Source organism: Microvirga aerophila, assembly GCF_003332305.1.
GTDB classification, from domain to species: domain Bacteria; phylum Pseudomonadota; class Alphaproteobacteria; order Rhizobiales; family Beijerinckiaceae; genus Microvirga; species Microvirga aerophila.
Window position 1 is genome coordinate 1 of record NZ_QOIO01000025.1, and the last position, 91,991, is coordinate 91,991.

At 61.7% G+C, this 91,991-nt stretch carries 75 protein-coding genes, 2 tRNA genes and 6 pseudogenes; 43 read left to right on the forward strand and 40 right to left on the reverse strand.

Going from position 1 to position 91,991, the window contains the following annotated elements; translation table 11 throughout:
- The coding region (locus DRB19_RS14925; protein WP_162815701.1) for a transposase at positions 1-207 on the forward strand (207 nt) is incomplete at its 5' end.
- Positions 208-544: 337 nt separating this feature from the next.
- Positions 545-1,159, forward strand: a complete 615-nt coding sequence (locus tag DRB19_RS14930) for a peptidoglycan-binding domain-containing protein (RefSeq protein WP_114186835.1) — start codon at positions 545-547, stop codon at positions 1,157-1,159.
- Positions 1,160-1,365: 206 nt separating this feature from the next.
- On the opposite strand, the gene DRB19_RS14935 is transcribed toward DRB19_RS14930, so the two are convergent.
- Positions 1,366-1,659 carry an SWIB/MDM2 domain-containing protein gene (locus tag DRB19_RS14935; RefSeq protein ID WP_114186836.1) on the reverse strand — a complete coding sequence of 98 codons (294 nt, stop codon included), beginning with the start codon at positions 1,657-1,659 and terminating at the stop codon, positions 1,366-1,368.
- A gap of 175 nt (positions 1,660-1,834) precedes the next feature.
- On the reverse strand, positions 1,835-2,500 hold the full coding sequence (locus tag DRB19_RS29970) for a hypothetical protein (protein WP_147022401.1): 666 nt from the start codon (positions 2,498-2,500) through the stop codon (positions 1,835-1,837).
- Between the two features lie 242 nt (positions 2,501-2,742).
- Here DRB19_RS29970 and rnhA (DRB19_RS14950) point away from each other — a divergent pair, with 242 nt between their 5' ends.
- Positions 2,743-3,225, forward strand: a complete 483-nt coding sequence (rnhA, locus tag DRB19_RS14950; RefSeq protein WP_114186839.1) for a ribonuclease HI — start codon at positions 2,743-2,745, stop codon at positions 3,223-3,225.
- 127 nt (positions 3,226-3,352) lie between these two features.
- Here rnhA (DRB19_RS14950) and DRB19_RS31865 read toward each other — a convergent pair whose 3' ends face one another.
- A complete protein-coding gene (locus tag DRB19_RS31865; protein ID WP_114186840.1) occupies positions 3,353-4,006 on the reverse strand; it encodes a DUF3572 family protein in 654 nt (217 codons plus the stop codon).
- Positions 4,007-4,023: 17 nt separating this feature from the next.
- On the opposite strand from DRB19_RS31865, the gene DRB19_RS14960 reads away from it, so the two are divergent.
- The 3 genes from DRB19_RS14960 to DRB19_RS14970 all read left to right on the forward strand — a co-directional run bounded on the left by DRB19_RS14960 (position 4,024) and on the right by DRB19_RS14970 (position 5,554).
- Positions 4,024-5,190 (forward strand): hypothetical protein, encoded by a 1,167-nt coding sequence (locus DRB19_RS14960; protein ID WP_114186841.1) that lies wholly within the window; start codon positions 4,024-4,026, stop codon positions 5,188-5,190.
- A 200-nt stretch (positions 5,191-5,390) separates the two neighbouring features.
- Positions 5,391-5,466 (forward strand) — tRNA-Ile (locus DRB19_RS14965).
- A gap of 3 nt (positions 5,467-5,469) precedes the next feature.
- Positions 5,470-5,554: transfer RNA gene (locus DRB19_RS14970), tRNA-Leu, on the forward strand.
- 81 nt (positions 5,555-5,635) lie between these two features.
- Here DRB19_RS14970 and DRB19_RS14975 read toward each other — a convergent pair.
- From DRB19_RS14975 to DRB19_RS14995, 5 genes are all read right to left on the reverse strand, one after another.
- Positions 5,636-6,241 (reverse strand): hypothetical protein, encoded by a 606-nt coding sequence (locus DRB19_RS14975; RefSeq protein ID WP_114186842.1) that lies wholly within the window; start codon positions 6,239-6,241, stop codon positions 5,636-5,638.
- Between the two features lie 154 nt (positions 6,242-6,395).
- Complete coding sequence (locus DRB19_RS31700) at positions 6,396-7,487, reverse strand: PGN_0703 family putative restriction endonuclease (RefSeq protein WP_114186843.1); 1,092 nt, start codon at positions 7,485-7,487, stop codon at positions 6,396-6,398.
- Between the two features lie 213 nt (positions 7,488-7,700).
- Positions 7,701-8,105: a hypothetical protein gene (locus tag DRB19_RS14985; RefSeq protein WP_114186844.1), complete on the reverse strand. Its 405-nt coding sequence runs from the start codon at positions 8,103-8,105 to the stop codon at positions 7,701-7,703.
- 151 nt (positions 8,106-8,256) lie between these two features.
- Entirely contained in the window at positions 8,257-8,784 is a 528-nt protein-coding gene (locus DRB19_RS14990; RefSeq protein WP_114186845.1) for a hypothetical protein, read from the reverse strand.
- A gap of 499 nt (positions 8,785-9,283) precedes the next feature.
- Positions 9,284-9,694 (reverse strand): hypothetical protein, encoded by a 411-nt coding sequence (locus DRB19_RS14995; protein ID WP_114186846.1) that lies wholly within the window; start codon positions 9,692-9,694, stop codon positions 9,284-9,286.
- Positions 9,695-12,564: 2,870 nt separating this feature from the next.
- Between DRB19_RS14995 and DRB19_RS15015 the strand changes: the two genes are divergently transcribed.
- The 8 genes from DRB19_RS15015 to DRB19_RS15055 all read left to right on the forward strand — a co-directional run bounded on the left by DRB19_RS15015 (position 12,565) and on the right by DRB19_RS15055 (position 22,742).
- A complete protein-coding gene (locus DRB19_RS15015; protein WP_162815704.1) occupies positions 12,565-13,287 on the forward strand; it encodes a hypothetical protein in 723 nt (240 codons plus the stop codon).
- A 2,162-nt stretch (positions 13,288-15,449) separates the two neighbouring features.
- Entirely contained in the window at positions 15,450-16,775 is a 1,326-nt protein-coding gene (locus tag DRB19_RS15025) for a hypothetical protein (protein ID WP_147022406.1), read from the forward strand.
- Positions 16,776-17,696: 921 nt separating this feature from the next.
- On the forward strand, positions 17,697-17,933 hold the full coding sequence (locus DRB19_RS15030; protein ID WP_114186853.1) for an antitoxin: 237 nt from the start codon (positions 17,697-17,699) through the stop codon (positions 17,931-17,933).
- A gap of 14 nt (positions 17,934-17,947) precedes the next feature.
- On the forward strand, positions 17,948-18,340 hold the full coding sequence (locus DRB19_RS15035; RefSeq protein WP_114186903.1) for a type II toxin-antitoxin system VapC family toxin: 393 nt from the start codon (positions 17,948-17,950) through the stop codon (positions 18,338-18,340).
- Positions 18,341-18,723: 383 nt separating this feature from the next.
- Positions 18,724-19,515 carry an ImuA family protein gene (locus DRB19_RS15040; RefSeq protein ID WP_114186904.1) on the forward strand — a complete coding sequence of 264 codons (792 nt, stop codon included), beginning with the start codon at positions 18,724-18,726 and terminating at the stop codon, positions 19,513-19,515.
- The gene (locus DRB19_RS15045; RefSeq protein WP_114186854.1) at positions 19,433-20,935 is read left to right on the forward strand and encodes a Y-family DNA polymerase; all 1,503 of its coding nucleotides are present in this window, start codon (positions 19,433-19,435) and stop codon (positions 20,933-20,935) included. The genes DRB19_RS15040 and DRB19_RS15045 overlap by 83 nt, the downstream gene beginning before the upstream one ends.
- Positions 20,936-21,096: 161 nt before the next feature.
- A complete protein-coding gene (locus DRB19_RS15050) occupies positions 21,097-21,858 on the forward strand; it encodes a histidine phosphatase family protein (RefSeq protein ID WP_245439522.1) in 762 nt (253 codons plus the stop codon).
- Positions 21,855-22,742, forward strand: a complete 888-nt coding sequence (locus DRB19_RS15055; RefSeq protein WP_114186855.1) for an NAD(P)H-hydrate dehydratase — start codon at positions 21,855-21,857, stop codon at positions 22,740-22,742. The genes DRB19_RS15050 and DRB19_RS15055 overlap by 4 nt, the downstream gene beginning before the upstream one ends.
- Positions 22,743-22,750: 8 nt before the next feature.
- On the opposite strand, the gene ligD is transcribed toward DRB19_RS15055, so the two are convergent.
- Both ligD and ku read right to left on the reverse strand, forming a co-directional pair.
- Positions 22,751-25,333: a DNA ligase D gene (gene ligD / locus DRB19_RS15060; RefSeq protein ID WP_114186856.1), complete on the reverse strand. Its 2,583-nt coding sequence runs from the start codon at positions 25,331-25,333 to the stop codon at positions 22,751-22,753.
- A gap of 35 nt (positions 25,334-25,368) precedes the next feature.
- Positions 25,369-26,253 (reverse strand): non-homologous end joining protein Ku, encoded by an 885-nt coding sequence (ku, locus tag DRB19_RS15065; protein WP_114186857.1) that lies wholly within the window; start codon positions 26,251-26,253, stop codon positions 25,369-25,371.
- Positions 26,254-26,444: 191 nt separating this feature from the next.
- On the opposite strand from ku, the gene DRB19_RS15070 reads away from it, so the two are divergent.
- Together DRB19_RS15070 and DRB19_RS15075 are read left to right on the forward strand one after the other, a co-directional pair.
- A complete protein-coding gene (locus DRB19_RS15070) occupies positions 26,445-26,633 on the forward strand; it encodes a DUF3606 domain-containing protein (protein WP_114186858.1) in 189 nt (62 codons plus the stop codon).
- 145 nt (positions 26,634-26,778) lie between these two features.
- Positions 26,779-27,419, forward strand: a pseudogene (locus DRB19_RS15075) (DUF72 domain-containing protein).
- A 68-nt stretch (positions 27,420-27,487) separates the two neighbouring features.
- On the opposite strand, the gene DRB19_RS15080 reads toward DRB19_RS15075, so the two are convergent.
- The 5 genes from DRB19_RS15080 to DRB19_RS15100 all read right to left on the reverse strand — a co-directional run bounded on the left by DRB19_RS15080 (position 27,488) and on the right by DRB19_RS15100 (position 29,888).
- A complete protein-coding gene (locus DRB19_RS15080) occupies positions 27,488-27,673 on the reverse strand; it encodes a NepR family anti-sigma factor (RefSeq protein WP_114186859.1) in 186 nt (61 codons plus the stop codon).
- Between the two features lie 43 nt (positions 27,674-27,716).
- A complete protein-coding gene (locus DRB19_RS15085; protein WP_114186860.1) occupies positions 27,717-28,439 on the reverse strand; it encodes a L,D-transpeptidase in 723 nt (240 codons plus the stop codon).
- 34 nt (positions 28,440-28,473) lie between these two features.
- Positions 28,474-28,797 (reverse strand): hypothetical protein, encoded by a 324-nt coding sequence (locus DRB19_RS15090; RefSeq protein WP_114186861.1) that lies wholly within the window; start codon positions 28,795-28,797, stop codon positions 28,474-28,476.
- 423 nt (positions 28,798-29,220) lie between these two features.
- Complete coding sequence (locus tag DRB19_RS15095) at positions 29,221-29,478, reverse strand: hypothetical protein (protein WP_308494364.1); 258 nt, start codon at positions 29,476-29,478, stop codon at positions 29,221-29,223.
- Between the two features lie 104 nt (positions 29,479-29,582).
- Positions 29,583-29,888, reverse strand: a complete 306-nt coding sequence (locus DRB19_RS15100; protein WP_147023045.1) for a response regulator — start codon at positions 29,886-29,888, stop codon at positions 29,583-29,585.
- A 483-nt stretch (positions 29,889-30,371) separates the two neighbouring features.
- On the opposite strand from DRB19_RS15100, the gene DRB19_RS15105 reads away from it, so the two are divergent.
- Positions 30,372-33,632, forward strand: coding sequence for an error-prone DNA polymerase (locus DRB19_RS15105; RefSeq protein ID WP_114186864.1), 3,261 nt, complete (start codon positions 30,372-30,374; stop codon positions 33,630-33,632).
- A 29-nt stretch (positions 33,633-33,661) separates the two neighbouring features.
- Positions 33,662-33,868, forward strand: coding sequence for a GcrA family cell cycle regulator (locus DRB19_RS15110; protein WP_147022146.1), 207 nt, complete (start codon positions 33,662-33,664; stop codon positions 33,866-33,868).
- Between the two features lie 111 nt (positions 33,869-33,979).
- On the opposite strand, the gene DRB19_RS15115 is transcribed toward DRB19_RS15110, so the two are convergent.
- Positions 33,980-35,107: an anhydro-N-acetylmuramic acid kinase gene (locus DRB19_RS15115; protein ID WP_114186866.1), complete on the reverse strand. Its 1,128-nt coding sequence runs from the start codon at positions 35,105-35,107 to the stop codon at positions 33,980-33,982.
- 284 nt (positions 35,108-35,391) lie between these two features.
- Here DRB19_RS15115 and DRB19_RS15120 point away from each other — a divergent pair, with 284 nt between their 5' ends.
- Entirely contained in the window at positions 35,392-36,063 is a 672-nt protein-coding gene (locus DRB19_RS15120) for an SOS response-associated peptidase (protein WP_114186906.1), read from the forward strand.
- 126 nt (positions 36,064-36,189) lie between these two features.
- Here the strand turns inward: DRB19_RS15120 and DRB19_RS15125 are convergent, their stop codons facing one another.
- A complete protein-coding gene (locus DRB19_RS15125; protein ID WP_114186867.1) occupies positions 36,190-39,537 on the reverse strand; it encodes an ATP-binding protein in 3,348 nt (1,115 codons plus the stop codon).
- Positions 39,538-39,717: 180 nt separating this feature from the next.
- Positions 39,718-41,064, reverse strand: a complete 1,347-nt coding sequence (locus DRB19_RS15130; protein WP_114186868.1) for an adenylate/guanylate cyclase domain-containing protein — start codon at positions 41,062-41,064, stop codon at positions 39,718-39,720.
- Positions 41,065-41,341: 277 nt separating this feature from the next.
- Between DRB19_RS15130 and DRB19_RS31505 the strand changes: the two genes are divergently transcribed.
- From DRB19_RS31505 to DRB19_RS15150, 5 genes are all read left to right on the forward strand, one after another.
- Positions 41,342-41,473, forward strand: coding sequence for a hypothetical protein (locus DRB19_RS31505; protein ID WP_276330612.1), 132 nt, complete (start codon positions 41,342-41,344; stop codon positions 41,471-41,473).
- Positions 41,474-41,569: 96 nt separating this feature from the next.
- Positions 41,570-41,908 (forward strand): hypothetical protein, encoded by a 339-nt coding sequence (locus DRB19_RS15135; RefSeq protein WP_114186869.1) that lies wholly within the window; start codon positions 41,570-41,572, stop codon positions 41,906-41,908.
- Between the two features lie 226 nt (positions 41,909-42,134).
- On the forward strand, positions 42,135-42,974 hold the full coding sequence (locus DRB19_RS15140; RefSeq protein ID WP_162815705.1) for a class I SAM-dependent methyltransferase: 840 nt from the start codon (positions 42,135-42,137) through the stop codon (positions 42,972-42,974).
- Between the two features lie 247 nt (positions 42,975-43,221).
- Entirely contained in the window at positions 43,222-46,569 is a 3,348-nt protein-coding gene (locus tag DRB19_RS15145) for an adenylate/guanylate cyclase domain-containing protein (protein WP_114186871.1), read from the forward strand.
- 231 nt (positions 46,570-46,800) lie between these two features.
- Entirely contained in the window at positions 46,801-47,604 is an 804-nt protein-coding gene (locus DRB19_RS15150) for a dienelactone hydrolase family protein (RefSeq protein ID WP_162815706.1), read from the forward strand.
- 327 nt (positions 47,605-47,931) lie between these two features.
- Here DRB19_RS15150 and DRB19_RS15155 read toward each other — a convergent pair whose 3' ends face one another.
- Entirely contained in the window at positions 47,932-49,173 is a 1,242-nt protein-coding gene (locus DRB19_RS15155; protein WP_114186873.1) for an adenylate/guanylate cyclase domain-containing protein, read from the reverse strand.
- 67 nt (positions 49,174-49,240) lie between these two features.
- Positions 49,241-49,897: a phytochelatin synthase family protein gene (locus tag DRB19_RS15160; protein ID WP_114186874.1), complete on the reverse strand. Its 657-nt coding sequence runs from the start codon at positions 49,895-49,897 to the stop codon at positions 49,241-49,243.
- A gap of 367 nt (positions 49,898-50,264) precedes the next feature.
- Between DRB19_RS15160 and DRB19_RS15165 the strand changes: the two genes are divergently transcribed.
- Together DRB19_RS15165 and DRB19_RS15170 are read left to right on the forward strand one after the other, a co-directional pair.
- Positions 50,265-51,644 carry a pyridoxal phosphate-dependent decarboxylase family protein gene (locus tag DRB19_RS15165; protein WP_114186875.1) on the forward strand — a complete coding sequence of 460 codons (1,380 nt, stop codon included), beginning with the start codon at positions 50,265-50,267 and terminating at the stop codon, positions 51,642-51,644.
- 455 nt (positions 51,645-52,099) lie between these two features.
- Positions 52,100-53,077, forward strand: a complete 978-nt coding sequence (locus tag DRB19_RS15170; RefSeq protein ID WP_114186876.1) for an ABC transporter substrate-binding protein — start codon at positions 52,100-52,102, stop codon at positions 53,075-53,077.
- 81 nt (positions 53,078-53,158) lie between these two features.
- Here the strand turns inward: DRB19_RS15170 and DRB19_RS15175 are convergent, their stop codons facing one another.
- The 4 genes and pseudogenes from DRB19_RS15175 to DRB19_RS15190 form a co-directional block, all read right to left on the reverse strand.
- On the reverse strand, positions 53,159-54,049 hold the full coding sequence (locus DRB19_RS15175) for a GNAT family N-acetyltransferase (RefSeq protein ID WP_162815707.1): 891 nt from the start codon (positions 54,047-54,049) through the stop codon (positions 53,159-53,161).
- A gap of 188 nt (positions 54,050-54,237) precedes the next feature.
- Positions 54,238-55,116 (reverse strand): SAM-dependent methyltransferase, encoded by an 879-nt coding sequence (locus DRB19_RS15180; protein ID WP_114186878.1) that lies wholly within the window; start codon positions 55,114-55,116, stop codon positions 54,238-54,240.
- A 225-nt stretch (positions 55,117-55,341) separates the two neighbouring features.
- Entirely contained in the window at positions 55,342-56,310 is a 969-nt protein-coding gene (locus DRB19_RS15185; RefSeq protein ID WP_114186879.1) for a Vgb family protein, read from the reverse strand.
- Between the two features lie 446 nt (positions 56,311-56,756).
- A pseudogene (locus DRB19_RS15190) lies at positions 56,757-57,104 on the reverse strand (NAD(P)(+) transhydrogenase (Re/Si-specific) subunit beta); the annotation flags it as partial.
- Positions 57,105-57,165: 61 nt separating this feature from the next.
- Here DRB19_RS15190 and DRB19_RS15195 point away from each other — a divergent pair.
- Together DRB19_RS15195 and DRB19_RS15200 are read left to right on the forward strand one after the other, a co-directional pair.
- Positions 57,166-57,294: pseudogene (locus DRB19_RS15195) on the forward strand (transposase); the annotation flags it as partial.
- 260 nt (positions 57,295-57,554) lie between these two features.
- On the forward strand, positions 57,555-58,247 hold the full coding sequence (locus DRB19_RS15200) for a class I SAM-dependent methyltransferase (RefSeq protein WP_114186880.1): 693 nt from the start codon (positions 57,555-57,557) through the stop codon (positions 58,245-58,247).
- A 58-nt stretch (positions 58,248-58,305) separates the two neighbouring features.
- Here the strand turns inward: DRB19_RS15200 and DRB19_RS15205 are convergent, their stop codons facing one another.
- Positions 58,306-59,001 (reverse strand): sensor histidine kinase, encoded by a 696-nt coding sequence (locus DRB19_RS15205; protein WP_114186881.1) that lies wholly within the window; start codon positions 58,999-59,001, stop codon positions 58,306-58,308.
- 373 nt (positions 59,002-59,374) lie between these two features.
- Positions 59,375-60,670, reverse strand: a pseudogene (locus DRB19_RS15210) (IS701 family transposase).
- Positions 60,671-60,813: 143 nt separating this feature from the next.
- Between DRB19_RS15210 and DRB19_RS15215 the strand changes: the two are divergent.
- Both DRB19_RS15215 and DRB19_RS15220 read left to right on the forward strand, forming a co-directional pair.
- The gene (locus DRB19_RS15215) at positions 60,814-61,242 is read left to right on the forward strand and encodes a hypothetical protein (protein WP_114186882.1); all 429 of its coding nucleotides are present in this window, start codon (positions 60,814-60,816) and stop codon (positions 61,240-61,242) included.
- Positions 61,239-61,727, forward strand: coding sequence for a TadE/TadG family type IV pilus assembly protein (locus DRB19_RS15220; protein WP_114186883.1), 489 nt, complete (start codon positions 61,239-61,241; stop codon positions 61,725-61,727). The genes DRB19_RS15215 and DRB19_RS15220 overlap by 4 nt, the downstream gene beginning before the upstream one ends.
- A 7-nt stretch (positions 61,728-61,734) precedes the next feature.
- Here the strand turns inward: DRB19_RS15220 and repC are convergent, their stop codons facing one another.
- Positions 61,735-62,883, reverse strand: a complete 1,149-nt coding sequence (repC, locus tag DRB19_RS15225) for a plasmid replication protein RepC (protein ID WP_114186884.1) — start codon at positions 62,881-62,883, stop codon at positions 61,735-61,737.
- Positions 62,884-63,970: 1,087 nt separating this feature from the next.
- Here repC and DRB19_RS15230 point away from each other — a divergent pair.
- Positions 63,971-64,489 (forward strand): flavodoxin family protein, encoded by a 519-nt coding sequence (locus DRB19_RS15230; protein ID WP_114186885.1) that lies wholly within the window; start codon positions 63,971-63,973, stop codon positions 64,487-64,489.
- Between the two features lie 85 nt (positions 64,490-64,574).
- Here the strand turns inward: DRB19_RS15230 and DRB19_RS15235 are convergent, their stop codons facing one another.
- Positions 64,575-64,808 carry a hypothetical protein gene (locus tag DRB19_RS15235; protein WP_147023253.1) on the reverse strand — a complete coding sequence of 78 codons (234 nt, stop codon included), beginning with the start codon at positions 64,806-64,808 and terminating at the stop codon, positions 64,575-64,577.
- A gap of 140 nt (positions 64,809-64,948) precedes the next feature.
- On the opposite strand from DRB19_RS15235, the gene DRB19_RS29980 reads away from it, so the two are divergent.
- Positions 64,949-65,104 carry a hypothetical protein gene (locus DRB19_RS29980; protein WP_162815708.1) on the forward strand — a complete coding sequence of 52 codons (156 nt, stop codon included), beginning with the start codon at positions 64,949-64,951 and terminating at the stop codon, positions 65,102-65,104.
- Here DRB19_RS29980 and DRB19_RS15240 read toward each other — a convergent pair.
- Positions 65,101-66,786, reverse strand: a complete 1,686-nt coding sequence (locus DRB19_RS15240; RefSeq protein WP_114186887.1) for an MFS transporter — start codon at positions 66,784-66,786, stop codon at positions 65,101-65,103. The two genes, DRB19_RS29980 and DRB19_RS15240, sit on opposite strands and share 4 nt — an antisense overlap.
- 874 nt (positions 66,787-67,660) lie before the next feature.
- On the opposite strand from DRB19_RS15240, the gene DRB19_RS31140 reads away from it, so the two are divergent.
- The 8 genes and pseudogenes from DRB19_RS31140 to DRB19_RS15280 all read left to right on the forward strand — a co-directional run bounded on the left by DRB19_RS31140 (position 67,661) and on the right by DRB19_RS15280 (position 73,570).
- Positions 67,661-67,843, forward strand: coding sequence for a head-tail adaptor protein (locus DRB19_RS31140; protein ID WP_245439526.1), 183 nt, complete (start codon positions 67,661-67,663; stop codon positions 67,841-67,843).
- A 255-nt stretch (positions 67,844-68,098) separates the two neighbouring features.
- Positions 68,099-68,388: pseudogene (locus DRB19_RS31145) on the forward strand (BON domain-containing protein); the annotation flags it as partial.
- Between the two features lie 446 nt (positions 68,389-68,834).
- Positions 68,835-70,013, forward strand: a complete 1,179-nt coding sequence (locus DRB19_RS15255; protein WP_114186888.1) for a DUF2382 domain-containing protein — start codon at positions 68,835-68,837, stop codon at positions 70,011-70,013.
- Positions 70,014-70,211: 198 nt separating this feature from the next.
- The gene (locus DRB19_RS15260) at positions 70,212-70,451 is read left to right on the forward strand and encodes a DUF6489 family protein (RefSeq protein ID WP_114186889.1); all 240 of its coding nucleotides are present in this window, start codon (positions 70,212-70,214) and stop codon (positions 70,449-70,451) included.
- Positions 70,452-71,095: 644 nt separating this feature from the next.
- Positions 71,096-71,392 (forward strand): hypothetical protein, encoded by a 297-nt coding sequence (locus DRB19_RS15265; protein ID WP_114186890.1) that lies wholly within the window; start codon positions 71,096-71,098, stop codon positions 71,390-71,392.
- A gap of 251 nt (positions 71,393-71,643) precedes the next feature.
- Positions 71,644-72,462 carry a transglutaminase-like domain-containing protein gene (locus tag DRB19_RS15270; protein WP_114186891.1) on the forward strand — a complete coding sequence of 273 codons (819 nt, stop codon included), beginning with the start codon at positions 71,644-71,646 and terminating at the stop codon, positions 72,460-72,462.
- A 183-nt stretch (positions 72,463-72,645) separates the two neighbouring features.
- The gene (locus DRB19_RS15275) at positions 72,646-72,849 is read left to right on the forward strand and encodes a hypothetical protein (protein ID WP_114186892.1); all 204 of its coding nucleotides are present in this window, start codon (positions 72,646-72,648) and stop codon (positions 72,847-72,849) included.
- Positions 72,850-73,201: 352 nt separating this feature from the next.
- Positions 73,202-73,570 (forward strand): hypothetical protein, encoded by a 369-nt coding sequence (locus tag DRB19_RS15280; RefSeq protein ID WP_114186893.1) that lies wholly within the window; start codon positions 73,202-73,204, stop codon positions 73,568-73,570.
- A gap of 169 nt (positions 73,571-73,739) precedes the next feature.
- Here DRB19_RS15280 and DRB19_RS15285 read toward each other — a convergent pair whose 3' ends face one another.
- The 4 genes and pseudogenes from DRB19_RS15285 to rnhA (DRB19_RS15300) all read right to left on the reverse strand — a co-directional run bounded on the left by DRB19_RS15285 (position 73,740) and on the right by rnhA (DRB19_RS15300) (position 78,909).
- Positions 73,740-75,173: a DUF6880 family protein gene (locus DRB19_RS15285; protein ID WP_114186894.1), complete on the reverse strand. Its 1,434-nt coding sequence runs from the start codon at positions 75,171-75,173 to the stop codon at positions 73,740-73,742.
- A 1,202-nt stretch (positions 75,174-76,375) separates the two neighbouring features.
- Positions 76,376-76,567 carry a hypothetical protein gene (locus DRB19_RS15290; protein WP_114186895.1) on the reverse strand — a complete coding sequence of 64 codons (192 nt, stop codon included), beginning with the start codon at positions 76,565-76,567 and terminating at the stop codon, positions 76,376-76,378.
- Positions 76,568-77,007: 440 nt separating this feature from the next.
- Positions 77,008-77,532: a peptidoglycan-binding domain-containing protein gene (locus DRB19_RS30785; protein ID WP_245439528.1), complete on the reverse strand. Its 525-nt coding sequence runs from the start codon at positions 77,530-77,532 to the stop codon at positions 77,008-77,010.
- 891 nt (positions 77,533-78,423) lie between these two features.
- Positions 78,424-78,909 (reverse strand): annotated as a pseudogene (rnhA, locus tag DRB19_RS15300) (ribonuclease HI).
- Between the two features lie 253 nt (positions 78,910-79,162).
- Here rnhA (DRB19_RS15300) and DRB19_RS15305 point away from each other — a divergent pair.
- Positions 79,163-79,753, forward strand: coding sequence for a hypothetical protein (locus tag DRB19_RS15305; RefSeq protein WP_114186896.1), 591 nt, complete (start codon positions 79,163-79,165; stop codon positions 79,751-79,753).
- Between the two features lie 608 nt (positions 79,754-80,361).
- Here the strand turns inward: DRB19_RS15305 and DRB19_RS15310 are convergent.
- The 7 genes from DRB19_RS15310 to DRB19_RS15340 form a co-directional block, all read right to left on the reverse strand.
- Positions 80,362-81,450, reverse strand: coding sequence for an adenylate/guanylate cyclase domain-containing protein (locus tag DRB19_RS15310; RefSeq protein WP_114186897.1), 1,089 nt, complete (start codon positions 81,448-81,450; stop codon positions 80,362-80,364).
- Positions 81,447-81,824, reverse strand: coding sequence for a response regulator (locus tag DRB19_RS15315; RefSeq protein WP_114186898.1), 378 nt, complete (start codon positions 81,822-81,824; stop codon positions 81,447-81,449). The genes DRB19_RS15310 and DRB19_RS15315 overlap by 4 nt, the downstream gene beginning before the upstream one ends.
- Before the next feature lie 10 nt (positions 81,825-81,834).
- Entirely contained in the window at positions 81,835-83,748 is a 1,914-nt protein-coding gene (locus DRB19_RS15320) for an ATP-binding protein (RefSeq protein ID WP_114186899.1), read from the reverse strand.
- 51 nt (positions 83,749-83,799) lie between these two features.
- Positions 83,800-85,125, reverse strand: coding sequence for an ABC transporter substrate-binding protein (locus DRB19_RS15325; protein WP_114186900.1), 1,326 nt, complete (start codon positions 85,123-85,125; stop codon positions 83,800-83,802).
- Between the two features lie 59 nt (positions 85,126-85,184).
- Complete coding sequence (locus tag DRB19_RS15330) at positions 85,185-85,610, reverse strand: YybH family protein (RefSeq protein WP_114186908.1); 426 nt, start codon at positions 85,608-85,610, stop codon at positions 85,185-85,187.
- A gap of 569 nt (positions 85,611-86,179) precedes the next feature.
- Positions 86,180-87,298: an ABC-type transport auxiliary lipoprotein family protein gene (locus tag DRB19_RS15335; protein WP_114186901.1), complete on the reverse strand. Its 1,119-nt coding sequence runs from the start codon at positions 87,296-87,298 to the stop codon at positions 86,180-86,182.
- A 43-nt stretch (positions 87,299-87,341) separates the two neighbouring features.
- Positions 87,342-87,878 carry a hypothetical protein gene (locus DRB19_RS15340; protein WP_245439532.1) on the reverse strand — a complete coding sequence of 179 codons (537 nt, stop codon included), beginning with the start codon at positions 87,876-87,878 and terminating at the stop codon, positions 87,342-87,344.
- A gap of 383 nt (positions 87,879-88,261) precedes the next feature.
- Here DRB19_RS15340 and DRB19_RS15345 point away from each other — a divergent pair, with 383 nt between their 5' ends.
- Positions 88,262-91,603: an ATP-binding protein gene (locus DRB19_RS15345; protein ID WP_162815709.1), complete on the forward strand. Its 3,342-nt coding sequence runs from the start codon at positions 88,262-88,264 to the stop codon at positions 91,601-91,603.
- Between the two features lie 147 nt (positions 91,604-91,750).
- Positions 91,751-91,991 (forward strand): IS630 transposase-related protein (locus DRB19_RS15350; protein ID WP_245439450.1); only part of this gene is annotated, 241 nt, incomplete at its 3' end.

A 91,991-nucleotide genomic window follows, 5' to 3' on the forward strand; every position in this document is an offset into this window, starting at 1 on the left:
GAGATCGTCAAACGCTCCGACCAAGCTAAGGGCTTTGTGGTTGTCGCGAAGCGGTGGATCGTTGAGCGAACCTTTGGCTGGCTGGGCCGCTGCCGCCGGCTGGCTAAGGACTTCGAGAACCTCACCCGCACGCAGATGGCCTTCGTTCAACTCGCCATGATCCGACTCATGACCCGCAGGATCGCAAGGCTTTGTCAAAGCTCATGAACAACTCGGACCGACTCTCAACGACGGTCATGCGGTGAGAGGGATAAGAAATCAGATACACGACATCGCCGACACTGAAGTGCATGGTTCGCTCCTGATCCACCACATCAGAGTGTAGCTCGCTGGTCAACAGCAGGGAAGGTGACGGGGCTCATCTCCCAAACATCGTCTCTGACACGAGGTGTCAATCCCGAGCTGCAGACGAATACGTTCGGTTAACCATGCGTCGCCAAAGGCCTCGCACCGTCCCAATTGCGTCACAAGCTCGACCCAATGCGGAGCTGATGTGCACACACAACCCTCTCCGCCATTCAGCTAACGATGCGCAGGTAAGCTCATGAGCTTTATGAACAACCAAGTCAGGCTACAGCTCAATGCGACAAGCAAAGGCCTCTTAGCGACTACGGTGATCGGTTGGGGCCTGTTCGGGTACTCCGTCCTGTCGACGGGATCTGAGGAGCATGCGATCCAGAGGGAGAATTCGCACCTTCGGCAGCAGATTGAGACGGTCACCGCAGAGCGCGATCAGCTGGCGCAAGCCAATGAACAGAAAATCCGCGCGGGCCAAGATCTCAACACGATGCTGGTGCGGATCGAAGCCGCAAATGACGAGCTCCAGCAGCTGGACTCTCTGCGGGCAAGCGTGAGTCAAGCGCTTGAGCAAGCCCGCCTTCAGCTCACGGGACCGTCCGATCAGCCTGCAGCCATCACGGAAAGTCCCACGATCAGCACGACGTCAGCGGTTCGCCTGTCCAGGCAGGAGATCCGCGCGGCGCAGGAGGCGCTTGTCGACTTCGGGTATGGGAAACTAAAAGCTGACGGATCTCTCGGCCCCTCGACGCGCAAGGCCGTTGAGGCTTTTGAACGAGCCAAAGGTCTTCCCGTCACGGGCAAGCTTGGAACTGCGACTCTGCAGACTCTGAGAACGCACACGGCCTCGGTGACACAATAGCCCGTCTGCGAGTTTTCTGGCGCTGCCTACAGCAGGTCGGTGGCTACCGCCGGACGATGATCGTCTGGTCCTTGATCACAGGGGTGATCGGTCACAGACTAAGCAACCCAAGGGCGGGACCTGCCCGGGCGCCGCAGATGCAAGGCAGAGGGAGCGCCCGCCCCGCCAGAATCGTGGCGGGGCTGACCTTTCGTAGTGTCGGGGTCTCAAGAGAGATGTTGGGCGAAGTGCTTGTTCATCTCGAACATGCTCACTTTCCTCTTGCCGCCAAAGATGGCCTGCAGCTTGTCATCAGCCAGGATCTCGCGCTTGTCCGCAGGATTCTGGAGATTGTTGGCCTTGATGTACTCCCAAACCTTGCTCACCACCTCAGTGCGGGGCAGCGGGGAAGAACCGACCACAGCGGCCAGTTCGTTCGAGGGCTGCAGCGGCTTCATCAGAGCCGGGTTCGGCTTCTTGGTCGCCGTTGCTCCAGCCTTGTCTGTCTTTGATGCTGCCATTGTCAAACTCCATAATTACGTCCCTCAGTCGTCTGTGAGGGTAAGATGTCGCGACTATGGCGGTCAAAGAACGAACAGCCTCTTGGCCTGGAGCTTCCTCATCAAGTTTCGAAGACGGCCGGACAGAGCTAACCCTGGGAGATTGTGCTTTCCGTCCGGCCAATCATTGCGTTGGCTAGTCGCCAACCGCTGATGATTTCCTCCGCGAGGAGGTCCGCCGGCCGCCCTTCCGGCTTGCGCCGTTGCCACCTTCCTCGCCCGGCGATCCGCCGAGGGCGCTGGTCACGACCTCCCCGGCAGCTCCGATGGCAGCCGCTGCGACCTCCAACGGAGCGGCGACGATCTCGGCGCCAAGGCTTCCTGCGGCCGACACAGCGTCCCTACCCTCCTGCGTGCCGCGGCCCTGTCCCTGCTCGCCGCCCTGCGGCTTCTCCAGTACGTTTGCGACCGCCCTGAGCGCCTCGGCCATCACCGAGCGGGCCTGCGGGGAGGTGAGCGTTGTCTCAAGGCTCGAGAGCCACGCCATCGGGTTCAGCAGACTGCCCTGCGACCGTGAGCGGGATGGGGAGCGAGCCGCCGTCGTGGAACGCGACCTCGATACACGGGAGGTCGAGCGCGCTGCCGTGCGCGATCCTGCGGCGGAGCGGGCCTTGGCGGGAACCGCCTGAGACTTCGTCGCAGACCGGGAGCCGGCCATCGCCTTGGGCTGCGCCCGCTTGGAAGCGCCAGCCCCCTTCTTAGTCGCCGAAGAGGAGGCGGACTTCGACGCCGACTTCTCCGGCGCTTTCCGGCTCCTGCTGGGTTGTGAAGTTCCGTCCTTCTTGTTGGTAGCCATGGTCATTCCTTCGTCTGCTGGGGCCGCAAGCCGGCCGTACCGAGGAACCGAGGTCCTCGACGATAACAATGACAACGTGGCCGTTCGGTTCAGTCCGCTCCAAAAGGCTAATCAGGGCTTCACCCATGGCTCGAGCGTTTGCTGATCTGACAAGTCACAAGATCTTAAGCTCTCCCTGCTCTAAGCGCCCTCCCCATTTCACTCCCCTGAAGCAGTCCTTTTCCTCTCACTTATTCATTGAGAATCCTATGTCGAACGAAGCCATCATCTTCACGGACGGCGCTTGCCTTGGGAACCCCGGTCCAGGCGGATACGCTGCTGTCATCACTATTGCCGGTGAAGAGCAGGTCATCGTGGGACGTGACCGCTCCACGACCAACAACAAGATGGAAATGACGGCAGCCATCAAAGCGATTGAGGCTGTGCCTCAGGGCCTCCCGATCGTCATCCATAGCGACAGTCAGTATGTCATCAAAGGCGCGACCGAGTGGCTCCGGGGATGGAAAGCCAAAGGTTGGCGTAAGGCTGACGGCAAGCCCGTGCTGAACCAGGACCTCTGGATGCAGATGGATGTCCTCATGGTTGGCAGGAAGATCACCTGGAAGTGGGTGAAGGGTCATGCCGGCCACCCTGAGAATGAGCGCGCGGATCGGCTAGCCAATTGGGAAGCCGTGAGGGCTGCGGCAGGAGCCGGAACGGACTCGACGGCTGTTGAAGCGGCTACTGCTTGAGTATGACACCTGAGGCAGTCGTCCTCATCCACAGGCCCGTTTACCGAACCTGTAATAATAGCTGAGGCGTTCAGATACGGTTCACGGGTGCCGCACGACCCTTCCTGTTAGTGCTGGACGATGCCAGTCAGCGTCGCCATTGAACAGGGAGGCTTCCATGTTGAGGTGGTCCAAACGGGCAAGCCCCGCTGCTACCTTGATCACCGTGGCAACATTGCTCGGCGGGTGCGTAACCGGGACCGAGGTTTCCTACAGTGAATATCAGTATGGCCGTTATGGCGGGACTGAACACACCTATGAGCGTAACCTCTACGCAGATCCGTCCCGTGGCATCGAAAGCGAGAGGTGCCGAACCGTCGTCCGGCAGCGGATCAACAGCTTTGGAGAAGAGGTCGTCAGGCGGGATCGCGTTTGCGGCCCTACAGGTGAGATAGAGACTGCAGAACCTTGGGACCGCCGAGCGCCTCGTTTTGGCTATCCCAATCCGGTTGAGCCGCCACCAGAAGACGTTCCGTACGTCGACTGAACAGAAGTTCGAAACATACTCGAGGACGCCCAGCAGGAAGTGCGATGATGTCGCCGACGCGCGGATCGTCTCGGGCTGGAGGCCGGTGACGTTCAGAAACTGGATGATCCGATCAACCGCATGGGTCAAGCGTGCCAGGGCTGGCTGGTTGGAATTTGGCGGGATCGGTGCTAATCCCCTGCCAATCCCTAATCCTTCTTCCTGGGCGGAAAGACCGAGACCCTGCGTCTTGTCCGTCTCAAAGACCTTTTCCAACGATCAGGATCAGCCAAATGCCGGGCATCGCACGTCAGTTCGAGCCGCATGTTACCCGTAGTGGCGGTACCCCGTCCAAGTACCGTTTCACCGCCCGATGCTCCACCTGTCACAAAGCGGACACCTACGAAGCCAGCAAGCCTGTGGGTGATGAGCTCGTCAAAGGCTACTTCAAGGACCGTGGATGGTTGCTGGGCCGGGATCGCGCCTATGACCTGTGCCCGGCTTGCCTGACGAAGCCTCGGCAGACCCAACAGCGCCACACGCCTCCAGAATCCGCGAACCGTTTGGACCGCTCGACAGCCCCGGCGGAGAAGCAGTCCCGGGACACGGCTGATATTCTGGCTCGCCACTTGGGCAAGCCCGAAGTGCTCGCGGCGGAGGTCTTCCGCCCCAAGCCCGTGCAGCCCCCTCGCCCATCTGCTCCGGATGCGCCCCAGCAGACCGCACCAGCCCCTGCCCTCTCACCTGGGGTCGAGGAGGCCTTGACAGGAATGGCGGCAGAACTGAAAAGCCTCCGGTCCACGATGGAGATCATGGCCGAGCAGGTGAGCAAACTGGTGACGCTTGGAGGCCGGCAGATCGAAGCGATCGCACGACTGGCCCCTCTGGTGCTCCAATCAGCAGAGGGGATCTCCGGCGGCCTTCGGAATGTTGTCAGCGCGATTCAAACGATCCCAAGCTCTTCCCCTCCCGCGAGAGAGCCCACCCAGGCGGAAGAGCCGCTGATGCGAGAGGCTGATCCCGTCGGACCACAGAATCCGGACACCACCCCAGAACCGGAGCCCCTAGCGGTGTCCGGATCGAAAGGGCGATCAAGGCAGACGAGGCGCTCGAAGCAGACCGAGGATAGTACCAATACAGCTATCTCCGCGCCCATCGTGGTGAAGTCGATTCCAGATGCCAAGCGTTCCGATCGGTTCTACACCACCATCCGCCTATCACGGGAGCTGTGGGACCGGGCAGGCTTTAGCCCAGACGACCGTCTCGTGCTGGATTGGAGTGGCAAGGCGCTGACCATTGAACGTGTCGCTGAGGGCGGAGTGAAGCCAAAGTCGATCGGCGAGGCGTCGGTGGTGCTCCAATCGTGGAAGCTCGGGGACATCAACCTCGACCAGCCCAAGGTCACCGGCGCCAACGCCTCCCTGCGCCTGACTGCCAGCGTCGCTCGTCCGCGTTCCTGACAGGGGAGCGGCGCTCCCCTCACCCGCGATCGGAACAATGAATAATCGCGCCGATGCGTTTGATCTGCCTCTTACTCAGATGAGGTGGATGGGGACTGAGCCTTCTTGAGACACCCCTTGCCTGCTGTTGTCCGTGTTGCTAGCTGCGTCCTTCGCAGCATAGCCACATTGGTGACGATGCGGCATGGTGCGTGTGGTTGGGGCCTGTAGCTCAATGGTTAGAGCCGGCCGCTCATAACGGTCTGGTTCCCGGTTCGAGTCCGGGCGGGCCCACCACGTGCGGGCGTGGCGGAATTGGTAGACGCACTGGATTTAGGTTCCAGCGGCGCAAGCTGTGGGGGTTCGAGTCCCTCCGCCCGCACCATCAAGGCCACCAACGCGGGGCCATGCCAATCGGCTGTTTGCATTCAAACGGCCGATATCCCCGGGGCTGGTTCAGTTGGGGCTATGCAACCACGATCACATTAGCGATGAAGTCCTGGAGCTCGAACTCACCTGTTCGGGACTCGAACCCTGTCACGGCGATGTGACAGACGGATCGCTGCCACGTCACGATGTCTTTGAACCCATGCGCTCTGAAATGCTGCCACGCCGCAAACGAAGCGAGGTCCTCCGCAACCTCATCGCCGTAACGCCACCGTAAGAAGGGTGCGATGCACATCGCGAACCGTGCATTGCTCTCGTAATGCGGGGAAGAAGAGCACTGCGGATTTATAGCAAACAACGTCCACACCACCCCATGGTTCTGATCCGTGTGGGCGGAAATGACCCTATCCCAGGGTTTGGAGCGCGCCCAAATCAGCGGGAAGCTGACCTTGGCCTGTTGCCCGCCGGGCATGTACATGGGCGTCCTGACGAGCACGAAGTACGCTTTCCACAGCCCCTGCTGGCTGGGCTCGTCCCCTTGCGCAATGACGGCGTTGACGGCTTGCGGTAACCACCGGTCGATCATCTCAGCTGAAACATCAATCTGAGCCTCACCGAACTCTCTCTGAAGACGAAGACGCCCTGGTGAGAACACCACCCGCTGGGTCCCGTCGATGGTGCTCACCACCTGTCTCGGCCTTAATCGACTGTCTTGGCTAACCGTCACCGCCCTACCCTTCTAGTGCACTCATTACGCTCGGTGCCCTGCGTCTCACGACGAATGCACCGTTCCCGGCTTGGAGGCCCCTCTGCATGCCGGGGCGGATATCGGACAGGGATCATGTGACTGAAGAAGGCAGTGGCGGCGTCGGCAGGAAAAGCACCTTGGCCCTTGTGCTCATGGGCTCAAGCTGTGCATCTTCTTCGGCTTCATCCGACATGAGGTGGATTTCACCATCGACCAGCCACCAATCACAATAGCGCCGGTAAAGATCACGAGCATGCTTCGTGTCACCCTCTTCCGCGATGGCCGCGATAATCTGCTCGAGCGTGATATAACGAAATCCAACGGTCCAGGCCGCTGCCCCAGCGAGCTCGCATTGGTACTGCGCCACCGTCTGAACCTGCATGTTGTGCTCTGGCCCAAGCAACAGCAGGGTTCCTTCCGCGTAACCGTCTTGATGCAGCATTCTTTCGCTCAGAAGCTGCAGCCGCAGCAACTGCAGCGATCGGTTCGTCCCCAAGGCTTTACGCTTAGGCCCAAGGCCTAGGCTGGTTGTCCTTGCGAGTTCGGCATAGCGAGCCTTGAGGCTCTCAAGCGGGTCGATGAAACCGTCCGCGTATTTGATCTCAAGGGCGATGAATCCTCTCTTACCCTGGGGCAGGCTATACCGAACAAGGACATCAAAAGCCGTGCTTCCGCTCTCGTATGCCCCACCACGTGGTCCCGAGGCATACTCGAACCGAATGTCTTCAACGGTCATGTCACGGCCCGGAAGCAGCCGGCAGAAGACCGCTGTCGCAAGATCCCGGTGGAGCTTCAACTGTCCGAACACGTTGAAGGCCAACTGCTGGGGCGACAGCAAGTTAAGGTAAAGGTTCTCGGGATCGATCACGGCCCCAATCTCGTGGTCTATGAGTTCGCGACGAACGAGGGTAGCGATTTCACGAGATAGGAAGCCTCCGCCTGCCCTGCCGATGGACGGCGCTAGACGGGAGCCCAAGGGCTGGCGCTTGCCGTCGGGTCCATGGGCTTGTCCGGCGGGGTAACCCCGATCCTCACGCCAAAGGCTTTGTAACAAGCGGACGGCGGACTTGAAGCCGTTGTCCGCTTGCCGATAGCACTGATGTCGTTTGAGGATCTCAGTGGGTACAACGGGCATCTGGGGGATCGGGCCAAGGCCTAAGGGGTCAAATAAGGTATTGATCATGAAGTGTCCTGGAACCGCGAGGATGCGGTCCAGGACTGTTCCGGTTGGAGAATGAGAAGTTCAGGTGGTTGTGGATTGCTGTTGTAGCAGGAGAGGATCGCGATGCTCCGATCGATGAGGGTTTGCGGCGGATCGCGGTGTCACTTCAGCAATTGGCATTCAGGCCGCGAATATCCGTCTCCCTAATTGGCGAACCGCCTCGTTCGGTGACGTTCACCAATCCGATCGGGCCGGAAATCTCTGAACATCATCGAAAGCCGCCATCAACGCATCCACCTCCCGAAACGTAAACTCTTCTTCATAATAAGCGTCCCAAAGAACCCAAAGGGCACGCCCGATCTGCTCACCGTCATAAAAAAGCGGGAAGTAATTTGCTGCAAATAGCCGCTGCCCATATGCTTCCGTACCAAACTTTCGCATAGCGATGACGTAAAACAAGCCAGGACCACGAACGTCTTCAATGGGTGTGTCGATTTGGCCGGGCTGCACTTTAAAAGCCCAATGCTGTCGGTCAGGATCGGCCATAAACGTTATGGTGTCTGTCATCCGCAGGAAAGGGTTTATCTCGTACCTTCTTAAGAGAAAACCACCTGCATCGATGGGCATGATGATAGCCATAATTTAGTACCTTAATTGAGAGAGTAATTGTTCATGCCATCGACGGAACGCACCTACAGCTCTTAGGTAAAGTCTTGTCATCGACACGCAATCTCGTATTTTTCAGAACAGTGCGGCTGTCCTTTATCGTGCAAGGTCCCTCCCCCTCATGTCATGGCATGCTGGGTGTGTAAGGTTTCGTCGAGCGCTGAAGCCAGCGGAGGCGCCGAGCAAACGTGGAGGAGTGGTGTCGCGCGTCCGCGATGTACATGCACCCAAGACTTGGAGTATACCGTCCTTTTAGCCTCGGGGTAGAAACAATAGGTGGAAAATTTATGAGATCGCGGAGGCCCTGCTCCATTACGCTAAGGACATACATGGATGTTTTACCGGAAAACAGATATTGATCCCAGGCCACCCACAGCAGCCGGGCAGTTAACTCATCAAAATCAAGCGAAACACTTTCGTCCATAGCGAAAAGACGTCGCTCTAGGGCATCCCACGTGTGGCGGCGCACGACAATTAGATACGCCTCAGCGTCATCTGGGTTTTTGAGTTCATCGTCGAACGGCTCTCGAATCCGGTGGGATGAATCCCAGTGGGCTTCGAAGTATTTCATGTCCGACTCATAAATCTCAGGTGGACACTCGAAGTAGCTTTTCAGCGCGCCGTTTCGCTCAATTGCGGTGAAGTCGGACATGAGAATTCCTTGTACTAAAGCTGTGACGTGATGCCTCCGCGGGCGCCGGTTCCGCGGAGGCTGTGATATAGTCGGGAGTGTTCGATCGATTCAGAACAATCCAAAATATTTGAAGCGCAAGGTATCCACTCGAACGTCGTGCGCGTCATTGTGCATTGTACTTGAACGTATCGAGCCGATCTGGCTCCAAGGCATATCCACCCGGAAGTGGCATCCATGCTATTACTAATGAATTCGAAGGCCGGTTGATGCCAGATACTGGATCGCCTCAACCACGGCCCGCAGACAGGTCATGCAGGGATGCCCAACCCACCGGGTGGGCATCCTTCATGTGGGAATTTCAAAGCCAGTAGCATTTTCTATTCGCCCGATGGCACCAGATACTTCTAGGTCACAACAGGAGCGTGGTCCCGTTGTCGGTTGGGGCAGCCCTACTGTGAGAAACACCTAATCCCAGTTCTATTTACGCGAGGGTCAACACACCGACCTTCTTCCCGCTTCAGAAGGGCGGTGGAAGCTTCTCGATGTCGTCAAAGGCCTTAACCGTCATATTCACAACATCACTGGTGAGCGCAATTTCGCCCTCGTAAGCGTCCCATGCCGCCCAAAATGCGCGCGCAAGTATCTCTTCATCGTCATAGTGGAATGCTCGAAGGAGGCTTGCTTCCCCGCTGCCCTCAATCCAAAAGGCCCGCCGCTGGAACGTATCCGGCGCATGCTTTCGCACGACAATTAGATTAGCGTCGTCTTGGCATCCCTCCCGTATCTCACCGGGGTATGGCTTCCGAATGAAGTGAGTACGCTTGCGGTTGTTGATAAAGAAATCGCAGTCAGCTCTTTGCACGTACGGGTCTATGTCGAAGTACGGGCGTAGCTTCTCCTCGAAATTGCATGCATTAAGCTCAATCACACTATTCTCCTATCTTATGTTTGGTATAAACCCGAGCTACCTTTGATGTTTCGGGTGCTCTGATATAGTCGGGATATTCCCGATGGTTCAGCATACGGTTGACTTTTTCAGCTTGCCACCTTCGTTGCGAGCTTTCGCTCTTGCATGAAGGCGCCAAAAGCTCCTGGTTTCATGTTGCCTGTCTGACGTATTCGCTCCTAAGTGTCTGCCGGGAGCACAAAGCTGGACCGCTCACGATAAGGTCTTGATCCCTACTCTAATTCATGCTCCCCGCAGAGGAGCCCGACCATAGGCCTAGGCTCAAAGATATCCCGCTTTGATGTTGGTGCCCTGAATTACGCTATCTATTCCGCACCCTCGTGCACGGACCACCTATCCCCAAATCGGAAACTGTTCGAGATTGTCGAAAGCGCTCACGAGAATGTTTACAGGATTAATATCGAGGAAGACTTCTGTATCAACGTCGTTCGACAGAACCCATAAAGCACGTCCGATCGCCTCTTCGTTGCGAGGGTAAAAGGACTTCAGCACCTCTATAAAACTAGATCCCTCAGCGTACGTAACTGTGAAGGCGCGTCGATCGATTAAGCCTGGGCCATGCTGACGGACCACAACTATGCTCGCTTCATACCGCAGGCAATCCTTTCCGAGCTCACTCGTAAGCTCCCCAGGGTACGGCTTGCGTATCAGATGCCTGCGGTGGGGGCTCCTGTTGAAGAATGCCCAATCCGCTCTCTGAACATCAGGTGCAATGTCAAAGTAATGGTTTATAGCCTCGCGTGGACCACCCATGCGAACACCTAACATTCGTTTCTCCTTCGATTGTCCTCGCCAGCCATTTGGATCAACCCGTCGGGTTGGCTTGGACCCATATAGTCGGCGGCTTTTGGCCTGTTCAGGAAAACCGAAAGAATTTTTGCACTGGCGGGCACAATGACTGACTTCGCCGTGGGGCTGTCCCGGTGTGTTCGCCACAATGCTTCAACGAAAAAAGCCCACTTGCAGGGTCGCTGCTCGCGGGCGTGAATACTCGGGAGTGTTGCAGATCACAGCCCGCGCCTGTAACCGGCGCGCGATCCCTTATCCTTTGTGCGCCAGTGGTGCCTGTAAGGGGTATACCTGTGTGGTCCAAGCAATCTGGATGAGGGTTGTAATGACCGCCTTCTCGTCCGGGGCGACAGACTGTAGTTGGTCACGAAGTTGGGTACAAAGCTGATCCAAGTACGGGCGGTCCTCACGTGTGGGTAAGCCCATTCCAATTAGGGTAAGCCGGTGTGAGTGCCAAAGCACCGTCCACAGCTCGACGGATGTGCCCCGCCACTTTCCCTTATGTTTGGCTTCCTCAAGTCGTTCTTCGTACAGGTCGATGGGCTTCGGCAAACCCAACGCCTTAGCATGGCGGTACATGTTGCCGATGGCTTGGCTGAAAAAAAGGGACTGTTTCCATGTGAATGGGTCGGGAATGGCCGAAAAGTCACCTGCTTTAACTTGATCAAGCCAAGTGTCATTGTTGGGGGATGAAGTTTGATCCATGGTAAGAGAGCGGTCCGCGTTTTGAGCACCGGGATGATGCTGCCGTGGCTATTCTTCCGGCCTCGTCATCAGAAGTTCAGTCCGCCGTTCTCCCGGAGAAGAGCAACACGGGAAATGAGCACCAGCATGTGCCTTCAAGCTGTTTGACACGATGCTTCAACGAAAGAAGCCCGCGAGCGGGGATTCTGCTCGCGGGCATAATGACTGTGAAGATTGGCGGATTATAGCACCACGCTCGCAACCAGCACGGGACTCGCTACCCCTGGTATGAGAATGGCACGGGTAAGGGATAGCGCTCGGTCGTCCATGCGATCCTGATGAGGGTCATCAGGGTGGCCTTCTCGTGAGGAGGTACTGCTTGGAGTTGGTCACGAAGCTGGGTGCACAACTGGTCCAAATATGGCTCGTCTTCAGGGGCGGGTAGGTCAACCGCCATCATTACGAGGTGGTACGCATACCACAACGCCACCCACAACTCGACCGTGGTCCCGCGCCACTGCCCCGTGCGCTTAGCTTGCTCAAGCCGTTCTTCGTACAAGTCCCTTGGCTTCGTTAAGCCCACGGCTCGGGCGTGGCGGTACATGTTGCCGATGGCCTGGCTGAGTAGGAGGGCTCGGTCCCACGTGAAGGGATCGGGGATGGCGGAAAAGTCACCTGCTTTGACCTGGTCGAGCCAGGCGTCGTCGGTAGATGAAGTTTGATCCATGAGGAAGAACGCAGTCCGGGTTTCGAGCACCGGGGTGGTGCTGCCGTGGTGGTTATTCCGTGTGGGCCAGGAGAAATTCAGTCCCGGCTTTGTCCTGAAGAAGAGCAACACGGGAAGTGAGCACGGGTATGCGCCTTGTGGTTTGGCGACTCACATGCTCCGGGCTGACCACCCCATCATACGGTTCCAAAGTGGCATTGGGAATGTAAGGCCACGGCTTTGGGAAATAGGGCTTAAATATCCTTCACGTACAAACACTTAAGCCGCTGGTTTGCACTGCGCGCGCCAGCTCCTGCCCGCCAATCAAAAATTTCTTCACCGCGGCACAAAACTTCTCCTCTCCTGCCCGGAATAGGCCCGAGCAGAGGCTCGCGTGTTTGGTTTTGTCCTGATGTCGGGACGACGCTGGGACCACTGCAGGAAGATGACTCCCGTGGCTAATGATGAATTCCTTTACTCGCCTATTACTCCTGACACAGACGTCTTGCTATCGAGCGTCTCCTCAGCGTCTCTCCTGGCGCCTGCGAACGAAGTGGAAGATTGGGACTGGGACCTCCCCTACATACCGACTGGTACCGTCCGGTGGCGGCCTTCGCGGCTTCGGAACGAGGTGGGCCTTCTTTACGATGCTATGAGCTTCATGAACTGGCAGTACAGTCGCGTGTTCAACACCCACGTGACGCTAACGTTCAGCAAGATGTGCATTGGGGATCATCGCGAGGCAGCAAGACTGATGCCTCACTGGAACAAAGAGATGAAGCGATGGCTGGCGATTGGGCCAGACAAGTCGCGGAAGCGTTGGAAGAAGCGCGTACGTGCGGCTGAGCCATCACCGCACCTGTGGGTCTATGTTTTTGAGAACGGCCGTGACAAGGGCTTCCATGCTCATCAACTCTGTTGTGTCCCGGACTCGCAAGTGAAGGCTTTCGAAGCTCACACTCTCGCCTGGTGGCGACGTGAGGCCTGGATTGACTTCCCGGCGGATGCCATTGAAGTCAGGCACTGCCGCACTTACGATGAGAAGAGCGGCTATGAACGGCAAGTTGAATGGTTCAGGTATCTTATCAAGTCAGCGGCTCGAGACTTCGGATACTTCGGTCTAGATGGCCAAGTCCATTCCGTGGATGAGATTTTCAAGTTAGCCCCTTATTGGGAAACAAACCCCGTCTACTCGCCTCGCCTTCATGGTATTTGCCACGAGCTGTCTATGAAAAAGCGACGTGAGGCCGGATTTGTGTCAAAGCTGGGCTCGTGCGAGCTCGACGAAGTGTATTCCGGTTGGGAATTCGATGCCCGTCGTGAACGGATCAAGGCTGAAGAAACTGCAGCCTTTTTGGCTACCCTCAACATCTGAGCCACAGGTACTGTGACTACGGACGAGCTAGCTAAGGCTGTCCGCCGCTCGGAAGAGTAAGTTGCTTTCGGCTTCATGCCCATACCAAGTGGGGAGAAGTATGAAGGCAACTGCTCCTCGTTGGCATATAGTCAGGGGACGCGTCATCCTTGGTTCGGCTCTCGGCCATGATGATCTCTCTAGAGGGAGAGTTCATCATGCTTGTGTTCTCTCTCAAACTTGGTGAGCGCTTGAGGGAGGCTGTTCCTTGCTGAAGGCAAGGCTTCGCCTCCCGGCGAAGCCTGCTGCCCTCAGCTGCTCTCAAACCCGGAGCCACGCCGTCGGTTAGCCGTTGGATCGTGATACAACCCTCTTACGGGGAGGCCGGGGTCAGGCGGTCGGCCTTTACATATCGCTTCGTATCTGACGCGGGCGGACATTGCTGCACGATCCATCAACAACAATGTCGCCTGTGGGTTCGGGGGGCTCCCTTCTCCCACTCCTGCGACACAAGAAACCTTGTGCCGCTTGTGCCGATGCCCTTCGGCTTATGATCCGGCTGCCCCCGATCACCTGGCTAGCGATGAGGACCAGAGCCCATATGGGGCTGGCATGTCAGCATGAAGTGCCAATAAGGTGGGGAACAGGTGGCCGCACTTTTCCAGGAGTTGCGGTTCAACCTTGATAGGAGGACCAACGCAGTTCCATTTCGTTTCCATGGCGTGCGTGAAGAGTCATTGCATCAGCTGCTTATCCGTTTTGAGATTTTAGTAGGGAAAAGAACCGCATCGCCGCAGCACGAGCTAATTCTGGGCGTCGCGCTTCAAAAGCCGCAGCGATCTCAATGCACGGGTATAAAGGCAGTTGAAGCTCTGGGTCGGTAAAAGGGGGCAGCGGTGTATCGCCAGTTGTAGGCCATGACTCCCCGACAACCGGCCTACAAATGTCAATACATGGTTCCACAAGTGTACGGATAATTCCCTTCCAGGCGGACTCAATATACATGGGGCTGTCATCGATACAGCTTTCCAACCACTCGACAGTAAATTGAAAGTTACGAATTTTCGTCGGTGTAAAATCCAGTGCTGCGTACGCAATGCCGTCGCATAAAAGTCGCTCCAAGATAGCAGTCCGCTCAGTGCTCTGTACGGTAGCATCAAGCTCTTGCTTTGCTTTGACAGACTCTCGGACAAGGCGGGCCCGGGCTTCGGTGCGTTTCTTGGTGCTGACCCTCTGGGCCCGGCGGGAGTAGGTACTGCGATGTGGTCGCATTGGTGGTTTCCTGAAGTCAGTTCGGCTGCGTCTGAAGCAGCGTTCCCACCCATATAGTCTTGGCAAATGGAACACTGCGGGATCGCAATCCAATTTTGGACTGCCATCTGGTTCAGCTGCCAACCTGTTGGACTAAGGGTTCTTGGCAGATGTTCGTGTGGTTGAATGTGCGGTCGCAAAAATTCCCACGCTCCGCTAAGGGGAGATGAATTGGACGACGCATCCGCGTTCTTTGCTCGAAATGCGGTCCGAGTGGCTGGCGACGTGAACCTCGGGAGGGAGTGAGCCATTTGTTCGTTGCACGTCAGCCGGAACCTGCGTGATACGACGGGTTGATATCGACCCGTGCGCTTGGCGTCTTCAAGCCGCCTCTCATATGATCGCTTGGGGTCGACATCCCTGCGATCGTGGCGCGCCGCTACATGTTCCCGATGGCTTGGCTGAAAAGGAGGGATTGGCTCCACCTCAACGAAACGGCAATGACAGAAAAATCACCCGCTTCGACCAGTTCGAGCCATGCGTCGTCATTGTTCATAAAGGTTGTCCCGATTTTTGTGGATGGGCGTCCGTACGTTTCGGCTTGAGCCGTCCACCTCATTTCCGGCCTGATGGCTTGAATCTCGGCCGTCGGCCCGGACCCGAAGAAAAGCACTTACTAAAAATGAGCACAGGACGTCGGCTGCGCTGATCACTTTCCCTATGCCATGCGTCGGGCGCATAAGCACTTCGGATGGGAGCGGGAAATGGAAAACCGTTGCATGGCAAGCAAGGCTCCGGGGCGCTGGCTAAATTTATTTTGCGAGCGAGTACGAGTTTCGGGCCATTGGAAACCATATCTCCTAGTCGGAGACTACCGGTGTTTACCTTACAGCCTGCCGTGGCTTGCTCCTCCGACAAATGGGGAACCACGCATGTCCTTCCATCCCACCTCTCGACCACCGCTTGGTCTGTCCGATAAACCTGGTCCTGACGGGTTCGTGCCGCCACCACATTGGGAACGAAGCCGGGCCGAGTTTGACGCTTATAACGTCGGCGTTGCCTATTCGCCTGATCTTCCGGCAGCCCCCGCATGGTGGTTCGGAACCGCCCATGAATTTTGGGACCGGCGGTATTGCCTTGCATATGAAGCGCCACCGCCGGGCGATTGCCCGATCGAGCAAGCAATCGGTTGGTACGTCAGCCACACGCTTTTCATGCTGCCCGTCCATACCACGCACCAAGCTAACCCATTCCTGCAATCGCCCGCCGTCCACCAACCGGCTGGTGCGACCCACGTGTCTACGAACGGCGACACGGGTGTTCCCGCTATCGTGGATGACCCGCCGCACACGCGGGATGATTACGACGATATTGAGGATTATGCCCAATATCTTCGCCAATCTGGTTTCGACCTTCGGGACGAACATGGAAAGCCGGTGTGGGTTTCGATCCATGGCACCGGTGAGCAGGCGCGCCTGCATCGGGCCATCAATGGTGATGGTAAGCGACAATATCAAAGAACATGGGAAGGTTATGGGCAAACCCAGCACCTTGCTGGGCGCGACTTCACGAAACTGTACAACGCTGTGGCGTTTGCGAATTGCCAAGGATGGGTGTTGAACACTTTCATCTCCATCTCGTGGAGTACGGTCGGTATCACCACCGATCTGCTCGTGGAACAAGCGCACCGCCGGTTCAATGAGCGAATGCGCAAGTGGCTTTTGGAACGAGGCCTTCCGCTTGCATGGGTCTGGGTCTTGGAACGGGGCAACACGTATGGCCTTCACAGCCATATTCATGTTGCGGTGCCTAAGCAACATCGCCGGGATTTTATGCAATGGGCGAAGAAATGCGTGTCACACATTCCCGGGCGGCCACTCGTGAACACGGAAATAAGCAAGACCGTGCGTTTCGATTGCCGTTCTGACCGAGACGTCGCGGGTCAATGGTGGCGGTTCCCCTATTACGCAAAAGGCGTGGACCCAGCCGTCGGGTTCCGCGATGCCGACGATAAGCATATCTGGCGGCTTCTGAATGAAGTGGCGGGACTGACTCTGAAACCCCAAGGTCTCGTGAAGACGAAACGGGCGGGCGTCTCACGCGCCCTGGATGCCAAGGCTCGAAGGGCGTTTGATGCCCAGTATGGCTTGCCGCCCTTTGCGCTTGCCAATGGGGGCAAGGAACCTGCTGACCTCTACACCGATGAATACCTCAAATGGCATGATGCTCAATGCATATTGGGCACGTTGAACATTTGACCAAGATCCCGCCAAGGGACAACCGGGCTCTTGGGGTGGTAGCGGATGGCGGAGCCGATCCTCGCGTGTGCTGCCATCCCGTGGCTGAGCCAATTGCTTTCTGGTCATCCTAAATGGAAATGATCGCGCAAGAAATGGAAGCAACACTGAGCTAAACCCTTGGGATGTCGAGGTAATGGGGCTCAAGCGCCGTCTAGCGCGATGGGTGGGCGACCATGCTCGAAACCTTTGATGTCATCCTTCTAAAAACAACTAACTCTCTACTGGACCAAACCCATGGTGGATGGATGTAAGGGAGGTAGTGGGGTGTTTGGGGGATGATAGGGGATAGATAGGGGTAGATGATGGTAGTAGATAGTGGTTTATGCGGATGGTTGTTGTATTGGTTCTTGATATAGATAGTCCGCGACAAGCAAAAATCGCAGTTGATCGTGATTTTTTTCCAAAATATTTCGACATCGGTGTTTTCGCGCTGATGGATTCCCACGAGAGAATAGGAAATAGATAGCTCGAACTATTTTTTGTGGATTTGCTTCCAATGCTTTACTGACGTTTAAAGCTATCGGCAGCTAGTGTGAACGGTGCAACACGAAGGTGGATGGCAATCTGCTTGAGCGTCAGCTGTCCGCCTTGAATGAAGGCTTGTGCGATCTTGTGCTTGTCGACATCACTCGCGGGCGGTCACCCGCCCCGGCGTCTTAAGCAGTCAAGGTTTGGACGCATCTGGATAAAGTTGCACGGTACAAGCGGCGGCACGACGGTCGCCACTTCGATCCGTGTCAGATAGCAAACTATCCGGTTTCAACTTTTGGCTGCGTCTTGCCGGCAACATACATATCAATGAATACGTCCAGTTGCTCGCTTGCCCTTCTGAAGTGAAAGGCCTATGTCTTGGCATAGGCCAAAGTGGAGGAGCTCGGGATGCAGCACGAACGACACGTTAGGCTCTTTCGGAATGGCCGGAACCAAGCAGTTCGGATTCCAGTCGAGTTCGAGCTGCCGGGCGACGAGGCTATCATGCACCGGGACGGGGACCGGCTGATCATCGAGCCGGTCCGTAAGGGTGGCCTGATCGCCCTACTCGACACGTTGGAGCCACTCGACGAGGACTTCCCCGCCATCGAGGATAAGCTCAGCACGCCGGAGGACATCTTTTGAGCCTCGGGCGCTACATGCTCGATACGAATATCCTCTCCGACATGATCCGCAACCCAGCCGGAAAGGCTGCGGCGCGTCTGCGTCAGGTCGGAGACGCGAGTGTCTGTACCAGTATCGTTGTCGCCTCGGAGCTGCGCTACGGTGCGGAGAAGAAGGGCTCCGAGAAGTTAACCGCCAGGGTCGAGGCCGCGCTGCGAGAGATCGAAGTCCTGGCGCTCGACGTGCCGGCCGACGCGCATTATGGCGTGGTTCGCAGCCGCCTTGAGTGCGAGGGACGGACGATCGGACAGAATGACCTCCTTATTGCCGCGCATGCGCTTTCGCTCGGAATGACACTGGTCACGGACAACGTACAGGAGTTCAACCGTGTTGATGGGCTCCGGATCGAGAATTGGTTGGACGGGTAGCTCACGTGGCTCTATCTGCCGACCATGTGAAGGTGCCGTGCACCGCCGAAGGACACAAAGTGCCGGCATGGCAGCAGGAATGTGCTCTTTCGTCATCTCGACTGCCCATAGTGATATCAACGTCTCCGCCGGCATCAATTTGAGTTCTTCGCCACTCGCACGAGCCGCGGGAACCTCGAACGGGTCTGCCACGAACCGGCAGCTCTAAGGTTCTGGATCACGTCGACTACCGACCTTGCAAAACAGACGGCTATAAGAAGAGCCTCCCGAGCCTCACTCCAAGTGATCCTCCCCGGTATCCACAGGGTTGCCGGAGCAACTTGCATTGACCGAGTGGCGTTGCGCATGTTCTTGCTTTGTTCACTTTGTCGCACCGGGACCCGATGTCGCTACCACCGCGCCCTTCCCTCTCCGCCGTCCCGTCCGTCACCTCTGCGACGGTCGCCGCGTTGCGCCGGCAGATCGAGCGCCTCGAGGGCGGCGCGCAGGCACGTGCGCCGCTGCCGTTCGGCATCGCGGGCCTCGACGATCATCTGCCGGGCGGCGGCCTCGCGCGGGGGGCGCTGCACGAGGCCGTCGAGGCAGGGCCCGCCGCCGAGTTCGCCGGCTCGGCCACCCTGTTCACCGCCGGGATCGCCACGCGCCTTGAGGGACCGGTCCTGTGGTGCCTGACCAGGCGCGACCTGTTCGCGCCGGGCCTCGCGGCTGCGGGGCTCGTGCCAGGGCGCATCATCTACGCGGAGGCGGGCCGGGACCGGGAAGTGCTGCCTCTCGTCGAGGAGGGCCTGCGCGAGCGCGGCCTCGCGGCCGTCGTGGGCGAGGTGACGCGCCTGAGCCTCATCGCCTCGCGACGCTTGCAGCTCGCCGCCGAGGCGTCGGGCGTCACCGCGCTTCTGCTCCGGCGCTGGTGGACCGTGGCCGAGAAGGATCTGGCCGCCCTGCCCTCGGCGGCAGTCACCCGCTGGCGCATCGCGCCCGCCGCGACCGAGCCCGCCCCTGCCCCTGCCCCGGGCCTCGGCCGTGTCCAGTGGCAGGTCGACCTCGTGCGCTGCCGTGGCGGCGCTCCCCGTTCCTGGATCCTGGAGGCCTACGATGCGACGGGTCGTCTCGCTCTACCTGCCTCACTGGCCCGTCGACCGGATCAGACGCCGATACGGCGAGCCGCCGCACAGTGAGCCGCTCGTGACCGTGCAGACCGCAGGATCGCGCCGCACGATCGCGGCCGCCTGTCCGGCCGCGCAGCGGCTCGGCCTTCACGCCGGCATGGCCGTCGCCCAGGCGCAGGCGATGGTCCCTGGGCTCCACGTCTGGGGCGCCACGCCCGAGGAAGACGAGGCCGCGTTGCGAGAGCTCGCGCGCTGGGCCACCGGCTACTCGCCCGTGGTCGCGCCCGACCCGCACGACGGGGTCTGGATCGACATCGCCGGCTGCGCGCACCTCTATGGGAGCGAGGAGGCGCTCCTCGAGCACCTGCTCGGCCGCCTGAACGGGCAAGGCGTCACAGCACGGGCCGCCGTCGCCGACTCGCCGGGCGCGGCCTGGGCCGTCGCGCGATTCCGCGGCGGCGGCGTCATCCCGGTGGGCCGTTCCGTCGATGCGGTGGCCACGCTGCCCGTCGCTGCGCTGCGCATCGCCCCGGCCATCGTCGCCGTCATGCAACGTCTCGGAGTGGAGCGCGTCGGGCAGCTCGCCGCAATGCCGCGCCCGCCGATGGTGCGCCGTTTCGGCAAGGACGTGGCGCTGCGGTTGGACCAGGCGATGGGCCATGCCTTCGAGCCGATCAATCCGCTGATTCCGGAGGAGACGCCCCTCTCTACGATCGCCTTCCCCGAGCCGATCGGCAGGCTCGAGGCGCTGAAAGACGTGGTGCGCCGCCTTGCCGAGGACCTCTGTGCGCAACTCCTCAGGCGAGGCCAGGGTGTGCGCCGGCTCGACCTCATCCTGCGCCGCGTCGACCAGAAGGGCGCGAACCTTCGCGTCGGCACCGCGAGGGCCACGCGGGACGCGCCGCACCTCGCGAAACTCTTCGACGAGCGGCTTGAGACCGTCGATCCGGGATTCGGCATCGAGGAGATGGTCCTCGTCGCCAGCAAGGTCGAGCCGCTCTCCGAGACGCAGACGGAGGCGCGCGGCATCGCTGGCGTGTCCGCGCCGGACGTCGACATGAGCCGCCTCGTTGACCGGCTCAGCGCGAAGGTTGGGGCGCACCGCGTCTACCGCCTCGAGCCGGTGCAGACGCTCGTGCCGGAGCGGATGGCGCGGAAGGTGCCCGCACTCGCGCCGGTGACGGACGCCACCTGGCCGGAGAACCTGCCGCGGCCGACGCGGCTGCTCGATCCGCCCGAGCCCGTGGTCGCGATGGCCTTGCTGCCCGACCACCCGCCGGCGCTGATCGTCTGGCGCAAGGTCCGGCACAAAGTCACGCACGCGGACGGTCCGGAGCGCATCGCTCCCGAGTGGTGGGCCGGCGACACGGACGGGCCATCGCGGGACTACTACCGCCTCGAGACCGACCGCGGCGGCCGCTTCTGGGTCTACCGCGACGCGCCTGCGGCCGAGGGCGGACGCTGGTGGCTGCACGGCTTCTTCGCGTGAGCCACGCGGAGCTTCAGGTTACGATGGATCGGATGGTATCCGGGCGCCATCAGCGGCCACTTCTTCCCGGACCAGCTTCACGCGCTCCCCCGGCCGGAACCTATAGCCAAGCCTCACGTTCAAACCCTCAGCTGAGACTGCAAAACGCAGGATGCCAACTGATGCAACGGTGGCCGGAACGCCTCTGGATCGTCCGTCATGGCGAGAGCGCCGGCAACGTCGCACGCGATGCCGCCCATGCGGCCGGTCTATCCCGCATCGACATCGCCCACAGGGACGTCGATGTCCCTTTGAGCCCGCTCGGCGAGGAGCAATCCAGTGCCCTTGGACGCTGGTTCGCCACCCTGCCCGCAGGGGAACGCCCCAACGTCGTTCTGACCTCTCCCTATCTCCGGGCGCAACGCACGGCTGAGATCATCGAGGCGGAAGGAGGCGTCTGTGTCGAGCGCCATACGTTTGTCGTCGACGAGCGCCTACGCGAGAAGGAGTTCGGTGTCCTCGACCGCCTCACACGCTCGGGCATCGAGGAGCTCCATCCCGACCAAGCTGAGTTCCGCCGGCTTTTGGGCAAGTTCTATCACCGGCCGCCCGGTGGCGAGAGCTGGTGCGACGTCATCTTGCGTCTCAGAAGCGCGCTCGACACGATCTCCCTGCATCACAGCGGCTGTCGCGTTCTGATCGTGGGTCACCAAGTGGTCGTCCTGTGCCTGCGCTATCTTCTGGAGAACATGACGGAGCAGAAGATCCTGGAGATTGATGCCGAGGGCGATGTTGCGAACTGCTCCGTCACCGAATACCGCCTCGATCCCGGCATTGGCGAGCATGGACAGTTGACATTGCACCGTTACAACTTCGTCGCTCCCCTTGAAGAGGCTGGCGCGCCCGTGACAACCGAGCCCGACGCCAAAGTTGCGGCACGATGAGCAACGGTGCGATCACCTCCGAATTCCTCAGCCGAATACCTCTCCCGCAACCCTCTGAGGACGGGGATAAAGACCAGCGCGGACGTGTCCTTGTCATCGCAGGGAGCGCATCGGTTCCAGGGGCGGCCCTGCTTGCAGCGACTGCTGCGTTGCGCGCCGGAGCCGGCAAGCTTCAGATCGCGACCTGCAAGAGCATTGCGACCCACCTTGGCCTCGCTGTGCCAGAGGCGCTGGTCCTTGGCTTGCCGGAGACGCGAGCGGGCGAGATCGATCCAAAGGCGACTGTCCTGCTGCGCGAGCGGATCGCGCGATGCGATGCGGTTCTAGTCGGGCCTGGAATGCTCGACGAAGAAGCGGTCTCCGCATTCACCGCAGATCTCTTGAACTGTGAACCCGGATCGGCATTCGTCCTGGATGCTGGGGCGCTAGGACAGTTGAAGGACATCGCTGCCGTTCTGGCCCGCCATAAGGGCCGCATGGTGATCACTCCCCATGCAGGCGAGATGGCCAATCTGCTTGGCATCGACAAGGATGACGTCCTGAGCAACCCGGCTGAGATTGCGGAGCAAGCGGCGAGACTGCTGCACAGTGTCGTGGCCCTCAAGGGGCCGTGCACCTACATCGCCACGCCGGACGGGGCCACATTCACCTACAGCGACGGCAATGTCGGCTTGGCGACATCGGGATCGGGAGACACGCTGGCCGGCATCGTCGCAGGCCTGCTGGCTCGCGGCGCAAGTCCGCTCGGGGCGGCACAGTGGGGAGTCTTCCTTCATGGCGAGGCCGGCAACCGCCTGGCCCAGACCCGTGGCCCCCTCGGCTTCCTCGCGCGGGAACTCCTCGCTGAAATCCCTACGATCATGGCGAAGTTTCGTGAGACCTGACCACAAGGTCACGGCTTGCGCCTCTTTGAAGCCGGAACCACTTGGTCGACCGCTTCGAAGTCCGGCCAAGGATCGCTGCTGAGATTCGGCAGCCGGGCCGCCAGATTACCGACCCGATACTGATTGCCACTGCGAATGGATGGCAGTTCGTCCCATGACACTGGTGTGGAAACGGGTGCGCCCGACCGCGCCCGCGTGGAGAAGGCAGCCACAGCCGTCGCACCCCATCCATTGCGCAGATAGTCGATGAAGATCCGGCCTGTCCGGGCACGCTTGGCCATCGTGTCGGTGTAGCGCGTAGGGTTCGCCTTCGTCATGGCCGCCGCGACACCCGCCGCGAACGCTTTGGCCTCGTCCCAGGATGCCTTCGGCTCGATCGGCACCACGACGTGCAGGCCCTTGCCGCCGGACGTCTTGACGAAGCTCTCAAGGCCGAGCCCCCGCAAGTGCTCGCGCACGTCGACGGCTCCCTGGACAACGGCGTCCCATCCGACACCCTCCCCCGGATCGAGATCAAAGACCAGGCGGTCGGGCCGCTCCGGCTTCGTCAGCGTCGAACCCCATGGATGGATCTCGAGCACGCCAGCCTGAACCAGAGCGAGAAGGCCCGCGAGGTCCTGGATCGCGACGGCCTCGTCGTCGCCCACGGTGACCCGCTGCACCAAGTCGTTATCGAGACCGGCCCAAGCATGTTTCTGGAAAAAGCACTCCTTCTGCGACCCGCCCGGACAGCGCAGAAGCGACAGCGGCCGGTTTACGATATGAGGCAGGATCTGGTCCGCGATCTCCGTATAGAACTCTGCGAGACCGAGCTTTGTGATGCCCACATCCTCCCAAAGAACCCGATCGGGATGGGTGAGCCGAGCTCCCTCGAGGATCGCAGCATTTGGGGTCTCGTCGGACGGAGTTTTGACGGCGGTCTCCCGGACCACCTCGCGCGGATCCTTGTCCTCGCGCAGGCCCTGGAAGGAGCCCTGCCGGACCATGCGATCATGGGTCCACCCCCGGAACTCGACCTCCGCGACCAGTTCCGGCTTGACCCACTTCACGCCGCGGCTGGCCATCGCAGGGATCTTGTCGGCAAAGGACGACGCGGCAACCTCGATCGGCGCGAGCGTCTTGTATAGCGAGGCCGCCGTCTCCGCGGTGAAGCCGGTACCGACGCGCCCGACATGGAGCAGCTTCCCGGCGTCATAGACACCCATGACCAGCGAGCCCACAGCCTTCTTGCTCGTGCTCGAGGGCAGGTAACCGGCGATCACCAATTCCTGCCTCAGGGTGCACTTCGATTTGACCCAGTCGTTGCCGCGGCCGGAACGGTAGGGCTGATCAGCTCGCTTCGAGATGATTCCTTCCAGACCCATGCGGCAGGCATGTTTGACGAGGGTTGCGCCGTCTTCCTCGAGATGGTCGCTGAAGCGAATAGCGCCGCCCTGGGGAAGGTCATCAAACAGGAGGCGCAGGGCCGCCTTTCGATCCGCGAGGGTTGCCTTCCTGAGATCCTTGCCGTCCAGGTAGAGCAAATCAAACACGTAGTAGACGAAGCGCTCGCCTTTGCCCTTCAGCTCCTGCTGCAGGGCCGAGAAGCTTGAGACCCCAGCCTCATCCTCGACGACGATCTCCCCGTCGAGCAGGGCCGACGGGATCTTCAGATCCTTCAGGGCTTTGGCGACAGGTTTGAACTTGGCGGTCCAGTCGAGGCCCTTCCGGGTCAGGAGCTGGATCTCGCCACCGTCGATGCGGGCCTGCATGCGGTAGCCGTCGAACTTGATCTCGTGCAGCCACTCGCTTCCTCTGGGAGCGCTCTCGACCAGTTTCGCCAGCGCCGGCTCAACGAAGGCTGGCAGGATGCCCTTCTTCGCCCCCTCGACCTTGTTTGGTGCAGGGGGTCTCTGGGATCGAGCTTCCGCAACCGTCTCGCGCTTCGCGTGGTCGATGCGGATCTCGCCTTCGGCGGCGAGGTCTTCGATAGTAAGACCTGACTTCAGTGATGTTGTCTCCTCCTCCAGGATGTCCGGATCAGCAGACGTTCGGGCAGCCTCGTCGTCGGACTTGAGCAACAGCCATTGCTCGTTCCTTTGACCTGGCTTGCCGCGCGTCCGGATAAGGTGCCACTTGCCCTTGAGACGCTCGCCCTCGAGAGTGAAGGTCAGGCGACCATGGGCATAGTCTTCCCCGGGATCGCCTTCGGGGATCCAGCGGCCCTGATCCCAGACGATCATGGTTCCGCCACCGTATTGTCCAGCCGGGATCACGCCCTCGAAGTCGATGTACTTCAGCGGGTGGTCCTCAGTGTGGACCGACAGGCGCTTCTCTCCGGGGACCAGGCTGGGGCCGCGAGTGACCGCCCAACTCTTGAGCACGCCATCCATTTCAAGCCGCAGGTCATAATGCAGGCGGCGGGCGTCATGCTTCTGGACCACGAAGCGGTCGCCATGCGCCTTGCCACGTTTTGCCTTCGGCTCATTGGTGACGGAGAAATCGCGTTTCGCCTGGTAGGTGGCGAGAGAGCCGGAGGATTTTGGCTTAGCGGCGGGCTTGGCTCGAGACCGAGCAGTCCTGGCTTTCATCTCCGACGATCCGGCGACCATGGCATTCTCCTACGCACTACAACTTGTCGGGTGGTTCAGCCGGCCTTGCGCGCCTTCGTCTTCGTGACAGGCTTTTTAGCGGACTTCGGTTTCGCTGCGGGCTTCTTCGCCGGAGCGGGTTTCTCGTCGTTGGAACCAGCCTTTTCGGCAGAGACGCTGCGCTTGAGCGCATCCATGAGATTGACGACGTTCGAAGACTTTGGCTGCTCTTCATCGTTCTTGACCGACTTCCCGCCTTGCTTCGACTTGAGCAACTCGGCGACGGCTTCTTCATAGCGGTCGTCAAACTGCTCAGGATCGAAATGCGCCGCCTTGCTCTCGATGATGTGGGCGGCAAGGTCCTTCATCTCCTTGGGATACTTCACCTCGCTGATCTCGTCGAAGACCTTGTCCTCGTCGCGGACCTCATCGGCCGCATGCAGGGTCGTGCCGACAAGGCCCTCATCGAGAGGCTCCAGCAGGATCATACGCTCGCGCCGCGCGAGCACGATGCGGGCGATGCCGACCATGCCTTTGTCGCGGATGGCATCGCGAATGACGCAGAACGCCTCGTTGGACACCTTGTCGGTTGGTGCGATGTAGTACGCGGTATCGAGGAAGCGCTCTTCGACCTCCTCGCGCGGCACAAAGGTCTCGATGTCGATGGTGTGTGTGCTTTCCACCTTCAGGGCGTCGAGCTCCTCGTCTTCAACTTGGATATAACTGCCCTTGCCGACGAGATAGCCCTTCACTTGCTCCTCGCTCTCGACAACCTCTTCGGTCTCGCTGTCGACGAACTGGCGCTTGACCCGATTGCCCGTCTTGCGGTTGAGGGTGTTGAACCGGATCTTGCCGCCTGAGGACGTCGACGGATATAGACCGACCGCGCAGGACACGAGAGACAGCTTGATGTGGCCCTTCCAGACCGTCCGTTCAGCCATGGGTGGAACTCCCAACGATACGCTACCGTATGAGGGCGCTGGTGACCTTGGCGACACCCTCACGAGTCAGCAACGTCGCCCTGAAATGACTCGTTCCGAGTTCTCCACAGACATCTCCGACACGGTTAATTGTGCGTGAAACCGCACCCACGTCATGAAAAGCTGAGCCTTAATCGGAGGGGAGAAGCTGAATGTCTGATGACAAAGCCAATCGCGGTGGTGCGGATCGTAGCCGGGTCGCTGGCGGCGAGGGGTACGAAGTCGACTACTTTGCCAGGAAGCACGGAATTAGCGTCGCGCAGGCCGAGGCGTTGATCAAAGAGCACGGGAATAACCGCGAGAAGCTCGACGCTGCTGCCGGAAAGCTCAAGAGAGGCTAGCCGCTGGTGGCATCTCCGCCTTTCGTGCGCTCCCGCTGCCTGGAATACGTAGAACGTGTGTGAGCGCCGCATCTATATTGGGACCGCCGTTTGGGCGATCCCAAAGGCACACCAAGATGCCTTCCCGAATGACGGCAGCCATCTGGTGCGATACGCGAACCGGTTTGACGGCGTCGAGATCAACTCGTCCTTCTATCGGCCTCATCGCTTATCGACCTATCAGCGCTGGGCGGATGATGTCCCCGACCACTTCCGCTTCGCGGTGAAGATGCCGAAGACGATCACCCACGAAGGTCGGCTCCTTGATGTCGGGGAGCCCCTGCAACGATTTTTGGGCGAGATCACCGGATTGGGTGGCAAGCTCGGACCAGTCCTCATCCAGCTTCCCCCAGCTTTAAATTCGACCCCGATGCAGCCGAAGCATTCTTCCGGACTCTCCGCGATTCCTTTGGCGGCGATATCGTCTGTGAGCCCCGGTACGCAACATGGTTTACGGCCGACGTCGACGCCTTCATGACAAAGCGGCAGGTCGCGCGGGTCGCAGCCGACCCTCAGCCGCACCCGGATGCGAAGCAGCCGGGCGGATGGTGCGGGCTTGCGTACTATCGCCTGCATGGCTCGCCGAAGATGTACTATTCATCCTACTCCGACGAGGCCATCACCCAGATCGCCGGAGAACTAAAAGGGCTTCAGGCTAAGGGAACACGGACGTGGTGCATATTCGATAACACGGCGGAATTTGCCGCGACGGCCAACGCTCTCGCCACCGCCGTGCTCGTTCGATGATGAGCAGGTTTCACAGGCCAGCCCCTCCCCTTCTATCCAGACAGCTCTGTGACGGGCTGCCTAGTCGTTCACTGCTTCCGCAATGTCCTCTCGCGTTCAGCCTGCTCGATCTTCTGCAGCAGGGCCTCGATGTCGCTTGGCAGTGACTGCCGCAGGGTATCCTCGTAGATCCGCTTGAGATCCCGACCAATGCAGAGCAGGAGATCTCGGTCTGAGAGATGAGGGTGGTGCGACGGTCCTTTCTCTTCATTCATTGCCTTTGACTCCTCCACAATCCGATTTGCCGATGCGGTGCCGTCACGACAAGACGATGACCTGGGTTCCCTCAGGAGCACGCTGGTAGAGATGGATGACATCCTGGTTGACCATGCGGATGCAGCCCGACGACACGTTGGTGCCGATGGTCTGAGGCTCGGTGGTGCCGTGGATGCGATAACCCGTGTCGCCACTGGCTGCGAAGAGATACATCGCTCTCGCCCCGAGCGGGCTCGTCGGACCTCCTGGAACGCCCCGCCCGCGCGACGTCGCCACGAGTTGTGAGCGGATCTCCGGATCGCGGGCCACCATCTCCTTCGGCGGCACCCAATCCGGCCAGCTGCGCCGCATGTTGATCTTTGCGGTCCCCGACCAGCCGAAGCCCTCGCGACCCACGCCAACGCCATAGCGGGTCGCTCGTCCTAGGGCTTCAACAAAATAGAGCTGACGCGAGGCCGGATCGACGACCACGGTGCCGGGCTCCTCCGTTCCGAGGTATTCCACCTGCTGTCTCAAGTAAGCCGGGTCCGCCTGGGCATAGTTGAACTCCTTCACGGGAGCAGGCTCGCCGGGGTAGCTGGCGTAAACGACCGAATAGTTGGGCTTGCTGATGGTACTGCCACTGAGGCTTCGGCGTGGGCTAGAAGCATCGAGCAATCCGCCGAAGAGCGGTCCGCCTGTGGAGAACCCAGAGCAACCGGCAAGAGAGACAGAGGTGGCAGCAAGGCTGAGCGAAAGCAACGAGCGGCGCGAGATCGTGGACATGGGCGCACTCCAGACAACACAAGAATGGATGGGACTACTGCTCGGTGAAGAAGGTCAGGACCACCTTGCCCTTGTCGCTGAGAAGGCAGACGAAGCGGTTGGGCTTGTCGGTCTTGTCGCGCTGGAGATAGGCGTCGCCCATAACCACCATCTTGATCGGCGTGTCGCCGACGTTGGTGCTGGCCTTTGAGACGGCCAGCGACTCCATGTCGAGCGTGATCTGGTCGAGCGAGGGCGAGCGTTCTTTGATCGCCGCCAGGCCCGACAACCGGCACGCCTCGACCTCGACGGGAACCTGAGCGAAGGCGGATGAAGACGCGACGAGAGACGTCGCAAGAACTGCGAAAGCAAGCCGCATGGGACAACCTCGGTTGGGGAGCGCCGGTCATCATCGAACCCGGCATGTGGGGAAAAGTCCGGGACGAGCCCGGCAGTTCCTGACGCAGCAACGGTTTGCGCCCCCGGCGAGCCTCTTCTGCAAAACACGGTTAGCGCATGGTTAACAGGATCGGCGGCAGCATGCCGAAGCCTCACCTGCCCTTCGCCACGCTGGCAAAGGTAGCCGTCAACCGTACTGGCGCTCAGGTGCGCAACGAGTGGGGCGTTCGCGAGGCCTGACCTTCATCCGAGATGATACTGATGTTCCGCGCCGACACCACGTGGATGAGCCCAATGAAGGGCGCAGGTGACAGCATCCTTCCTGTCTAAGGTGAAGCCTCAAGCTTGGAGCAAGAGCCGCAAGGACGTCGACAGCACCTTTCACAAACATAGTGTCGCTAGTCTAGCACCCCAGACGCTGAACGTTGGCGCGAACTTTCTGACGGTAACCCTTAACCACGTGATGCGCCGTGCCGCCCGCCGCGATGGTCGTGGCCGCCTCTGCGAATGCGTTCACCTTCTCGGTCACCATCAGGAGGTTTTCAGCAGGCGAGCTTCGGCCCAGCGCCATCTGCGACAGACGCGCCCAGATAACGGACTGGGACTCTATGGTCAGCATGGTCGCATCCGTCGCCAGCGTCACCCAAGATAGAAACATCATGACCCTCTAAGCTGCGGCAGGCAGCAGGTCTCTAACTCCAAGCGCGGCCATTAGATCCTTGTGCGTTAGCTGTGTTTTTGACGCTGCTTGCTCCACCAGTCCTGTCAGGCCGCGTGCATCTGATGCTCATCAAAACAGTGTCGGCTTGAGATCTGCCCGATGACCCCGACGAGCTGATGCGGATGATACGGCGTACGCAAGCATGGTGCGCCGCTGACCTTCTCCCGCTCCGGAAGCTTGTACGGCGCATCACAGGTGTAGATCACATGAATGGACGGGTCAGACCGCCGGGCAGCTTGTGCCAGTGCCATGCCGTCAGAGGTCTTCTCGGGCTCGACGTCAACGACCAGGACGCTCACCCTCTGATTGGTATGCAGGAGGTCGAGCGCCTCCTCAACGGTGCCCGCCATCAGGACATCGTAACCATACCCCTCGAGACCGGCTCTTGTGAGAGCACCGGTGCGGCGATCTGCCGGAAGCAGAAGAACGAGTGGTTGTCTGGCCGTCTCCGACGCTCCCAAAGAAAACAGGATCAGGCCCTATGGTTAACAGGAGCTCAAATCTCAAACTCTGTCCGCTCTACAAAGCAGTCGAGACGCACCGAGTCCCAGCTCCAAGCGCCGAACCAAGCCGAGAGCTGCGCAGGTCTTTCACGGCACTTGGGCACAGGTTGTCCTATAATCGACGGCGCGAAGAGATCTCCCCGATATCCACATGCTGGCTACGCCCATTCACATTGACTCAAACTGGAGATTTTGTTCCTGATCTGTTCTTGATGTCAGGAACTTGGAAATGGCAGCGTTTATCGAGCCCATGTCGTTGACGCTTGCTTGGTTAGATCCAGCTTCGCAAGACAAGCGCCAACACAGCTCCTCGGACAGCAGGCCTTCGTCGTGAGGTACGCCGAGCTCCAAGTCACCACGCACTTCTCGTTCCTGCGCGGCGCGTCGAGCCCCGCCGAACTCTTCGAACAGGCTAAGCTTCTCAGCATCGAGGCGCTCGGCATCACGGACCGCAACTCACTCGCCGGCATCGTGCGCGCCTACGAGGCGTCGAAGGAGACCGGTGTGCGGCTGATCGTCGGCTGCCGCCTCGATCTCACCGACGGGACGTCGCTCCTGGTCTACCCGACCGACCGCACTGCCTACTCGCGCCTGTGCCGGCTGCTCAGCGTCGGCAAGGGCCGCGGCGGCAAGGGCAAGTGCCGCCTCGCGTGGGACGACGTCGTCGCGTGGAACGACGGCCTGCTCGCGATCCTCCTCGGCGACGAGGCCGACGACGAGCTCACGCGAAACCTGGCGCGCTTGAAGGCCACCTTCGGCGACCGCGCCTACATGGCCCTGATCCGCCGCTTCGCGCCCAACGAGCACCTCCGGCTCTTCTACGTCGAGCAGGCGGCCCAGACCGCCAAGGTGCCGACGGTGGCCATGGGCGACGTGCTCTACCACCATCCCTCGCGCCGCCGCCTGCAGGATGTCGTCTCGTGCATCCGCCAGCGCTGCACGATCGACGAAGCCGGATTCCGCCTCGATCGTCATGCCGACCGGTTCCTCAAGGACCCGGTCGAGATGCAGCGCCTGTTCGAGCGCCACCCCGAGGCCGTCCGGCGGATTCGGGAGGTCCTCGACCGCTGCCGGTTCAGCCTCGACGAGCTGCGCTACCAGTACCCGAGCGAGACCGAGCCGGGCGAGACCGCGCAGGACAAGCTGGAACGCCTGACGTGGGAGGGCGCGGCGAAGCGCTATCCCGACGGTGTCCCCGACGTGGTCGCGACGACCTGCCGGCACGAGCTCCACCTGATCGAAGAGTTGGGCTATGCGCCGTACTTCCTCACCGTCCACGCCATCGTGTCGTTCGCGAAATCGCGCGGCATCCTCTGCCAGGGGCGCGGCTCGGCGGCGAACTCCGCCGTGTGCTTCGTGCTTGGTATCACCTCGATCAATCCGACCGAGCACGACCTCCTGTTCGAGCGCTTCGTCTCCCAGGAGCGGCGCGAGCCGCCCGACATCGACGTCGACTTCGAGCACGAGCGGCGCGAGGAAGTGATCCAGTGGATCTACGACACCTATGGCCGCCACCGCGCGGCGCTCACCGCCGTCGTCACCTGCTATCGCGCCCGTGGGGCCGTGCGCGAGGTCGGCAAGGTGCTGGGCGTGCCGGAGGATGTGACGGCGGGCTTGTCCGGTCTCGTCTGGGGCTGGGGCAACGGCGGCGTGACCGAGGCCGAGGCCAGGGAGCTCAACCTCAACCTCAACGACCCGCGCCTGCGGATGACGCTGGAGCTCGCCTCCGAGCTCATCGGCGCGCCGCGCCATCTCTCGCAGCATCCGGGCGGCTTCGTGCTGACCGAGGCACGCCTCGACGACCTCGTGCCGATCGAACCCGCCGCGATGGAGAACCGCCAGGTGATCGAGTGGGACAAGAATGACATCGACACGCTGAAGTTCATGAAGGTCGACGTGCTGGGTCTCGGGATGCTCGGTTGCATGCGCCGGGCCTTCGACCTGCTGCGCGAGCACAAAGGCGAGGACCGCGAGCTCGCCACGATCCCGCTCGACGACGAGAAGACCTACGCGATGATCCAGAAGGCCGACACGGTCGGCACCTTCCAGATCGAGAGCCGGGCGCAGATGGCGATGCTCCCGCGCATGAAGCCCGAAAACTTCTACGACATCGTCATCCAGGTGGCGATCGTCCGGCCCGGCCCGATCCAGGGCGACATGGTGCACCCCTACCTCCGTCGACGGGAGGGACACGAGAAGCCGGAATACCCCCGGCCGGAGCTGCGGCGGGTGCTGAAGAAGACGCTCGGCGTGCCGCTCTTCCAGGAGCAGGCGATGCGGGTGGCCATCGAGTGCGCCGGCTTCACGCCGTCCGAGGCCGACCAGCTCCGGCGCGCCATGGCGACGTTCAAGCTCACCGCGGGCGTCACCAAGTTCCGCGACAAGCTCGTGCAGGGGATGACGGCCAGGGGCTATGACCAGGAGTTCGCCGAGCGCACCTTCAAGCAGCTCGAGGGCTTCGGCTCGTACGGCTTCCCGGAGAGCCATGCGGCTTCCTTTGCCAAGATCGCCTATGCGTCGTCCTGGATGAAGCGGCACCATCCCGACGTGTTCTGCTGCGCCATCCTGAACGCGCAGCCGATGGGATTCTACGCCCCGGCGCAGCTCGTGCGGGACGCACGCAACCACGGCGTCGAGATCCGTCCTGTCGATGTCAACCACTCCCGCTGGGACTGCACCCTCGAGCCCACCCGCAACCGCCACCGCTTCGCCGTGCGCCTCGGCCTGCGCCTGGTGCGCGGCCTTGCCAACGCCAACGGCGGCATGATCCCGATCGCGCGCGGCGACACGCCCTACACGTCGATCGAGGATCTCTGGCGGCGCGCCGGGATCCCCGTGACAGCCCTCGAGCGCCTGGCCGACGGCGACGCCTTCGGCTCGCTGGGCGTCAACCGGCGCGACGCGCTCTGGACCATCCGGGGCCTCTCAGATGAGATCATGCCGCTGTTCGCGGCGGCCGACGAACGCGACCGCGTGATCCGCTCCGAGGCCCAGGAGCCCGCCGTCGCGCTGACGCCAATGACGGAGGGCCGGGAGGTCGTCGAGGACTACCGCTCGAAGGGGCTGACCCTGCGCCAGCACCCCCTCGCCTTCCTGCGCGCCGAACTGCGCGAGCGCCGGATCCGGAGCTGCGCCGACCTCCACCGCGCCCGCGACGGCCGGCGCGTGACGGTCGCCGGCCTGGTGCTCGTGCGCCAGAAGCCTGGCTCCGCCAAGGGCGTGATGTTCATGACGATCGAGGACGAGACCGACGTCGCCAACATCATCGTGTGGCCCTCCCTGTATGACAAGCAGCGCCGCCTCATCCTCTCGTCGGGGATGATGGCGGTCCGCGGCCGCTACCAGCGTGAGGGCGGCGTGACCCACCTCATCGCCGAGCACCTCGTCGACCTGTCGGACCTTTTGCGCAGCGTCGGCGACCGCGACGATCCCTTCAGCATGCGCCATGGCCGCGGCGACGAGGCGAAGATCGGCACGCGCGACCGCCTGCGCGAGGGACCGAGGGAGGCCGTCGACGCGCCGCCCGTTGTGGCTCCAGAGAAGCGCTCCGAGGTTCCCGCAATCCGCATCGCGACGAGGGACTTCCGTTGACCCAGCCCGCCGTGCCATAGGTGCCCGTCATGCAAGAGCCCGACCCCAGACAACGGACGAAACTCCTCAAGATCGGAACGCGGCAGTGCCGCTACATCGTCTCGGACGATCCGCGCAGCGCCGTCTGCTGCGGAGCTCCGACGCCCGAAGGATCGAGTTGGTGCGACTGGCATCGGCGGCTCGTCTATGTTCCGGCACAGCCGGCGAGGCTGCGCCGGGAGGCCGTTGCGTCGTAGGCCAAGGCGCTCCGGACAGCCCCGATTCCGGGCTGAACCGCACAAGTGACAGTTTATGCTGACAGTTTATGCGCTGTCCCTCTCGAAATTGCCGCTGAAGGAACTCGTTGCCTATGCGGCCTCATCGAACATGGCGATGCGCCCGCCAGTGATGGGTTGCGCGACACCTATCGTGAGCGGGAAGCTGATCGGCAGGCCACGAAGCGCCCGGACGGCCAGAAAGGCAAAGCATTCCGCCTCGACGTCATCGCCGCGCCAGCCCACATCTTCGGCCATGACCGTCTCAATCCTCGCGCGATGGCGAATGGCGTCGACCAGGGTAGGGTTTCTCCGTCCGCCACCGCAGAGGATGAGGCGTGCCGGCCGTTGCGGCAGCAGATCGAGCGCTTTGCCTACCGCGCCTGCCGTGAACGCCGTCAATGTCGCTGCACCATCCTCCAGGCTCAACCCGTCAGCCATGGCTGCGGTGAAGTCGTTGCGGTCGAGTGACTTTGGGTAAGGGGCCGTCAGGTAGGGATGCTCCAGAAGCCGAGCGAGACGAGCCTCGTCAACGACGCCCCGGGCACCGACGGCACCGTCGCGGTCCATGTCGCCAAGACCATGTCGACCGATCCAGTCGTTGAGGGGAGCATTGGCCGGCCCCGTGTCGAACGCGACCATAGTGTCACCGCCCCACCAGGTCACATTGCTCACGCCGCCGAGGTTGAGGACGGCTGCGTTCGGCTTGGCGTCGATGCTGCGCAGGAGCGCGACGTGGTAGCTCGCCGCGAGCGGAGCTCCCTGGCCGCCCGCCATCATATCCGCCGTGCGAAAGTCATAGGCCACGTTCGTACCGATGAGGCTGGCCATCAAAGCCCCGTTCCCGAGCTGCCGCGTCTGTCCGCGACGCTCCACTTCAGGGGCTCGGTGGAGCATGGTCTGGCCATGAAAGCCGACGACGGCGATGTCCGATGGCTTGATGCCGTTCTCGTGGAGAAAGGCCGTGACGGCCGCTGACTGCGCTCGGGTGAGGGCGTCTTCTGCCCGCGTGAATATTGCAGGCTCAGGCCCCTCAAAGTTCCAGTCGCGCGCCTCCGCCATAGCGTCTCGGAGAAGGGGGCGGAGCTCGGGCGGATAGGGCGCGAGCGTCCAAGGCCCGAACTCCTGGATCGTCTCGCCATCGGTTTTGATCAGAGCGATGTCGATGTTGCCGTCGAGGACGGTTCCGGTCATCAGTCCGACGGCCCAGGCTGGCGTCATGGCAGCAATCTCCAGTTTCCGGATGCGGTGAGCCTACCCCGCTAGGGGCTATTCATAGCTCGTGCGACGAAAAGGATCCTATCATCAGGTCAGGCCGTCACAACGCCTAATCAGACGCTGTTCCGTCCGGAGATTCCTCAGACCCCATGTCGACAGGCTGGCCCGTGAATTCGGAGATCGCTGTCGTCGTCCTGTCGGCCTTGTCCGAGCTATGCCAGCCTCTTCATGATTTGAGAACCGCCGCCACCGCATAAGGTACCATGCCCCGCCGGAGGATCCCGCCCGTGTGCAATCTCTACTCGAGCTACACCACCCAGGAGGCCATGCGTCGCGCCTTCGAGGTCGCCCGCGACACCGCCGGCAACGTGCCTCCCCTACCGGCGATCTTCCCGGACCAGATGGCACCGGTGGTGCGCACGGTCGACGGCGAGCGCGAGCTGATCCGGATGCGCTGGGGCTTTCCGCCGCCGCCGAAGGTCGGCACCCAGCCGGTCACCAACGTGCGCAACGTGGGATCACCCTTCTGGCGCGCTTGGCTGAAACCCCAGTACCGGGCCCTGATTCCGTTGACCAGCTTCAGCGAATACAGGGACACGAAGCCACGCAAGACACCAGTGTGGTTCGCCCTGAACAAGGACCGGCCGTTAGCCGCTTTCGCGGGTATCTGGCGGCCGTGGACGGGTGTGCGCGGCACCAAGGCCGAGCCAGTCGAGGGCGAGCATCTGCTCTACTCGTTCCTGACCTCGGAGCCGAACGGCGTCGTCGGGCCGATCCACCCGAAGGCCATGCCGGTGATCCTGACGACCCCGGAGGAGTACGAGACTTGGCTCACCGCGCCGGCCGAGGAGGCGCTCAAGTTGCAGCGGCCGCTGCCCGACGACAGGCTCCAGATTGTCGCCGAAGGCGCACGGTCCGACCAGCCTGAGGACGGACGAGCCGCCGGGTCACGTGCCTAAGGAGATCAATACGCTGTCGTCGGGTCAGTCACCGACATCCTCGGAGCCTTCACAGCGTAGATGCCGGTCCTGGTGCAGACCTCGCGAGGTCCTTTGTTCAAGGGCCACTTATCCGCATGGATCGTTTCACGATACGGTGTTTAGCACACTCCGCGCTTCCTCCACGTCCGACAGCCTCAGGCCATCCTGGAACCCGTGACACACCGGATGCAGGAGCCTCCACGCCCTCTCCCGCTCGCCACCTTGCGCCCACAGCTTGGCGAGATCGGTGGCCGCTCTCAGCTCCAGAAGCCGGGCAGCTTGCCGCTGAGCGGTTGTGACGGCCAGTTGCAGGTTTCTTTCCACCTCATCGATGGGAGCCTTCTCGGCTCGGAGCAGAGCCGCCTGCTGGCGATACAGTTCCGCCAGCATGTATTGCTCACCATACGTCTCACTGTGCTGGCGTGCGGCTGCCAGGTGAGCGCGAGCCTCGTCCAATCGGACCGACAGCAAGTATCCTTGAGCCAAATAGCAGCCAATCCGGCTCGTGTGCAAAACGGCCCCTGTCGCGTGCAGGCGACGGAGTGCATCCTCCAGCAGCGCCAGCCCCTCCTGATGTTCCCCGAGTTGGCACAGGGCCCAGCCGCGGATCTCCTCGGCAAACGCGAGCCATTGCGGCAGGCGGTGCTCGCGCGAGACCTGAAGGGCCTCAGCCCCAAGCCGTTCAGCGACGCCCGCATTGCGGCCGAAGTTGTGAGCATTGCCGGTCGAAACGAGCGACCAGGCCAGCGTGTGAGGGTTGTTGAGCGCACGGGCGCGCATCAACCCTTCTTCGGCAATCCTGGCGGCCTCTTCCGGAAAGCCGAGCAGACTGTGAACCGCCCCGCGGTAGAGGCGGCAGACGATCTGCGGCTGCTCGCCATAGATCTTGAACTCGGCCTCGGGCCGGCTGTCGGCCAGCACGGCTCCTCGTTCGAGCAGTTGGTCGGCCTCGCCCTGCTCGCCGGCGATGAACAGCGTGTATCCCAGGGCCCGGCAGGCAATCGCCAGCCGCACCACGTCCTCGTCCTGGGTTGCCAGGGAGTAGAGCTCGCGGGCCAGGTCGACCGTCCTCGGCACCGGGTGCCGCATGAGGCAGGAATTCCACACCACCCGGTGGGCCGCGAACCGGCCGGGCCAGTCGGCGAGGGTGGCCCCAAGCGCCTTGGCCCGCGAGGCACAGGTTTCCACTAGCGGAGAGCCAAACCCGTGAACTGCAATCAGCGGCACCACCTGGGCCAGCCGCAGATCGGCTTCGAGATGATCCCGTTGTGCAGATGGGGCAAGCTTCTCCAGCAGGTCGAGGGCCCGTTGGAAATGGCCGATGGCCTCGTGGTTGGCAGAACGGGCTGCGCTGCGCGCGCCGGCGCGCCGCCACGCCTCGATCGCCGGTTCGGTCAGTCCGGCCTCGGTGTAGTGCCGGGCCAGCAGCTCAGGCTGGCTTTCCACGAGGGACGGGAAGCGGTCCTGAAGAACCTGCGCAATGCGCCGGTGAGTGAGCTCGCGCCGGCTCTTGAGCAGGGACTGGTAGGCGGCGTCGCGCAGGAGCGCATGCTTGAACGTGTAGGTTGCGGCCGGTGGGGCGCCCTGACCGAAGACCAGTTCGGCGGCCATCAACTGACCGAGCGCATCGCGCAGGTCAGCCTCGGAGACGGGAGCCACGGCGGACAGGAGCTCGTAGCTAAACTCCCGGCCGATGCAGGCAGCGGTCTGGGCCACCTCTTTGACGGGACGGAGCCGGTCGAGACGGGCCATAAGGGAGTCATGCAAGGACGAGGGGATCGCCAGGGCCGGCAAGGGGATGTCGGCCACGTAGGCCGTGTCGGTCTGGCGCAGCAGACCCGACTCCAGCACGGTCCGGGTGAGCTCCTCCAGATAGAGGGGCACGCCGTCCGTCTTAGCGAGCAACTCCCCCATGACCTCATCGGGCACGGCCTTTCCGCCGGCGACGCCGTCGATGATCGCCCTCGCGTCCTGGCTGCGCAGGCGGTTGAGCGTCAGCCAGGTCACATGCTGGTGGCGGCTGAAACTGGGCTGGAAGCTTGGCCGTGCGGTGAGGAGCATGAGCACACGCGCTTGGGTGATCCGGCTCAGGATCAGCTCGATCAGCTCCAGGGTGGTCGGATCAACCCAGTGGGGATCCTCGACCCGCAGCACCACCGGCTGCGCGGCCGCAAGCCTGATGACCTGCTCCACAAGGATGTCCAGTGTTCGCGCGCGGCGCTGCTGGGGGGTGAGGTCGAGCGGTGGATAGTGCGCGGAAGCATCCAGGCCGAGCAGGGCTCCAAGGAGGTGCACAGCCTCAGGGTTGTCGCCCATGGTGGGGCGTAGGAACGCCTCAAGCTTGGCAAGCCGCTGCTCGGTGCTGTCGCCGGCAGACAAGCCTGCGACATGGTTCAGGTGATGAACGACAGGCCAGAGCGGACTGCCCACGTGATAGGGCGAGCATTGGTAGCTCACCACCGTCAGGGGTTCGTCCGCGAGCGCATCCAGGGTTGCCTGGGTAATGCGTGACTTGCCGATGCCAGCCTCGCCGATGAGCAGGACGCACTGGCCTTCTCCCGTCCTGGCCTGGCGCCAGCGGTCGAGGATCGTGGCGAGTTCCGGCTCCCGCCCCACCATCGGCAGCAGTTGCCCGGCCTGATGAGCCTCAAAGCGGCCCTCGACAGCACTCTCCTGGTGAACACGGTAAGCAATGGTTGGGCGCTCGAGACCCTTGAGAGTTTGCGGCCCGAGGTCGTCGAGATCGAAGGTGCCTCCAAGCAGGCGTCGGGTCGTCTCGCTGACGACCACCGATCCGGGTGGCGCAAGGCCTTGCAGCCGTGCCGCAAGGTTTGGCGTCTCGCCCACCACAACACGCTCGCGGGCCTCACCCTGGCCGATGAGGTCGCCCACCACAACCAAGCCGGTCGCAACCCCGATCCGCACACTCAAAGGTGTGCCCCCTGATGATGGCATGCTGGCGACCGCCTCTGCGATGGCCAGCCCGGCCCGCACGGCGCGCTCGGCCTCGTCCTCGTGAGCTTTGGGCCAGCCAAAGTAGGCGAGCACCCCATCGCCCATGAACTTGGCCACATGGCCCTCGAAGCGGGCGATCTCGCCGGTCACGGCATTTTGAAAGGCGCGGATGATCTCATGCATCTCTTCGGGATCGAGGCGCGCGGCGAGCGCCGTCGAGCTGACGAGATCGCAGAACATCACGGTCAGCTGCCGGCGCTCGGCTTCGGGGGGTGCATTTGTCCCCTCCCTAAGCCGATGTACAGCGCTGGGTTGGTTGTCGTGCAGCGCGGCGATGGCCTTGAGCAACTTCTTGCGGTGGCCGAGGAGCACTCCGAGCTTCTCGAGGTCGGCCTCGCCGAGTTCAGGCAAGACCTCAGCGTCGACGGCGTTGGCGCGGAACACCGCCTCGTATTGTTCGAGACCGAGGGATTGAAGCCATGCGCCGATGTCCATCATTGCTCCCTCTTCGCGCGGCAACTTTACCGAAAGCGCCGCCGGATGGCGACCATTGCTGCTCGCATGCAGGGGTGCTGCGTCATCTGCGCCGGGAGGTGAGCGCAACCATCTGTCAGATGCAGTTCGAGGAGATGATGACGCGGAGGGCCCCCTCGCTCGAGCCGAGCCTTGTGCCCTGGACTAAGCATGCGGCCTGTCATGCTCCAGCGCAAACAGCCGCCATTTCGCAGGCACTCCCTTGAGGGTGCGCAGGCCCCGGTCCTGAAACTGCAGGCCCGAACCGGCGACCAGGTCCCTCACCGTGCTTGAGACCAGCACCTCGCCGGGAGCGGCCGCCGCCGCGACCCGGGCTCCGATATGAACAGCGATCCCGCCCACATCCGCCCCACCCGCCATGACCTCGCACTCACCGGTGTGCAGCCCTGATCGAATCTCGATCCCGAGCTGCCGCACCGCATCCCGGACGGCACACGCACAACGGATGGCTCGCGCCGGCCCATCAAACGTCGCCAGGATACCGTCGCCCACCGTGTTAATCTCCCGGCCGTTGAACCGACCGAGTTCCTGCCGCACCAGGCGATAGTAGCTCTCCAACTGGTCACGCCAGCGGCGGTCACCGAGAGTGGCTGCCCTCTCGGTGGAGCCGACCATGTCAACGAACAGAACTGTGGCGAGCACCCGGTCCGGCTCAGGAACGTGACGCACACCCGTGAGAAACTCCTGGATCTCAGTGATGATGGCGTCGGCATCGCCGACCCAAGGAAGGTGGTCCCGACCGGCCAGCTCCACATATTTCGCCCCGGGGATCTGTTGCGCCATGTGGCGCCCCGCAGCCACAGGGACGTTCACGTCGTCGCGGCGATGCAGGACCAAGGTGGGGACATGCACCGCGGGTAGCACGGGTGTGACATCGATCTCGCTGTTCATCCGTATCAGCGCCATCGCAGCCCCGGGACTGGCGCTCAGGCGCTCGAAGCGGCCCCACCAGTTCCGGAACTGCTCGTCGTCCACCATGCTCGGGGCAAAGCGGATTAAGCTCAGGCCGGTGCCCCAGGACGCATCCATGAATTGGAGCATGAATTCGAGCTCCTGCGGCGTCGCCACCAAGGAGCTGAACTCCGCAAAGCTGCCGTAGAGCACCAAGGCGGCGGTCCGTTCCGGATAAGTGGCGGCGAACAGCACGCTCATCGGACCACCTTCGGACACGCCGATGATAGCCGCCCGCTCGGACCCTGCGGCGTCGAGGACGGCCCGTACATCGTCCATCCGCTGCTCGAGGGTGGGCACCTGTGGCACCCGGTCCGAGAGCCCGGAGCCGCGCTTGTCGAATAGGATCAGGCGGGAAAAGGAGGCTAGGCGGCCTAACAAGCGGGCGCAGGCGGGCTCCTCCCAGAACCATTCGACGTGGGAGATGAAGCCCGGGACGACCACCAAGTCGAGCGGGCCCGTCCCGACAATCTGGTAGGCGATATGAACATCGCCGCTCTTGGCGTAACGCGTCTCCGGCAGAGTGCGCGAGCGTTCCATCGGGCTTCCTTCCGGCGGGGCCGTGCCGGCGCTAAACCTTAATCAAGATGCACCTTCCGGCGACGCGCGTCCAAGGCAATCAGTCTTGTTCAGCCTGGACCAGAGCCGGCCCGGCGTATGCGCCGAAAGCGCCTCGTTCACGGAGAACGTCTTGGCGAGGTCATCGCCAAGGCCGAAAGAGGATCATCGGTAGTGAGATCCGCGCCGCAGCAGGTGTGGTATCCTTGATCAGCGCGTCAGCCGCTGAAAGGATCCTGAGGCGTTGGAGGACAAGGCCATGGCACACCGCGAACAGCATGGGAACCGCGAAGCCAAAAAGCCCAAGAAGACCAAGCCGAGTTCGGACACCCAGCCCGGGACGTGGGCCGTCAGCGAGGTGATCGAGGCGAAAGCCACGGCGAAGCATTAGCCTCAGCATTCGCCACTGACGTGGCTGGGAGCGGAACGGCCGCAGGGAAGCCTGCGTTGACTTGCAGGGCTTAACTTAGGTTAAGGGAGGCCGATCATGCGCCTCAGTCCCAGAGAGCTCCTGATCGTTGGCGTTGCCATGGCCAGCCTAGTGATCGGCCTGAGCTCGAAGGCCCAGGCCCAGGGCCAGCCTCAGACCTCCGAGACCCTCAAGTCCGAGAGCACCGGTCCCCAAGATCCGCGCTCCACCGGCCCGGTGGGCCGCTCGAAGGAGCCGCTGAGCGACAAGCTCGACCGTACAGACGGTGTGATCCGCCCGCCGGCCGACATCGCGCCAGAGATGTCCGTCCGCCCGCCGGTTCCGAACCCCGGCACGACGCGGGTCATCCCGCCCCCGGGTTCCCCAAGCGGCGACCAGACTGTTGAGCCGAAGTGAGAATCAGTCGCCAGACCGACGATACCCGTAGCTTCCAACACTGCCCTGCTTGGCCACATCATTGAATTCGCCCATGAGGTCATTGGAGCGTGCTCGTCCTGAGCGGGCGCGGCGTCGGAGATCGTGGTATGGGCGAACGAGATCCGGAAGCGCCGGCGCAACCGTACCGTCGCGTGTGTCCATGGAAGCGGCTATATTCCGGCCTTGTGAGCTGGGGAGTTGTCCCATGAGTGATGCGAGGATGACGTCGACAGGCCATGCGGTGAGCGACGCACCATGGCTGGACCTCCACTTCCAGATAGCCCGGGCCGAGTACGAGGAGGCGCTCCGCTTCGTCGGCATCGAACCCGGCTGGAACGTGCTCGATGCGGGCTGCGGCTCGGGCGGGTACATCCCCCTCCTGTGCGAGCTCGTCGGCCCCGCAGGTCAGGTTGCCGCGCTCGATCTGGCGCCCGAGAACGTCACCCAAGTCGAGCGCATCATCCAGGATGGACACTGTGCGGCCCCCGTGAACCTTCGCGTCGGCAGCGTGCTGGACCTACCCTTCGCGGACGCCACGTTCGACTGCGTGTGGTGCGCCAATGTCGCCCAGTACCTGACGGACGTGGAATTCACCCGCGTCATGGGCGAGTTTCGCCGTGTGACCAAGCCCGGCGGCATCGTCGCTGTGAAGGACTCTGATGGGACGCTCCTGCAATTGCTGCCACTGGATCCGGCGATCTGGGCCCGTCACGTTGCGGTACGCCGGGCCAAGGCGGCCGAGACCGGAGTGCTGGGCGCCTGGTGCGGATCCTCGCTGGCCCGGTTCTTCCGCCAAGCGGGGCTGATCGATATCGTCCGCAAGGGTTGGTTGGTGGAACGCTGGGCCCCGGTGCCGGCCTATGCGCGCCAGTTCCACACCATGGGCCTGCGCTATCATGCCAAGCTCGCGGCGGAGAACGGCCTCTCCCGATCGGACTGCGAAGCGCTGGCTGCGGCAGCGGAGGATCCGGACCACCTGTTCGATGACCCTGACTTCTGCTTCCGCGAGTACTTTGTCGTCACCTTGGGACGTGTACCGGCCTAACCGAGGGCTTTCCCGGTGATGGACAAACACGATTGGGTGATTGGCCGCTCTGGATTAATCCAGGGAGGCTTCCGTTCCCTGCAGATTTCCGCCTGGCCCAGAAGCTGGCGAAGGAACCACGTTACCTTCGGGCCACACGTTGCCATTTGCCCGGAGTCGGTTCGTGACGTTTGTTCGCGCCCTCCCCGCCGTTATACGGTAGGTTGAAGAGCCTGGCATTGCGATCACCATCAAGCCGGGAGGGCTCATGGACGTTGGCACGTGGCTGCGCGATCTGGGGCTGGGACAGTACGAGCAAGCGTTCCGCGAGAACGACATCGATGGCGACGTCCTGGCCGACCTCACCGCCGATGACCTGAGCGGGCTCGGTGTCGTCTCGATCGGCCACCGCCGCAAGCTGCTCGCCGCCATCGCCGCCCTGCGCGCGGGCCCGCCTCCAGGGCCTGTCCCTTCCACGCAAGCATGGACCGCGCCCGCCGGGACAGCCCTGCCGCTTCCGGAGGCCGAGCGACGGCAACTCACGGTGATGTTCGTCGATCTCGTCGGCTCGACGGCGCTCGCGGCACGCCTGGACCCCGAAGACATGCGTGAGGTGATCGGGACCTATCACCGCAGCATTGCGGAGACGGTTGGCCGCTTCGGTGGTTTTGTCGCCAAGTACATGGGCGACGGGGTCCTGGTCTATTTCGGCTGGCCCCACGCGGACGAGGCCGATGCCGAGCGCGCCGTGCGCGCTGCCCTGACCACACTGGACGTGATCGGCCAGATCGCGCCCGCTGGTGAACGGCTAGCCGCGCGCATCGGCATCGCCAGTGGCCTCGCCGTCGTGGGCGACCTGCTGGGCGCCGGTGCCGCACGGGAGCAGACCGTGATCGGCGAGACCCCGAACCTTGCCGCACGGCTGCAATCACTTGCTGATCCCGGCTGCGCGGTCATCGACGCCGAAACCCGCCAGCGCATCGGCGGCCTGTTCGAGTGCCGCGAGCTTGGCGCGGTTCACCTCAAGGGCCTGCCCGGGCCGGTCTGCGCCTGGCAGGTGCTGAGCGAGGCCATGGTTCAGAGCCGCTTCGAGGCCATGCATAAGGCCGCCCTCACGCCGCTCGTCGGGCGCGACGACGAGCTCGAGCTGCTGCTGCGCCGCTGGCGGCAGGCGAAGGAGGGCGAAGGGCAGGTGGTGCTCACCTCCGGCGAGCCCGGCATCGGCAAGTCGCGCCTGATCGCTGCGCTCGAGGAGCGCGTGGCCCTAGAGGCGCATCTCAAACTCAAGTACTTCTGCTCGCCGCATCACCGAGACAGCGCTCTCCAGCCGATCATCGCGCGCTGGCGGAACGAGGTTGGTTTCGTCGACGGCGAGGCTGCGGATGCACGGCTCGACAAGCTGGAAACCCTGCTGCGCCCACTTGGCGCCGCCCCGGACGAGCTGGCACTCATCGCCGAGATGCTCGGTGTGCCAGGGGGAGAGCGGTATCCGCCGCCGGCTCTCAGCCCGGAGCAGAAAAAGGAGCAGACCGTCGGAGCCTTGCTGCGAATTCTCGAAGAACGGGCCCACCGGTCCCCCGTGCTGATGCTGTTCGAGGACGTGCATTGGGCCGATCCAAGCTCGCTCGAGCTGTTGGACAGGTTGATCCTGCGCTTGGCCTCGCTGCCGGCGCTGGTGGTCATCTCGTTCCGGCCAGAGTTTCAAGCGCCCTGGGTTGGTCAGGCGGGTGTGACCCTGATGGCGCTGAGCCGTCTCAGCCCGCGTCAGGCCGCGGCGCTCGCCTCCCAGGTGGTCGTGGGCCAGGCGCTGCCGGCCGGGATGCTGGAACGGATTGTGGCGCAAACCGACGGTGTGCCCCTGTTCATCGAGGAGTTGACCAAGGCCGTGCTGGAGGGCGCCGGCCAGCCCGACGCTGCTGTCGCAGCGCTTCCGATCCCGAGCACTTTGCAGGCTTCGCTGACGGCTCGGCTGGATCGGCTGCCGGTCGCGAAGCAGGTGGCGCAGATCGGCGCCATGATCGGCCGCGAGTTCAGCCATGAACTGTTGGCCGCCGTGGCCGGACTGCCCGAGGCAGCCTTGACGCAGGGACTGGACGAGCTCGTCAATGCCGGTCTCGCGTTCCGTCGCGGCACGCCGCCCGAAGCGACCTACACGTTCAAGCACGCACTCGTACAGGACGCCGCCTACGTGAGCCTATTGCGGGGCACACGACAGAAGCTGCACGCCCGGATCGCCCAGGTGCTGGAAGAGCGCTGGCCGGACGTGGTCGAAACCCAGCCTGAGCTGCTTGCCCATCACTTCACCCAGGCGGGACTGACCGAGCGGGCTGCGGAGTACTGGCAGCGGGCTGGGGAACGCACCTTCCGGCAGTCGGCCGTTGCAGAAGCCATCGGCCATCTCACCAGGTGCATTGCCCTCGTGCGGACCTTTCCCGAAACCCGCGCGCGAGCCGAACGCGAGCTGCATCTCCAGACGATGCTCGGTCAGGCGTACATCGCCCGACACGGCCACGGGGCACCTGAAACCGCCGCCGCTTTCGCACGGGCGCAGGATTTGGTCGAGGCCGTGGGGGAGGTGTCGCAGCAGTTTCCGGTGCTGTATGGGTTCTGGGCTGTCCAATTCGTCCGCATGGCGCTTCCCGAGCAGCAGAAGCTGGCCGGGCAAACTCTCGCCCTGGCCGCGCAGCATCCTGACCCGGAGCGATTGTGCCTGGCGCACCGAATGTGCGGTGCGACCGATGAGGCCGGAGGTGAGCTGCTCCCCGCCCGCGCACACCTTGAGCAGGCCGTTGCGCTGTACGAGCCGGAACGGCACGGTTCGACGGCCTTTGTCTTCGGCCAGGACCTTGGTGTGTCGGCGCTTGCCCATCTGACCTGGGTGCTGTGGCTGCTGGGCTATCCGGATCAGGCATCCCACCGCCAAGCCGAGGGGTTGGCCCTGGCGTATCGGGTTGGCCATAAGAACACGCTCGGGTTTGCGCTGATGTACAGCGCGATGGTGGGTGCTTTTGGCCGCGATGCCAGATCAGCCGCGGAGCACGCGGCGACGTTGCTGGAGCTCGCCCGGGAGCACAAGCTGGATCTGTGGGCCGCCAGCGCGACGGTTGTCCAGGGCTGGGCCTTGGCTCGCCAGGGCCAGGGAACCGACGGGATCGCCATGATCCACCACGGGCTCGCGGATTGGAACGCTAGCGGTGCCGAGTGGATGCGACCGTTCTTCCTGGGCTTGCTGGCTGAAGCGTGCGCCCTCTCCGGGGACATACAACGGGGGCTCGGTGGCTTGGACGAGGCTCTGGCAGCGGTTGAGCGAACGGGGGAGCGCTGGCCTGAGGCCGAACTGCATCGCTTGCGCGGACAGCTTTTGGCCGCCCTGCCGGACGGCGGAAGACCAGACGAGGCGAGCGCCGCGTTTGAGCGCGCGATCGAAATCGCCCGACATCAATCGGCGAAGTCCTGGGAGCTCCGGGCCGCCGCCAGCCTCGCCAAACACTGGCGCGATCAGGGCAAACCTGCCGACGCTCGCAACCTGCTCGTGCCCGTGTCTGCGTGGTTCACCGAGGGCTGTGAGACACCGGATGTCGACGAGGCCAAGGCACTGCTCGACACCCTGATGTGACTCAAGCCGGCTCGATGTCGCCGGGAATGGAAGCAACCCGATCTGATGCCCGCATCGGTCAAACCAAGACAATGGCCCTGCCCTCCAGGAACGTCTGCTTTGGCAGCGGCACGAGCAGACCAAAGCTCTACGTCTGATAGGTGCAGCAAGTGGGAGTCGAGTTCCTCCCAGGGCCCTTCGTCGACAGGCAATCCCGTGCTACCTTCAACCCGCTGGATGGGAGGAGACGAAATGCGGGTGCACGTCCTCGCACTTGCTCTCCTGGTTCATGGCGGGGCCGAGGCGGCATCCCGTCGAACCTTCGTCAGCTTCGATGCTCCGGATATCCGGCCGTCGTTCAGCTTCGACAAGGCCTATGAGACAGGGCCGATGCTGAACTTGACCGGCGTGCTCACGGTGCCCGAAGCACGGGGACGAGTGGCTGCCATCGTTCATCTCCATGGCTGTTCCGGTGCCGTGCGATCCCTGGACGAGTTCTGGACGGCACGCTTCGTCGAATGGGGCTATGCCGTCTTGCGCCTCGACAGCCTTTCACCGCGGAGCCTCATGAACGTATGCGTCTCCGATGCGGTGTCACCCTACGGCCGCGCAGCCGACGCTTATGCGGCAAAGGCCTGGCTTGGTCGCCAGCCGGAGATTGATGCGGACCGCATTGCGGTGGCCGGCTGGTCGCACGGCGGATCGACCGTCCTGAAGGCGCTGGGATTTCCGCCAGGCGACTTCGGGGCCGATCCGACCACCGAGCCATTCCGAGGCGGGATCGCGTTCTACCCATGGTGCGAAAGGCCGAATGCCATCCTCGCCCCGCTTCTAATCCTTGCAGGCGAAGCGGACACCTGGACGCCTGCCGAATCCTGTCGCGACTTGCGCGGGATGGAGAAGGTGCGCGTTGAGTCCTATCCGAACGCCACACACGGATTCGACGTGCCTGGTGTCGATCTCATCATGCTGGGCCACAGGATCAGGTACCAACCCGAGGCGGCGGCCGCCGCGACTCAGGCCGTCCGCACCTTCCTGGCAGAGATCATGCGCTAATCTCCTCCCACCCGCTGAGCGCTGTATCACGGGCGCCTGGAGCAGATGAGTTCACACGTCGAACGATGTTGTCGAGCGCGTGCGCAGCCTCCCCGCTCGCCGCGGAAGCGCAACAGCCCAATACGATCTGAGGCGACGGACCGTTTAGCGTCAAACCAGTAAACCCTTACCCTTAGGAACGTACGGTGTTCTGGTCCTAAGCGGACATCCGGTCTACATCCGGGATGTGCCAAAGACGACATATCAGCTCGGCCTACACCTCTCCCTCAATACTGCTTCGCGTTGGTGGAATAGAAGCGATATTGATGTTTGGAAGAGCCCGCCAGCTCATGACTCGAGTTCCCGGAAACAGCCGTCCTCCGCGGCCTCGTGCCGGTCGATGAGAAACCATGTCGGCATGCGGCCCTTACCCTTGACATCGATAGTGCCCCGAGGCTCCCAAATGAACTGTCCCGCCAGTCGCTCGTAAACCTCCTGGGATGCCTGAATCTGGCCTGAAACTCCTGTGGACTCCATGCGGGACGCCATGTTCACGGCGTCGCCCCAAACGTCATAGAAGAACTTGTGCGTTCCAACAACGCCAGCAACCACAGGGCCGCAGGCCATCCCAATCCTGATAGCAACAGGATCTCCGTTCTGAGCAGCAATACTCGCAGCCACCTCGCGCATCTCAAGCGCGAACGCTGCCAAGGCTTCAAGGTGGTCCGACCGGACTAGCGGGATGCCACTGACGACCATATAGCCGTCGCCTGTGGTCTTGATCTTCTCCAGCCCATGCTGCTCCACAAGCTGATCGAAGGCCGTGAACGCCTCATTGAGGAATCGGATCACCTCCATGGGAGGCATACCGCTTGCCCGCGCCGTGAATCCTGCCATGTCGGCAAAGAGAATAGACGCATCGTCGAACCCATCAGCGATGATGCCTGGCGAGATCTTGAGCCGCTCGGCGACAGGGACCGGCATGATGTTGGCGAGCAGGGTTTCGGACCGCCGGTACTCCCTCTGCGCCAAGGCTTCCGCCCGGCTCGTCTCCCTGACAGCGTAGAAGACGATGGCCAGGAGAATCGCCGAGGTCCCGATGATGCAGGCGAGGAAATTGCCGAGCATGAACGATGGGCTGAGAAGACCCGTATCGGCCGGGGCCAAGAGCTCTAAGGCAATGAACAGCACGATGCCCACGCTGCCGAAGAGCGCGATCAAACCGATCCTTTCCGGACCGAATACGAGCACTGCTCCCGCCGCGATGGCGAGGTACTGGACCTGCATTCCGCTATCCGTTCCCAGCATGAAGCAGATGACGAAGATGGCTGTGTAACTGATCAGGCCATAGGCTAGCGCACCCGCGGTCTCCCCGAAGCGATGCATCAAGGGGACAGCCGCGAGAAGCAGCCCAACGACGATGTTGATCATGGCAAGCGGCCAGAGCCTACGATCCAGAAGATCGGAGAGGGCAAAGCCAAAGGCCAGAAGAACGCCACACCAGGTCGTTGCGTTAAGGACTTTGAGGCGTCGCGCCACATGCGCTGGGTACCGCTGGGTTCCATAGTCCAGGCTCGCAGGCCATTGCATGTCCCCCTCCCGAAAGGTCTCGCTGGAGATAGTAACGGTGCGGGCTGGTAGAGCCCTTAATCCCACTTCACTCAATCCGCAGAAGACCGCGCTTCGTCCGGCCGTCGAACGTATCGAGGGCGGTGAAGAGGCGCGACCGCTCGACCAGCCAGGGGCGGTAGTTCTCGTTGACGTCCAGCACGAAGACGAGATCCTCGTCCTCTAGGTACCCTCCGACGGGCGAGATGTGGCCGACCCCGGCTCCGAAGATCGCTTTGCGGCTGAAGTTGACCACGTAACGCCGCTCCGGGTTGTTCGTGTCCCGCAGGATCTCTCGGAAGGCCTCCGGCGTTAGATCCCGCAGGACCGTGACCCTCCGGCTGGTATGGCTCCTCGCGAGCTCTGCTGCCTGATCCAAGGTGATACCGACGGGGCAGATATGGAACCAGCACGATCCTGCATTCTTGAGGATCTCGCCCTCGGTGTCAGCCTTCTCCTCCCCGAGCGACCGGAAGACGTTGGCCAAGCTCGCCGGGCCGCAGACCGAGCCGTTCGACTGCCATTCGAGGTGGTTCCCGAAGGTTGCCGCAACAGGCAGACGCCAGGCGCGATCCAGAAGCTCGTTGGTGCGGGTCACAGAAGTCCGAATGACCTCGGGTTGCACCTTGGATTGATCGACATAGGCTGTAGCCGCGCCGATCAGGCCAAGGGCGATCACGAGTGAGACGGCAATCTTGCGCTTCATGGCCAGGCTCCCCCAAGGAGGCATCCTGACCCGATTGTACGTCAGTTTCGGGACGAAGCGACAGCTGATGCGGTTTGAGTTAGAAGCAGGTGAAGCCCGCAGATCGGACTGGGCCAAGGCAGGAGCCCAAGCCTCCTGAAGGGATGCTGCGGGTCAATCTTTCACGTTCCGACCGCTCAACAAACGTCGGCTCTTAAGTGCCCAAACGGACTGAGTCATCACCAAAGCAAACTCCCCAACCGGCAACCGAGATTGTGTCGCTCAGACGGAAAGCTGCGCGTTGGCCTGTTGCTCCCGTCTCCTGGGTTGTTGAAGATCAAGGAGAAGAATAAGCTGTGGCATAGCAGAACTCCTCTGGGGTGATGGCATGCGCGAGCTGGATATCCCCGATCAGGAGCTGTCCGCACTGGCGGACGAGACCTTGAATCTCGCCAAGAACTACTGGTCCCGTCTGGACGAACGTGCGGCCTACCCCGCCACAAGCGGCGAGGAGACCGCGCGGCTCTTCTCGCGAGCATGGGCCGAGACAGGACGCGGCCGGGGGATCCTTGCTGACTTCCAACAGATCGCCGACCACTCGCGTCCGTCCGGCGCCCGGTTCTTCGGTTACGTGGTCGGCTCTGGCGAACCGGTCGGGGCGCTCGGCGAGTGGCTGGCGGCGGTTCTCAACCAGAACGTCACCTCCTGGCGATCGGCGCCGGCGGCCACAACGATCGAGCGCACCGTCGTCGGCTGGCTGGCGGATGCGGTCGGGTGCCCCGGCTTCATCGGCAGCCTGTGCGGGGGTGGTTCGGCAGCCAATCTCATGGCCCTGACAATGGCGCGGGAGGCGAAGCTCCCTGCCAACGAAACAGGTGCCAGCCCATGCATGATGTACGCCTCCGAGCAGGCGCACATGTCCATCCCCAAGGCCATCGCGCTGTTGGGCATCGGCCGGCAGAATCTTCGGCTGATCCCCGTCGACGAAGGCTTCCGGATGCGGACGGACGCGCTCAAGGCTGCCATTGCCGAGGACCACAGGGCAGGCCGTACCCCCATCGCCATCGTGGCCACACTCGGCACGGTGGCGACCGGCGCGATCGACCCCCTCCGTGAGATTGCGGACGTCGCCCGGATGGAGGCCCTGTGGCTGCATGTCGACGGCGCCTACGGGGCTCTAGCGGCCCTGGCCGTGCCAGACCAATTCCAAGGCTTGGCATCGGCGGATTCGCTGTCGCTCGATGCCCACAAGTGGCTGTACCAGCCCATCGATTGCGGCTGCCTGCTCCACCGCGATGCAGCGATTGCGCGTGAGGCTTTCTCGAACAGCGGGGACTACGTCAGGATCCTCAACCAAAATCCCGAGGAGGCGTTTGCCTTCTTCGAGGAATCGATGGAACTCTCCCGACGATTCCGTGCCTTGAAGCTCTGGATGTCGCTCCAGTATCACGGGCGCCGAACGTTTCGTGAAGCCATCGCGCGCGATCTCCGTCATGCCCAGATGCTGGCGGAGGCCATCGCGGCGCAGCCGGAGCTGGAACTGCTGGCGCCCGTCACCCTCAGCGTGGTTTGCTTCCGCCACCGTACGAAGGACAACGAGGCGATCTTGCGGCGCTTGGTTGCCCGAGGCCGGGTGTATCTGTCGAATGCAACGCTCAAGGGCCAATTCGCGCTGCGGGCGTGTTTCGTGAATCACCGGACGACAGCGGAGGACGTACGCACCATCGTGGATGAAGTCATCGCCGCCGCCACTGAGCTCAATCGATGATCCGCCGGCTGTGGACGCCAGTGGTATCATGACGGCGACGTTGCTCCATATACAGCCGGGATCAGTGGGCTGCGAGGTTCAACTCCAAGGTCCACTTGGGGTCTTGGTTGTGTAAAAACGCTGACGTGTTGCTCGGTGAAGCAAATTTGTGTCTTGTGAGGCTGAACCGACCGGAGATTTCTCGGTGTACGGGGCTGAAATTGTACAGATAGCTCGTCGAGATCGGACCTGTTCGCGTTTTTACACAGGCTGGGTCAGGAACCGCGATTCCCTGCGCTTTCGGAACGTCCGGTTCAATGTGAATTGCTGCCTTCGAGCTTAGGTCTCAGGCGTGCCAGGAGCTGACCTTCCTGGTTTTGGTTCATGTCGCGGAAGGCTGTTCTATGGAACCCGCGTCAACACACCTGCACAGCCTGTGCTATACTGTTTTCTGTTGGTGAACCTGAAGGTGGCTGATGCGACGGCGGGAGTTCGTCATCGGTCTTGGCTGCGTGGCCGTCGCATGGCCGCTCAGAACGCGCGCGCAGCAAGGGGGAAAGATCTATCGCATCGGCATTCTCGAAGCGATACCCGCAGACAGGAACGCCGCCAATCTTAACGGCCTCCGCAAGGGGTTGCTGGATCTCGGCTACGTCGAAGGCCGCAATTTGATCATTGAATACCGCTCGGCCGATGGTCGGGCGGAGCGGTTTCCCGACCTCGCGGCCGAACTGGTGCGTCTCAAGGTTGACTTGTTCGTGACGAGGGGGACGCCTGCCACCAAGGCGGTCGAAAACGCGACCGGAACAATCCCGGTCGTTATGGCGACGATGGGCGGCCCGGGCGCCATCGTGGCAAGCTTCGCGCGCCCTGGAGGCCACATCACGGGGGTGATCACCTTCAGCACCGAACTGACGGCAAAACGAGTCGAGATCCTCAAAGAGCTGGTTCCGAGTCTCGCCCGCGTCGCCTTGCTTCACAACATGGGCAATCCGGCGGTCCCACCCGAATGGGACGAGACCAAAGCGGCGGCGCGCGCGCTGGGTCTCGAGGCAGACCTTCTCGACGTGCGCAGCAAGGACGACTTAAGCCGCGCGTTTGAACAGACACTCCGTCAACACATCGGCGGGTTGGTCGTTGGGGCAGATGGCCTCACGCAACTGCATCAACAAATGGTCATTGACTTTGTCGACCGTCATCGGCTGCCGGCAATCTATCCAGCCCGCGAGTACGTCGGGGCTGGAGGATTGATCGCCTACGGGGTGAACTATCCTGACCTTTATTTCCGCTTGGCAACCTTCATCGAAAAGATCCTCAAGGGCGCCAAACCTGGGGAGCTTCCGGTGGAACAGCCGACCAAATTCGAGCTCGTGATCAACCTGAAGACTGCCAGGGCACTCGGCCTCGACATTGTCCCTTCGCTCCTGGCCCGCGCCGACGAGGTGATGGAGTAGAGATCTCGCGCGGGAAATCCGCCACGTCCCGCCGCACATTTCGGATAAGGCCGTTTATGGAACGGCTAGATTGCGCGTTGCTCACCCAGTGGTATCAGTCGCATAGGTAATCGTGCTGTAGTCACCAACCCGCTGAAATCCAAGAGCCTCGTAGCAGCGTCGCGCCGCAGGGCTCTCAGTGAACAACACCGCGCGCGTTACGCCCTCTTGCTCCGCGATTTGGAGGGCACCTGCCACGACCCTTCGGGCATACCCGCGCCCACGCCACTCTGGCGGGGTCCATACGCCTCCGATCTGAACAATGTCAGAGACCCGTACCATGTGGGTGCAGAGCGACACAGGGTGGGTGCAGAGCGACACAGGTATGTCCCCTACCTCCAAAAGGAAGGCTTCCTTGCGCGCAACGTGTCCCTCAATCATCTGGGCTGCAAGCGACCGGGTCGTATCCGTATCAGGGAGCCCAGTACTCTCCAGTTCATAGCTGAAGCGCCACTCCCGGAGCAGAGCAAGATCCTCGCTCTTGGCCCGACGGCAGGAGGTGGAGCTTGAGCCAAGGGGACCAGGGGCTATCAGGTCGGAGAGGTTGAGCACGAACATGCCCACTCGGGATTGCCTTTGGATGGCCTGCTCCTCTAAACCTAACCCAGCATGAGCCGTCTCCACCTGTGACAACGACCCCAGGATTTTAAGCAAAGGCCGGCCTGTGGCCTCGATCGCCACCCGCGCCAGCTCGGCAGAGCTCCCGGGCGCTTGCAGGAACACGACGTTGTGCCAGCTGTGCATCGCGACGCCCACGATGTGACCGTCCGAAAGGGCAATCGCATAGGTGCCCTGAAGGGGCTTTCCCTCATCAACGAGGCCGCCACGAGTAAGAAAAGAGCGCAGATGCAGGGAGCTATCAGCATGCTGAGCCAGGAATGCGTCGAGCAGGCTCTCGTCACCAGGATGGGCAAGGCGAACCGTGTTGGCCATCCGCAGCATCCTCCAAGGCCTGTCTGAGCTGTTCACAGATCCTGTGGCTTGGCTTGAGCATAGGCCTCGCGCAGGACCGATACAATCCGCCCGCGTAGTTCGCAGAAACATCTCTATGGAACGGGCCGTGCTTCATCAGCTGGCGAATTGACTCTGAGCTGACAAAGGCGGCTCAGCTGTCGATCGGGTCAGAGCTGCGCAAGGGTCAGTGCGACTGGTGTCGTTGGCAGGTGTTCGACTGCGCTGAACCCTGCTTGGTGCAGCGCCTCCTCAAGCGCGGTGTCGGTCCACGGACGGCCGCCGCTGAGCACCGTGCGCAACCCACTGAGCGCTGCCGGCAGATGCTCTGCAGGGGCGGCGTAGCGCGCGAGCGCCAGCCAACCCCCAGGCACCAAGGCCGCGCGAATGCGCTCAAGCGCCGCCACCGCAACAGGCTCAGGCAAGAAGGGCAAGGGCAGCCAAGCCAGGGTGAAGACCTCCACATCTTCCAGCACGGTGACATCCTGCCAACGGAGCTCCACCCGCGCCTCGAGACCGACCCCGGTGACGTTCTTCCGGGCCAGCGCCAGCGCAGGCTCGTGAATGTCGATGCCGACGACGCGAAGCGCCGGCCAGACCCGTGCCGCTTCGATCGCCAGCCAGGCTGCGCCCGTTCCCACGTCAAGGAAGGCTCCGCCCTCACGCCGCAATGCCGCCCTCAGCTCGGGCCGATCGGCGGACGCCGCCTCCAAGTCGTGCACGATCTTGCGCGAGGCCCGGCCGATGGCGTCGATCAACACCGGATCCTGGTGCCGCCACCCTGGTGGCTGGGCTGGGTCGGCAAAGAGTGCCGCGGCCTCGCTCAAGGCGTAGCCAATCGCAGCCAGCATCGCCTCCTGCTGGGCGGGCCCAAGCCCGTCCGGGAGCGCAGGATGCATCGCCCGCGCCGCCTCCTGAAGCCGCGGGCGGAGCATCGGGTCGCCCTCGCGGTGCTCCTGCCGGAGCCGGAGTTCTGCGCCAAGCGCGGCAATCGCCTGGACGGAGAGAAGATGCCGCCGGATCTCGGTGATTGGATCATCCTGGCTCACGTTGCGCGTCCTCCACCAAAATCTGATGCAGGATCGGTCATCCGATGCCCGGCCGCAAATCAACTTACACGAAAGGGCTGGGCCGATTGGCAGAGCTACCCGTCCTTTGGATCCTAGATGCGCAATTTCGCAGAAGGTGCCTTTATGGAACTGGTTTCGATTGAACGCCGATCCTCCCCTTGGAGGTCTCACAAAGGCGCTCCTATCGTACCACCCACACCTGTTTCAGTCTGGCGGCTGTATTCGGTAGATGGCTTTCCCCGAGATCCAGAGTGAGCCCGCTCCGTACCGAATGGCATCGCCCATAGGACCTGATCCGGTGAAATGGCGAACCAGCGTGTTCGTCTTGGGGTCGATCTGCGCAACCGGTGTTCTTGGGGCGCTGATCCAGACGTAGCCGCCACCGCAAACGATATCGCCACCATCCAACCGTCCTATCGTCTCAATGGTCGCCAGCACCTCGCCGGTCTTGCCATCGATCCGCTGTACGGTGCCATCGCTCTGGTTCAGCACCCAAATCGAACTTTCGCCGGACGCGATAAAGCGCGGTCGGTCGTGGAGCTTGATGGTCGAAATGACGGCATTGCTTTTGGGGTCGATCCGATAGAGTTCGCCGTTCTCAAAGCCGGTCACCCAAACCGAGCCGAAATCGACCACGACTCCGGCACTGGCTGAAGGGAGCGGGATCTCCGCCTCGACTGCCCCGGTCCCAGGATTGTAGCGCGTCAGAACGGTGTCCCTGGTCGCACTGGATGGGGCGGTCAGGACCCAGATCCCACCCTCCCCCACACCGATGTTGCCCTCGCTCTCCACCATCTGGGCGGGGATTTCCTGCACCAGCTTGTTGGTGTTGGGGTCTATCCTGAGGATCAGGTCGCGGGTCGTGGCAGGCACCCATACGGCCCCTTCGCCGATGCCCATGGCGCGATACTTGCCATAGCTACCGAGCGGGATGTCCGTCACGCTGTTATCCGCAGCGTTGACCCGGACCAGAGGCCCACCGCCGAGAGCCGGATCCGAGGGTTGGTTCATCATCCAGAGGGAGTCGAACCCGAAACCCATGAAATCGCCGCCGCGCGGGATTTCCGCCTGCAGGGTCAGGCTGCCGGGGGGCAACTCTTCCGCTGCGAAGCCCAAGTCGGATGAGACCAGAGTAAGAAACGACAACAAAATGAGTGCTTTGACTGTGCTCATTGTCTTCCTCCCGGAGAAACTGCTGGCTTGGAAGACACGTCCTGTTAGATCGATTATACCACCATGGTCTCGTAATTCGCAGAACGCCCTTTACGGAACCCGATGAGGTGTCGTTTGACCGTATTCAGAAGCTTCCATCGGCGCTCGGGTCAGTGAGTCAGCAAAGAGCCAGTCGATGCGGCCCGCTCTGCCCGGCCCGATGTGAGCACGAATATTGAAGGACACTTGGGAGCCGCTGGCACCAACCCCGCTGCCGGAACTGCGCTGTCTACAAGCCATAGGACCGCGTTCGGCTAAAGTCAGCTCCGGGTCAAAGAGGAACGAACAGCAAATGAAATGAAGGTCCGCTCACTGCCTCATGAGCAGACCAAAGCGCTTCTTCAGAGAAATGCCAACAAAAGACCTTCGTGGAGGATTGGTGTCGTGTTTCGGCCTGAGGAGATTCTTCAGATGGCCTGCACCAGTTGGTCGACGCTGGCTTTGGCGTCACCGTAGAACATGCGGGTGTTCTCCTTGTAGAGGAGCGGGTTCTCGATCCCGGAGTAGTCCGTCCCCTGCCCGCGCTTGGACACGAACACCTGCTTGGCCTTCCACACCTCCAGCACCGGCATGCCGGCAATCGGGCTGTTCGGATCCTCCTGGGCGGCCGGGTTCACAATGTCGTTCGAGCCGATCACGATCACCACGTCAGTGTCGGCAAAGTCCTCGTTGATCTCGTCCATCTCCAGCACGATGCCGTACGGCACCTTCGCCCCCGCCAGCAGCACGTTCATGTGGCCGGGAAGCCGCCCGGCCTGTTCGAGCTTGAACTGTTTTCGCAAGCCAGCGTTCTGATCGTCCTGGCGGAGATGATCGATGCTGACGGACAAGCAATGGGCGATGTTGGAGCCGCTGATTGAGGCGTGCAGGCCCAAGGGCAAGACCCCGCCACAGGACCTTCGGCGCACACTTTCGGCCATCCTCTGGCGGCATCAGAACGGAGCCACCGCCTCAAGCTTCATGGGCGTCCTCTCGCTCGCAGCCGCTTTCGACTGGATCAAGTCCCAAGGTCGCGAGCAACACGGACCCAGATCGGTCAACACCATGCAGGTGGTCAGGGACACAAATGGCAGCTTCGTGCCTGGGCTGACACTGCCACATGCGGCAGAGCAACGGACTTTGTCCCCGTCACTGGGGTGTGCTACCCTCGGAGTGTCGTACATGCACCTCGACTCCGCCTTTGAGGCGCTGCCTGGGAGGGATTCATGTCGCAGGCAATCTTCCAGACACAATGGCAGACCTACCGCAAGGTGATCGACTTCAACTACAATTTCCATCGCGAGGTCTACGACCTGCTGCACGGCATCCTGGTCACCGAGGCCCCCAAGCCCTTCCGCTTTCTCGACCTTGGGTGCGGGGATGCCACCGGGAGCAGGGCAGCCCTGAGGGGAACGGACGTTTCTGGCTACTTCGGCGTTGACCTATCGCAGCCGGCGCTCACCCTGGCGGAAGAGACGCTCAAGACCCTTCCCTGCCCGGTCACTCTTGTTCAGGCCGACTTCGCCGAAGCACTGGCGGGCTGGTCGGAGGCCGTCGATGTCGTTTGGATCGGGCAGTCCCTGCACCACCTCGATACGCGAAACAAGGGCGAGCTGATGCGCCGGGTGCGTCGCCTGCTAGGTCCTAACGGCCTATTCCTGATCTGGGAGCCGACCTTGAGTGAGGGGGAGGATCGTGACGGCTGGCTCGGTCGCGTCGAGCACGGTAGCCGCCTCTTGTGGACGGAGCTCGACGCATCGGAGTTTTGCGCCATTGTCACTCACAATCGTGCATCAGACTATCCGGAGTCTGTGGCCGTGTGGCACTCGTTGGGTCTCGAGGCCGGCTTCTGCACGGCCGAGACGGTGTTTGTGGATCCGAGGGAGTTGGCTCGGGTGTATTGCTACCGGCCGTCCTGAGAGATGCGCGCTGCCGACGTTTCCATGGCAACTGCACAGGGGAGGTCCGCTATTCAAACTATAACAGGCGGTAGCCAGAGGTTGGCTCTTGAAGAGCCGACAGCGGCGTCTCGATGCTCCAGACGACGCCGGCAGGCTCATAGATGATCCCTGCCTGCTCGCCGAAGCTCCCGGCCAGGCTTCGCTCGAACAGCCGCGAGCCAAAGCCCTTACGTACAGGAGCTTTGACAAGAGGACCGCCGCTTTCCTGCCACCTGAACCGAAACAGGCCAGCCTCCCCATCCCTTGCCACATTCCACGTGATCTCGACCTGTCCCGCATCCACCGACAGGGCCCCGTACTTGGCTGCATTGGTGCAGAGCTCATGTAGGGCCAGCGAGAGGGCCAGCGTCGTCTTCGGCCCAAGGTGGACATCAGGCCCGCTGACGTGGATCCGGCCATGATCGTTGTGTGACTGGATGGCCCCTTCGACGATCACCGTGATGCTGGCACTGGACCAGTTCTCTTGCAGCAGGGTGTCGTTCGCCCGAGCCAGGGCTGCCAATCTCTCACTGAAGATGATGCCGGCCGCTTCCAGTGAAGGAGCGCTTCTCAGGGTCTGGGTGGCAATGGCCTGAACCATGGCCAGGGTGTTCTTCACCCGGTGCGTCAGTTCCTGCATCAGAAGCTGGCGCTGCTCTTCCAGGCGTTTGCGGGCCGTGATGTCGTAGACGGCTCCGACGATCCGCGACGGACGCCCGACCTCGTCACACACGATCTCCCCTCGTCGGGCAGCCACCGCACCGTTCGGTCGTCCTGCCAGACGATTCGGTAATCCGTGTAGCCGACTAGAGCATCGGACGATTTGTCGGACCCGCTCCGTTCCTACCCCTGCCTAGCGGAGAAAGGTGGAGCGTCGTGGATCCGCTTTTTCGTCCGATGCTCTAGATCCTCAAGGGAATGGACCAATGACGTTGCCAGCAGATGGCGGTGCATCGGACGGTTAAACGGACTTATTGCCAGCGACTTCGAAAGTAATTCAGCAAAAGTAATTCAGCATTGATGGGGTGCAGAAATCAGCGGCTCCGACTTCTCGTCCGATGCTCTAGGATGGTGTGTTACATGCGTCCTACTACTACAGCCGTGATTTACGTCGGCGTCGGGTGCGTTTGCGCCAGTGGCATTCTCGCGCCCGCTGCTGATGCCGCCGACGCCACACCGACCAGTGCTCCACCGCCTCAATCGAAGGCGGCCGCTCCCACACCAAGTGCCAGAGCAGCCATCGCACCTCGGGCACCGTGAACGGCAGCAGCCCCGCGGCCTGCCCGACGGGGGCCTCTCCCCCCGATGGCGTGCTGGCGCACGATGGTGAGATACGCATGCGCCAGCATGGCCAACGTGATGTGCCGATGCCAGCCCGTCCACGCGCGCACCTCGTACGCGTCCAAGCCGGTCTCGCCCTTGGCTTCCTCAAAGCAGCTCTCGATCCGCCAGCGCTGGCCCGCAATCCGCACCAGCTCGGCGAGCGACGTCTCCTCCGGTGAACGGGTGAGATAGAACGTGAACTGATGCGGGCGGCCCTTCTTACGGCGGATCAGCAGGCCGGTCTTCCAGTCCGGCACGGGCGGCGTGCGATACGGCAGATAGGCCCAGTCATACAGCCGTGGACCCTTGGCTCCATCCCCAGCGCTCAGCCGCCGCCAACCTCTGGCCGGCACGTCCTCGAGCCAATCCTCCACGGGCTTGAACCCGAGCCGCTGGGCCGAGGTCACAGCCAGCACGTAGCCGCGCCCGTGCGCCTCGATCAGGCGCCGCGTCTGGTGATCGGCACCATAGAGGCTGTCGCTCACCACCCAGGCACACGGCACGCCGGCCTCGAACGCTTGCTTCAGCATCGCCTGCCCGAGCTTCGGCTTGGTCGCGAAGCTGATCTCGTCCGGCACACCCGCCTCCGCCCGCCGTACGGCGTCATAAGCCCAGGTTTCCGGCAGGTACAGGGCCCGGTCGATCAGGGCATGGCCGTGCCGGCTGGCATAAGCGAGAAACACCCCGATCTGGCAGTTCTCGATGCGGCCTGCGGTGCCAGAGTACTGGCGTTTGACGCCGGCCGACTTGTCCCCCTTCTTCAAGAAGCCGGTCTCGTCGAGCACCAGCACGGCGTCAGGATCGCCCAGATGCTCGACGACATAGGCGCGCAGATCATCGCGCACGGCATCGGCATCCCAATGCATGCGGGCAAGGAAATCCTGCACGCCATCAGGGCTGGCATCGCCGGCCGCTTCCGCCAGGTGCCAGCCGTTCTTGCGCTCCAGCGGCGCGAGTAGACCCTGCAGGTAAGCCCGGACGCGTCGGCGCGGTTCGATCCGGCCGAAACGGGGAGTAATCCGGGTGCAAAGGTCATCCAACTGATAGGCCCAACGATGGGCCTCGCTTGCGTGCGTCATGGCGCGACACCTCCGTGTCTAAGACAACGCACAAGACCCGGCTGTAGTACTAGAGCCTGGAGAAGAAGGGAGGCCCCGGACCGCTTCACGCGTCGCTCCTCGGGCCGCCTCACCACCCCATCAAAGAATTTTGGAGTGGTGCAGTGCTCTGCCCTCAAACGGACACGATCCCGCATTCCCGCCGCCCCGGACGTCCGGCCACCGCGAGCGCCATCATCGCCCGGTGCGACGCCCTGTGCTTTCCGGGCGGCGTCTCGAGCTACATCGCGCCCGCCGCGCGGATCCGGCGCATCCGGGCCTGCGCCGTGGAGCAGTTGGGGCGTCATCCGCCGTCGAAGCGCTCGATCGAAAAGTTCTACGAGCAACGGGCAGTCGTCGCGAGCCGGTGGTGGCGGCACAAGCTGCTCGAGGTCGCCTTCATCCGGGCGTTCCCGGGCGGCGTCGTCTCAGCGGACACGACCATCCAGTCGCGCAACGACCGGATCCTCGATGACGGCTTCGCGGCCGACCAAATTCAGCTGCCCAGCCCCACGACGATCCGGCGCTTCCTCAAAAGCAGGGGCACCACATGAACCGGACCTTCCCGATTTCGCAGCCGGCCGAGTTGCTCCGCCGGCACGAGAGCGGCTCCGTCGGCGTGGCGATGGCGCTGCTGATGCCGCTCCTCGTCGGCATCCTCGGCCTGGCGATCGACTACGGGCGCATGGCCACGATCCGCACCGCCCTGATCCAGGCGGCCGACGCCACGGGCCAGACCCTGCGCATGCAGATCAACCTTTGCAACGCCCGCGTGGAAGCCGGCGAAATGCAGGCCCAAGGCTGCTTCGACGACGCGCACATGACGCTGAAGGGGGCCTCCCTCCAGGCGCACGCGCGCCAGCACATGGACGAGAACTTCAAGGTCCGGTGGGCCCGCGCGAGCGTCGACCGGTTGACCTATGAAGGCCTCACCGGACGCGTGACCCTCGACGTCTCGTCGCAGTACGATTGCGTGTTCTTGCACCTGATCCTCAAGGAAGGCTGTCGCGTCAGGCTCGAATCCGGCACCAGCTTCTGAGGCGCTGTCACGTCATCCGTCTGCGCCGCATGGCGAGCAGCTCGACCTCGAGGTTGATCTTGCCCGATTTCACCATCCGGACGAATGCGCGGAAGTAGCCGCCAGGGTTGCGGATCTTCTGCGTGCCGCTCGACACGTCATCATCGTAGAGCTGCAGCACGTAGATCACCGCCGTGGCTGCCCCCACGGGTCCGATTTCAGCCACGGCCTCGTTCCAGGCGCTCTCATGCGCGCCGAGCGAGGCCCGCAGGTACCGCCCTGCCCCGACGAGGTCGTCGATGGTACGGATCGGTTTTCCGTAATCGGTGACCGTGGGGCAAGCCTCAACGATCAATGCCGGTGATAGGTGCTCTGCCGGTCGTTCTTTTGGCAGAACCGCCTCAGCTTTCCCCGGAAAGCTCTTTGTACAAGTCTCGCTAGGAGATCCGTTGTTTGATTCTTTGTGGCGGCGGTTTTCGCCCCCATTGCCCGCTTTGTAGAACGCTTCCTCGCACGCATTCCTCAGAGCTTGCCACTGTTCCAGGATACTATCAGGCAGAGTTTGTGAACTCCGCAGCGGCGTCCTTCCTTTGAGCGCCTCCACCTGGTCCTCCAGATCGGAGCTGTCGAGATCGGGGAAGTGGTGCGCCAGCGCGTTGAGAGCCTCTTCGGCGGCCCGCCGGCAGATCGTCACCTCGTCGAAGGCGCGCTTCCGCACCTCGCGGAGCTGCTTCTGCTCCACGATGCGCTGGGCCCACTCCCCTCGCCTCGCGTAGACCGGCGTCAGGTCGAAGCCGAACGCGTCGACGATCTCGCCGGCCAGGTCCTTGACGGCGTAGCGCTTGCCGTTGGGCGAGTCCTTCGGCACGACGAGTTGCAGGTCGATGAGCTTGCGGATGCAAGCCCGCAGTGCGCGCTCGGAAAGGCCCGTGCGCTTCATCAGGTAGTCGTTGGACGGCCAGACGAGGATCCTGTCCCATTCCTGCTCGCCCCAGCTGGCGACAAGTTCGGACAAGACGGTGCGCAAGCCGGTTCGGAGGCACAGGGCCTCGGCCGCCTGGCGCACAGCCGCCGACAGTTCCTTACGCGTCACAGTGCGCCCGTTTTCGAGCGCGAGTTCTCTCGCGGCCAGGGCGGCATGTCTCAGCCGCCGGCCTCCTGACGATGCAAGCTGCATCGTACCCTCCATGTTGAGGGCAAAGCGGGAGGGTTCACCGAAACCGATGCTCTTGACACTCAGCTTGTCGGGATGGCATAAGGAAGGTGCAAATCATTCCAGATGCCCACCCTCGCGGTGGTCTCCAAAGGCCCTCGAAGTTTCCAGCTTCGTGGGCCTTTTGCTTTGCCTGATTACGTCACCGTGTTTGGCTCCTTACCAACAAAGGTTGTCTCAAGGGCGTGGTTAATGGCTTCCTGACGCGTCTTAAAGCGGCCGCTCCCGACGGCACGGTCGATCGCTGCCCCAATAAGCTGAGGCACCCAAACGTTCATCTCCCGGTCTCCCCGTTCCCGACGAGTTTTCCGGAGCCGTTGAACGCGCTCGATCCCTTTCGTGTCAGGCATGGCATTCCACCCACAGCACTCCAGACAGTTACGAGAAATGCCCGATTCTGAGACGGCTGTGGAGTCAGAGCGCAAGAATCCATTCACAATATCTGGATTCTCCGTTGGAAAACTCCTTTAAGCAGAATCAATTAGCTCAAACGGCCGAATCAATTCGCAAGTAAAAGGCTGGTTCCGAACGGCTTGGCGTTTCGCACTTGATTCCGCGCTCAGAGTTGTAGAGTTGGTATCTCGGCTCCCATTCCAACCTTTTTCTCTTCAAGACTCAATGTTCAGTCATGAAGACTGCATATCGGCAAAATTCCTACCATCAATATTTGCGGTAGACTCAAGAGCCCAGCTTTTGGAGGAATGCCTGACAGGTATTCGTCTGCCTCACGACCGCAGCCGACCATGGAAACTCGAGGGAACTTGGTCATAGGCTGAGGGGTTGATCCACCCCATTGCACAGCGAAGAGACATTCTGACATCGAGATCGTGGATGCAGGGTGCTTCCGTGTTCTTCCGCTCCCTGGATATCGTCAGAACTGGCACAACGGCATCTCAACTTTGCACAAACGCGACATTTCAACTTGGTTGCCAGAGGCAATTTTCGTTCAACAAACGTTTTGACAAGAAGTCTGCGACCCTTGCTGCGCCTGGATCCGTGCTCAGGTTGATCCTCTTGCGGCCACCTGCCATCAGGTCCAGGATCTCGGCCGATGGCCGACCCGCTGTACTCAGGCACGACGAAAACACTCCTGATCGTGTATCATTCGATGACCGGAGGCACCCGGCAGATGGTCGAGGCCGCTGCCCGTGGCGCAGCGGCAGAGCCGGTCATTCGCGTCCGCCTGCTTCCGGCGCTGGTTGCTCAGGCTGCAGACCTCCTTGGGGCGGATGGCTATCTCTTCGGCACCCCCGAGAACCTGGGTGCCATGGCTGGCCTGATGAAGGACTTCTTCGACCGCACCTACTATCCGGCGCTTGATCGCATCAACGGGCGCCCGTACGCGACGCTGATCTGTGCCGGCAGCGACGGTCACAACGCGGCGCGTCAGGTGGAGCGCATTGCGACGGGATGGCGGCTCAAAGCCGTGGCGGATCCGCTGATCGTCTGCACCCATGCTCAGACCCCGGAAGCGATTTTGGCCCCAAAGGTCATCAACCCAAACGATCTGAAGTGCTGCGAGGAGCTTGGGGCCGCCCTCGCGGCCGGGATGAGCATCGGGGTGTTCTAGTGGGCCGGGACTGGTACTGATAGGATCACACATTCCCCGTTGCGATGAGCCGGTCCGGGCTGAACGAGGAGACGGTTTGCTGACCTTAATGGGTGGCGTTGGAGCCGCCTTCGAGTGCGCCGCCCTTCTCCAAGACGATTTGCCCGAAGGCCGAGAGCGCATGCGCCATCACGTTGGACCGGTCGCTTTCGGGCGCGAGCAGAACCAGGTCGGCGAGGCTCTCGGCCATCATGGAGGCCATCTCGGCGAGGTCGGTATCGCCGCGCTCAAAGCGCTCTTGCACAAGTTGATTGATCTCACAGTGCAAACAGTCGGACATCTCATTCCCCTCTCTGGCAGCGGGACAGATCCGGCCTGCCCACGGCGCCCTGTAGCAAGGCTTCCAGGAACTGTCGAACCAGGACCCTGGGTGCGAACCAGCGACCATAGGGGGCGTTGGGCTGCGCCCCCGGAGTCCCTTTGGCGTCTTTCAAACTGGTCTTGGAGAACCCAAGAGGGGCTCTCGGCCTTGTCGGACGCAATGAGCAGGCCAAACAGCGGCTAGCCATCGTTCGAGGGGCCGAGCAGACCGACTGCATCACGGACGTTGGCCTGTTCGGAACAGGCGCTCATTAAGATGGCAACTGGGGTGGGTCTGTGGAGTCATGATCTGTCTCGTGGGGGTCGTCTGCCTCAGATGGGGGAGAAACCGGCTGGCGCTCAATCCTCCGGCGAACCTGCGGTGGTCCGGCTCCACGATGAAGCTCGTTCAACCGGTCGACGATCCTCGCATCCGCCTGGGTAATTCGCTGAGCCTGCCGGATATAGTCCAGCCATGTGGGCGTATCGTAGCGCTCGGTCCAGAGCTCTGGCTCGGCCAGGTCGCGCAGCAGGTGCCAATGGCGGGCCCCATCGCGGCGGCGGACCCGGCGCCGCTCAACCATCAGGGCAAGAAACTCCCGCACGTCCTCCTCGCGGATCTGGTAATCGATGGTGATCACGATGGGACCGCTGCGGTGCTCGATCTCCATGCTGAGGCTGGGATGCTTCCAGCGGTTGAGCGGCTCCAGATTAACCTCCTTATTGTCCGGCAGCACCCACCGCAGGCCGATGAGGACGGCCAGCAGGTGCACGAGCGCCGACAGAACCAGTGCTTCACTGATGCTGAACCGCTCGGCCAGCAGACCCCAGGTCCCGCTCCCCAGAGCGATGCCGCCGAACACGGCCATCTGGAAGAGCGCCAGCGTCCGCCCGGCCACCCACCGCGGCGAGGAGACCAGGACCGCGACATTGAACGACGACAGAACCAGGACCCAGCAAGCTCCTCCGAGACCCATGGCGACCATCGTCAAGGGCGTATTGGAACTGAAGGCGGTCCCAAGAGAGCAGCCCGCAAAGCCAATGAAGGACAGACGAACCATGGTCTCTGTGCCAAGTGCCAGACGGATGTGATTGCTGGATAGACCACCTCCAATCGCTCCGATGCCGAATGCGCCAAACAGCAGGCCGAAGGTTGCTGGACCACCCCCGACAAGGTCGCGGGCCACAAGAGGCATGAGAGCTTGGACGGCGCTGCCGGCGAGACCAAACACGAAGGTACGAGCCAGAACGATCCTGATCCTCGGTGACATCGCCACAAAGCGGATCCCGGCGCCCATGGCACTGCCAAGGGATTCCGGCGGCAAGCGCCGAGCCTGGATCTGCGGCCTCCAGCGGAAGAGGACGACGATCAGGACAAGATAGCTGAAGGCGTTCACTGCGAAAGCAGCCGTCGCTCCCGCAATGGCAACGATGACTCCACCAAGGGCAGGGCCAACGCTGCGCGCGATGTTCATGCTCACGCCGCTGAGAGCAATTGCCTGCGGCAGATCCTGACGGGGCACCATGTCTCGAACAGAGGACTGCCAAGCTGGATTGTTAACGGCAGTGCCACAGCCGATCAGGAACGTGAAAATCAGCAGGCTCCACGGGATGATCAGCCCGAAGTAGGTGCACCCCGCCAACACGACCGAGACTGCGATCGTAAAGACCTGCGCCACCAGCATCACGGCCCGTTTGTCGTAGTTATCCGCAATCGCGCCGGCGGCAAGCGAGAACAGCATGAATGGTAGGGCGGTCGAGGCCTGAACCAGCGCCACGAGGCCGGCCGAGCCTGTCAGCGACGTCATCAGCCACGCGGCTCCTACCGACTGGATCAGCCCACCGAGATTGGAGACGAGGAAAGCGAGCCACACCGCCCGGAAGGCGCCATGCCGGAGGGGCGAATAGGGCGACGGACGGGCATTGAGTTTCTGAGTGCGGGAAACGGGAGCCTCCAACGAACGAACGGCTCAGCAGGCAGATCAGAGAGCCCTCCCCGCTTCGACGCCGCTCAGCAGCCCCCACTGTACACTGGATTCTCGTGAAGACAGCAGTAACGGCTTGGCCGGAGGCCGATGAGAGATATCAATTAGCGCCAACGATTGGTGCATCCGCATTTTCGGTGCAGATCAATGGGGCTGAGGTGTTCTGGTGGAGACTGTGCGCTCGATGAGGGCCGCACAATGTCCCCTTGACTCGCTACCTCCTTGTGCTCTCTGGCCTTGTTGTGAAGCGGATCGTGTTTGGATCGGACCGGTGATCCTGACCGCTCACCCGGGGCGACAAGCGCGACCTGCCCGACATGCCGAAACTTCAGCGATCGGGCCCATAGTTAGTATTGGTGAACGGTGGCGGATCTGCCCTGGCATCATCTCACATGGGAAATGACAGGTCCGCGTGCGACGGTTTCGCCGCGCCAAGCTATTGTCCGCTGCATGGCAGCGTTCAGATCGGCCTCCGAATCGAACCGCCGCGCCACCGGCTTTGTCCCATCAAGCAAGGAAAGGCCATTTTGGCCGTGGGCGCCTGTCCGAGCCATTGAAAATGCACGAACGGGCATTCGCGGGAGGAACAGTATAGGCAAGTATGACTCCTTGATGTGACAAAACCCAACTGCTTCATGCGTGAGCCTGATGGCGCGACCGCGCACGGCGTCGCGACCCTCGCGGCGACGATTGAGGAGGGCTCGCTGGGAGGGCCGGCAAATTAGACAAGAGCATCACGATCGAGCGCCTGGTCGAAACCCTGGACGAGTATGGCGTCTCGCATGAGGCGTGAGCGCCCATCCGGACCCTTAAGGCGCAGATCGTCCAGGCCAGTTCCGAGGAGTTCTTGCGTTCCACCGGAGTGGCGGCTGAGTCCATCATGATCTTCCGCGTTCGGTTCATGGAAGGGATACCACCGGCCGACCGGATCGCCTTTGACGGGCACGAGCATGACGTCAAAGAGACTTGGGAGATCGGCCGTCGTCGCGGTCTCGAGATCCGCGCAACGTCCCGGAAGCATGGATCATGAGAGGACGCACACCCGAGCTTAGCCCCGATTGTGACGCTTTGACGGCTACCACCAAACCGCTGGTTTGGTTGGGTCATCACCGCTATACCGCCGAAGTGACGCCGGCCAATCTCATCATCTTCAGCCAGCGGTCAAACCGGGTGAAGGAGATCAAGAATGGCCGGTGTCGCTAGGCACTTTGGCGTGAGATTCCAGAATTCTGAGAAGTCCTGGGCATTTTGGCGTGAGATTCTGAGAGGATGAAATCTCAAGTTAGAGGTCTCGTCCTGGTTCGGTGATGATGATGCGGAGCGCCGTCGCCGCATGGATGAGCAGCATGGAGGTCAACATCGTGGACGTGGTCCAAAGGGCTATACACGCTCCGACGAGCGCATTCGCGAGGATGTGAATGACCGCCTGAGCGACGATCCGCATGTGGATGCCTCCGAGATCGAGGTGACGCTCTCCGGGACGGTGGACTCCCGGGAGGCCAAGCGGCGAGCGGAGGACATCGCGGAGCAGGTTTCGGTGTCAAGCACGTTCAGAACAATATTCGCGTCCAGCCGTTGTCTGGCCCAATGGGCTCTGCCTCTGCAACGACTGCCACCACCGGAGCTGGATCGAGCAACCAAGCCGCGGGTTCTGGCGGCCGTAACCCGGGAGCATCGACCCTCATCCCCGACAACGTGGTCATAATCACTGTCGGAAACTCTGATGTCAGATACTCGCAGCTTACAGAGTAAGGCACGATCAATGCGCTCAAGAAACAGTCATCCGCAGGGAACCGTTCAGCTTTACGGCCGTTGCCATGGTGCAATGCAACAAAACCGCTCGCAGTTGCGAAATAGAGTTCCTAACGCCTGCGTATCTCTTCAACGTTCAGTTGATTTCCTGGTCCAATCCCATCGGAGGGCCATTACTGCGCCCTGCCGCTGTGGCGCTTGAAGAGCGGCGGGGGTACGCGCGTCACCACTCAGTATTGCGTCTGGCTCCAAATTTTCATGAGGACGATATGACGACCATCAGACAATTGCTCCAGACCGGTCCGGCCAAGGCGAATGAGCTTTTCGCCAAGCTCGTCGACACCTCGGACGGTGCGATCAAGACGCGCGAGAGGCTGTTTGCGGATCTCAAGGCGGAGCTGGATCTGCTCGCCAGGCTCGAAGAGGAACACCTGTTCCCGGTGCTCCGGAAGCACAAGGCCACCAAGGGGCTCGTCTCTGCGGCGCTCGCCGACAACAAACAAACTAGAATCCTTCTCGACGAGCTTGAGGCCACGCCCAAGGACAGCGAGGAGTTCGCCACCAAGGTGGCCGAGCTGCGCAAGGTTCATCAGCAGAGTGTGCGGGACGAAAAGAACGAGCTGCTGCCGGCGGTCCTGAAGGCGCTGAGCGACGAAGAGGCCCAGGTGATCGTCGAGAAGATTGAGGCTGAGAAGGCCGAGATCGAGGAAGCCCGGCAGGTAGAGGCCGAGCATCGCCGTATCGAGGCGAGGCTCGAGCGCGAGCAGGAAGCCAGGCGTCTTGCTGAACAGGAGGACGAGGCGGAGCGCGAGCAGGAGGCCCGTGTGGCCGTCCGGCAGACCGTGGACGCTGTCGCGCGGACGGGCGAGGTCGCCGCCGAGAGTGCCAGGCAGATGGTCCGGAGTACGGCAGAGGTCGCTCAGCGGGTCGCGTCAGCGCCCATGAGCACCGGCTCGATCCTCTGGGATTCGATGTTCAACCTCTGGACGGCTCCGCTGGGCCGTGCCGTGGCTCGACCCAGCAATGGCCAACCATCCTCACAGGCGGAGGAGGTCATCCCGCTCGCCGAGGAGACCTTGGTGGTGGGCAAGCAAACCGTGACCAGCGGCACCACCACCGTGCGCCGCTTCGTCGTGGAAACCCCGGTTCAGCAGCAGGTGTCGCTGTATGATGAGAAGGTCATTGTGGAGCGGCGCAAGCCGGTCACCGACGCCGTGACCGGAGAGACCCTGACCGAAGTCACGATCGAGATGATCCAGACGTCTGAGGTGCCGGTGGTTGGCAAGAGCGTGAAGGTGCGGGAAGAGGTCGTCGTGCGCAGGGAGCGGACCCAACGGACCGAGACCGTGCGGGACACCGTCCGTCGCGACGAGATCGAGATCACACAGTCCGACGAGAACGAGCGCTCCGGCCGAAAGCGGCCCGCACTCGCCTACAACCGCAAGTAAGCTCACGATAGCAACGCCTTAACTTGCACACAGGTCGTGGTCGGGAACCGCGACCTGTGTGCTCGCAAACGCAAGAAGAGTGCGGGCTACGTCAGGGACTGCAACTGGAGCGCCAACTTCAAGTTCACCGCTCTTGATCGCTGCTGTCGTACGGATCCACGCTCGCCGGACGGCTGAACTGGAAGAGGATCGTTCGAGATGAAGGTCACCATGAACGTCGAGTGCACACCAGAGGAAGCACGAGCCTTCTTCGGCTTGCCGGATGTGCAGCCCATGCAGGAGCACCTGATGAGCGAGATGCAGGAGCGCCTGTCCGCCAACTTGAAAACGTTGGACCCCAATACGATGATCAGTGCTTGGCTCCCGACAACGGTCAAGGGCTTTGAACAGCTGCAGGAAATGTTTGTATCCCACATCAATCCTGCCAAGAAGAGTTAGGTGCTGAGGCGGGAGTCGCTGTTGCGCCGGCGCTCTTGCTTCAGAAGTCCCGGGTCCTGCATCCAGATCTGCAGATTCATCCCGATGGCACCAAAAACCTCGATGTGGGCGGCGATGTTCTTGCCACAAAGCTTCGAGAGTACGGAAAGGCTGCTGGGCAGCCTGACAACAGGACCATTGCCAGACTGCCCAAACAGTCACCGAGGTGCCTCATCGCTGCCCAGAACAGCGTTTCGCTGCACCTCCCGTTTTAAGCGCCAATCTTACGGCGGGAGCTATGTCGCTGCCGGGGGTCGTGACGATCGACCGCCCCAGTTCCTCCTCGTCCACAGGGGCAAGCTGTCTCCTGCGATCGGCGAGCTCATTGCCCAACTTCGTATGGCAGGCTGAGCCGCTTGCTTCACGGCCTTGGGGCCGAGGTTCCTGGTCGGGATACCAATGAGGCGATCCATATGGTGAAGAAGCAGACGGCGAACAACACCCGCCCAACGACCTGAGACAGCACGGCTACGAAACGTTGCCGATCGGCCTTTGTGATCTCGCTCTGCCCTCCCGTTCGACGAGGTTGCCTTCTGCGGTCGGCTGCGACCAGTTCGGTTAAACGTTAGCTTCAGAAGCCCGCAAGCTCATGAGAAGGAGCCCCCATGTTCACGTTGACCATCTGCGACAAACCGATCGCTGTCACAAACGCCGATGAGGATGAAGCCCGAGACCTCTTCATGAGCGACGATTTCAAGCAGGACCTCAAGATCCTCGAGAGCGAGGGCGCACCGCTGTGGGACGGCTTCGCGACGCTGAGCATCAGACCGGCATCTGAGTCGGAGATTGTTGAATTCGAAGCCATCGACGAGGACGAGGAGTCCGCAGGCGTCGAGGATGATGCGCCGCTGATCGTATTCCTGGTGGATGTCACCGATCCGGGCGAGGCTGATGAGGATTGAGCAGAGACAGATCCTACCACGCTCGACCGCAGTGGCTTAGCTGTGCCGAGCCTCGCAAGGTCGCCCTGGCTAAACGGCCCTTGGGGCATGATAATGCCGTCGGCTGGCGAGCTCTCGCGGTCTGGCTCCGCCCAGCTACCAGCCTGAGGCTGGCGGTCGTGAGCAGGACCGTGATCGGACCAGACGTGGGCCACCGGCCTGATCGGCTTGAGGTCAGGCATCGGAGTCCCCGGCGTTGCGGAGGAGGGATCATGCGCATTCGGGTCGGCTGCGAGATAGCCTACGAGCTCGAGCAAGTCACGCCGATGATCGTGACGCTCAACGTGCACTCGTCAAGGGTGTCCGACCTAGAGCGGCCAGACTACCTCATCACAACCCCATCTATTCCTGTGGAGGGATACCGGGACAGCTTCGGGAACTGGTGCAACCGTCTCATGGCACCGGCCGGAAGGCTCACCCTCAAAACCGAAACCGTGGTCCGCGACACGGGCCAGTGGGACACGATGGATCGAAGTGCTGAGCAGGTCCAAATCCAGAACCTTCCCGCAGAGACCCTGCTCTACCTGTTGGGCAGCCGCTACTGCGAGACGGATCATCTCGCCGACGTCGCCTGGAGCCTCTTTGGATCAACTCCGTTGGGTTGGGCTCGCGTGCAGGCGATCTGCGACTACGTGCACGATCATATCACCTTCGGCTACGAGCACTCGCGCGCAACGCGTACCGCTGCTGAAGCATATGACGAAAGGCGCGGCGTGTGCCGCGACTATGCTCATCTGGCGCTCACGTTCTGCCGCTGCCTCAACATCCCGGCCCGTTACTGTACGGGCTACATCAGCGACATCGGCCTTCCGCCGCCTCATGCACCGCAGGACTTTGCCGCCTGGATCGAGGTCTTTCTGGGTGGGCGCTGGCACACGTTCGATCCCCGCAACAATGATCCGCGCATCGGCAGGATTCTGATCGCCCGCGGCCGCGATGCTGCCGACGTGCCGCTGACCCTCACGTTTGGTCCTGGCACCCTGGTCGACTTTCGCGTAACGACCGAAGAAGTGATTGGATCAGACTTCTGAGCGCGTGGTGTTCGCACAATGTGTCCGGCGCCTAGGTCAGTTCGGTCGAGTGGTGAGGCCCGTGTTGCTGGATGGAGCAGGTAAGAGCCGTTTTGGGCTATTGCCCAGCCGGCACGACCTGACGAGGACTGGCCTGGATTGAACGGCGCTGGTAAGCTGCTGCAGCAGAACGTGAGATCTAGCATGACCCCCGAAGTCGAGCTGATCCGAGCCTTGGCGGAAGATCTGGCGCTTGAGATCTTGGCCTCGTACACGCCAGAGGATTTTCAGCAGGCCGACTTCACCAGCTTGGGCAAAGCGGCTGTTTATCTGACACAACATGATGAGGGACCCGGTCCTGCGCTTGAGGAACTCATCAAGAACGTGCAGCACGCCCAGGGGACATAAGACGCAGTCAGATCAGCGAGCATATGAAATTGTTGGGCATCTTCCAGCGTGTTGTAGTGAATGCCTTTCGGTCACGCGGTTGATCAGGCTCAGGATCGGCCTTCTACACCCGTCCTCTCACCGCTGCCCCACAGATCCTTATGCTCCCCATCTGGCAGAAGACGGGCAAGACGAATGGACTCACCTCATCCCGGAAAGCCGAATTCTCGTTGAACGCTTATGTTGGCAAGAGATCGGCGATCCATGCCGAGGCATGAGTGCTTGGCTACGGGGCTTCCATCTGCTCCATCGTTCAACGTTTGGATCGGGTTTGCTGCTTTTCTGGTGAAGAGCCGCCGGAGGAAGCGCTTGGATGGGAAACATCATTCTGGATCAAGTAGGTATTGATCAGAGCTACCACCTTTCGGCCCAGCGCCTGATCCTCTTCAAGGCTGTCTGTGTCGAGGATCTCCAATCGGATCTCGAAATCAGGATCACAAACGAGAATGGCCGGATCCTGCTCGGCGTCTTCTTCCGGGCTGTCCAGGAACCAGCCCTCATCTGGACTCGGGTCTTCTACATCGAGACCCGCATTCAGGCTCTCGACAAGATACCTGGCGAGACGGTCGTTGATCCTCGTGCCATCGTCTTCGCCAAAGATGATCCGAGGCTTGCCTTGAGGATCCCGGATGACGTGCTGCCGATCTCGTCCGGGGCGGGCGATGTAGAGGGTCCACTGTGACGATGGGCTCATGGGCTATTCTTCTCGTGAGCTTTGTTGACGACCTGAGCAAACCTATGTTTCGGCGTCAAGCATCAGCCCCTATCCGGCGGCTTTATCCAGTGACCTTGCATCTTTCCAGCTTGTCCCTGGTGGGTACGGCAGCGCAGCAGAACCAGTCGTGCCGTTCTCACATGACCAAGCTCCAGAACGAGCTTTTGCGGCCATGGTGGGCTTTGAGGCGTTTCACATAGGCCTCATGAGCCTCGAACCTCCCGAAATCTTCGATCCGGCCAGCAAGGTTTTCGCACTCCTCAAGGTGGCGAGCGGCGTGCTGATACCGCTTGGTCCGGTTGTACTCTAGGGCAAAGTCGATCAAAGCCCGGCGGATAACGGTGGCAGCAAGAGGGTGCTTGGCTTCCAGCACAGCCGCGGCCGGTGCTAGGATCTCGTAGAAGTCGCCATTGAGTTCGTCGGCACGGCTGAGCACGAAGTGGGAGGCTTGGTCCAGCGCCGGCCAGGTCACCACAAATCCCAATGCATGGTGCACACTCGGATGCTCAAGCGCGTGAGCGATGGCCCGCTCCTCGGCCTCAAGATCCTCAAAGTCGGGCAGGCGCTTGAGATAGGAGCGCAGGTGCTCCGGGTGGAGCGAGCGCTCGAAGCAGGCCCAGCGAAACGCCTGCGCCTCATCCGCTCGGCCGAGGGCCTCGAGAACCTCAATCCGGGTTTGCTCCCATTCAACAGGGATCCAGCCGGGCCGGTCCTGATCGATGGCATTGATGGCAGTCCAGGCCTCGTCAGCGCGGCCTGCAGCCAAGAGCCGTTGCGCGATCTCTACAGCGACACTTGGAACGTCTCGTGCCTTCTCACTTTGCTGGGCGATGAAGGCGTCCACATCCCCCTGCGCATCTGCAATCGCCTCCAGCGCCATTCGAACAACGCTGCTGCGATGGCGCTCAGCCAGATCATCGGCGTATGAGGCACCACCCATACCCCAGCCGACAACCTTCCGGTCTTCAGCACGAGGTTTCTGCCGCGGCTCCTGTGACAGTTTGAGGATGAGCTGCTTGAGATGGTCGAGGCCTGTTGAGCCGAGTGCTGGAGCCAGAACCTCGATCAGGCCGTCATACTGACCATACTCGTTCTCGATCAAAGCACGGTAAGCCTGCTCCGCCAGCAGGTTGGGGGCGGCATCCGCTGAGTTGGTAATGTCACCCAGATCACGGCAGGCGGCCTGAAAGACCACAATCACGCTTCCACTGCTGTCATCACATCGACCGAAGATTGGGTTAGCAAGCGCCATGAAGCGCCAGAGAAGGTCCAGCGCTTCGGCCGCATCGACTTTGGCTACCTGACTGATGGCCCGTCTCTGGGTCTCAAGATCCGCAACAAGGGCTTTGCGCTGGCGCCAATCGACGAAGGAGCGGGATCGGGCAATGGCGGTCAGGCGCTTGCGGATCTCCTGCGCCATGTCGGCAGGGCTGGCGGCGCCGGCCAGTTCCAACCGCAGGCGGCGTTGGGCTGCTGCATTGCCCCGGCTGATCTCAATCAGCAGCTCAGCCAGGCGCTCGGCTCCAAGCGCCTCGAGGTTCTTCGCGTTCAGCGTCTTGCGTGAAGCCATGTCGCATCCTGAGTGCGTCCAGGGCTCTCATTTATGAGTCCTCCCTCCCAGGATCAATCCATAGTCTATTGTAACAATTACGACCACATACCTTCTGACGAGAAGTCCAAGGCGAGAGAAAATTTAACCGATACAAGCTTGAGCCATCAGCCGACCTATCGCGCCATTGTATCTTAACGGTTCAGCCACCATGATTGACCTATCGTCAGGCATATAGGCGCCGGTCTCGTGAGCGCCACCACCCATCTATTCCGATCCAGATGGTTGTCTCCACCCATGGTCTTACTGCTCCGGGAGCTTCGATGTTTCAGGCCTTCACGCGAACTCTCCCCCGCCGGTACCAAGCCGCCGTGGTGGTCTTGGGATTGGGCGCTGTCGCTGGATGGGGCCTGCTTTCTGAATCACGTGGGTTGACGGCGGAGCCTGAACGTCAGTCGTCGGCGCCGGCTGCCGAAGTTCCAGCAGGTCAGAGGCTGACACTGCCCGACCGGGATAAAGCTCAAAGTCAAACGACTGAAGTCCTAGGTCCCAGCATGTCACCGGGTTTTGGCCAGAAAGAGATCGCTCGCTTGGCCCAAGAGAAGGTCCTGGTTCAGCCCAAGCCAGTCATGGCTCGCCCTGCGCCTCAACCTGTCTCATCTGCAGGTCGTCAGCCGCAGGCCGGAACTCGCCAAGCTGGCTTGATTGCGCGCAAACCACCAACTCCGCCACAGGCACCGGCACGTCGCGTCAGCACAGCGAAAGCGGAGGCTGCACCCGGTGAGAGCAAGCGCTGAGCAAAGGCGAAGGCGCGGTGCGAACCCGGAGTGAATGCCTTGCCCGCTTGGCTTTTGGCCCTGCATTGATCCAGACACAGTCGACACGTGTTGCTTCTGGCTCACCTTGCGCACTACACGCGGCGCCTCGTCATCGATCCAGTATCAAGTGTGAGGAAGGCCTACGTGGCGACCGGCGAGCGCGCCTGGGGATCCTCAACAGACCGGCAACAGGCGAGGCGATGGCCGATCTCATTACCGATGGCCAGGCCGCACGATCGATCTGGCACCTGTTGATCCTAGCCGGCTCCGCTCATCAGGGCACGTCTAATTGAAGTGGGATCAGCCCTGCTGTCAGCTGTAGCGCAATTAAGCGGGTGGAGCGGCACACGCCATGATGGGTCTTCGTACCGGGGACGGGCATTCTCCCGCACCCTCGCATGCCGTTCAGGCAGAATGCCGACCAGCCGGGTTCGAGCCATAGCCTGTGTGCCATTCCCCACGCCAGGTTCGAAAGAACACCTCCCGCGGGATACCCTCCTTCGTGGCAAGGGTCGCGACCGACCGCACAATGAACACAAGAGACTGGTTGGTCGCCAGGAGCTCCGCCGTGAGGTCTTCCTGTTCTTCATTTGTCATGCCAACTCCGCTGGTACGCACCTGTACAGGATCGCTCAATCCCTGATGGAGGGCGAGCCTGATTGTGCAGCAAGTTGGGTGAGCGCTCTCAGGGTATATGGAAGGGCAGGGCGAATTCGGGGACAGCGCAAGCATAGCTCCCAATGGCACGGTAATGTCGTATGTAGGGCGGCATATCACACCGGCTCGGCTACAGATGACGACTAGCTTCGCCAGGACGCCATGCAGAAGTTCAGCGCTCGACCAACCCGACTGATCAACCGGATCGATGAGGTGCATGACGCGGAATCGAACATGACAAGCGCCAACAGCAGCCGACATCATGAGAACCATGACTAGCCGTTGAGCCGAACGCTCAGGCTCGGCTGCTCTTGTGGTGTCATCTGATGAGGCTCCCGCCAGTTATCGCTGGTGGGGCTGAATAGGCTCAAAAGACCAAACTACTGAATAAGGGAGGCGACGTGGGTTCTCAATGCCTGAAGGGTCGCAGGTCCAAGTTTGCCTGTGACAGGAAGACCTTTGGCTCGCTCAAACGCCTCAACGGCTTTGCGGGTCGAGGGGCCTAAAGACCCGTCAGCTTTCAGTGTTCCATACCCGAAGTCCACAAGCGCTTCCTGCGCCGTGCGGATCTCCTGCTTGGAACGACGAACAGCTGACGTCATGCTGACCGTAGGACTTTCCGTCATAGCTGCAGCCTGATCAGACGGTCCGGTGAACTGAAGGCGGGTTTGCTCAACCGCCTGACTAACGTTCGCCCGCAGAGAATCCAGCTGCTGGAGCTCTTCGGTTGCTGCTTCGATCCGCACCAGGATAGTGTTCAGATCCTGGCCGGCTAGAGTTTTCTGATCATTTGCTCTCACCAGCCGATCGCGCTCTGCGGTAACAGTCTCGATCTGCTGCCGAAGCTGTGAGTTTTCACTCTGGAGAGTGTGCTCCTCAGATCCTATAGAAAGGACGGAGTACACGAATAGGCCCCAGCCGATTGCCGTAGCAACCAGGAGGCCTATGCCCGTTGCATCGAGCTGAAGCCTGACTTGGTTTCTCACATAACTCATGAGCGTACTCGCGAATTGTTAGCTGAATTTCTGAGCGCGTTGTGTGCTCACATCAGCTCCGCATTGGGTCGAGCTTGTGACGCAATTGGGACAGTGCGAGGTCTTTGGCTACGCATGGTTAATCGAACGTAACCTGAAGAGGTTGATAGCCGGTGGCAGACTGTATGCTGGAGAATGCGCTGAAGTGGCTCGTATAGCGACGCGCTGTTCTATGAGGCCGATGATCTAACGCGTGATCTCAAATCTGTTCGCGATAGGCTGGGACCGCACCCCTTCATTCGACGTATGAACATCCTCTGGTGGGGGCTCGATCGGGCTCGGGTAGACGTTCGGGCGAGGTGCTCGATCCACCCAAGGTTCTGCGGTCTCTATCTCACCTGTTGGACCACAGATACGATCCCGCCTGATAACCTCCTCACCAAAGCTGTTGATCCGCCGTCTGGTGACTGTTCTACATCTCTCAGCCTCGATGCCGCGAGAAGGATCTGCGTAAAGATTTCGCTCATAGGTCTGCTCAGTCCCGCCATAGCGGTCGTACTGATACTCGCTGTAGGAGACCTCAGTCCCGGTAACGCACCCACCGAGCAATGTTGCCACTGCGATCAAAGTGGCAGAGGGACTGACCCGTTTGGACCAGCTCAACATGGGAGCCTCCCTGTGTTCACCGGCGACGGTGACAGGCACCGTCCAGCATTAACAGGGAGGGTCGGGCGGCACCCGTGAACCGTATCTGAACAGCTCAGCTTTCTGCATCCTTTAGGTAAACGAGCCTGTGGATGGAGATCATCACCTCAGGGATCGTTATGAGTTTATCGCCGCTCCAGGGCACTTTCCGTCGATTCCACCTCCTGCCGCGGCCCTCACGGCTTCCCAATTGGCGAGGCTATCCACCCGCTCGTTTTCGGGGTGGCCCGCGTGACCCTTCACCCACTTCCATGTGATCTTCCGGCCAATCATCAGGGCATCCATCTGCATCCATAGATCCTGGTTCATGACCGGCTTGCCGTCAGCCTTGCACCACCCTTTGGCCTTCCACCCACGGAGCCACTCGGTCGCGCCCTTAATCACGTACTAGCTGTCGCTGTGGATCACGATAGGCAGACCCTGAGGAACAGCCCCAAGAGCTTTGATGGCTGCTGTCATTTCCATCTTGTTGTTCGTTGTGGAGCGATCTCGGCCAACGATAATCTGCTCTTCACCTGCAATGGTGATCACTGCAGCGTATCCGCCAGGGCCAGGGTTTCCCAGGCATGCGCCGTCCGTGAAGATAATGGCTTGGTTGGTCATATGGATCTCTCGATAGGTTCGTTAGGCAATGGATTGTCCCAGTGAGCAAACTGGAAGGGAGCATAGAGCAGGGGAGGGTTTAAGATCCCCTGACCGGACGCCAGCAATTCACAGAAGGGCTATCGCCAAATGACAAGGCTTGTCGGGAGGAGCCTCAAGCGGCTTCTGTCACGTGGGGCAGTGAGACTATTTTTCAGCCAGTCACAGTCTTTGGTGGCGTCGTCAAATTCATAGGGTTTTCTGAGGGGACGTAATGCACGATCAGACGAGGGAGCTTCGCGAACTCATCGCACAACTCCGGCCCGCTCAGGGGGCTCGTTCAACCACGCGCGAGTACCGCAACTTGGACGAACAGAATGATGCGAGGACAGTCTTGGAGGCAGCTGGCATTCAGTTCACGAACCTACGTCACAGAGGCGAAGGGAGAGACCCACCTGATTGTAAAGTGGAGATCAATGGTGTTCGTTGTGGAATCGAACTGACTGACTTCGTCCATAGGAAGTCGCTGAAGAAGTCCATCAAGGCCCACAAGGCAGATAGCCGGCATCGCTATTTTCATGAGTGGACCCGCGAGGGGCTCCTTAATCAACTCCGAGAGGAGATTGCGAAGAAAGACCAGCCTAGGGATCTGAAGGATGGTCCATGGCAGCGATATTTCCCCATTTTCTGGACAGGAGAGATGCACCTGGGAATCGAGGAATTGGCGGAGTTCTTCGATGGTATTGTGTTTGAGTGCGACCTCATCACAGATGCATTCATGGGCTTGGACTACCACTCAGGGCGGGGATACCCAGCTATTCGCATTCCAGTGGTCAGCAGGACGGCGGCCTTCCGATCACTATGAGTCGTTAAGGCGAGGAGCTACTTGGGTTGCTTTGAAGATGAGAGGGTGGACAGCAATACATCCGATTGGAATTCATGTCCGTGAGCAAGAATACTTTTGCACAACAAGCGCTCGCAGGGCAGTTCTAGCTGGGGCCATCTGTCAAGGTTGATCTTCAACGATCAAGTTTGGCCGACGCCGGGTGGTCAGTGGTCATTCAAGCGCTTCAGTGTCTCCAAGAGCCGCGTGCCAACCTCTATGGCTTGCTCTGCTGCTCACATGCTGCGCAAGAGACTGGACAAGTACGCCCGCAGTTCGCAGCTATGTGAGGCCTGCGGGTGGAGTAGCCTACTTTCTGTCCTCACCGAAACTTCGCGACCGAACCTGCGTGAGAGGTATCGTGTGGGCGACATACTCCTTAAAGCCCCATACATCTGAATGGCCAAAGTCCGGGATGAGTCAAAGTGTAACGTAGAGCGGATTGAAAGAACGTCCGCTCACGCCGCAATCCAGATAAAGTCAGCCCAGTGCCAAGGGCGGACCTTTACCCAACGCGCATCTCGTACTGCCTGTCCTCCTGAAACGTGGTTGGAACAGGTGTTTAAATGACAGTCCTGCGGTGCTGCCGTTCAAGCAGTCTCCTGGCTCCCGATCGGGTGGACCGGCATGGTCTGAGGGGCACCTAGCCGGAGACAGCGAAAGACTGACACTGCGCCCTTGCCTCGCAATGTGATCATTCCAAGCGGTTCCGCATCGGCTCGGCCTCTGATCTGACTCCAAGCCGGCTCGCTCAGGTGGACGTAGCCGCTCTGCCCAACGGTAACAAGCCGCGCCGCGACGTTCACGGTGTCACCCCAGAGATCGAAGCTAAACTTACTCCGGCCAACTACTCCGGCGACCACTGGCCCAAGGTGCAGGCCGCATCGGAGCTCCCAGCTGGCAGGTCCGATGCGCGCCGCCTGTATCATGTCAAAAGCGCAGGAGAGCCCAGCCATGACCGGGTCCGAATGCGGGAGCAAAAGATTGCCAGTGGCTAGAAACGCGTCGCCGACCGTCTTTATCTTTTCCATGCCATAGCGGGCGGTGAGCTCCTCAAACTCCTCGACCAAGTGCTGCAGGTGCCGGATCACGGTCTCTGGTGGATGTTGGTCGCAGTAGGCGGTGAAGTCGGAGATGTCGCAGAACAGCACAGCAACCCCTGGGTACCGCCGCGGCTCCACGCCGCCGGTTGCCTCCAGCTCGGCCACCGCCGGGCTCGGGAGGATCGCATGTAGCAAGTCGCTGAGGCGTCCCCGCTGGTGTTCGATCTGCGCCGAGTGGGCCCTTTCCTGATCACGGAGGTGCTTCTTCTCCAGGCTTGCTCTGACCCTAGCCCGGAGCAACACCTTGTTGAAGGGCTTAGGCAGATAGTCTTCCGCCCCGAGCTCGATGCAGTGAACCACACGGTCGAGGTCGCTCGCCGCCGAGATCATGATGACAGGGACGTGCCTCAGGAGCGGATTCTCTTTGATCGCGGTCAGGACTGCAATGCCGTCCAGGCCGGGCATCATTACGTCAAGAAGGACGAGGTCGAACGGGCTCTGGGAAAGCAGCGCGAGCGCGTCCTGGCCGTTGCTCGCCGTCGTGACGTTTGCGTAGCCTTCTCGCGCGAGGCGTTGGACCAGCGTGAACTGGTTGTTGTCATCATCATCGACGACAAGGATGGCGGCATCGTTCATGGCGCGTCCTCAGCCGGGAGCAGCGCCCTGATTTTCATCAGGAGCCTCGTCCATTCCACCGGCTTGACGTCATACTCATCGCAGCCCGCCTCAAGTGCCTGCGTTCTGTCGTTCGACATGGCATGGGCGGACAGCGCGATCACTGGGATATGGCTTGTGGCGCCATCCGACTTGAGCCGGCGGGACGCCTCCCATCCATCCATAACAGGCAGACCCAGGTCCATTACGATTAAATCCGGGCACTCGGCCTTGGCAATCTCGACACCGCTTGCCCCGTCCCGTGCAATCAGCACGTCAAAGCCCTGCCGCCTGAGCCGGTTCTGCAACATGTAGATGTTGTCATCATTGTCCTCGACGTAAAGGATGCGCGCCATGTTCCGCCCCTTAGGCTGCCACTGCCTGGACCGGCGTGTCCGCCGGCAGTCGCACTATGAACTCGGATCCTTTCCCTTTCTCACTCGTCGCCTCGATCTCGCCGCCCATGAGCGTGACCAGTCGCCTGCTGATGGCGAGGCCCAGCCCGGTGCCACCATACTTCCGGTGCTTCGCGGCCCCGGCTTGATGGAATTCCTGGAAAAGGCGTGGCAGCTGATCCGCGTCGATCCCCATGCCGGTGTCGCGCACCCGGAGCTCGACTTGCTGTCCGTCTCGCCTGGCAAAGAGTGTGACCTCCCCTCTTTCGGTGAACTTGCACGCATTCGAGAGGAGGTTGAGAAGGACCTGCCGCAGGCGCATTGGGTCGAGCACCGCCCGTCCAAGGTCTGTCTGCGCCTCTAGCCTGAGCTGGTTCGCGTGCTTCTCCGCCAGGGGCTTTGCAGTGTCGACGACGTCGTCCAGCAGCGGGCGAAGGTCGATATCCTCAGGTTGAAGCTCGAGCTTGCCGGCCTCGATCTTCGCGAGGTCAAGAATCTCGTTGATCAGCTGGAGCAGGAGCTTGCCCGCCCGCAACACGCGCCCGAGCGGCTCGTCAAGGTGCGTGTCGCCGTCGATCTCAGCGTCCTCCTTCAGCATCTCCGTTATTCCAATGATCGCGTTGAGCGGGGTACGCAGCTCGTGACTCATGCTGGCGAGGAAGTCGGACTTGGCCCGGCTGGCCGTCTCGGCCAGCTCCTTAGCTGCCCGCAGCTCGCTTTCCACCTGCTTGAGGTCGGTGAGGTCGAAGTAGGTGAGCATCCGTCCACCGTCCGGGAGCGCCACAACCTCGTACTGCAGCACGCGTCCATCCGGTCGATGCCATTCCCTCGGAGGCACGTCGGCGGCTTGGATCTCAGCAAGCCTTCGATCGACATAGGACTGCCACTGTTCATCCGACACGCCGTGCAGGCCACTGGACCGGAGTGCCCCCAGCAGGTCCTCAACCCCAACATGCGGGCGCAGCACATCTTGAGGGACACTCCAGAGGTCGCGGAAGGCGCGATTGAACATCCGCACCCGGAGGTCCGGGTCGAGGATCAGCACCCCGTAGTCGATGGTGTCGAGCACCACTTGGCGCTCGCGCAGGCTCTGCTCCTCGATCTCGACAGCCGTGTCACGAAAGACCGACAGAGCCTTGGCCATCGCGGCGATTTCATCTTTGCCATGGGAATCCGGCAGCGGGGTCCTCAGGTTGCCCGCGGCGATGGCCAGCATGCTGCGGCTCAGAGCGACCAGCCGTCCGGCGAGATGCCGGTCGGCGTAGAGCCACGCGAACGCCAGAAGGAATGAGATAGCCAAGCCGCCGATGACGATCCCAGCAATGACCGGCCGGTCATGGATCGTTCTCTCATGGTCGACGGCCTCCTGCAGTTCGCGTCGAAGCCCCACGGCCATTGAGTTGAGTGCTCCCTCGAGGGCAAGGAGCGCCCGGTCCGCGTAGATGACGCCTTGGATGAGGCCGTTGATGTCTCCGTTGGCGAGAGCGGCGAGTTCCTCCGAGCGGGCATGGTCTTGGCGCGCTTGGTCGAGGGCGGCACGGAGAGCTTGGAGTTGCTGCGCGTCGATCTGTCGGGCGGCGCTTGCGCTCGTGACTGCGCCGACCGCGCGGTCCAGCCTGTCCCACAGTTCGTGCCGCAGCGAGCGGCTGCCCAACAACGTTGCTTGGCCGGCGACTGCTCCCGATGGCAGCTTCCTGACCTCCTGTCGCAGCTTGCCAACGAGATCCAGCGCGTCGAAGTCTGCCTCGATAGCCTCGTGAGCCGACGCAATGAAGCTTGCAGCGCTCTGAAGCTCTCGGACGAAGTAATTGACTGCTATCACCTGGACGACCAGCAGGCCGATCGGCACCGACATCGCCAAAAGAATTTTGTTACGAATACGCATACGGACCTTCCTACCGGTCGACCATCGCCGTCTCCTACCACCACGGCGTCGTCACAGCTGTCCGCGCTCACGCCACCTGTCGAAGATCGCTCGCTCCTCACGATCCGCCCCATCCAGCGCCTGCTCCGGGGCTAGCCGACCGGTCGCGACGTCGGCGAACATCTTCGAGACAATTCCGCGCGCGTAGACCTCGCTGACGGCCGGATTCGTGTATCCGGGATGGCCAGTATTCGTAGTCCAGGACGCAACATCCTTCATGAGCCCGTATTTCGCTGCTACGCCGTTGCCGGGGCCTCCAGTCAATGCTTCAAGGTCGGGTACCGTGTCGGGATAGCACGGCATGTTCTGGAATCCACTTGCGAGGAAGGCAGCCCGCGATTGGCCGACATAGTCGATCAGGAACTGCTTGGCGCCTGCAGGGTTCTCGGCAAACTTCCAGATCGAATAGGTGTAGAAGCCAAAGGAGCCGAGCCGAGCCGCTGGTCCGGCTGGCATCGCAGCCAGCCTCAGGTCACCCGCAAAATCCAGCTTCATTGACTCGGCGGCCCTAGGGATTGACAGGCTGTCGACCGTGAGGCAGCCCTCACCAGTAAGCATGAACCGGTTGTTCGAGGCTCCGTCCCACCCGAGCACGTCTGGTATCATCGCCTGCTCGAAGAGGTTCTTCACGTAGCGTAGCGCGTCCAAGGTCGCCCCGGACTTCAGCGTTGGGCTACCGTCCGCATCCTGTTCCGACGCCCCAAAGGAATACAGGATTGAGCGCAATGTCTGCTCGCAGTTGTGCTCAGGAGCCAGGCTAAAGCCCGCTGGCTTTCCGTCAAGCAGCTTGATCTGTCTTGCTCCCGTCAGCACATCGTCCCAGGTGTTCGGAACCGCTTGAGCCTTGACCCACAAATCGCCTCGGTAGGTGATGAGTGCTGGCTGGTAGGCGGCAGCGAAACCGGTATAGGTCTTGGTCTTCGGGTTGAAGTGGGCCCGGAGCGCGAAATCCGTAGGCTTGCCGTAGCGCTTGGAACACTCCTCAAAGATCTCGCGGTGATCGACGAGGTGGTCCACGAGCATGGCATGCGGAGTGACGAACTGGATTAAGTCGTGTCCCCGCTGGGCTTGGATCTCGGCCGCCGCGCGAGGGGTTAGGTCAGCAAAGCCGACGTTGTCGACAATGACGTCGACGTCATTCCTGTCCCCCCACTGCCGGGCGAAGGTTTCGTTGAACCAGGGATCGTAGGCGGGAACAAAATGCCGCCACTGCATGATCCTGAGCGTCTTTCTCTGGGCACGCGCCCGCCTCGGAGCGAAACCGAGGCCCGCTGCGGCGAGCGTTGCGCTTGACCTGGCCAGCAACCCACGCCTTGTGATCGCGCCTCCAACCCCCATGCAGCTCTCCTCAGACGTCTAAACCGTGGCACCTCTCGGGGAAGTCGACGGCAGCTGAATCAGTTGAAGGTATGCAGCTTGAGCTTTAGGGAGCCGTCCGGCTGCCGTTCGAACACATGGGTGGCGATGCCGCTGAACCGGGTCGCCTTCCCGGCAGCGTCCTTACCAGCAGCGGACCATTTGGCCGCGGCAATCACGATTTTGTCGTCTCCCGCAGTCCTGATCAGGTCGAGAGCGTGGTCTGTGACCCCGCCAGCGAAAAGACCTGCGAAGAACTTCCTGATGCCATCAGGACCTTGAATGACGTCGTGGGTGACGGGCAGAAAGGACGCGTCGCCGGTGTAGAATGCCGCAACCGCCTCAGTGTCACCTTTGTTGAAAGCGGCGTTCCAGGCCGAATAGGCTGCTCTGACTTGCTCATCGAGCGGATTGGCCCAGGCCGCTGACGGGATCGCGATTAAGGCTGCTGCCAGGAGATGCCTCATCACGCTCGGTGCAGACATTCTGTCCTCCCGTCAAATGGGCCAAGCGCGGGGTCACGCATCAATCCCAGATCGCGCCGGGCACAGATTGTAACGAAGCTGCGCCTTTGGGGAAGTTGTGTCAATCCTCCCGTGGTTGTGACACTGTTCGGCGCGAAGTGCCGTCGAACTCGGGCGTGGACGATGGGCCTGCCGGCAGCCCATCGTCCTGTCTAGAGCGGAGGTGTACACAAGCCAGCCTCGCGGCTTCGTGTGAAGAGCTGCTTTGGATCAGGCAGTGAAGCTCGTTCACTGACAGGAACGTCCGATGTTCTTATCCAAAGCGGATGTTCCGCGTACTTCCGGCAAGTGCCAGGAGCGGCCATTCGTGCATTCAACAGGACCTAGCGGGTCAGCCCGAGGGCAATGCCCAGAAATGGAAAAGCGCAGGGTTTTGTGCCATCGATCGTCGCATCTGCGGTGCCGGGCCGGCGCCAATGGCTGCCACATCGCCCTCGCCGCTTTGCTGGAGGAGAACTGGTGGCCGGGTCTTGTCGCCGAGGCGCTGATGGTGCCGCGTCAGACCACGCCCTTCAAATCAGGCTTGCTACCCAAAGCACCAGTTCGGTCGCAGCCTTGCTGAAGGCCTCATTGAGGCCTGCCGCCGCCGCTGCCGCATCCGTGGCCTGAACCGGAACGCTCGCGTGCACAATGCGCGAGCCGACGAGCCGTCCGTCTCCGGCCAGGATCTTCGCCGAGAACTCCACATCGGCGTTCGGTGCGGGAAGCAGCATCACCTGAAAGCTGCGGATATCGATCAGGAGCTGGTAGTCAGCCGTGAGACCTTCCGTGGGACGCGCGACGGCCTGCGGATAGCTCGCGTTCTCGAAGCTCTGGATGATCTTGGCTTGCAGGAGCTTCGGCAGGCTGTCACTCCATTGCGCATCCAGCGCGAGGCTTTCTTCCATCTGCGGCCGCACGAGGATCTTTTGTGTGTCGAACAGCACCAGCGCGCTCGGCTCCGGAACCGTCAGCTGCCCGCTCGCAACCTTGTCGAGAGTTGGGAAGGCATGCGGCGCCGACAGGTCATAGATCCTGGCCGGTGCCTTGGCGGGCCCTCCGCCGCCAAGGCGTTCAAGGGCTTCCAGGATCCGGTCGAGGCGGCTGGAATTGCGCGCGAGGGCCTCCGAGAAAGTGCTCAGATTGGCAAGGATGCCATGCAGCGGTTCCGCATTGTCGGCGATGAGGGTGTCGAGGCGCCGCAAGGCCTCCCGTGCCGCCTCGCTCACGTCCTGGGTCGCGGCCGGATCGGCCGTGAGCACGGGAGCGCCGCCTGTTGAGCTGGGGCGCGGCGCGGCGGGCGTGCCGCCCCGGAGGGCGATGGATGGCGCGCCCATGAGGCCTTGGGACACGAGGCCGGCTTGGGTGTCGACCCTCACGGGAGTTTCGGGGGCGAGAGAGAGCGTGGCGATCACCTGGCGGGGATCATCCGGGTTGAGGTGAAGCTTCGTGACGTCCCCGACCGCAATGCCGTTGAACAAGACTGGTGAGCCCGGCAGCACCCCCGTGACGGGACTCTCGAACACAACCCGATAGGTCGCCCGTTCGCTGAACCCGCCGGCGCCGCGCAGCCAGTACACAAGGGCAAAGGCGGCCGCGATCACACAGAGTGTGAACAGTCCGATCAGGGAATACCGCGCCTGCGTCTCCATGTTTCCGTCTTCGCAGAACTCCTGAGGCCATCGAACATCCCAGCTACCGGGCCCGGGCCATGGTGACCGACACCTGCGACAGCTCGGTGCCCTGGGAGCGGATGCTCACCGCCTGTCGCGCGCCTTGAGGGGCCATAGCGATCCCTGCCGAGAAGCCGGGCCCCTCAGCGACGGCATCGATCCGGCCAGCCGAGACCCGGCCGGAGATCCTCCCTTGCATGTTACGCGTGGTTTCGGCCCAGACGCCGCCGACACGCCCGCCCTCGGCGTTGATGTCCGTCCGGAGCTCAAAGTTGTAGCTGTCGCTCGCACAGCGAAGGTTCTGCCGAAGGTTGGTGCCGGCGGACGCCACTGCGTATGTGGCTTGGCAGCGGAGCCGCTCGGTGGTGCCGTTTGATAGGGCTACCGTGCCGCTGCCTGACCATGATCCGGCAAAGCCGGCAAAGGGGCTGGCCGAGGTGGCCTGGGTCTGTGCATGGGCCAGCCCTCCCCCCAGCAGGAACACCAGTGTGCCAAGAGGCAGATGGCGTGCGTGCGAAAGGGCGTTTGCCAGTCCCGCTGGCATCATTCCCGCTGACATGGTTCGGCGCCTATGGCATCCGGGCGGCACCGGCCCAGCATAGCGCCAATGGGGCGAATTGGCGATGCGGCACTCGGGTTTCCTGAACGAATTGGGTCAGATGAACAGGTGGTATCTGGGCGGTTGCTGTGCCCACTCCGCCTTCGAATACTTCCATCGGCTCGACCCGTAGGCTGCTGCTAACGTTCAAAGTGGGTCAACCCAGGAAGATGACCGTTGGCCTTGGAAGGTCTGCTTCCCCGCTGCACTACGGAAATACGGCTAAGGTCGCCTTCGGGCCAGGAGAGGACCTTCCTGAACGACCTCAAGGATGCCGCTAAGGCCGAAAGGTGGTAGGCTGAAGCCGTGGCCACGGAGCGTCACGTTTGCTTGGAGGGCAGACTGTGGACGTAGGAGCCTGGTTGCGCAGCCTCGACCTCAGCCAGTACGAGCAGGCATTTCGCGACAACGCGATCGACCCGACGTTGCTGCCTACCCTCACCGCGGAGGATCTGCGCGAAATCGGTGTTACACCGCTCGGTCATCGCAAGCGGCTCCTGGAGGCGATCGCAGCCCTTCGCGAAGACAGTGCCCGACAAAGCGTGCCGGCCGCGAACACATTTTCTCATCCGGTATCTATACCTCCAGACGAACAGGCGGAGCGGCGGCAGATCACGGTTATGTTCGTGGACCTGATTGGCTCCACGGCATTGGCCTCCCGCCTGGATCCCGAGGAAATGCGGGAGCTGATCCGCTCTTTCCAAGACCGCGTGGCAGGCAATGTCGCACGGTTTGACGGCCACTTGGCCAAGTTCATGGGCGACGGTGCCCTCGCCTATTTCGGCTGGCCGCAGGCGCACGAAGACGACGCCGAGCGAGCCGCATGGGCTGGGTTGAGCGTTGTGGCCGCGATCGCTGACCTGCATACCCCGTCAGGCGAAGTCCTGGCTGCACGAGCCGGCATCGCCACCGGCTTGGTCGTTGTGGGTGACCTCATTGGCCGAGGAGAAGCGCGGGAGCGGGCGGTGGTCGGTGAGGCTCCCAACCACGCCGCGCGCTTGCAGGCTGTCGCCAAGCCTGGAACCGTGGTGATCGACGAGCCCACGCGGCAGCTCCTGAACGGCCTGTTCGAGATCGAAGGTCTCGGCCCAACCCAGTTGAAGGGTATCGCCGAGCCGGTCGGTGCGTTCACCCTAGGTGCCGAGAAGGTGGCACCGAGCCGGTTCGACGCCCATTCCGCCGCCGTCCGGCCGCTCGTTGGGCGTGAGAGCGAGTTGGGCTTGCTCGTACAGCGCTGGCGTCAGGCGCGTGCGGGTGAAGGCCAAGGCGTCCTGCTCCTCGGAGAAGCCGGGATCGGCAAGTCCCGGATCGTGCGGGCCCTCACGGATGCGTTGCGAGAGGAGGACTATATTGGCCTCCGCTATCAAGGCTCACCGCTCCACACCGACCAAGCTCTATGGCCGATAGGACAGCAGCTGGCCTTCGCTGCCGGCATTGGACCAAATGACGATACCCATACGCGACTGACAAAGCTGTATCTTCTGCTAAAACAGGCGGCAGAGGTGTGTGAAGACACCTTGCACCTCATTGCCGCAGTCACTGGCCTCGTAGGTGCTGATGCGGGCATGACCAAACATGCACCGCGGCAGCGGCTAGACTGGACCCTCGATACGCTGCTCGACCAGCTTCTCGGATGGGCGCGCCAGCGGCCGGTGCTCGTGGTCGTTGAGGACGCTCATTGGCTTGACCCAACCACCCTTGAGCTGTTTGACCAGGCGCTGGGTCGGACAGCAAGGATGCCGGTCCTCATTCTCCTCACCAGCCGCCTGGACCATGCACCACAGCTGGTCGCCCATCCGCAACTGACCCGTCTGACCCTGAACCGCCTGTCCCGCGAGGCAACGGCGCAGATTGCCACTGATGTCGTGGGCAGGCCACTGCCGGCTCACATCACCGAGACGATCCTGGACCATGCAGATGGCGTGCCGCTGTATGCCGAGGAACTTGCGAAGGCTGTCCTTGATGCGCGAAAGCTCGACGAATATGACGTTTCTGTGCAATCCGGAACTGCCATTCCGTCATCGCTCCAGGGTTTGCTCATGGCGCGGCTCGATCGACTCGGGCCTGCGAAGGAGGTGGCACAAATTGCCGCCTGCATTGGCCGCGAGTTTAACCATGCGCTGCTTGCGGAGGTTACTGCTCTTCCGGAATCGGATCTGAACAAGGCTATGGACCTTCTTGCATCTGCGGAACTCGTCTTCCGGCGCGGCACACCACCAGAGGCCCAATACACCTTCAAGCATGCCCTCCTTCGCGACGCCGCCCACGAGAGCCTGCTCAGGGCAAGGAGGAGGTCCGTGCACCAGCGCATCGCAACGGTGCTCGACCAGGCAGCGGCTCAGGGAGCCGAGGTGTCGTCAGAGGTCCTGGCTTATCATTACGAGGAAGCCGGAGTCGTGGAAGCAGCCACCCGGCAATGGCTGACGGCTGGAAGGCGGAATGCTCACCGTGCCGCAAACATCGAGGCGATCCGGTGCTTTGAGCGGGCGCTGCGCGATCTTAAAGAGCTATCCGCTGCCGAGACTGCCAGGCGGCTCGAGCTGGATGTCCAGCTCGCTTTGGTGCCGGTGTTGATGTCCGTCGGGTTTGCCGACCAACGGACCGCTGAGGCAGCGCAGAGAGCCCTCGCCCTCTGCGAGGAGTTGGGCGTGACCGATCGGGTCTTGCCGCTGCTCTTCAGCCAGTTCAGCTATTGTACTTCCTCGGCACAGTTGGGACGGGCCCTGGAGATAGCGTCACGCATCGTCGCACTCGGTGACAGCAGCGGTGAGACGCTGCCCCAATTGGTCGGCCATCGGGCAGTTGGGTTCTGCTGGTCATGGTTGGGGGACCTCGCTATGGCGGAACGGGAACTGGAGACCGCACTTAGGCTCGCGGGGACAGTCCAGATGCCGGATCTGGCGTTTGAGCTCGGCCATGATCCAAGGATTACCGCACAGGCTTATCTTGGAAGCGTGAAATTAAGACTGGGAGACATCACCTATGCGCGCAGGCTGGTAACCGATGCGCTGGATGAAGCCAAGCGCCTTGATCATACGCTGACCCTGGCCCTCATTCTTCGGCACTCCTCTATCTTTGAAGCATTTGTCGGCAACTACAAGGAGGTCCAGAGGCTGGCGTCGGGGCTTCGAGACATCTGTGTGGAGCGCGATGTCCGACAGTGGAGATACTTGGCTGAGGTGATGTTCCTGTGGGCGTCGTATCGCACAGGTGAAAAGGTAGAGCCGGACAGGATCTCGGATGCGTTCGAGCGACATCGGGAATCCGGATTCCTCCTGAACATGCCGTTCTATTTGCTGCTGGTCGCAGACGCGTTCTCCGTCGCGGAGGATCGGGCGCGTTCGGATGGCATGCTGCGGGAAGCGCTCGTCCTCGCAGAAACGACGGGCGAGCTCTGGGCTCGCCCAGAGCTGCATAGGCACAGGGCCTGTTACGCATTAACAGGTTCAACCGTTCCCACAGAACGTGCCGAACAGTGGCTCTCGGACGCTCTGCATGACGCGCGACAGCAGGGTGACCGGATCGCAGAACTGCGCGCAAGCCATGACCTTGCCCGCCTGTGGGCCGAGCAGGGCGAGCGCCAGAAAGCTCATGACCTCCTTGCCCCTATTTGCCGTTGGTTCGACAGACGCGGCGACCTGCATGACTTTGATGAGGCCAGAGCCCTGCTGGATACGCTGCCATAATGAGATCCAGTTGATAGAGGCACCCCTCTTCATCAAAGTGTCGATCAAAGGCACTCGGCGGCACTAAAGCATCGGACTGGAAATTCGACTCTTAGGGTTCTGGGTTGATGTGATCTGTGATTCACTTCGTCGGACGGGAGGTGGATCATGGGTCACTGCTATTCTCTCGATCTTCGTATGCGGGTTGCAGCCTTCGTCGAGGCGGGCCATTCCTGCCGGACGGCGGCCCGCCACTTTGGCGTCAGTGACAGCTGTGCCATCAAGCTGATGCAGCGCCAGCGGCGGTTCGGCTCGCCGGCGCCCGCCCGCCAAGGCCGTCCGCCGGGAGGTGGCAAACTGGTGCCTTATGAGACCTTCCTGATCCAAGCCGTCGAGGCACACCCCGCCA

Coding starts and splice junctions, on each gene's coding strand:
- DRB19_RS15115 (WP_114186866.1), bottom strand. CDS start 35,107: ATGACGCCAGCCTGGGCCGTCGGACTGATGACCGGAACCGTCCTCGAC.
- DRB19_RS15280 (WP_114186893.1), top strand. CDS start 73,202: ATGGGAAACATCATTCTGGATCAAGTAGGTATTGATCAGAGCTACCAC.
- DRB19_RS15150 (WP_162815706.1), top strand. CDS start 46,801: ATGCGGGTGCACGTCCTCGCACTTGCTCTCCTGGTTCATGGCGGGGCC.
- DRB19_RS15035 (WP_114186903.1), top strand. CDS start 17,948: ATGCTCGATACGAATATCCTCTCCGACATGATCCGCAACCCAGCCGGA.
- DRB19_RS15340 (WP_245439532.1), bottom strand. CDS start 87,878: ATGTCAGCGGGAATGATGCCAGCGGGACTGGCAAACGCCCTTTCGCAC.
- DRB19_RS15290 (WP_114186895.1), bottom strand. CDS start 76,567: ATGACAAATGAAGAACAGGAAGACCTCACGGCGGAGCTCCTGGCGACC.
- DRB19_RS14990 (WP_114186845.1), bottom strand. CDS start 8,784: ATGTCCGACTTCACCGCAATTGAGCGAAACGGCGCGCTGAAAAGCTAC.
- DRB19_RS15185 (WP_114186879.1), bottom strand. CDS start 56,310: ATGAGCACAGTCAAAGCACTCATTTTGTTGTCGTTTCTTACTCTGGTC.
- DRB19_RS15325 (WP_114186900.1), bottom strand. CDS start 85,125: ATGGGGGTTGGAGGCGCGATCACAAGGCGTGGGTTGCTGGCCAGGTCA.
- DRB19_RS15085 (WP_114186860.1), bottom strand. CDS start 28,439: ATGTCCACGATCTCGCGCCGCTCGTTGCTTTCGCTCAGCCTTGCTGCC.
- DRB19_RS15070 (WP_114186858.1), top strand. CDS start 26,445: ATGTCTGATGACAAAGCCAATCGCGGTGGTGCGGATCGTAGCCGGGTC.
- DRB19_RS15135 (WP_114186869.1), top strand. CDS start 41,570: ATGCGCCTCAGTCCCAGAGAGCTCCTGATCGTTGGCGTTGCCATGGCC.
- DRB19_RS15260 (WP_114186889.1), top strand. CDS start 70,212: ATGAAGGTCACCATGAACGTCGAGTGCACACCAGAGGAAGCACGAGCC.
- DRB19_RS15015 (WP_162815704.1), top strand. CDS start 12,565: ATGAGCTTCATGAACTGGCAGTACAGTCGCGTGTTCAACACCCACGTG.
- DRB19_RS15055 (WP_114186855.1), top strand. CDS start 21,855: ATGAGCAACGGTGCGATCACCTCCGAATTCCTCAGCCGAATACCTCTC.
- DRB19_RS29970 (WP_147022401.1), bottom strand. CDS start 2,500: ATGACCATGGCTACCAACAAGAAGGACGGAACTTCACAACCCAGCAGG.
- DRB19_RS31505 (WP_276330612.1), top strand. CDS start 41,342: ATGGCACACCGCGAACAGCATGGGAACCGCGAAGCCAAAAAGCCCAAG.
- DRB19_RS15315 (WP_114186898.1), bottom strand. CDS start 81,824: ATGGCGCGCATCCTTTACGTCGAGGACAATGATGACAACATCTACATG.
- DRB19_RS15305 (WP_114186896.1), top strand. CDS start 79,163: ATGCACGATCAGACGAGGGAGCTTCGCGAACTCATCGCACAACTCCGG.
- DRB19_RS15165 (WP_114186875.1), top strand. CDS start 50,265: ATGCGCGAGCTGGATATCCCCGATCAGGAGCTGTCCGCACTGGCGGAC.
- DRB19_RS15110 (WP_147022146.1), top strand. CDS start 33,662: ATGCAAGAGCCCGACCCCAGACAACGGACGAAACTCCTCAAGATCGGA.
- DRB19_RS15090 (WP_114186861.1), bottom strand. CDS start 28,797: ATGCGGCTTGCTTTCGCAGTTCTTGCGACGTCTCTCGTCGCGTCTTCA.
- DRB19_RS31700 (WP_114186843.1), bottom strand. CDS start 7,487: ATGATCAATACCTTATTTGACCCCTTAGGCCTTGGCCCGATCCCCCAG.
- DRB19_RS14960 (WP_114186841.1), top strand. CDS start 4,024: ATGCCGGGCATCGCACGTCAGTTCGAGCCGCATGTTACCCGTAGTGGC.
- repC (WP_114186884.1), bottom strand. CDS start 62,883: ATGCAGCTTGCATCGTCAGGAGGCCGGCGGCTGAGACATGCCGCCCTG.
- DRB19_RS15130 (WP_114186868.1), bottom strand. CDS start 41,064: ATGGAACGCTCGCGCACTCTGCCGGAGACGCGTTACGCCAAGAGCGGC.
- DRB19_RS15140 (WP_162815705.1), top strand. CDS start 42,135: ATGAGTGATGCGAGGATGACGTCGACAGGCCATGCGGTGAGCGACGCA.
- rnhA (WP_114186839.1), top strand. CDS start 2,743: ATGTCGAACGAAGCCATCATCTTCACGGACGGCGCTTGCCTTGGGAAC.
- DRB19_RS15235 (WP_147023253.1), bottom strand. CDS start 64,808: ATGTCCGACTGTTTGCACTGTGAGATCAATCAACTTGTGCAAGAGCGC.
- DRB19_RS15320 (WP_114186899.1), bottom strand. CDS start 83,748: ATGCGTATTCGTAACAAAATTCTTTTGGCGATGTCGGTGCCGATCGGC.
- DRB19_RS14935 (WP_114186836.1), bottom strand. CDS start 1,659: ATGGCAGCATCAAAGACAGACAAGGCTGGAGCAACGGCGACCAAGAAG.
- DRB19_RS15335 (WP_114186901.1), bottom strand. CDS start 87,298: ATGGAGACGCAGGCGCGGTATTCCCTGATCGGACTGTTCACACTCTGT.
- DRB19_RS15170 (WP_114186876.1), top strand. CDS start 52,100: ATGCGACGGCGGGAGTTCGTCATCGGTCTTGGCTGCGTGGCCGTCGCA.
- DRB19_RS15080 (WP_114186859.1), bottom strand. CDS start 27,673: ATGAATGAAGAGAAAGGACCGTCGCACCACCCTCATCTCTCAGACCGA.
- DRB19_RS15025 (WP_147022406.1), top strand. CDS start 15,450: ATGTCCTTCCATCCCACCTCTCGACCACCGCTTGGTCTGTCCGATAAA.
- DRB19_RS15270 (WP_114186891.1), top strand. CDS start 71,644: ATGCGCATTCGGGTCGGCTGCGAGATAGCCTACGAGCTCGAGCAAGTC.
- DRB19_RS15100 (WP_147023045.1), bottom strand. CDS start 29,888: ATGGCGGGCACCGTTGAGGAGGCGCTCGACCTCCTGCATACCAATCAG.
- ligD (WP_114186856.1), bottom strand. CDS start 25,333: ATGGTCGCCGGATCGTCGGAGATGAAAGCCAGGACTGCTCGGTCTCGA.
- DRB19_RS15285 (WP_114186894.1), bottom strand. CDS start 75,173: ATGGCTTCACGCAAGACGCTGAACGCGAAGAACCTCGAGGCGCTTGGA.
- DRB19_RS15330 (WP_114186908.1), bottom strand. CDS start 85,610: ATGAGGCATCTCCTGGCAGCAGCCTTAATCGCGATCCCGTCAGCGGCC.
- DRB19_RS15160 (WP_114186874.1), bottom strand. CDS start 49,897: ATGAAGCGCAAGATTGCCGTCTCACTCGTGATCGCCCTTGGCCTGATC.
- DRB19_RS15275 (WP_114186892.1), top strand. CDS start 72,646: ATGACCCCCGAAGTCGAGCTGATCCGAGCCTTGGCGGAAGATCTGGCG.
- DRB19_RS15040 (WP_114186904.1), top strand. CDS start 18,724: ATGTCGCTACCACCGCGCCCTTCCCTCTCCGCCGTCCCGTCCGTCACC.
- DRB19_RS15155 (WP_114186873.1), bottom strand. CDS start 49,173: ATGCAATGGCCTGCGAGCCTGGACTATGGAACCCAGCGGTACCCAGCG.
- DRB19_RS15175 (WP_162815707.1), bottom strand. CDS start 54,049: ATGGCCAACACGGTTCGCCTTGCCCATCCTGGTGACGAGAGCCTGCTC.
- DRB19_RS15125 (WP_114186867.1), bottom strand. CDS start 39,537: ATGATGGACATCGGCGCATGGCTTCAATCCCTCGGTCTCGAACAATAC.
- DRB19_RS15220 (WP_114186883.1), top strand. CDS start 61,239: ATGAACCGGACCTTCCCGATTTCGCAGCCGGCCGAGTTGCTCCGCCGG.
- DRB19_RS14985 (WP_114186844.1), bottom strand. CDS start 8,105: ATGGCTATCATCATGCCCATCGATGCAGGTGGTTTTCTCTTAAGAAGG.
- DRB19_RS15050 (WP_245439522.1), top strand. CDS start 21,097: ATGCAACGGTGGCCGGAACGCCTCTGGATCGTCCGTCATGGCGAGAGC.
- DRB19_RS15200 (WP_114186880.1), top strand. CDS start 57,555: ATGTCGCAGGCAATCTTCCAGACACAATGGCAGACCTACCGCAAGGTG.
- DRB19_RS15265 (WP_114186890.1), top strand. CDS start 71,096: ATGTTCACGTTGACCATCTGCGACAAACCGATCGCTGTCACAAACGCC.
- DRB19_RS15095 (WP_308494364.1), bottom strand. CDS start 29,478: ATGATGTTTCTATCTTGGGTGACGCTGGCGACGGATGCGACCATGCTG.
- DRB19_RS15030 (WP_114186853.1), top strand. CDS start 17,697: ATGCAGCACGAACGACACGTTAGGCTCTTTCGGAATGGCCGGAACCAA.
- DRB19_RS15310 (WP_114186897.1), bottom strand. CDS start 81,450: ATGAACGATGCCGCCATCCTTGTCGTCGATGATGATGACAACAACCAG.
- ku (WP_114186857.1), bottom strand. CDS start 26,253: ATGGCTGAACGGACGGTCTGGAAGGGCCACATCAAGCTGTCTCTCGTG.
- DRB19_RS14930 (WP_114186835.1), top strand. CDS start 545: ATGAGCTTTATGAACAACCAAGTCAGGCTACAGCTCAATGCGACAAGC.
- DRB19_RS15045 (WP_114186854.1), top strand. CDS start 19,433: ATGCGACGGGTCGTCTCGCTCTACCTGCCTCACTGGCCCGTCGACCGG.
- DRB19_RS15255 (WP_114186888.1), top strand. CDS start 68,835: ATGACGACCATCAGACAATTGCTCCAGACCGGTCCGGCCAAGGCGAAT.
- DRB19_RS15145 (WP_114186871.1), top strand. CDS start 43,222: ATGGACGTTGGCACGTGGCTGCGCGATCTGGGGCTGGGACAGTACGAG.
- DRB19_RS15230 (WP_114186885.1), top strand. CDS start 63,971: ATGGCCGACCCGCTGTACTCAGGCACGACGAAAACACTCCTGATCGTG.